Annotated in this window: 102 protein-coding genes (2 of these 102 running past the window's edge); 52 read left to right on the top strand and 50 right to left on the bottom strand. The window is 60.9% G+C overall.

All coding sequences use genetic code 11. The features are described 5' to 3' along the window. The 8 genes from AC1DMK_RS03450 to AC1DMK_RS03415 all read left to right on the top strand — a co-directional run. Positions 1–753, top strand: partial view of an alpha/beta hydrolase gene (locus AC1DMK_RS03450; protein WP_477857127.1) — the end only. It extends 909 nt beyond the left edge of the window; 753 of the gene's 1,662 nt are visible here — the last part of the coding sequence; the start codon falls outside the window, past its left edge; it ends in the stop codon at positions 751–753. A gap of 131 nt (positions 754–884) precedes the next feature. After that, positions 885–1,043: a hypothetical protein gene (locus AC1DMK_RS03445; RefSeq protein ID WP_477857125.1), complete on the top strand. Its 159-nt coding sequence runs from the start codon at positions 885–887 to the stop codon at positions 1,041–1,043. A gap of 182 nt (positions 1,044–1,225) precedes the next feature. After that, positions 1,226–1,465, top strand: coding sequence for a hypothetical protein (locus AC1DMK_RS03440; protein ID WP_037061164.1), 240 nt, complete (start codon positions 1,226–1,228; stop codon positions 1,463–1,465). Positions 1,466–1,655: 190 nt separating this feature from the next. Beyond that, positions 1,656–3,068 carry a pyridoxal phosphate-dependent decarboxylase family protein gene (locus tag AC1DMK_RS03435; protein WP_037061165.1) on the top strand — a complete coding sequence of 471 codons (1,413 nt, stop codon included), beginning with the start codon at positions 1,656–1,658 and terminating at the stop codon, positions 3,066–3,068. 87 nt (positions 3,069–3,155) lie between these two features. Then, a complete protein-coding gene (locus AC1DMK_RS03430; RefSeq protein ID WP_037061166.1) occupies positions 3,156–3,866 on the top strand; it encodes a TfuA-like protein in 711 nt (236 codons plus the stop codon). A 235-nt stretch (positions 3,867–4,101) separates the two neighbouring features. Then, positions 4,102–5,412 carry an extensin-like domain-containing protein gene (locus tag AC1DMK_RS03425; protein WP_477857122.1) on the top strand — a complete coding sequence of 437 codons (1,311 nt, stop codon included), beginning with the start codon at positions 4,102–4,104 and terminating at the stop codon, positions 5,410–5,412. Positions 5,413–5,584: 172 nt separating this feature from the next. Next, positions 5,585–6,511: an ABC transporter ATP-binding protein gene (locus tag AC1DMK_RS03420; protein ID WP_037061170.1), complete on the top strand. Its 927-nt coding sequence runs from the start codon at positions 5,585–5,587 to the stop codon at positions 6,509–6,511. Next, positions 6,508–7,269: an ABC transporter permease gene (locus tag AC1DMK_RS03415; protein ID WP_037061172.1), complete on the top strand. Its 762-nt coding sequence runs from the start codon at positions 6,508–6,510 to the stop codon at positions 7,267–7,269. Before AC1DMK_RS03420 ends, AC1DMK_RS03415 begins: the two co-directional genes overlap by 4 nt. Positions 7,270–7,308: 39 nt before the next feature. Here AC1DMK_RS03415 and AC1DMK_RS03410 read toward each other — a convergent pair whose 3' ends face one another. The 4 genes from AC1DMK_RS03410 to AC1DMK_RS03395 form a co-directional block, all read right to left on the bottom strand. After that, positions 7,309–7,440: a hypothetical protein gene (locus AC1DMK_RS03410; protein ID WP_477857120.1), complete on the bottom strand. Its 132-nt coding sequence runs from the start codon at positions 7,438–7,440 to the stop codon at positions 7,309–7,311. A gap of 385 nt (positions 7,441–7,825) precedes the next feature. After that, positions 7,826–8,527, bottom strand: a complete 702-nt coding sequence (locus tag AC1DMK_RS03405; RefSeq protein ID WP_037061176.1) for a retropepsin-like aspartic protease family protein — start codon at positions 8,525–8,527, stop codon at positions 7,826–7,828. After that, positions 8,524–8,739, bottom strand: coding sequence for a DUF1289 domain-containing protein (locus AC1DMK_RS03400; protein ID WP_037061177.1), 216 nt, complete (start codon positions 8,737–8,739; stop codon positions 8,524–8,526). The genes AC1DMK_RS03405 and AC1DMK_RS03400 overlap by 4 nt, the downstream gene beginning before the upstream one ends. A gap of 19 nt (positions 8,740–8,758) precedes the next feature. After that, positions 8,759–9,541, bottom strand: coding sequence for an adenosylcobinamide-GDP ribazoletransferase (locus AC1DMK_RS03395; RefSeq protein WP_477857119.1), 783 nt, complete (start codon positions 9,539–9,541; stop codon positions 8,759–8,761). Between the two features lie 138 nt (positions 9,542–9,679). On the opposite strand from AC1DMK_RS03395, the gene cobT reads away from it, so the two are divergent. Both cobT and AC1DMK_RS03385 read left to right on the top strand, forming a co-directional pair. Then, positions 9,680–10,696 (top strand): nicotinate-nucleotide--dimethylbenzimidazole phosphoribosyltransferase, encoded by a 1,017-nt coding sequence (gene cobT, locus AC1DMK_RS03390; protein WP_037061180.1) that lies wholly within the window; start codon positions 9,680–9,682, stop codon positions 10,694–10,696. 122 nt (positions 10,697–10,818) lie between these two features. Then, positions 10,819–11,199 carry a diacylglycerol kinase gene (locus AC1DMK_RS03385; protein WP_477857117.1) on the top strand — a complete coding sequence of 127 codons (381 nt, stop codon included), beginning with the start codon at positions 10,819–10,821 and terminating at the stop codon, positions 11,197–11,199. Positions 11,200–11,219: 20 nt separating this feature from the next. Here the strand turns inward: AC1DMK_RS03385 and AC1DMK_RS03380 are convergent, their stop codons facing one another. After that, positions 11,220–12,755 (bottom strand): sensor histidine kinase, encoded by a 1,536-nt coding sequence (locus AC1DMK_RS03380; protein WP_477857115.1) that lies wholly within the window; start codon positions 12,753–12,755, stop codon positions 11,220–11,222. Positions 12,756–12,861: 106 nt separating this feature from the next. On the opposite strand from AC1DMK_RS03380, the gene AC1DMK_RS03375 reads away from it, so the two are divergent. From AC1DMK_RS03375 to AC1DMK_RS03365, 3 genes are all read left to right on the top strand, one after another. Then, positions 12,862–13,401 carry a thermonuclease family protein gene (locus tag AC1DMK_RS03375; protein ID WP_477857113.1) on the top strand — a complete coding sequence of 180 codons (540 nt, stop codon included), beginning with the start codon at positions 12,862–12,864 and terminating at the stop codon, positions 13,399–13,401. Then, the gene (locus AC1DMK_RS03370) at positions 13,395–14,039 is read left to right on the top strand and encodes a uracil-DNA glycosylase family protein (protein ID WP_477857112.1); all 645 of its coding nucleotides are present in this window, start codon (positions 13,395–13,397) and stop codon (positions 14,037–14,039) included. Before AC1DMK_RS03375 ends, AC1DMK_RS03370 begins: the two co-directional genes overlap by 7 nt. A gap of 67 nt (positions 14,040–14,106) precedes the next feature. Next, positions 14,107–14,595 (top strand): Lrp/AsnC family transcriptional regulator, encoded by a 489-nt coding sequence (locus AC1DMK_RS03365; protein ID WP_007629545.1) that lies wholly within the window; start codon positions 14,107–14,109, stop codon positions 14,593–14,595. Positions 14,596–14,930: 335 nt separating this feature from the next. On the opposite strand, the gene AC1DMK_RS03360 is transcribed toward AC1DMK_RS03365, so the two are convergent. Both AC1DMK_RS03360 and AC1DMK_RS03355 read right to left on the bottom strand, forming a co-directional pair. Beyond that, positions 14,931–15,617 carry a DNA alkylation repair protein gene (locus AC1DMK_RS03360; protein ID WP_477857109.1) on the bottom strand — a complete coding sequence of 229 codons (687 nt, stop codon included), beginning with the start codon at positions 15,615–15,617 and terminating at the stop codon, positions 14,931–14,933. Then, on the bottom strand, positions 15,614–16,483 hold the full coding sequence (locus AC1DMK_RS03355; RefSeq protein WP_477857107.1) for an NAD(P)-dependent oxidoreductase: 870 nt from the start codon (positions 16,481–16,483) through the stop codon (positions 15,614–15,616). The genes AC1DMK_RS03360 and AC1DMK_RS03355 overlap by 4 nt, the downstream gene beginning before the upstream one ends. Positions 16,484–16,745: 262 nt before the next feature. On the opposite strand from AC1DMK_RS03355, the gene AC1DMK_RS03350 reads away from it, so the two are divergent. From AC1DMK_RS03350 to AC1DMK_RS03330, 5 genes are all read left to right on the top strand, one after another. Then, positions 16,746–17,711 (top strand): aliphatic sulfonate ABC transporter substrate-binding protein, encoded by a 966-nt coding sequence (locus AC1DMK_RS03350; protein ID WP_037061372.1) that lies wholly within the window; start codon positions 16,746–16,748, stop codon positions 17,709–17,711. Positions 17,712–17,913: 202 nt separating this feature from the next. Then, positions 17,914–18,879: an aliphatic sulfonate ABC transporter substrate-binding protein gene (locus AC1DMK_RS03345; protein ID WP_477857105.1), complete on the top strand. Its 966-nt coding sequence runs from the start codon at positions 17,914–17,916 to the stop codon at positions 18,877–18,879. 32 nt (positions 18,880–18,911) lie between these two features. Further along, positions 18,912–20,087, top strand: a complete 1,176-nt coding sequence (ssuD, locus tag AC1DMK_RS03340) for an FMNH2-dependent alkanesulfonate monooxygenase (protein WP_477857103.1) — start codon at positions 18,912–18,914, stop codon at positions 20,085–20,087. A 117-nt stretch (positions 20,088–20,204) separates the two neighbouring features. Further along, on the top strand, positions 20,205–21,053 hold the full coding sequence (gene ssuC / locus AC1DMK_RS03335) for an aliphatic sulfonate ABC transporter permease SsuC (protein WP_037061193.1): 849 nt from the start codon (positions 20,205–20,207) through the stop codon (positions 21,051–21,053). A gap of 10 nt (positions 21,054–21,063) precedes the next feature. After that, positions 21,064–21,888: an ATP-binding cassette domain-containing protein gene (locus AC1DMK_RS03330; protein WP_477857101.1), complete on the top strand. Its 825-nt coding sequence runs from the start codon at positions 21,064–21,066 to the stop codon at positions 21,886–21,888. 20 nt (positions 21,889–21,908) lie between these two features. Here AC1DMK_RS03330 and AC1DMK_RS03325 read toward each other — a convergent pair whose 3' ends face one another. From AC1DMK_RS03325 to AC1DMK_RS03290, 8 genes are all read right to left on the bottom strand, one after another. After that, positions 21,909–22,385 (bottom strand): SRPBCC family protein, encoded by a 477-nt coding sequence (locus tag AC1DMK_RS03325; protein ID WP_037061196.1) that lies wholly within the window; start codon positions 22,383–22,385, stop codon positions 21,909–21,911. Positions 22,386–22,394: 9 nt separating this feature from the next. Beyond that, positions 22,395–22,727: a metalloregulator ArsR/SmtB family transcription factor gene (locus AC1DMK_RS03320; protein WP_037061197.1), complete on the bottom strand. Its 333-nt coding sequence runs from the start codon at positions 22,725–22,727 to the stop codon at positions 22,395–22,397. Next, positions 22,724–23,410, bottom strand: coding sequence for a glutathione S-transferase family protein (locus AC1DMK_RS03315; protein ID WP_477857099.1), 687 nt, complete (start codon positions 23,408–23,410; stop codon positions 22,724–22,726). The genes AC1DMK_RS03320 and AC1DMK_RS03315 overlap by 4 nt, the downstream gene beginning before the upstream one ends. Before the next feature lie 246 nt (positions 23,411–23,656). Then, a complete protein-coding gene (locus tag AC1DMK_RS03310) occupies positions 23,657–24,472 on the bottom strand; it encodes a class I SAM-dependent DNA methyltransferase (RefSeq protein WP_037061201.1) in 816 nt (271 codons plus the stop codon). 169 nt (positions 24,473–24,641) lie between these two features. Beyond that, entirely contained in the window at positions 24,642–24,908 is a 267-nt protein-coding gene (locus tag AC1DMK_RS03305; protein ID WP_037061204.1) for an usg protein, read from the bottom strand. 158 nt (positions 24,909–25,066) lie between these two features. Continuing rightward, positions 25,067–25,897 carry an ABC transporter permease gene (locus tag AC1DMK_RS03300; RefSeq protein WP_037061206.1) on the bottom strand — a complete coding sequence of 277 codons (831 nt, stop codon included), beginning with the start codon at positions 25,895–25,897 and terminating at the stop codon, positions 25,067–25,069. After that, positions 25,894–26,697 carry an ABC transporter permease gene (locus tag AC1DMK_RS03295; protein ID WP_037061207.1) on the bottom strand — a complete coding sequence of 268 codons (804 nt, stop codon included), beginning with the start codon at positions 26,695–26,697 and terminating at the stop codon, positions 25,894–25,896. The genes AC1DMK_RS03300 and AC1DMK_RS03295 overlap by 4 nt, the downstream gene beginning before the upstream one ends. A gap of 113 nt (positions 26,698–26,810) precedes the next feature. Next, positions 26,811–27,584, bottom strand: a complete 774-nt coding sequence (locus tag AC1DMK_RS03290) for a transporter substrate-binding domain-containing protein (RefSeq protein WP_477857096.1) — start codon at positions 27,582–27,584, stop codon at positions 26,811–26,813. 324 nt (positions 27,585–27,908) lie between these two features. On the opposite strand from AC1DMK_RS03290, the gene AC1DMK_RS03285 reads away from it, so the two are divergent. Then, the gene (locus AC1DMK_RS03285) at positions 27,909–30,158 is read left to right on the top strand and encodes an OmpA family protein (protein ID WP_477857094.1); all 2,250 of its coding nucleotides are present in this window, start codon (positions 27,909–27,911) and stop codon (positions 30,156–30,158) included. Between the two features lie 46 nt (positions 30,159–30,204). Here AC1DMK_RS03285 and mobB read toward each other — a convergent pair whose 3' ends face one another. The 4 genes from mobB to moaA form a co-directional block, all read right to left on the bottom strand. Then, positions 30,205–30,726: a molybdopterin-guanine dinucleotide biosynthesis protein B gene (gene mobB, locus AC1DMK_RS03280; RefSeq protein ID WP_477857092.1), complete on the bottom strand. Its 522-nt coding sequence runs from the start codon at positions 30,724–30,726 to the stop codon at positions 30,205–30,207. Further along, on the bottom strand, positions 30,723–31,355 hold the full coding sequence (mobA, locus tag AC1DMK_RS03275) for a molybdenum cofactor guanylyltransferase MobA (protein ID WP_477857090.1): 633 nt from the start codon (positions 31,353–31,355) through the stop codon (positions 30,723–30,725). The genes mobB and mobA overlap by 4 nt, the downstream gene beginning before the upstream one ends. A gap of 6 nt (positions 31,356–31,361) precedes the next feature. Then, positions 31,362–32,270: a DMT family transporter gene (locus tag AC1DMK_RS03270; protein WP_037061213.1), complete on the bottom strand. Its 909-nt coding sequence runs from the start codon at positions 32,268–32,270 to the stop codon at positions 31,362–31,364. A gap of 238 nt (positions 32,271–32,508) precedes the next feature. Continuing rightward, positions 32,509–33,594: a GTP 3',8-cyclase MoaA gene (gene moaA, locus AC1DMK_RS03265; protein WP_477857088.1), complete on the bottom strand. Its 1,086-nt coding sequence runs from the start codon at positions 33,592–33,594 to the stop codon at positions 32,509–32,511. Between the two features lie 95 nt (positions 33,595–33,689). Between moaA and AC1DMK_RS03260 the strand changes: the two genes are divergently transcribed. Beyond that, entirely contained in the window at positions 33,690–34,064 is a 375-nt protein-coding gene (locus AC1DMK_RS03260) for a gamma-butyrobetaine hydroxylase family protein (protein WP_037061216.1), read from the top strand. A 27-nt stretch (positions 34,065–34,091) separates the two neighbouring features. After that, complete coding sequence (locus AC1DMK_RS03255) at positions 34,092–35,282, top strand: low temperature requirement protein A (RefSeq protein WP_477857087.1); 1,191 nt, start codon at positions 34,092–34,094, stop codon at positions 35,280–35,282. A 2-nt stretch (positions 35,283–35,284) separates the two neighbouring features. On the opposite strand, the gene AC1DMK_RS03250 is transcribed toward AC1DMK_RS03255, so the two are convergent. Next, positions 35,285–35,752, bottom strand: coding sequence for a MarR family transcriptional regulator (locus tag AC1DMK_RS03250; RefSeq protein ID WP_037061220.1), 468 nt, complete (start codon positions 35,750–35,752; stop codon positions 35,285–35,287). A 45-nt stretch (positions 35,753–35,797) separates the two neighbouring features. Between AC1DMK_RS03250 and AC1DMK_RS03245 the strand changes: the two genes are divergently transcribed. Both AC1DMK_RS03245 and AC1DMK_RS03240 read left to right on the top strand, forming a co-directional pair. Then, positions 35,798–36,748 (top strand): alpha/beta hydrolase, encoded by a 951-nt coding sequence (locus tag AC1DMK_RS03245; protein WP_477857086.1) that lies wholly within the window; start codon positions 35,798–35,800, stop codon positions 36,746–36,748. Between the two features lie 50 nt (positions 36,749–36,798). Beyond that, complete coding sequence (locus AC1DMK_RS03240) at positions 36,799–37,410, top strand: pyridoxamine 5'-phosphate oxidase family protein (RefSeq protein WP_037061223.1); 612 nt, start codon at positions 36,799–36,801, stop codon at positions 37,408–37,410. Between the two features lie 41 nt (positions 37,411–37,451). Here the strand turns inward: AC1DMK_RS03240 and AC1DMK_RS03235 are convergent, their stop codons facing one another. Further along, positions 37,452–38,519: a GGDEF domain-containing protein gene (locus AC1DMK_RS03235; protein ID WP_037061225.1), complete on the bottom strand. Its 1,068-nt coding sequence runs from the start codon at positions 38,517–38,519 to the stop codon at positions 37,452–37,454. 421 nt (positions 38,520–38,940) lie between these two features. On the opposite strand from AC1DMK_RS03235, the gene AC1DMK_RS03230 reads away from it, so the two are divergent. Further along, complete coding sequence (locus tag AC1DMK_RS03230) at positions 38,941–39,087, top strand: hypothetical protein (protein WP_477857084.1); 147 nt, start codon at positions 38,941–38,943, stop codon at positions 39,085–39,087. Between the two features lie 5 nt (positions 39,088–39,092). Here AC1DMK_RS03230 and AC1DMK_RS03225 read toward each other — a convergent pair whose 3' ends face one another. Further along, positions 39,093–40,700, bottom strand: coding sequence for a fumarate hydratase (locus tag AC1DMK_RS03225; protein WP_477857082.1), 1,608 nt, complete (start codon positions 40,698–40,700; stop codon positions 39,093–39,095). Between the two features lie 155 nt (positions 40,701–40,855). Continuing rightward, positions 40,856–42,247: a class II fumarate hydratase gene (gene fumC / locus AC1DMK_RS03220; protein ID WP_037061231.1), complete on the bottom strand. Its 1,392-nt coding sequence runs from the start codon at positions 42,245–42,247 to the stop codon at positions 40,856–40,858. A gap of 402 nt (positions 42,248–42,649) precedes the next feature. Between fumC and AC1DMK_RS03215 the strand changes: the two genes are divergently transcribed. Next, complete coding sequence (locus AC1DMK_RS03215; protein WP_477857079.1) at positions 42,650–44,521, top strand: L,D-transpeptidase family protein; 1,872 nt, start codon at positions 42,650–42,652, stop codon at positions 44,519–44,521. Positions 44,522–44,904: 383 nt separating this feature from the next. On the opposite strand, the gene recG is transcribed toward AC1DMK_RS03215, so the two are convergent. Beyond that, positions 44,905–47,010 carry an ATP-dependent DNA helicase RecG gene (gene recG, locus AC1DMK_RS03210; RefSeq protein ID WP_477857077.1) on the bottom strand — a complete coding sequence of 702 codons (2,106 nt, stop codon included), beginning with the start codon at positions 47,008–47,010 and terminating at the stop codon, positions 44,905–44,907. Positions 47,011–47,102: 92 nt separating this feature from the next. On the opposite strand from recG, the gene AC1DMK_RS03205 reads away from it, so the two are divergent. Both AC1DMK_RS03205 and mfd read left to right on the top strand, forming a co-directional pair. Next, a complete protein-coding gene (locus tag AC1DMK_RS03205) occupies positions 47,103–47,420 on the top strand; it encodes an FAD assembly factor SdhE (protein WP_037061234.1) in 318 nt (105 codons plus the stop codon). Further along, a complete protein-coding gene (gene mfd, locus AC1DMK_RS03200) occupies positions 47,417–50,923 on the top strand; it encodes a transcription-repair coupling factor (protein ID WP_477857075.1) in 3,507 nt (1,168 codons plus the stop codon). Before AC1DMK_RS03205 ends, mfd begins: the two co-directional genes overlap by 4 nt. A 6-nt stretch (positions 50,924–50,929) precedes the next feature. On the opposite strand, the gene AC1DMK_RS03195 is transcribed toward mfd, so the two are convergent. Further along, a complete protein-coding gene (locus AC1DMK_RS03195) occupies positions 50,930–51,601 on the bottom strand; it encodes a DsbA family oxidoreductase (protein ID WP_477857073.1) in 672 nt (223 codons plus the stop codon). A gap of 86 nt (positions 51,602–51,687) precedes the next feature. Beyond that, on the bottom strand, positions 51,688–53,493 hold the full coding sequence (locus tag AC1DMK_RS03190) for an extracellular solute-binding protein (protein WP_477857071.1): 1,806 nt from the start codon (positions 53,491–53,493) through the stop codon (positions 51,688–51,690). A gap of 269 nt (positions 53,494–53,762) precedes the next feature. Between AC1DMK_RS03190 and AC1DMK_RS03185 the strand changes: the two genes are divergently transcribed. Further along, entirely contained in the window at positions 53,763–54,410 is a 648-nt protein-coding gene (locus tag AC1DMK_RS03185; protein ID WP_037061373.1) for an invasion associated locus B family protein, read from the top strand. Between the two features lie 113 nt (positions 54,411–54,523). On the opposite strand, the gene hspQ is transcribed toward AC1DMK_RS03185, so the two are convergent. The 3 genes from hspQ to AC1DMK_RS03170 all read right to left on the bottom strand — a co-directional run bounded on the left by hspQ (position 54,524) and on the right by AC1DMK_RS03170 (position 56,800). After that, complete coding sequence (gene hspQ, locus AC1DMK_RS03180; protein ID WP_037061240.1) at positions 54,524–54,853, bottom strand: heat shock protein HspQ; 330 nt, start codon at positions 54,851–54,853, stop codon at positions 54,524–54,526. A gap of 161 nt (positions 54,854–55,014) precedes the next feature. Next, positions 55,015–56,424 carry a type I glutamate--ammonia ligase gene (glnA, locus tag AC1DMK_RS03175; protein WP_037061241.1) on the bottom strand — a complete coding sequence of 470 codons (1,410 nt, stop codon included), beginning with the start codon at positions 56,422–56,424 and terminating at the stop codon, positions 55,015–55,017. Positions 56,425–56,461: 37 nt separating this feature from the next. Further along, positions 56,462–56,800, bottom strand: a complete 339-nt coding sequence (locus AC1DMK_RS03170; RefSeq protein WP_018900556.1) for a P-II family nitrogen regulator — start codon at positions 56,798–56,800, stop codon at positions 56,462–56,464. 342 nt (positions 56,801–57,142) lie between these two features. On the opposite strand from AC1DMK_RS03170, the gene AC1DMK_RS03165 reads away from it, so the two are divergent. Beyond that, positions 57,143–58,618 carry an NAD(P)H-hydrate dehydratase gene (locus AC1DMK_RS03165; RefSeq protein ID WP_477857069.1) on the top strand — a complete coding sequence of 492 codons (1,476 nt, stop codon included), beginning with the start codon at positions 57,143–57,145 and terminating at the stop codon, positions 58,616–58,618. Here AC1DMK_RS03165 and AC1DMK_RS03160 read toward each other — a convergent pair. Both AC1DMK_RS03160 and uvrA read right to left on the bottom strand, forming a co-directional pair. Then, a complete protein-coding gene (locus tag AC1DMK_RS03160) occupies positions 58,607–59,431 on the bottom strand; it encodes a DUF72 domain-containing protein (protein WP_477857067.1) in 825 nt (274 codons plus the stop codon). The two genes, AC1DMK_RS03165 and AC1DMK_RS03160, sit on opposite strands and share 12 nt — an antisense overlap. Positions 59,432–59,491: 60 nt before the next feature. Further along, positions 59,492–62,416 carry an excinuclease ABC subunit UvrA gene (uvrA, locus tag AC1DMK_RS03155; RefSeq protein WP_477857065.1) on the bottom strand — a complete coding sequence of 975 codons (2,925 nt, stop codon included), beginning with the start codon at positions 62,414–62,416 and terminating at the stop codon, positions 59,492–59,494. 251 nt (positions 62,417–62,667) lie between these two features. Between uvrA and AC1DMK_RS03150 the strand changes: the two genes are divergently transcribed. Beyond that, the gene (locus AC1DMK_RS03150; protein ID WP_037061252.1) at positions 62,668–63,207 is read left to right on the top strand and encodes a single-stranded DNA-binding protein; all 540 of its coding nucleotides are present in this window, start codon (positions 62,668–62,670) and stop codon (positions 63,205–63,207) included. Between the two features lie 63 nt (positions 63,208–63,270). On the opposite strand, the gene AC1DMK_RS03145 is transcribed toward AC1DMK_RS03150, so the two are convergent. Then, positions 63,271–63,912, bottom strand: coding sequence for a MarC family protein (locus tag AC1DMK_RS03145; RefSeq protein ID WP_477857063.1), 642 nt, complete (start codon positions 63,910–63,912; stop codon positions 63,271–63,273). Positions 63,913–64,137: 225 nt separating this feature from the next. On the opposite strand from AC1DMK_RS03145, the gene gyrA reads away from it, so the two are divergent. After that, entirely contained in the window at positions 64,138–66,945 is a 2,808-nt protein-coding gene (gene gyrA, locus AC1DMK_RS03140; protein WP_477857062.1) for a DNA gyrase subunit A, read from the top strand. 518 nt (positions 66,946–67,463) lie between these two features. On the opposite strand, the gene AC1DMK_RS03135 is transcribed toward gyrA, so the two are convergent. Further along, positions 67,464–73,712 (bottom strand): apolipoprotein A-IV repeat region-like domain-containing protein, encoded by a 6,249-nt coding sequence (locus tag AC1DMK_RS03135; RefSeq protein ID WP_477857061.1) that lies wholly within the window; start codon positions 73,710–73,712, stop codon positions 67,464–67,466. 460 nt (positions 73,713–74,172) lie between these two features. Here AC1DMK_RS03135 and AC1DMK_RS03130 point away from each other — a divergent pair, with 460 nt between their 5' ends. Continuing rightward, entirely contained in the window at positions 74,173–74,541 is a 369-nt protein-coding gene (locus AC1DMK_RS03130; RefSeq protein WP_037061260.1) for an Hpt domain-containing protein, read from the top strand. Between the two features lie 205 nt (positions 74,542–74,746). Further along, positions 74,747–75,067, top strand: coding sequence for a 2Fe-2S iron-sulfur cluster-binding protein (locus tag AC1DMK_RS03125; protein ID WP_037061262.1), 321 nt, complete (start codon positions 74,747–74,749; stop codon positions 75,065–75,067). A 285-nt stretch (positions 75,068–75,352) separates the two neighbouring features. On the opposite strand, the gene AC1DMK_RS03120 is transcribed toward AC1DMK_RS03125, so the two are convergent. Continuing rightward, entirely contained in the window at positions 75,353–75,976 is a 624-nt protein-coding gene (locus AC1DMK_RS03120) for a DUF922 domain-containing protein (protein WP_037061264.1), read from the bottom strand. 98 nt (positions 75,977–76,074) lie between these two features. Here AC1DMK_RS03120 and folP point away from each other — a divergent pair, with 98 nt between their 5' ends. The 3 genes from folP to folK are packed head-to-tail and all read left to right on the top strand — an operon-like array spanning position 76,075 to position 77,817. Continuing rightward, positions 76,075–76,941: a dihydropteroate synthase gene (gene folP, locus AC1DMK_RS03115; RefSeq protein ID WP_477857058.1), complete on the top strand. Its 867-nt coding sequence runs from the start codon at positions 76,075–76,077 to the stop codon at positions 76,939–76,941. Beyond that, entirely contained in the window at positions 76,938–77,306 is a 369-nt protein-coding gene (gene folB / locus AC1DMK_RS03110) for a dihydroneopterin aldolase (RefSeq protein ID WP_037061268.1), read from the top strand. Before folP ends, folB begins: the two co-directional genes overlap by 4 nt. After that, on the top strand, positions 77,299–77,817 hold the full coding sequence (folK, locus tag AC1DMK_RS03105) for a 2-amino-4-hydroxy-6-hydroxymethyldihydropteridine diphosphokinase (protein ID WP_477857056.1): 519 nt from the start codon (positions 77,299–77,301) through the stop codon (positions 77,815–77,817). The genes folB and folK overlap by 8 nt, the downstream gene beginning before the upstream one ends. Positions 77,818–77,871: 54 nt before the next feature. Here the strand turns inward: folK and AC1DMK_RS03100 are convergent, their stop codons facing one another. The 4 genes from AC1DMK_RS03100 to AC1DMK_RS03085 all read right to left on the bottom strand — a co-directional run bounded on the left by AC1DMK_RS03100 (position 77,872) and on the right by AC1DMK_RS03085 (position 81,763). Next, positions 77,872–78,423 carry a hypothetical protein gene (locus AC1DMK_RS03100; protein ID WP_037061272.1) on the bottom strand — a complete coding sequence of 184 codons (552 nt, stop codon included), beginning with the start codon at positions 78,421–78,423 and terminating at the stop codon, positions 77,872–77,874. A 205-nt stretch (positions 78,424–78,628) separates the two neighbouring features. Further along, a complete protein-coding gene (locus AC1DMK_RS03095; RefSeq protein WP_477857054.1) occupies positions 78,629–79,717 on the bottom strand; it encodes a YcjF family protein in 1,089 nt (362 codons plus the stop codon). Next, on the bottom strand, positions 79,714–81,189 hold the full coding sequence (locus AC1DMK_RS03090; protein ID WP_477857053.1) for a YcjX family GTP-binding protein: 1,476 nt from the start codon (positions 81,187–81,189) through the stop codon (positions 79,714–79,716). The genes AC1DMK_RS03095 and AC1DMK_RS03090 overlap by 4 nt, the downstream gene beginning before the upstream one ends. A gap of 76 nt (positions 81,190–81,265) precedes the next feature. Then, the gene (locus AC1DMK_RS03085) at positions 81,266–81,763 is read right to left on the bottom strand and encodes a SixA phosphatase family protein (protein WP_477857051.1); all 498 of its coding nucleotides are present in this window, start codon (positions 81,761–81,763) and stop codon (positions 81,266–81,268) included. Positions 81,764–82,037: 274 nt separating this feature from the next. Between AC1DMK_RS03085 and dksA the strand changes: the two genes are divergently transcribed. Beyond that, a complete protein-coding gene (gene dksA, locus AC1DMK_RS03080; RefSeq protein ID WP_057468524.1) occupies positions 82,038–82,457 on the top strand; it encodes an RNA polymerase-binding protein DksA in 420 nt (139 codons plus the stop codon). Between the two features lie 91 nt (positions 82,458–82,548). Here dksA and AC1DMK_RS03075 read toward each other — a convergent pair whose 3' ends face one another. After that, positions 82,549–83,517 carry a flagellar biosynthetic protein FliO gene (locus AC1DMK_RS03075; RefSeq protein ID WP_080725480.1) on the bottom strand — a complete coding sequence of 323 codons (969 nt, stop codon included), beginning with the start codon at positions 83,515–83,517 and terminating at the stop codon, positions 82,549–82,551. Positions 83,518–83,803: 286 nt separating this feature from the next. On the opposite strand from AC1DMK_RS03075, the gene cckA reads away from it, so the two are divergent. After that, positions 83,804–86,401, top strand: coding sequence for a cell cycle histidine kinase CckA (gene cckA / locus AC1DMK_RS03070; RefSeq protein WP_477857049.1), 2,598 nt, complete (start codon positions 83,804–83,806; stop codon positions 86,399–86,401). A 29-nt stretch (positions 86,402–86,430) separates the two neighbouring features. On the opposite strand, the gene AC1DMK_RS03065 is transcribed toward cckA, so the two are convergent. Together AC1DMK_RS03065 and AC1DMK_RS03060 are read right to left on the bottom strand one after the other, a co-directional pair. After that, entirely contained in the window at positions 86,431–87,357 is a 927-nt protein-coding gene (locus AC1DMK_RS03065; RefSeq protein WP_037061289.1) for a pseudouridine-5'-phosphate glycosidase, read from the bottom strand. 29 nt (positions 87,358–87,386) lie between these two features. Then, entirely contained in the window at positions 87,387–88,331 is a 945-nt protein-coding gene (locus AC1DMK_RS03060; protein ID WP_477857048.1) for a carbohydrate kinase family protein, read from the bottom strand. Between the two features lie 240 nt (positions 88,332–88,571). Here AC1DMK_RS03060 and recA point away from each other — a divergent pair, with 240 nt between their 5' ends. The 3 genes from recA to AC1DMK_RS03045 all read left to right on the top strand — a co-directional run bounded on the left by recA (position 88,572) and on the right by AC1DMK_RS03045 (position 93,456). After that, the gene (recA, locus tag AC1DMK_RS03055; protein ID WP_037061293.1) at positions 88,572–89,657 is read left to right on the top strand and encodes a recombinase RecA; all 1,086 of its coding nucleotides are present in this window, start codon (positions 88,572–88,574) and stop codon (positions 89,655–89,657) included. A 153-nt stretch (positions 89,658–89,810) separates the two neighbouring features. Continuing rightward, positions 89,811–92,471 carry an alanine--tRNA ligase gene (alaS, locus tag AC1DMK_RS03050; protein ID WP_477857046.1) on the top strand — a complete coding sequence of 887 codons (2,661 nt, stop codon included), beginning with the start codon at positions 89,811–89,813 and terminating at the stop codon, positions 92,469–92,471. 133 nt (positions 92,472–92,604) lie between these two features. After that, positions 92,605–93,456 carry an AraC family transcriptional regulator gene (locus tag AC1DMK_RS03045; protein WP_477857044.1) on the top strand — a complete coding sequence of 284 codons (852 nt, stop codon included), beginning with the start codon at positions 92,605–92,607 and terminating at the stop codon, positions 93,454–93,456. Between the two features lie 3 nt (positions 93,457–93,459). Here AC1DMK_RS03045 and AC1DMK_RS03040 read toward each other — a convergent pair whose 3' ends face one another. The 3 genes from AC1DMK_RS03040 to AC1DMK_RS03030 form a co-directional block, all read right to left on the bottom strand. Further along, positions 93,460–94,089, bottom strand: coding sequence for a glutathione S-transferase family protein (locus AC1DMK_RS03040; RefSeq protein WP_477857043.1), 630 nt, complete (start codon positions 94,087–94,089; stop codon positions 93,460–93,462). A gap of 97 nt (positions 94,090–94,186) precedes the next feature. Next, complete coding sequence (locus tag AC1DMK_RS03035; protein ID WP_477857042.1) at positions 94,187–94,633, bottom strand: N-acetyltransferase family protein; 447 nt, start codon at positions 94,631–94,633, stop codon at positions 94,187–94,189. 80 nt (positions 94,634–94,713) lie between these two features. After that, positions 94,714–95,925 (bottom strand): NADP-dependent isocitrate dehydrogenase, encoded by a 1,212-nt coding sequence (locus AC1DMK_RS03030; RefSeq protein ID WP_037061299.1) that lies wholly within the window; start codon positions 95,923–95,925, stop codon positions 94,714–94,716. 187 nt (positions 95,926–96,112) lie between these two features. Here AC1DMK_RS03030 and AC1DMK_RS03025 point away from each other — a divergent pair, with 187 nt between their 5' ends. The 11 genes from AC1DMK_RS03025 (at position 96,113) to AC1DMK_RS02975 (ending at position 108,709) form a co-directional block, all read left to right on the top strand. Further along, a complete protein-coding gene (locus AC1DMK_RS03025; RefSeq protein WP_037061300.1) occupies positions 96,113–96,643 on the top strand; it encodes an ABC transporter substrate-binding protein in 531 nt (176 codons plus the stop codon). Between the two features lie 85 nt (positions 96,644–96,728). After that, entirely contained in the window at positions 96,729–98,696 is a 1,968-nt protein-coding gene (locus tag AC1DMK_RS03020) for an FUSC family protein (RefSeq protein ID WP_477857041.1), read from the top strand. 59 nt (positions 98,697–98,755) lie between these two features. Further along, complete coding sequence (locus AC1DMK_RS03015; protein WP_037061303.1) at positions 98,756–99,586, top strand: RNA methyltransferase; 831 nt, start codon at positions 98,756–98,758, stop codon at positions 99,584–99,586. Beyond that, entirely contained in the window at positions 99,567–100,370 is an 804-nt protein-coding gene (gene murI / locus AC1DMK_RS03010; RefSeq protein ID WP_477857039.1) for a glutamate racemase, read from the top strand. Before AC1DMK_RS03015 ends, murI begins: the two co-directional genes overlap by 20 nt. A gap of 137 nt (positions 100,371–100,507) precedes the next feature. Further along, positions 100,508–101,686, top strand: a complete 1,179-nt coding sequence (locus AC1DMK_RS03005; RefSeq protein WP_477857038.1) for an MFS transporter — start codon at positions 100,508–100,510, stop codon at positions 101,684–101,686. Between the two features lie 109 nt (positions 101,687–101,795). Continuing rightward, the gene (locus tag AC1DMK_RS03000) at positions 101,796–103,310 is read left to right on the top strand and encodes a helicase HerA domain-containing protein (protein ID WP_477857036.1); all 1,515 of its coding nucleotides are present in this window, start codon (positions 101,796–101,798) and stop codon (positions 103,308–103,310) included. A gap of 171 nt (positions 103,311–103,481) precedes the next feature. Beyond that, positions 103,482–104,939 carry an alkaline phosphatase gene (phoA, locus tag AC1DMK_RS02995; protein WP_477857034.1) on the top strand — a complete coding sequence of 486 codons (1,458 nt, stop codon included), beginning with the start codon at positions 103,482–103,484 and terminating at the stop codon, positions 104,937–104,939. Positions 104,940–105,194: 255 nt separating this feature from the next. Then, complete coding sequence (gene rpsD / locus AC1DMK_RS02990) at positions 105,195–105,812, top strand: 30S ribosomal protein S4 (protein ID WP_037061313.1); 618 nt, start codon at positions 105,195–105,197, stop codon at positions 105,810–105,812. Between the two features lie 169 nt (positions 105,813–105,981). Continuing rightward, entirely contained in the window at positions 105,982–106,911 is a 930-nt protein-coding gene (locus tag AC1DMK_RS02985) for a glutaminase (RefSeq protein ID WP_477857032.1), read from the top strand. A gap of 58 nt (positions 106,912–106,969) precedes the next feature. Next, positions 106,970–107,854 carry a tRNA 2-thiocytidine(32) synthetase TtcA gene (ttcA, locus tag AC1DMK_RS02980; protein WP_037061317.1) on the top strand — a complete coding sequence of 295 codons (885 nt, stop codon included), beginning with the start codon at positions 106,970–106,972 and terminating at the stop codon, positions 107,852–107,854. A 30-nt stretch (positions 107,855–107,884) separates the two neighbouring features. Further along, positions 107,885–108,709 (top strand): inositol monophosphatase family protein, encoded by an 825-nt coding sequence (locus AC1DMK_RS02975; protein ID WP_477857031.1) that lies wholly within the window; start codon positions 107,885–107,887, stop codon positions 108,707–108,709. Positions 108,710–108,744: 35 nt separating this feature from the next. Here AC1DMK_RS02975 and AC1DMK_RS02970 read toward each other — a convergent pair whose 3' ends face one another. The 6 genes from AC1DMK_RS02970 to AC1DMK_RS02945 form a co-directional block, all read right to left on the bottom strand. Next, positions 108,745–110,025 (bottom strand): multidrug effflux MFS transporter, encoded by a 1,281-nt coding sequence (locus AC1DMK_RS02970; protein ID WP_477857029.1) that lies wholly within the window; start codon positions 110,023–110,025, stop codon positions 108,745–108,747. A 35-nt stretch (positions 110,026–110,060) separates the two neighbouring features. Further along, positions 110,061–111,266, bottom strand: a complete 1,206-nt coding sequence (locus tag AC1DMK_RS02965; RefSeq protein WP_477857027.1) for a multidrug effflux MFS transporter — start codon at positions 111,264–111,266, stop codon at positions 110,061–110,063. A gap of 142 nt (positions 111,267–111,408) precedes the next feature. Then, entirely contained in the window at positions 111,409–111,744 is a 336-nt protein-coding gene (grxD, locus tag AC1DMK_RS02960; protein WP_037061325.1) for a Grx4 family monothiol glutaredoxin, read from the bottom strand. Positions 111,745–112,061: 317 nt separating this feature from the next. Beyond that, positions 112,062–112,295, bottom strand: a complete 234-nt coding sequence (locus AC1DMK_RS02955; protein WP_477857025.1) for a BolA/IbaG family iron-sulfur metabolism protein — start codon at positions 112,293–112,295, stop codon at positions 112,062–112,064. Positions 112,296–112,314: 19 nt separating this feature from the next. Then, entirely contained in the window at positions 112,315–114,549 is a 2,235-nt protein-coding gene (purL, locus tag AC1DMK_RS02950; RefSeq protein ID WP_477857023.1) for a phosphoribosylformylglycinamidine synthase subunit PurL, read from the bottom strand. A 124-nt stretch (positions 114,550–114,673) separates the two neighbouring features. After that, a protein-coding gene (locus AC1DMK_RS02945; RefSeq protein WP_037061376.1) for an acyloxyacyl hydrolase crosses the window boundary here: on the bottom strand, positions 114,674–114,912 show its end. Its footprint extends 295 nt past the window's final position; 239 of the gene's 534 nt are visible here — the last part of the coding sequence; the start codon falls outside the window, past its right edge — the gene reads right to left on this strand; it ends in the stop codon at positions 114,674–114,676.

Below are 114,912 nucleotides of genomic sequence, written 5' to 3'. Positions count from 1 at the left end.
CTTGAGTACCTGCATCGCGGCGATGTCGCGAGCGTGGCGCTGCAATATTCCTATCTGTCGAGCTGGCTGTCGCTGCTGGTGGAGCCGGAATACGGTTCGGAATCCGCAAAGGCGCTGTTCCGCGAGGTGTACGGCTATTGGACGACATTGCCGCACGACAAGCGTCCGAAGCTCTATCTGCATGGTTTAAGTCTCGGCGCGCTCAACTCGCAGATATCGGCGGATATATTCGATGTCATCGCCGATCCCTTTCAAGGTGCGCTCTGGAGCGGTCCGCCATTCGAGAGCGCCACCTGGAGGGCCGTCACGGCGGGTAGGGACCCGCAGTCGCCGGCCTGGCTGCCGAAATTCCGGGACAGCTCGATCATCCGGTTCACCAACCAGGAAAACCGCCTCGACATTTCCGGCGCGACCTGGGGACCGATCCGGATCGTCTACCTGCAATATGCGAGCGATGCCGTCACGTTCTTCGACGCTCACTCCTTCTATCGCGAGCCGGCCTGGATGCGCAAGCCGAGGGGGCCCGACGTGACGGCGAGCCTGCGATGGTTCCCGGCGCTGACGATGCTGCAACTGCTGTTCGACATGATGATCGCGACGACCTCGCCGATGGGCTACGGCCACGTCTACGCGCCGCAACACTATATCGACGGCTGGGTCGCGGTCACCGCGCCTGCGATCGAGCCCCAGCAGATCGACGACCTCAAGCGGCATTTGGCCGACACGGCCGCGGCGATCGAAGGGCACGACTGATCTCAGCCCGTCCATTCTGTTCACAAACGGGATTTGTCGCTGCGTTAACCATGCCTGTTAGGCTTTCGTTTAGGCTCACGCATCAGTTTGCGCCGCAGTGGCTGGGAAACCACATCTTTGAGGCGTGCACAATGACCTATAGCGGCTTGCTCCTTTCTGCCATCGTGGCCGGCCTGATCACAATTCTTGCGATCGGCAGCCGACCTGCGACCGAGGCGGCGTCCAACTGGCCACAGATGGATCTTTCAAAAACCGACCGGATCGTGACGGGCAGCGTCCCGCACCGATAACGTGGCGGCGGTTTTGGGGGCGTGGGTCGAACCGGCCTGCGGCATGTCATGCCACGCGGCGCGGTATGTGCTGATCGATTCAGACAAATACAAGAATTCGCCTGTACTAACTTAGGGGCTGCCGCAAGAGTGCGTTAAGTGCGCGCAACGTAAGCGAGTGGAGTAGTGAAAGCGTTGAACCAATGAATAGCTCCAATCCGCGTTACGATATCATTTGCGATCCACTCGACATGTGGATTGTCTGGGACAACCGGACGGACGAACCCGCCACCTTCGGCGGCCAGATACTTCATGGATTGACCCAGGGTTATGCCGTCGAGGTCGCCAAGATCATGAACGAAATCTACGGCACCGGCGGCGGCCCTGCACGGCAGGTCAAGAAAGACGCCCCTGCCGGCACCGTCTTGCGCAGCGCCATCTGACGCTCACGCCTCGCCGTCGCGTGGGCTGGTCCACGGTGCGGCTACTTCAATCCTCCTTGCGGTCACCCTACGCCTCGCCAAGTAGCCGGCGCAGGGGGTTGCATTGCGCATTCTTGCTTCCAGACGTAAGCTCAAGCGGTCCGACATCGCGTGTGGCGAAGCGGCCCGGTTTCGCGGGGAGGCAGATGCGATGAGCATAGAGGAACTGTTTTCAAACGCGGCCGGGCATGCAGCGCGCTTTCGCTCGTCCGTCGGCGCTCGTCCTCATCGGCCGGAGCGGGACTACGCATCCGCGCTGGCCGCTTTCACCCAAGACGTTCCCGCACAGCCGACGCCGATGGTCGATGTCCTTGACGACCTTGTGATGAAGGCTGAGCCCGGTCTTCATCTCATGACGGGGCCGCGGTTCTTCGGTTGGGTGATCGGTGGCTCCCACCCGATGGGCGTGGCCGCGGACTTCCTGACCAGCGCATGGGGACAGAATGCTGGCAACCATGTCGCGACGCCTTCGGCGGCAGCTGTGGAAACGGTCGCCGGCGGCTGGCTGCTCGATATCCTCGGCCTCCCGCCCGAGAGTTCGCTGGGTTTCGTCACCGGTGCGACTGTCGCGAATTTCACCTGCCTTGCAGCTGCCCGCGGGGAGGTGTTGCGGCGGGTGAACTGGGATGTCGATGCCCAGGGATTGTTCGGAGCGCCTGCGATCGCTGTCCTGATCGGGGACGATGCGCATACGACGGTCTTTTCGGCATTGCAGTTTCTGGGACTCGGCCACGATCGTGTCGTGCGGGTCGCGACGGACGAGCAGGGGCGGATCCTTCCCGCGGCCTTCTCGGAGGCGATTGCGAACGTGGGCGGCCCCTCTATCGTTATCCTCCAGGCCGGCCAGATCAACACTGGCGCGTGCGACGACTTCGCGACGCTTGTTCCGCTTGCACGCGCCGCTGGCGCGTGGGTGCACGTCGATGGCGCGTTCGGACTCTGGGCACAGGCGTCGCCCAAACGGCGTCAGTTGACGCGCGGTATCGAACTTGCCGACAGTTGGGCGACGGACGGCCACAAATGGCTGCAGACGCCCTATGATTGCGGCTATGCGATCGTGAAGGACGAGCTGGCGCATCGCCGCGCCATGACGATCGCGGCCAGCTACCTGCCGCTCGCGAGCGAAGGCGAGCGCGATCCCTCGCACTATGTGCCGGAACTGTCGCGACGCGCGCGCGGCTTCGCGACCTGGGCGATGGTCCGGCATCTCGGACGCACAGGTATAGAGGCGCTGGTCGAGCGCTGCTGCACCGCCGCCGCCGATATGGCGAGCGCACTTTCGCGAGAGCCCGGGATCGTCGTTGCCAACGAGGTCGTCCTGAACCAGATCATCGTGCGTTTCGGCGCAGATCTTCCAGCCGAGCAGGGGGACGATCTTACGAGGCGAACGATCGATGCGCTGCAGCGGGACGGCCAGCTGTTTGCCGGCGGCGCGACGTGGCGCGGCCGGCAGGTCATGCGCCTATCGGTGACCAACCACCAGACGGATTTGGACGAGGCAACAAAGAGCGCAAGGGCAATCGTCGCCGCTTACAGGGCGACGAGACGATCCGCTTTGGTTTGATGAACGGCGGACCATGGTTGGTGACCCAGTGCCTATTCGCCATAGTGATCTGTGGACCGCGTGCCTGAAGAGGATACCAGGATCAGGATGAAAGTGATCTTTGCCGGGCCAACGCTCCACGGTGCGAGCTTCCTGCCAAGCGCGGACTGCCAATTTCGCCCGCCCGCCAGGCAGGGAGATTTGTATGGAGCGGTCAAGGAGGGCGCCAACGTCATCGGGCTCATTGATGGGCTCTACGAGTATGTCCCCGCCATTTGGCATAAGGAGATCCTCTTCGGGCTTTCTCAAGGGGTTCATATTCTGGGAGCAGCGAGCATGGGGGCACTGAGGGCGGCGGAGTGTGCTGCGTTCGGCATGATCGGCGTCGGAGAGATCTATCGCGACTTTGCGAGCGGCTTGCTGGAAGACGACTCAGATGTCGCCCAGGCGCATGCTCCGCCCGAGATGAACTTTCTTCCTCTCAGCGAACCCCTCGTGAATGTCCGCGCGACGATTTCGCGGTGTTTGGAACTCTCTCGCATAACAGACGCGGAGCACGATCAGCTTCAGTACGCTGCAAAGCGGATTTTCTTCAAGGATCGTACTTATAGGCACCTGGTAAGTTCTGCCATTCAAGGTCCCGATCGCGCGCAAAGGGTGCTGGCAAACTTACGGGAAAACAAGATCAACCTGAAGTTAAACGATGCTCTGATGCTGATCGAGGTCGTGACGAGGATGCCGGATTGCCGGTTTGTTGCAGAATTCGATTGGACGTTTGAAGCGACCGATTTCTGGACTTCGGTGTTTTCGCCATCCTGACACGCACAAGAGGGTCTTGGCATGTTTCGGCCTTCAAGCTTGGCTGACGCAGTCCCTTTGCGTTCTTCCCAGGTCGCTTCTGCTTGCGGAAGAGGGAGCTGTCACCTGGATACATCTGGGGCTTTGCGAGCTTGAGGTTTGCAACCTCTCTTCCGGGTAAGCATTCGTTCACCGTTCTTTACTAAATTTCGAAGGAAGTTTTTGGTCACTGCCGTTCTGCAGAAGCGATGAGAGTATGGCGTTTGTTTCCATTCTGCGGCGTTATGTGCTGCCCGTGCTGCTTTCCATTGCGTTGACGACGTGCTCGACGGATGGGCTCATTCCGCCGGGCGAGGTGGATAGCGGAACGAGGGTCGGTTCGATCTCTCCGGCGAAGCGGTCTGCCGCGCCGGTTCGCATGCAGACGACCGAGGCCCAGCAGGCCTACCCCGTGGTCAGCCAGCCGGTGACCGGTGTTGAACAATCAGCCGACTATCTGGACACACCCAATCTCGCAGGCGCAGGGCATTCCGCGCAGACGATGCAGGCTTCTACTGCACAGTCCGGTCAGCTTCCGCTCATGGGCAGCGACGAAGCCTCGGCCGGGGCACGCGGTGCCGCTGGCCTCCTGCAGGGGCAGCCGCCGCAAAACTGGGGTGGAACGCAGGCGCTTGCCGTTCCCCCCGGGGGCGTCAACATGGATGCGGAACTTGGCGCCGAACCTGTCGTCGGCCTCGCTCAGGAACAGCAGCAGCAGATTGCCGAGGGCCAATCCGACCAGCCGGTCGTCGACGGCATCGGTACGGATACCCCGACACAGCTCAACCGTTCACGCGTTCCTCGTCCGGCGAGCGAGGCAGCCGTGAGCCAGGCTCCTGCCTGGGGCGATGGCAGTGCCGTCGTGGCTCCGTCGCGCGTGCCTGAGGAAAATGAACAGCAGGAAGTCGCCATGCTGCGGCCGGGCAATCCGATGATGAGCCAGCCGGCACAAGTCGATCCGGGTGTCATGCCTGCCTCGGAACTTGCTTGCCGGCGCGAGCTGAAGCGAATGGGCGTCGTTTATACCGACAAGCCGCCGATTTCGCAGGGGCCGGCCTGCCAGGTGCCCTATCCGATCTCACTGCAGGGGTTGTCAGGCAATATCGGCGTGAGGCCGGCGGTGACGCTGAACTGCCAGGTGACCCTTGCCTTCGCGAAGTGGGTGAAGAACGAATTGGCGCCGTCCGCCCGCTTCCGCTACTGGTCGGGGATCAAGACCATCCAGCCGCTCGGCGGCTACAGCTGCCGGCGTATGAACAACAGCCGCCAGAAGTACAATCCGATGTCGGAACATGCGCGCGGCAACGCGATCGATGTCGGCAAGTTCGTGCTGAAGAGCGGTCACGCGATCGACGTGCGCAAGAAAGGGCTCTTCTCCTTCCGCGAAGGCCGGCTGCTGCAGGCGGTTCGAAGCGATAGCTGCAAATATTTCAATACCGTGCTCGGCCCGGGCAGCAATCCGGAACACTGGAACCATTTCCACTTCGACCTCAGATCGCGACAGAGCGGCAGGGCCTACTGCGATTGATTGTCGGCTCGATGTCACCGATTGACGACGGGGCCAAGAGCTTTCGGAATTGTTTTTCACCTGAATGCGCTTTCAGCCAAATGAATGCTCTGTTCACAGGCATTGGGATGTCAAACTTTCCTAAAGCGGCTATATAGCGCCCCAGTCCGCCCGCGAATTTGCAAGAGCCCCCATGGCCCCGATTATCTCCATCCGCAATCTCACGAAAATCTACGCCAACGGATTTCAGGCGCTGAAGGGCATCGACCTCGATGTCGAGAAGGGCGAAATCCTGGCGCTGCTCGGGCCGAACGGCGCGGGCAAGACGACGATGATCTCGATCATCTGCGGCATCGCCAATCCGAGCGGCGGCACAGTGCTGGTCGGTGGCCACGATGTGGTGAAGGATTTCCGTGCGACACGGGCGATGATCGGCCTCGTGCCACAGGAATTGACGACCGATCAGTTCGAAACGGTGTGGAACACCGTCAGTTTCTCGCGCGGCCTGCACGCCAAGAAGCCCAATCCGGCCCACATCGAAAAAGTGCTGCGAGACCTTTCGCTCTGGGACAAGAAGGACAACATGCTGCGCCAGCTTTCCGGCGGCATGAAGCGGCGCGTGCTGATCGCCAAGGCGCTGTCGCACGAGCCTGAGATTCTCTTCCTCGACGAGCCGACTGCGGGTGTCGACGTGACCTTGCGCAAGGACATGTGGCAGGTCGTGGAAAAATTGCGCGAGGCGGGGGTGACGATCATTCTGACGACGCACTACATCGAGGAAGCCGAAGAGATCGCGGACCGCGTCGGTGTCATCAATGGCGGGGAGCTGCTGCTCGTCGAGGACAAGACTGCACTGATGGCGAAACTTGGCCGCAAGCAACTGATCCTTGAGCTTACGGAGCCGCTTGAGGCGCTGCCTCACAGCTTCGCGGGCAATGGGCTTTCGCTCGCTGATGACGGTAACAGGCTGGTCTACGATTTCGATGCTCAGGACGAGCAACTGAGCATCGCGACGCTTCTGACGCGGCTTGGCGAGCATAACATTCACTTCAAGGATCTTTCGACGCAGCAGAGTTCGCTGGAAGATATCTTCGTGGCACTCGTAGGAGGAGCGAAATGAACTTCGAGGCCATCAAGTCGATCTATTATTTCGAGATGGCGCGCACGCGTCGCACGCTGTTGCAGAGCGTCGTCTCGCCGGTCATTTCGACATCGCTTTATTTCATCGTGTTTGGTGCGGCGGTGGGCTCGCGCATTCAGGAAGTGGAGGGTGTCTCTTACGGGGCGTTCATCACGCCCGGCCTGATCATGCTGACGCTCCTGGGCCAATGCATCAGCAACGGCTCCTTCGGCATCTATTTTCCGAAATTCACAGGGACGATTTACGAGGTATTGTCGGCGCCTGTAGCAATGACCGAAATCCTGCTCGGCTATGTCGGAGCGGCGGCGACGAAGGGACTGATGATCGGCGTCATCATTCTCTTGACGGCGACCATCTTCGTCGACGTCAGGATCGAGCATCCGTTCATGATGGTTCTGTTCTTCCTGCTGACGGCGATCACATTCAGCCTGTTCGGCTTCATGATCGGTATCTGGGCGACCAATTTCGAGCAGTTGAACCTCATCCCCATGCTCGTCGTCCCGCCGCTCACCTTTCTGGGCGGCAGCTTCTACTCGATCAACATGTTGCCGCCCTTCTGGCAGGCGGTCAGCCACTTCAACCCGGTGCTCTATCTGGTCAGCGGTTTCCGCTGGAGTTTCTTCGGTATCGCCGACGTCAACCCGCTGGTCAGTCTCGGCATGATCACGATCTTTCTGGCGATCTGCCTCGGCACGCTCGGATGGATGTTCAAGACGGGCTACCGGCTGCGGAACTAGATGAGCCGGCGCCTCTCGAGCCGTCGGGAAGCAGCAGGATCAGCCGAGCGCGCCGCAGGCGCCGACATCCGCCAGTTTTGCCCGACCTGACTGCTGATCCGACAGCAGGGGAACCAACGGATCCGGTCCCCCGATCGCGGCCTCAAAGACCGCACGATCCACTTTGACCATTCGACCGCTCGAAGTGAAGCTGACCATCTGCTTGCTGCTGACAATTGCCAAGCTGGCATTGAGGCGGCAAAAGAACTTTTTCCCGCTTTTTGACAGCACCCAGCCCAGGCTGCCAGACTTTCCCTGTCCGAGCTGGAAACCGTATAGCCCTGCTTCAGCAGGCCTGAGTATGCTTCAGCGTTTGCGATGCCTGGTATTGCCAAAGCCACAAATGCAGCAACTATCACCAAACAACCTGGTCTGAAATTCATGATGATTCCCTATGAAATGTAGGAGTGACGCCTGCTCTTGTGGGTGCATTTATCGTGTTTGCAACCAGAGTGACTGTGCGAAGCGACGGCGTTGCGATCGGGATCATCTAGCGTTCCTGTTCGCGCGGAGGTGTCTAGTCGCGCATTCTCAGCTCGTCCGTCTGCATCTGCAGCGATCCCAGCGTCGAGAGAAAGCTCATGCCGAGCAGGCTCTGGTCGAGCTTGCCGTCCTCGGCAACGCTTGCATTGACGTTGTTGCGCACGATTGGGCCGATCGCCACTTCGGACAGCGTCACGGGCGCAGCCTGGGCGCGGCCGTTCGCTGTCATCACGCTCATCGAATAGGTCAGGTTCTCGGGGATGATGCCGACACGCTCGGCGTCTTCGCGCGACAGGGCGACCATACTGGCCCCGGTATCCACGAGCATCGAGATGGTCTGCCCGTTGATCTGGACATCGGCCTCGAAATGGCCGTTCAATAGCTTGTGCAGGATCACTTCCTCGCCGCCTTCGCTCGTGGTCACGACGACGGCGCGGCCGGGCACGAGGCCGGCGAGCAGGCGGTTGCCGACGCCAAATGCTTCCTGCCTATAGAGGTAGGCGGTGGCAAGCCCGAGGATCAGCACCAGCCAGATCATCAGGTGGCGCAAAGTTTCGCCGACGCTGATACGGCGCCCCCAAATGCCCGCCGCCAGCATCAGTGCGATCGGCAGCAAGTAGACGACACGGCCGAAATCGTCGGTCCGCATGCCCAGCACCCGCGGGCTGTCGCTGCTGAAGATGAGAACTGCAAGTCCAAGACCGAGAACGCCCAGAAGGATAGTCAGGCGTGTCATGCGGTCTGCTCCGCCGTCTTGACGGTTGCGGAATGGCGACCGGCTATCAACCGGTTCTGCGGCAACCGAGCGGGCAAAGCGACCATCAGTTGCCGCCGTTCCTCGTCCGAAAACGACATCCAGCCACTGATTTCTTCAATGGTACGGCCACAGCCTGCGCATAGGCCGCTGGCAGAATCGATGGAGCACACGTCAATGCAGGGTGTTTGCATGAAAAACTATATCGATGTTTCACAATGCCATGGCAAGGGCGCAAAGCGCCGCCGTCTCGGAAATTTGTGCTGCCGCGCCGAGCGTGTCGCCGGTGTGGCCCTGCAGTTTTTTGCGGACCAGCGCCGTGAATGCCATCACCGTCAAGCCGGCAGCCAGAAGGCTGCAGACAAGCGGTAGAAGGCCGAGGCCGGGCCAGAGCAGCAGAGCGGCAAGAACGCCGCCGGAGGCCAGCGCAGTCTGCATCACGCTTTCACCAGGCTGTCCCGCGGCGACGGCGACCCCATCGTTTCTTGCCGGCGGCAATCTGTGCCAGTGCCAGACGAGCGCGCTGCGGCTGATGCAGGCGACGGCCGGGAGCGCCAGCGCCGCGGCAAAGGACGGCGCGGCGCCGACGATGGCTGCGATTGCGGCAGCGCGAATGGCAAAGGAGAGGATCAGTGCGATCGCACCATAGGTGCCAATGCGGCTGTCCTTCATGATCGTCAGGCTGCGCTCGCGATTGCGCCCGCCGCCAATGCCGTCCGCGCAATCCGCCAACCCGTCCTCGTGCAGTGCGCCGGTGACGACAGCCTGAACGGCAAGCGCAACAAGAGCGGACATTAGCCGATCGGCATGCAGGAAGAGCATCACGAAGAGGACAATGGCTGGCAAGAGGCCGATGAGAATGCCGGCGACGGGAAATGCGCGCGCGACCCGGTCAAGCCTGCCGTCGTACCCGGCAAACGCTGCGCGTGGCATGGGCAAGCGGCTGAGGAAAGCGACGGCGCGAGCGACGTCCACGGCATAGTTCACGATATTCATGCTGCGCCCGACCCCGCGACAATACGCAACGCTTTTGGAGTTGTTCGCCTCCGCCGCTGCCTTTAAGAGAGTGGCGACGAAAGAAGCTGATTTGCAGCCAAAAGACAAGTTTACAGACAAGACAAGGAAGCCGTACCCATGAGCGTTTCAGGCCTGCCGTTCGACGATTTCCGGGCACTTCTGCGCGATCTGCCAGGCCCGGATGCCAGGGCGCTGGTGGCTGCACGCGAGCGCGACGCGCAATTGACGAAGCCACCGGGCGCGCTCGGGCGTCTGGAGGAAATTGCTTTTTGGCTGGCGGCGTGGACGGGCAGGACGCCTGCGGTCAACCGCCCACTCGTCGCTATCTTCGCCGGCAACCACGGTGTCACCAAGCAAGGTATCACGCCCTTCCCGCCCGCTGTGACGCAGCAGATGGTCGAGAACTTTGCGGCGGGCGGCGCTGCGATCAACCAGATCTGCGTCGCCTACGACCTCGGGCTAAAGGTGTTCGATCTGGCGCTCGATTATCCGACCGGGGACATCACCGAGGAGCCGGCGCTGTCCGAGCGCGACTGCGCGGCGACGATGGCGTTTGGCATGGAGGCGATTGCCGGCGGCACCGATCTTCTTTGCATCGGCGAGATGGGCATCGGCAATACGACCATTGCGGCTGCGATCAACTATGCTCTTTATGGCGGTTCCGCGCGTGACTGGGTCGGCCCGGGCACCGGTTCCGAGGGCGATATGCTGGAGCGCAAGATCGCCGCGGTGGAGAAGGCGGTCGCGCTGCATGGCGATCACCTCGACGATCCACTGGAAATCATGCGTCGGCTCGGCGGTCGCGAGATCGCGGCCATGGCGGGTGCCATCCTCGCCGCGCGTGTCGAACGGATTCCGGTGCTGATCGACGGTTACGTAGCAACGGCTGCTGCGGCGATCCTGAAGGCGGCAAACCCGTCCGCGCTCGATCATTGCCTGATCGGCCACGTGTCGGGCGAGCCGGGCCACCTGCGGGCGGTCGAGATGCTCGGCAAGACGCCGCTTTTGGCGCTCGGCATGCGGCTCGGTGAGGGAACGGGCGCGGCGCTTGCAGCCGGCATCGTCAAGGCAGCGGCTGCATGCCATTCCGGCATGGCGACGTTTGCCCAGGCGGGCGTCACGAACAAGCACTGAGCGTTCAGGTTCGTGACAGGTTTATGACAGAGTCTTGCGGCGGGGACCGGGAACCGGTATTCGCATTTTCTGATGCATGGCGGCTGCGATGGCCGCCGTCTACTTGACGACGAGGGCACTCGATGAAACCTGCCGTGACCAAACTCACCGGCATCAGCCACTTCCTCGCTGCTGCCAGCTATTCGGTCGGCGGCTTCCGCCGGCTGATCAAGGAGGCCGCTTTTCGGCAGGAACTGCTGTTTTTCGCCGTCTCGCTCATTCTGCTGCTGGCCGTCGGTGCGACGCTTGCCGAGTTGATGGTTGCGGTCCTGCTGTTCCTCGTGCTCTTTGCGTTCGAAGCGTTGAACACCGCCATCGAGGAAGTAATCGACCGGATTTCGCCAGAGATCTCCATGGTCGGGAAGCATGCCAAGGATCTCGGCTCGTTTGCCGTTCTCTGCATGATCGCGGCGTGCGGGATTTTCCTGCTGTTCACAGTCGGGAAGCAGCTGATTTTCGGATGATCCTGCCGAGATGATCGAGTTCAGGCAAAGCTTCGGCGCTTGCGCGATACGGCGTGCGTATCCTCCACCGCCGGAACGCTTTGCAGCACCCGCATTGCCGGCAAAATGGCGATGGCTTCGGTGCCCTCGCGCAACTTGGATTTCAAGAGGAATTGTCCGTCGTGCTTGGCAAGGATCGCCTGAACGATCGGCAGGCCGAGGCCGGTGCCCTGTTCGGCGCTCTTGATGGCAATGGACCCCTGACCGAAGGCTGACAGAACGACCGGGATTTCCTCCTCCGGGATCCCCGGTCCATTGTCCTTGATCGAGATGTATTGACCGCCGCCTGCGGTCCAGCCGACTTTGACGTGGATCTCGCCGCCCTGCGGGGTGAACTTCACGGCGTTGGACATGAGGTTGAGGAGCACCTGGCGCATTGACTTTTCGTCCGCCCAGACCGGCGGCAGATCCGGTTCGAATTGCTGCGTGATGGTGATACTCTTGCCGCGAGCGCGCAATTGAACCATGCCGATGCAATCCTCGGAGATGTCGAGCAGGGAGATAGCCTCCTCGCTCAGCTCGTACTTACCGGCTTCGATGCGGGAGAGATCGAGGATCTCGTTGATGAGGTTCAACAGATGCTGTCCCGATCGATGAATGTCGCCCGTGTATTCCTTGTAGGTCGGGTTGTTGAGCGGTCCCATCACTTCGGCCGACATGACTTCGGAGAAACCTAGAATGGCGTTCAGCGGCGTCCGGAGCTCATGTGACATCGAGGCGAGGAAACGGGATTTCGCCAGGTTTGCCTCCTCGGCCCGGCGGCGGGCCTCGTCGGACATCGACTTGGCGACTTCCAGTTCGGCGATCAGGTCGTCCTTCTCGGACTGATAGGCGAGGATCCTGAGGTTCGATTTAAACAGCCGGTCGCTGATGTAGTGGAAGAAGACCACCGTCGTCGTCAGCGTGGCGGTGAGGGCGATTTCGAGGAATTCGCGCGAGAGTCCGGTCTTGGCGATGAGGCCGAGGACCACGGGTGCGAATGTCACCAGCACGCAGGGCGTCAGCATGAAATTCCACATCGCGGTGACCGACAGCGCGATCAGCAGGGTTGCTCCCTTATAGAGCACGAAGCTGGATGGCTCGCAGGCCGTGCAGTCCTGCAGGGCAAAGACCGCCCAGCAGCAGCCGATCATGAACTGGCCGAGCAACAGAACGCGACGCCATTTCCGTGCGCTGACGACCGTCATCTCCTGCTTGCGGGCGCGCCGCGCGAAAAAGACGTTCGCCGCATGCGCGGTCAGGGTAAGAAGTCCCCAGAGCAGTATCTGGGCATCGCCGGTAAAATAGATGCCGAGTGCCGCGACGATGATGACGAACAGCGGCACTATGGAGGCGCCCTGAAGGACGGCATTGATGTAGAGGGCGAGTACGTCGCGATCGAAGGCGCCGCTCGGCGCGTGGCTCGATTGCAGGCGCTCACGCGTCAGCCGCACAGCCTTCGACACAGGCTTGTTCCGGTGACTGCGTGATTTGTCGACGATATTCTTATCGGTCGATGTGCTTACGCCGTTACTCATTGTACACGTTGAAGCTTGATCCGCGGGTATCTTCACCCTAAAGCGCAATTCTTAAGAATATGTTTGCCATTTTTGCCAACGATTTGTTTTTCAAGGAGGCGAAAGCGTGACGCGCGGCTTTCGGACGATTCGCGAGGGCGTGACTGCGCTGGCGCTTCTGGCGTTCATCTGGCTGATCGCCGCAAAATTGAACGACCGTGCGGAGATCGCACACACCGGCCGGTTCCATGCGGCCGACGGCGACAGTCTGGCGATCGGACAGGAACGAATGCGGCTTTACGGCATCGATGCGCCGGAACTCAGCCAGAGATGCGAGCGTGCCGGCCAGGCATGGCAATGCGGACAGGAGGCCAGACGGATGTTGCAGAGCCTGGTGGCGGCGCCCGACGCGCGCTGCGTGGGCAGCGAACGGGACCGATTCCAGCGGCTGTTGGTCGTGTGCCAGGCCGATGGCGTGGATCTGAATGGCGCGATGGTACGCAAGGGCCTTGCAGTCTCCTATGGCGCCTACGGGCCGGAGGAGGCGCAGGCACGGGTGGAGAAGGTTGGCCTTTGGGCCGGAACCTTCGAGATGCCGCGCGCTGTTCGCGACCATGGGCGTGAAACAGCAACCTCGCGCGGTGCACTTGGACTTTTCGGATGGTGACAGTCAGTCCCGAGCAGGACGGGCTTGATACACTGCGGGGCGACATCGCGGCCTGCCGCATCTGTCGCGATGCGCCGCTCCGGGGCGCCGATGACAGGCTGCCGCACGAGCCGCGTCCGGTCGTCGTGCTTTCAGCGAAAGCCAGGGTGCTGATTGCAGGACAAGCGCCCGGCCTCAGGGTTCACGAGAGCGGCCTACCGTTCAACGACGCGTCTGGCGACCGGCTTCGCGCTTGGCTGCAGATCGACCGCGAGATGTTTTACGACCGTGACCGCTTTGCCATCGTGCCTATGGGCTTCTGCTTCCCCGGGTACGACGACAAGGGCGGCGACCTGCCGCCGCGGCGCGAATGCGCGCCGCATTGGCGCCAGCAGGTCGTTTCAGCGATGCCGCAGATCGAATTGGTGCTTGCCGTCGGGCAGTATGCGCAGACATGGCATCTAGGCGCGGAGCGTCGCCAGAACATGACGGAAACGGTGCGCGCCTGGCGGGCGACATTGTTCTCCAACCGCCCGCCGGCCATTCTCCCATTGCCGCATCCGAGCTGGCGAAACACCGCGTGGCTCAAGCGAAATCCATGGTTCCAGGATGAATTGCTGCCGGTGCTGCGCGAACGTATCAAAATGCTGGCGAACTGAAACAAAATTCTTCCAAACGGTCGGAATCGCGCTATACAAAGAATATAATTCGAAGGGGCTTTTATTCATGGACCGTCTAGACCGCAAGATCCTGCGTCTTTTGCAGGAAGATTCGACATTGGCAGTTGCCGATCTCGCCAAGAAGGTCGGTCTTTCGACGACGCCTTGCTGGCGTCGAATCCAGAAAATGGAAGAAGATGGCGTGATCAAGCGCCGCGTCGCCATTCTCGATCCCGAAAAGGTCAACACGAAGGTCACGGTTTTCGTATCGATCCGGACGGCGACGCACTCGATCGAGTGGCTGCGCCGTTTCTCGGAAGTGGTCGCCGAGTTCCCGGAGGTCGTCGAGTTCTACCGCATGAGCGGCGACGTCGACTACCTCCTGCGCGTCGTCGTGCCCGACATTGCCGCCTACGACGCCTTCTACAAGCGGATGATCGCCAAGATCGAAATCCGCGACGTTTCCTCGGCCTTTGCGATGGAGCAGATCAAGTATTCGACACAGCTGCCGCTCGACTACATGCTCCTCGATAACGCCAAGTCGAACGAAGACTGAGCGTTGCGAGGAAGCTTTCTGTGGCGTTGAGTGCGAATTGAAAAGGCATATTTTATTACGCCCCCCGGTCTTGGATTGGTAAAGTGCCAGATCTGCTTGGCGAATGGTTTCGTCGATTGTCTTTGTCGCTGCCTTGTTCGTGGAAATACCTGCACTAGACCTACTGGTCGTGCTCGAGTTTGCGACGGAACACCTTGTGAAATGAAGTTCCTTAGGAACCCAAGTTCTGCCAAGGATTGTTGTTGGTTCTTGTTTGCAAGTATGACCAAAAACGCTTCGCCGCCCCGAATTGCTAAAATCATCGACGATTTGCGGCTGCAACCTGTTTGGGGGCATTAGCCCTTGAGACGAGCGAGTATCTTTTCGCTCGTCAGTTCCCTGACGGCGTCCTTGCCGATCCAGCGGGCGGTCTTGTCGGGGCTGGCAGAGAGCCGTTCGGCCAGTGACAACGCAGGTGCGTGACAATGTCGGTTGCGCTTTCCAATGTTCCTGAGCGCCCAGTTGACGGCCTTGCGCACGAAGTTGCGCGAGTCGCCTGAATGTTTTTCGATGAGCGGCAGCCAGTCCAACAGCGTCTTGTCCGGCTCCTTCTTCAGGTGAACGGCTGCACCTGCTATCATCGCGAACGCCGTCCGGCGCACGAACTCGCGTTCGTCGGCGACGAATTCGTCGACGAGGGGCAGGAGAAGCGCCTCGACGAAGAGGTCGGCAGCGGTATCGACGATCTCCCAGGAATTGAAATCGCTGGACCATCGGCGGGCGTCGTCCGCGGTGATTGTCTTCGGATCGGCCGTGTAGAGCGCAAGCATGCGCGCTTCGCGAATATTGCCAGCCCAAAGATCGAGCGCGCGTGCGTGATCCTTCTTCGCCAGGCGGGCGATCTTCTGCAAATCGGGATTGGAAATGCCCAGCGCCGTTTCGGTGGCAATACCGAAGCGGGCCATGCCGGCGATATTCTCCTGCGAGCGCAGCGTTTGCAGATGCGCGATCAGTTCGGCTGCGCTCGAGGAGGGGCCGATCATTTTTCGAGGCGGGCGAGGAGGGAGGAGGTATCCCAGCGATTGCCGCCCATGGCCTGGACGTCGCCATAGAACTGGTCGACGAGAGCCGTGACGGGGAGCTTGGCGCCGTTGCTTCGGGCTTCGTCGAGGACGATGCCGAGATCCTTGCGCATCCAGTCGATGGCGAAGCCGAAGTCGTATTTGCCTTCGTTCATGGTCTTGTGGCGGTTTTCCATCTGCCATGAGCCTGCGGCACCCTTTGATATGACCTCGATGACCTTCTCGATGTCGAGACCGGCGCGCTTGCCGAAATGGATGCCCTCGGCGAGGCCCTGGACGACGCCTGCGATGCAGATCTGGTTGATCATCTTGGTGAGCTGGCCGGCACCCGGCGCGCCCATCAGGCCGACCATGCGGGCGTAGGCGTCGATGACCGGCTTTGCGGTGTCGTAGGTTGCTTCATCGCCGCCGCACATGACGGTCAGGGCGCCATTTTCCGCACCGGCCTGTCCGCCGGACACCGGCGCGTCAATGAAGCCGACGCCCTTTTGATTGGCGGCGTCGTAGAGTTCGCGTGCGACGTTGGCGCTTGCCGTCGTGTTGTCGATCAGGATCGCGCCTGATTTCATCGTCTGCAGGACGCCGTCCTTGCCCGATGTCACCGAGCGGAGATCGTCGTCGTTGCCGACGCAGGTGAAGACGAAGTCCGCGTCCCTGGCAGCTTCGGCCGGCGTCGGCGCCGACTTGCCGCCGAATTTCTCTGTCCAGGCGGCGGATTTCGCTGCGGTGCGGTTATAGACAGTGACGTCGTGGCCGCCCTTCACCTTGAGATGACCCGCCATGGGAAACCCCATCACGCCGAGACCGATGAATGCGACTTTTGCCATGTTCCTATCCTCTGAATGAATGTCGGGCACGAGGATTAGCGGAAAGAGGGGCGGGCGAAAAGCTGTCGCGTGCGGGTAAGTGTTCCCCGCGTTGGAACAAAATTCCGCGGAAACGAAAAAATCGGGTCAGGAAAATTTCAACGACGGCGAATATCACAAATATAATTGTCGATCTAATTTATGTAATTAATCAGTATTTGGCATCGCAAACGAAGCGGTCGGCCGGGTAAAGCCTGACGGCACGCTGATAAAGGGGATTGCCATGATTTCACGTCGTCAGACATTGGGGCTTTTCGGCGTAGCGGCAGCCACCGCTCTGCTGCCTGCCATCAAGCCCGCCCGCGCAGCCGCGACGGAATTGCGGATCGGCTGGCAGAAAAACGGGGTGCTGGCGCTTGCCAAGCGGCGAGGGGCTCTTGAGAAGCGGCTCGCCGACAAGGGTATCACGGTCAGCTGGTCTGAGTTCACCTCAGGACCGCCGCTGCTCGAGGCGCTTGGCGCAGGCGCGCTCGATTTCGGCGCGACCGGCGACGTTCCGCCGCTGTTTGCGCAGGCAGCCGGGGGTCGCCTCTACTACGTCGGCACCTATCGCGGCAGCCCGGCAGGCTCGGCCATCGTCGTGCGCAAGGACTCCACGATCAAGACGGTGGAAGACCTGAAGGGCAAGAAGGTCGCGTTCAAGCGCGGATCGAGCGCCCATAACGTCACCGTCAAAATACTGCGCAAGGCGGGCCTTGGCATCGCCGATGTCGAGGCTGTCGATCTCTCGCCGCCAGATGCGGCCGCCGCGTTCAAGAACGGCAGCATCGACGCCTGGTCGATCTGGGATCCCTATCTGGCGATTGTCGAAGCCGATCCCGAGACGCGCATTCTCTCCACAGCGGAAGGTATCGTGGACTCCTACAGCTATTTCCTCGCGAATGCCGAGTTTACCGACGCGAACGGGCCCGTGATCGTCGATGTCATCGATGAACTCGCCAAGGTCGGGCGCTCTGCCCAGGGCAAGCTCGACGAAACGATCAAGGAGCTTTCGGAAATCACTGGCGTTCCTGCAGATGTGACGCGCGTATCGCTGACGCGGCCGGGTGCCGACCTCGGTAGCGTATCGACCGTCTCCGACGAGGCGGCTGCCTACCAGCAGGCGCTGGCCAACGAGTTCTTCAGCCTCGGCATCGTGCCCAAGCAGCTGAAAACCGACGATATCGTCTGGCGCCCGAAGGCCAGCTGATAGCGCCCACGCGATCAAGACCGTTTCGCGACCCGCGGCACAGGGACATCCCCGATGCTGCGGGCCGGGAAAAACTATTCTCCGAAATCGAGCAGAATAGAAAATTGATATTGTCGATCTAATTGGTCGTCTATGTCACTATCGCTTCATGAAACGAGCGGCCGGGCGCAAGGGCGGGCAGCCAGCAGGAGAGGGATACGCGATGTTCACCCGTAGACAGACATTCGGCCTGGTTGGCGCAGCGGCAGCGACGGTGATCGTGCCGCAGGTACGGTCAGCACGCGCTGCCGAGACCACGTTGCGCATCGGCTGGCAGAAGTTCGGCGTGCTGGCGCTGGCAAGGCGTACGGGTGCGCTGGAGAAGCGGCTGGAAGCCAAGGACGTCAGCGTCGAGTGGAACGAATTCGCCTCCGGTCCGCCACTGCTCGAGGCCGTCGGCGCCGATGCGCTCGACTTCGGGGTAACCGGCGACGTGCCGCCGCTTTTTGCCCAGGCTGCGGGCGGCAACCTGCTTTACGTCGGTGCCTATCGCGGGCCGGCGGCTTTTCACGGGCTGCTCGTCCTGAAAGATTCGCCAATCCAGACGATCGAAGATCTGAAGGGCAAGAAGCTTGCCTACAAGCGAGGTTCCAGCGCTCATAACTTTGCGCTGAAGGTGCTGGCCAAGGCCGGGCTCACGCTATCCGACATCACGGAAGTCGACCTGCCGCCGCCGGATGCCGCGGCGGCCTTCAAGAATGGCGCGATCGATGCGTGGGCGATCTGGGATCCGTTCTTCGCCGTTGCCGAGGCTGATCCGCGGGCGCGCGTCGTGACAACGTCCGAAGGCTTGCTGGACAACTGGGGCTACTTCCTTGGAAACGGCACGTTCACTGCCGCGCATCCCGAGATCATCGCCGATGTCATTGACGAGCTGTCGAAGGTCGGCGCTGCCGCGCAGGCGGATCTCGACGGGACCGTTAAGTCACTCTCCGAAATCACCGGCGTTCCCGCCGAGATCACCCGGGTGACGCTGACCCGCAGCCAGGCTGATCTTGGAAAGGTGTCGCTCTTCCCGGACGCGGCACTTACCTACCAGCAGGCGTTGGCAGACGATTTCCACAAGCTCGGCGTCGTGCCGAAGCAGCTCAAAGTCAGTGACATCGTCTGGCATCCCAGAGCGAGCTGAACCCATTTTCCAGACAACGAGGATCATTTCCCATGACAGCCCAACACGATCCGATCAACTTCCTCTGGTTCATCCCGACTTCGGGCGACGGCGCCTATCTCGGGTCCAACGAGCTGAACCGCGCTCCTGAGATCGGCTACCTCACGCAGATCGCGCAGGCCGCCGATCGCCTCGGCTACTCCGGGGTCCTGTTGCCGACTGGCGTTGCCTGCGAGGAATCCTTCGTGACGGCAGCTGCCCTTGCCGCCAAGACCGAGAAGCTGCAGTTTCTCGTCGCCATTCGTCCGGGCACGGCATCGCCTGCCTACTATGCCCGTCTCACGACAACGCTCGACCGTATCTCAAACGGACGCCTGCTGCTCAACATCGTTGTCGGCGGCAGCCCGGGCGAGCTTGCCGGCGACGGCATTCATCTGGCGCACGATGAGCGCTACGCCCATGCAGACGAATTCTTCACGGTCTTCGAAGAGCTGCTCGAAAAGGGCGTCGCCAGCTATGACGGCAAATACATCAAGGCGACCAACGCGCGTCTCGGCTTCCCCTCCGTGCAGAACCCGCGTCCACCGCTTTATTTCGGCGGTTCCTCCGACGCCGGTATCGATTTTTCCGTGGGCCGCGTCGACAAGTACCTGACCTGGGGCGAGCCGCCCGCGCAGGTGGCCGAGAAGGTCGAGAAGGTGCGTGCCGCCGCCGCCAAGAAGGGCCGCGAGGTCAGCTTCGGCATTCGGCTGCATTTCATCGTTCGCGAGACGGATGAGGAGGCCTGGGAGGCCGCTGACCGCCTGATCTCGAAGCTCGATGACGAGACGATCCGCGAAGCGCAGGAACGCTTCGTTGCCGAGTCCGACTCCGTCGGCCAGAAGCGGATGGCGGCCCTTCATGGCGGTCGTCGCGACAATCTCGAAGTCTCGCCGAACCTCTGGGCCGGCGTCGGTCTGGTGCGTGCCGGTGCCGGTACTGCTCTCGTCGGTTCGCCAAAGACGGTCGCCGCGCGTCTGCGCGAATATCAGGACGTCGGAATAGATACGGTGATCGGCTCGGGCTATCCGCATCTGGAAGAAGCCTATCGCGTTGCCGAACTGCTCTTCCCCGAACTGGGCATCACCCGCGACGAACAGCGCCATGGCTTCCAGAGCGACTTCGGCAAGCGACAGGTCTTCGGCGGCGGTAGCCACGGCGGCAACCTGAAAGTGGTTTCCGGTTCCTGATCTTCCCTTCCTGCGCCGTCCGCCGATTGCGAGCGGCGCAACGATTGAATTCACGCACAGGTTTGGTGTGAGGTCGCTGGTTACCCGCGGCAGTACGCAAAAGCGAGGGAAATCTTCATGTCGACATTCGATACGCCGATCGGCAGGGCGCTCACCGAACGCACAGAGGGTAGGGCGGGGGGTAGGGCGGGTTTCGCCATTTCGTTGCCGGGCCGCGCCACCCTGCTGCCCTACGTTGTGCCGGTGGCGATCATCGCCGTGTGGCAGCTTGCGTCATCCGCCGGCTGGATCTCCTCGCGCATCATGCCGTCGCCGGCCGACGTCGCCGTTGCCTTCTGGGAGACAACCGTTACCGGTCAGCTGCCGCATGACATCCTGGTCAGTGCCGCGCGCGCCTTTGCAGGGCTACTCGTCGGCGGCGCGATTGGTTTTCTGCTGGGGATTGCCAACGGCGTCTCGAAGGTATCGGAGCAACTGACGGATACGACGCTGCAGATGCTGCGCACCATCCCGCATCTCGCCATGATCCCGCTGGTGATCCTGTGGTTCGGTATCGGCGAGGAATCGAAGCTGTTTCTCACCTCGCTCGGTGTGCTCTTTCCTGTGTATCTCAACACCTATCATGGCGTACGCAACGTCGACCGCGACCTGATCGAAATGGGCCGCGTCTACGGGATGGGCAGCTGGACTCTGTTCCGGAAAGTGATTTTTCCCGGCGCGTTGCCGTCGATCTTCGTAGGGCTTCGCTATGCACTCGGCATCATGTGGCTGACGTTGATCGTCTCGGAATCGATCGCCGCCTCGTCGGGTATCGGCCACATGGCCAACAATGCGCGCGAGTTCATGATGACGGATGTCGTGGTGCTGGCACTGGTGATCTACGCCGTGCTCGGCAAGCTCGCCGACGTCGTCGCCCGCGCCCTCGAGCGACGGGCGCTCAAATGGAACCCGGTTTACCAGAAATAGGAGAGACGCCATGACCCTCATTGCGCATGAGCGTTTTCAAGGCGCTGCGGTCGAGCCGGAATACGAAATCGATCACGCGGCTCCTGCCGGGGCCGGTGCTGCGGCGATCACGCTGAAGGGCCTCGAAAAGAGCTTCGGCGGCAACCGCGTGCTGCGCGGCATCAACCTGCATATCCCGGCCGGACAGTTCGTGGCCGTGATCGGCAAGAGCGGCTGCGGCAAGAGCACGCTGCTGCGGATCCTCATGGGGCTTGACGAGCCAACCGCAGGCGAGCTGCATTTCGAGAATGCCGACGGAGCGGATGCCGAGGCCAACGCCCGCATCGTCTTCCAAGAGCCGCGTCTGCTACCCTGGCTGAGCGTTGTCGACAACGTGGTGGTCGGGCTCGGCGACAAGATCGACAAGCGGCTGGCACGAAGGGAGGCCGAGGCGGTGCTTGCAGAGGTGCAGCTTGCGGAGAAGGCCAAGGAGTGGCCAGCACGTCTTTCCGGTGGTCAGCGGCAACGCGTGGCGCTTGCGCGTGCGCTGGTTAGCAAGCCGGGCGTCCTGGCGCTCGACGAACCGCTCGGAGCGCTCGACGCCCTGACCCGGATCAGCATGCAGGAACTCTTGAACCGCGTCTGGCGTGAGCTTGGTTTCACTGCGGTGCTGGTGACGCATGATGTCAGCGAGGCGGTGCATCTCGCCGATCGCGTGATCGTGCTGGACGAAGGGCGTGTCGCGCTTGATCTGGCGATCCCGTACCCACATCCTCGCCGCCACGGCAATCCGGCGCTTGCCGAACTGGAAGGCAGGCTGCTTGCCGCCATTCTGGGGACGGACGGCGGCCACTGAGAAGGCCGCTGCGCATCGCCTCAGTGAACGACGCCTGTCTCGCCTTCGACGAACGCCTGAATTCGATCGATGAGGATTTCGGTTCCCTGCAGGCGTGAACCGTTGTCAGCATAGCCGTCGAGGAACACGACCTGTTCGGTGAAGAGCATCTTCGTGCCGGTGGCCGTCGCCTCGAAAGTCACCGTTGCAAGGGACGCCGAAATACAGGTGTCGCCAAGTTTCATGTCATAGGCGTAGATGATGCGCGCGCTTGCGACTATGTCGATATAGCGGGCCTCGTAAGCATGGAGGACGCCATCGGTGTCGCTGACGTGGTTTCGCTCGGCTCCGCCGACGCGGAAGTCGAGGCTATACTCCAACGGCACCCATTCGTCGTGGCAGGCGAACCATTGGCGTTTGGCTTCGGAACTGGCCCAGGCTGCGAAAACGCGCGATGCGGACGCCTTCAGGTGGCGCTCTATCGTCAGCGTGGCGTGTTCGGCCGACGGATTCTTCATGGCGTTCTCCTAGTCTGGTTGTTCGTCTGCCAGAAACCGGTCCAACCGGTCGAAGGTGCTGTTCCAACTCGCCTTGCGCTCGGCCAGCCAGCGCTCGATGTTTGCCAGGGCTTCCTGCTGCAAGCGGTAGGTTCGCACGCGGCCGGTCTTGACGGAGCGTACCAGGCCGCTTTCCTCCAACACCCCAAGATGCTTCATAACCGTGGGCAGGGCCATGGATAGGGGCTCTGCCAGCTCTGACACGGACGCGGGGCCCTGGCCGAGGCGATCGATCATGCCCCGGCGACTGCGATCGGCGAGCGCGTGGAACATGCGGTCAAGGCTGGCTGGCTCCTGCATCATTCGGCGGCGTCGTCCGGCCGGAAGCGGGCGGGCAGGTTTTCACGATAAGGGTAGAATTTGAAATAGGGCGTGGCTTCCTGCAGGACCCTTGCAAAGGATGCGCGCTCCAGCAGCAGTCGGTGATAGGCTTTCAGTCTCGGTTGATCGTCTGCGAACGGCACGAGTGTCTCGGCATAGAAAAGGGCGGGCGCGGCAGCGCAATCGGCAAGGGTGAAGCTGCTGCCGGTGATCCATGCGCGTCCGTCGAGGTGCCGTTCGATCATCTCGTAGGCTTTCAGGAGCGCTCTCCTGGCGTCGTCTGCGCGGCTCTCATCGCCGTTCGGGCGCAGGCGCTCGCTGATGATCTGCTGCATCGGCTCCTGAACGTAGAGATCGAAGAACCGGTCCCAGAGCCGGACCTCCAGCGCCTGATCGAATTCTTCCGGCACAAGGCGCACGGGGCCAGGGTAGTATCGGTCCAGGTATTCCACGATGATCGATGTTTCCGGGATCGTGCGATCGCGCGCTTCATCACGCAGCGCGGGCATCTTGCCGAGCGGCGAGAGGCGCAGGAAGGCCGCTCTCGAGGCCTCGTCACCGAGATCGACAAGTACTGCCTCGAACGGCGTACCGTTTTCGTAGAGCGCGATAAGGACCTTGTGACAGAAGGAAGCAAGCGGATGCTGATGAAGAACGAGCGTCATGCCATCACCTTTGGTGTCGTGGAAAACTTACCTGTGTGGCTAAGTATCAAGTTTCAGGCTCGCGGGCAACTGAATAGTTGTCCGATTGGCTAAGTTATTGTCCGATGACGCATGCCTGCGGCTGGGCGCGTATCGGCGTGTCAGTTGTCCAGGCGCTTGGAGCGTTCGCATCTCGGACATTTCCTGCCGGACGCGTGGACGGACGCGCAAGAAGGCATGCATGCTTTCTTGCGGAATGCTATCCGCTCAGGCCAGCCGCGCGATCACGAGATGGCCGGGAGTCGGCCGACCGTCTTCCATGCGCACGTTGATGTCGGTGATCTCGATCAGTTCAAAACCGGTCGACGTCAGACGTTCGCGGACATAGGATTCGGCGTGGGCGAAGCGCTGGTGCGGGCCAACCATGTAGCTGCGGCCTTCGAAGGTGACACCGGGCAGGGTCTCGGAGGAGAAAATGAACAGCCCCCCTTGCATCAAGTTCTCTGCAGCGCCGAAGAAGAGCGGCTCGAGCGCGCCGAGATAGGGCAGCACGTCGGTCGCGGTGATGAGGTCAAAGGGCTCTTCGTCGTTGTCTTCCAGAAAGTCTTCCGCTTCGGCGACGAACAGCGTCTCGTAGAGGTCCTTCTCGTGGGCGATCTCGACCATGTTTTCCGAAAGGTCGATACCGGTCATGTCCTCGCACAGATCGCGCAGCGTGCCGCCGGTCAGCCCTGTGCCGCAGCCGAGATCCAGCATGCGCTTGAAGGGGCCGAGCTTCAGTTCCTGCAGGCGCTGGCGGACCAGCATGGGAACGTGGTAACCGAGCTGTTCGACGAGAACATCCTCAAAGACCTCGGCATGCTGATCGAACAGCGTCTCGACATAGGCATCCGGCGCCTTGGCCGGCGTTTCGCCGCGGCCCATGGCGGCGATGCGGACGGCTGCGCCGCCGTGATCGTCTGGATCGATGGCGAGGACCTCCTCATAGGCTTTCACGGCCGCATCGACGTCGCCGGCTTTTTCCAGCGCCAGCGCCCGGTTATAGGCTTCCGCGAGTGCGTCTTCGTCGATCTTCTTGGCCATAGCAATTCACCACCGTTCTATCTCTTGCGCAGCGTCTACGGCGACCGGCTGTCTTTTGCAATGGCTGCCTTCACATCGCGGCAGTCTCAAAGGCGCGCCCGTTTGCGAGCCGGAGGACGTTGAATTCGCCCGCGGCTAGGCACATGTCCGATGGGGCTGCGGCCGGGCGCTAGTTAATAATGAACTCGCCCTTCAGCGCGCGCCATTCGGTCGCCGAGATCAGCTTGCGATGAATGTAGCGCACCGAATGCAGTGGCCCGTCCAGTTTCTCCTGCCAGAACTTCAAAAAGCCGCGCATCTCCGGAAAATCCGGGGCGAGGTCGTAGTCCTGCCATATATAGGTCTGGAGGATCGCCTTGTGATCCGGCATGCGGTAGATGATCTGGGCTGTGGTCAGGCCGTAGCCCTGAAGCTGTCTTTCCATATCCTTGTGCATCGTCGTCTCGCTTCTCGTTCCCACCTGGCGCTGATTAGCGCCCAGTGAAATGGAACCATGACATGGTTAACCGAAGCTTGAGAAAAAGCCAGTAAAAGGAATGTTTGTTTGTATTTTCAATGCGTTAGCAGTACTCTTCGGGGAGTGCTGCTAACACTTCATCGTTTCAGATGGCGTGTCAGCCGGCGCTCGATCCAGCCCCAGAGGTGACGCAGCGCCTCGACCATGCTGAGATAGAAGATTGCCGCCCACAGATAGGTCTGGTAGTCGAAAGTGCGCGAGAAGGCATAGCGCGTCTCGCCCATCAGGTCGAGCACGGTGATGATGGCGACGACAGCCGATCCCTTGATGAGCAGGATGATCTCGTTGCCATAAGGGCGCAGTGCCACGATGAGCGCCTGCGGCAGGATGATCTTGCCGAAAGCCACGGCCTTGTGAATGCCGAGCGATGCCGCCGCCTCATGCTGGCCGCGCGGTACGCTCTCGATTGCGCCGCGCAGGATCTCTGCCTGATAGGCGGCAGTGTTGATGGTCATCGCAAACAGGCCGCAGTACCACGCATCGCGGAAGAACCACCAGAGACCGACGGACTCAAGCTGCGGCCGGAACTGGCCGAGGCCGTAGTAGATCAGGAACAGCTGTGCGAGCAGCGGCGTGCCGCGGAACACATAGACATAGCAGTAGGCCAGCCCATTGATGAGCTTGTTGGGCGACATTCGCGCGAAGGCTAGCGGCAGCGAGAGAATGGCGCCGCAGATCACCGATATCACCACCAGGGTGATCGTTGTGAGGAGGCCATGGATATAGCGCGGGCCGTAGCGGGTAAACTTTTCGGGATCCCAGCCTGTGATCACCATTGCGACCAGCACGGCTGCGAGAACGATCCAAAGGCCGACGACGACATAACCGGTGACGCGCGCACCCGTGATGCGCTTGCTCGCTTCCTTGGGTGCCGGCTGCGGCGGGATCAGGACTTGGGCGTAACTCATCGGCGGACCTCCGAGCGCTTGGCCCAGCGCTCGATATAGCTGAGGCCGATGGAGGAAATGACGGCGAGCCCAAGATAGATCGCGCAGGCGAGGGCGTAGAACAAAAACGCCTGCTTGGTGACCTTCACCGCGACGCCGGTCTGACGCAATATATCAGCAAGCCCGATGATCGACACATAGGACGTATCCTTGAGCAGGATCATCCAGAGATTGACGAGGCCGGGGAGCGCGATGCGCACGAGCTGCGGCAGGACGATAAGCATCATAGTGCGCCCGCGGTGAAGGCCAAGGGCATCGCCCGCTTCGTATTGACCCTTGGGAATGGCGCGGAAAGCCGACAGCAAGACTTCGGAGCAATAGGAGGAAAAGACCACGGACAAGGCGATCACGCCGGCAAAGAAGGCGTTTATCTCGACGCGCCCGTCATAGCCGAAGGATGCCAGCACCGATTGGATGAGGATCTGCATGCCGTAGTAGATGATGAACAGCGTCAGCAGTTCCGGCAGGCCTCGAAAGATCGTCGTGTAGATGCCGGCGGCGAGGCGGACCGATTTCTCCTCAGACTGCTGGCCGAGAGCAACCGCGAAGCCGATGATGAGGCCGATCGGCAGCGTCACGAGTGCGACAGCGATGGTGACCTTCAGGCCGGCGGCAATCTCGTCGCCCCAGCCGGTATCTCCGCAGGCAAGGATCGTCGCCGAACCGAACCAGGTGAAAAGCCCCGCGGGTCCGCATAGCGGATCAAACACATGTCCAATCCAGGCCCATAACGAACCCAGCGCGGAAAATAATCCGCTCATGCCACTTTTCCCCTCGCGGCTTTTGCCGCTTTGCTCTTGCCATCTTTGTCAAACAAAAATGGCGGAAGGGCAAGCCTTCCGCCATCACCTTTGTCAGCGGCGTACAGAATTTATCATTCGCCGTAGACGTTGAAGTCGAAGTACTTGTCCTGGATCTTCTTGTAGGTGCCGTCGGCGCGGATCGCAGCGATTGCCGTGTTCAGCTTCTCGCGCAGCGGATCGCCCTGACGGACGGCAATGCCGGCGCCAACGCCGTTGATTTCCTTGTCGACGGGGAGCGTCGTCAGGATCTTGCAGYATGCGCCGGCGTCCGACTTGACCCACTGCGACAGCACCACGACGTCATCGATGACTGCATCGACGCGACCGTTGGCGATATCGAGCTTGTACTCGTCGGCGGTCGGGTAGAGCTTCAGCTCGGTGTCGGGGAGATGCTTTTCAGCATAGTTCGAGTGAGTCGTGGAGGTCTGCGCGCCGATCGTCTTGCCCTTGAGGCCTGCAACGTCGGTGACGGTCGAATCCTTCGGCACGGCGACTGCCGGCGGGGTGTTGTAGTACTTGTTGGTGAAGTCGACGAGCTTGGAGCGCTCCGGCGTGATCGACATGGACGAAATGATCATGTCGAACTTCTTGGCCTGCAGGGCAGGGATGATACCGTCCCAGTCACTGCTGACGATGGTGCATTCGGCTTTCATCTCGGCGCAGAGTGCGCGGGCGATATCCATATCGAAGCCGAGGAACTGGCCGCTGGCGTCGACATACTCGAAGGGCGGGTAAGTCGAGTCGGTGCCGATGACATACTTCTCGCCATCAGCCATTGCCGAGCCGGCGAATAGTGACATCGCGGCGATCGAGGCGGCGGCGAGAAAACGGGTGGAGATGCGCATGATAGTCCTCTCTGTTGGTGACCGCCGGCCATCTTCTTATTTTGCGGCGGCGGCCCGGATGGGGCGCTGCCTGGCAACGCCTTGCCATAATAATCAAACTCTTTCTGCTAAAATTGCAACTGGAATCGCAGCGCTCTTGTGCGCTGCAAACAACGACGCCGATGAACATTGGCAAACCGCCACATTCATACCGGGTTAATGCGGCAGTTCATAAAACGCGTGGAACAAATTCAAGCTTGCCCTGTTTCGGGACGCCAACTTAAGTACCGAAACAGACGCGGCAGCGAACGCGCCCAAGAGAAGACGTAATCAAGAGGAGCCCCTATGGGAATGAAATCCAGGTTGTTTGCCAGTGCGGCCTTTCCGCTGCTGTCCCTGTCGCTCGTGATGCCTCCGGCACATGTGTTTGCGGCTGCAGCAAGCGTCGAGCAGGCGCGCACGACACCGCAGGCGATCGTCGGCAGCTTCGAGGTTGCCCAGGAAGCGGCGCCCGAGGTCGCCCAGGAAGCGGCGCCCGAGGTCGCCCAGGAAGCTGCGCCGACCGACGAGGAACTGCTGAAGAAGCGCCATAAGCAGCCCGAAGCTCAAGAACAGCAGCAGGCTCCTGCCGAAGCTCCCGCCAAGCAGCCTGAACCCGCGGCGGAACCGCAGCCTCAACAGCAGGAAGCTCCCGTGGAAAAGCCGCGCGCGCAGCCCGAACCGACGGCCGAACAGGCTCCTCAGCAGCAAGAAGCTCCTGTGGAAAAGCCGCGCAAGAAGCGCGAACCTGCCGCCGAGCAGCCTGCCGCCGAACAGCCGGCCCAGCAGGAAGCACCAGTCGAGAAGCCGCGCAAGAAGCGCGAACCTGCCGCGGAACAGCCTGCCGCCGAGCAGCCGGCACAGCAGGAAGCTCCAGTCGAGAAGCCACGCCGCAACAAGCGCGACAAGCAGCAGCACCCGGAGGAAGCCGCGCCGCAGCAGCAGCTCGATCAACCTGCGCCGCAAACCGATCAGGCCCAGCCGCAAAGCGAAGAGCAGAAGCCTTCGCGCAAGAACGGCAAGCAGCCCGCGGCTGATGGCGGTGAACAGCCGGTGAAGCCGCGCAAGAAGGCTGCCGAAGAAGCGCCGCAGGCGCAACCGGAGGGCCAGAAGCCGGCGGCCTCACAGGAACAGCCCGCGCTGGAACAGGCACCCAAGCCGCAGGAGGAACCTGCTGCCGGGAAGGTGCCCACTCCGGAGCAGCAGCCCGCAGACGCAGAACAGCCGGCTCAGCCGCAGAAGGGGGAGGCACCGGCTGCGCAACCGGCCGATGCCCCCGCCCAGCAGCAGGGTGAGCAGATCGTTCCGGCGCAGCCGAACGGTGGCGCGCAGCCGGCAGCAGGTCAGGCCGAGCAGGCCATTCCGGCTCCGGAGAAGGTCACCCCGAAGGAGCTTGAGCGCCGCAAGGAGATCGCTGCTGATCCGAGCAAAAGCACGGAAACCGTCGTTCTGCCCGTTGAAAACGGCGCCGCCGTTCTCGACAGCGACAAGGATGCCGATCGTTCAGGCGGCGTCCAGTCCCGCCGCGAGCGCGACAAGCAGCGCGGCGAGGAGCAGCAGGTCCGGGTCCCCAAGTCGGACGCCGACGCACAGATCGCACCCGATGGCGCCAAGCCCGCGCCGCTCAAGATCGAAGCCATCACGAGTGAGCAGGGCCGGCGCCTCGACCAGCGGCCGCAGTTCGCCCGGCCGGACGGCGCCAACTATGGCCAGCGCGGCGACGACAACCGGGTGATCATTCAGATCAACAACCAGACCTTCGTTCGCGGTGACGATGACCGTCGCTTCCTGCGCGACGGTGAACGGCCGATCTACGAGCAGCTGCCGCGTGACCGTTACCGTGAGACGATCGATCGCGACGGCTACCAGATCGTGACTGTTCGCAACCGGTACGGCGATATCATCCAGCGTTCGCGCATCGACAACCGTGGCCGCGAGGACGTGCTCTATTACACCCCGGAATTGTACGACAATCCGGACCGCGACTACTTCGACGATCCTGGTGCCGATCTGCCACCGATGCGCCTGCGTATTCCACTGCAGGATTACATCATGGACACGAGCAGCGACGAGGACCGCGATTACTACGACTTCCTGCGCGAACCGCCGGTGGAGCCTGTCGAGCGCGTCTATTCGCTGAACGAAGTGAAGTATTCGGCGCGTATCCGCGACAAAGTGAGGCGTATTGACCTTGATACGGTGACATTTGCGACGGGAAGTGCAGAAATCCCGATGAGCCAGGCTCGCAGCCTACGCAAGGTAGCCGACGCGATCAACGAGGTTCTGAAGAAAGATCCGACCGAAACCTTCCTGATCGAAGGCCACACGGATGCTGTGGGCTCGGACCAGAGCAACCTGATCCTTTCGGACCAGCGTGCGGAATCGGTCGCCAACGTGATGACCGACGTCTACGGCATTCCGCCTGAAAACCTTGCGACGCAGGGTTACGGCGAACGCTATCTGAAGGTCAATACGCAGGGGCCGCAGCAGGAAAACCGCCGTGTTACCATCCGTCGCGTGACGGCGTTGGTACGGCCGGTTGCCTCGCGCAACTAAGCGAAGCAGCAGAACGACAGAAGCCGTCGGGCGACCGGCGGCTTCTTTATTTTCGCGGCGTCAGAGCAACCGTCGCCGCTATGAAGTCGGCGATGGCGTTTGTGTCGTTGAGATCGAAGACGGGCAGGGTGGTCTCGGTGACCGGATGGTCGGCGGCGACCGCAACGATGTGCGGATCGGTCGGGGCCAGAGGCTCTCGGTTTGCCGCGTCCAGGCGACGAGCCTCGATCTTCGGGATCGGCTCGCGCTTGTAGCCCTCGATCAGCACGAGGTCGCAGGGAGCGATACGGGCGAGGATCTCCTCGAATGTCGGCTCCGGGGCGCCGTGCAGTTCGTGCATGATGGCATAGCGGGTGCCGGAGACGATGGTCACCTCATATGCACCGGCCTGGCGGTGGCGATAGCTGTCCGCGCCGACCTTGTCGATGTCGAAGTCGTGGTGGGCATGCTTGATCGTCGAGATCCGGTAGCCGCGCCGCGTGAATTCCTCGACGAGCCGAACGGCAAGGCCGGTCTTGCCGGAATTCTTCCATCCTGAAATGCCGAAGATCCTGGGCTTCGTCGTCATGTGAGCACCTTCAACCAGCGTTCGGCCTCCGCGAGGTCATCGGGCGTGTTGACGTTGAAGAAAGGATCGAGAAGGCTGGCCCGCGTCGGGCGCAGCGGAAACGCGACTTCCGTAACGTCATGCCGTGACAGGAAGTCGCGGACGCGGCGTTTGTCGTCCGATGAGATCCATGTTTCGAGGTCGCCGGCGAGGGAGACCGGCCAGAGACCGAATACCGGATGAATGCGGCTTTCGGAGGCGGCGACGGCGATCTTTTCCGGTGCATCGACTGCGCCGGCGAGCCAGTCCACAAGGTCGCCGGGGAAGAACGGGCTGTCGACGGAAACCGTGACGACATGCGTGACTGCGAGAAGCGATGCGCCATAGGCCATGGCGGCATGAATCCCGGCCATCGGCCCAGCCTTGCCGGGAATGATATCAGGAATGAACGGGCGGCTGCAATTTTGCGGGGTCACATCGGCATTGACGGCGATCGCGCTGACCTGAGGGGTCAGTTGCTCGATAGCGCGGTCGAGTAACGTGCGACCGGCGAGTGTCACAGAGGCCTTGTCACGGCCCATCCGGGAGGATCGCCCGCCCGCAAGGACGACGCCGGGAATGTTGGATCTGTCCAGCCTAAATTCGCTCATGATGCCTCAGACAGGTGTTCTCGGTTCGGACTCTTGCGCGATGGGCGCGCCGCGGCGCTTGGCCTCACGATAGAATGTATAGAGGCCGGAAGCGATGACGATGGCTGCGCCGGTCAGGGTCCAGCCGTCAGGTATTTCGGCGAAGAAGAAGAAGCCCAGCAGAGCCGAGAAGATCAGGCTGGTATAGCGCAGAGGCGCGACGAAGGAGATTTCGCCGGTTCGCATGGCCAGGATCACCGACTGGTAGCCCACGAGCACGAGGACCGCGGCCAGCGCGATATGGGACAGCGACGTCGCGCTGACTGGCCTCCAGCCACCCAGCAGGGGAATGAGCATCGCGCCGAAGATCGAAACGGAGACCGCCGTCACCAAAGTGATCATCAGCGATGGAATTTCTGGATCAACGCTGCGCGTTGCCAAGTCTCTGCCTGCCGTCACCAGAACGCTGGCGACACAAAGCAACGCCGCCGCCGTAAAGCCCTCGGGACCAGGGCGGATGATGATGACAACCCCGATCAGGCCGACGAGAATGGCCGACCAGCGACGCCAGCCGACCGGCTCGCGAAAGAAGAGCGCAGCGCCGAAAGTTACGACCAGCGGAAGCGATTGCAAAATGGCCGACGCGTTGGCGATCGGCATCATTCCCAGCGCGGTGATATAGGTCACCGCAGCCAGCATCTCGCAGACAACGCGGACGATCACCATCGGTTTCATGACCACGCGCAAGGAGCGGAGTGCACCCATTTTGCGCGCGATCAGATAGACGAGCATGCTGGTGATGAGACCGCGCAGGCACATGAGCTGACCGGCATTCATGTAGGCGACGACCGATTTCGAAAGGGCATCGCTTGCGGAAAATCCGGCCATGGCCGACGTCATGCAGATTGCACCCTCAGTATTGCGTGACCGCGGCATGAAACTCTTCCGATTCTCCGTACGGCTCCTTTTAATTGGGAAGGGCAGTCAGGGAAACTGGATGGAGGACACACTTGCAATAAATCTACTGCGCGTTGCACGCGAACCGACATCGAGACAGCCTCGCTTAGCGTAAAGCGTGGCATATCCTTCGTCCAACATCCGGAATTCAGACGGTTTTCTCAGGTGGGACATGCTCAGTCGGCGGGGTCATGGGTTACCAGGCGGAGCGGCAGTGTCAGCCTCCGGTGACGCTCATGTGGCGGGCGACGGCGGGGCGGTTGTGGGTTCGGTCGATGATGAAGTCGTGCCCTTTGGGCTTGCGCGAGATCGCCTCGTCGATTGCTGCAAAGAGCAGGCCGTCGTCCTCGGTGGCGCGCAGTGTTGCGCGCAGATCGGCCGCGTCGTTCTGGCCGAGGCACATGTAGAGCGTGCCGGTACAGGTCAGGCGGACGCGATTGCAGCTTTCGCAGAAATTGTGCGTCATCGGGGTGATGAAGCCGAGACGGCCGCCGGTTTCCTTGACCTCGACGTAGCGTGCCGGGCCTCCGGTGCGATAGCCGATCTCGCTCATCGTGAAATGGCGCTCCAGGTCTGCGCGAAGTTTCGAAAGCGGCAGGTAGCGGTCCGTGCGGTCTTCTTCGATCTCGCCCATCGGCATGGTTTCGATCACTGTGAGGTCCATGCCGCGGCCATGTGCGAAACGGATCATCTCAGGCATCTCGACGTCGTTGAAATCCTTCAGCGCGACGGCGTTGAGCTTGATCTTCAATCCTGCCTTCAGGGCGGCTTCGATGCCCTCCATCACCTTGGCGAAATCGCCCCATCGGGTGACCTGGCGGAACTTGTCCGGGTCGAGCGTATCGAGGGAAACGTTGATGCGGCGAACACCGCAATCGTACAGTTCGTCTGCAAAACGGGAGAGCTGCGAGCCGTTGGTCGTCAGTGTCAGTTCGTCCAGACCGGAGCCGATCTGCTTGCCGAGTTCGCGCACGAGGTGCATGATGTTCTTGCGCACCAGGGGCTCGCCGCCGGTCAGGCGCAGCTTGCGCACGCCCTTGGCAATGAAGGCGGAACAGAGCCGGTTCAGCTCCTCCAGGGTAAGGAGATCCTTCTTCGGCAGGAAGTTCATGTTCTCCGCCATGCAATATGTGCAGCGGAAGTCGCAACGGTCGGTCACAGACACGCGCAGATAGCTGATCGCCCGTTGGAACGGGTCGATCATCGGCCGAGCGTCCGCCACCAGCGGGGTGGCATTGCCAATGCTTCCAACTTTGCTGTTCACGACTACCTCCGCGATGCACACTATGTGTGTATATGCCATTGCGGCGTCAAGTGAAACGGCGGCGAACCACGGTAAATTGAACTTGCCTCGCAAAGGTTCATTGCCTACTCCTGAAATCGAAGGGGATCGGGATCATGAGCGACATATGGCCGACTGAACTCAGGGTATCGAAGGACCGGCAGCGTCTCGCCGTGACCTTCAACGACGGGGAGAGCTTCGAACTGTCGGCGGAGATGCTGCGCGTGCTTTCGCCATCTGCCGAGGTGCAGGGGCATGGGCCAGGCCAGAAGGTCACGGTGCCCGGCAAGCGCAACGTCGCGATCATTTCGATGATGCCCACCGGAAATTACGCCGTTCGCATCGGCTTCGACGACATGCACGATACCGGCATCTACACCTGGACCTATCTGCGCGAACTCGGCGAACGCGGCGAGGAACTCTTCGACGCCTATGAAAACGAGCTGCGCGAGAAAGGCATGACTCGCGAAACATCGGAAAAGCCGCGCTAGGCAAACAGCAGCCACGGGGGAAAACGCATGGCGACACCGAAGCAACGAAACTGGCTGCGTGTGAAGGGCAGTCCGGGCGGCAGCAGGGTTACGTTCCTTGAGCTCTTCTTCGACCTGGTTTTCGTTTTCTCGATATCGCAGTTGTCGCATGCGCTGGCCGGGCACTATACGCCGCTCGGCGCCATTGAGGCCGGGTTGATGATCTTTGCGGTCTGGTGGGTGTGGATATTCACGACCTGGGTGACCAACTGGCTCGATCCGGACAAGATGCCGGTGCGCGGCATGCTGGTCGTGCTGATGTTGCTCGGCCTCGTGCTGTCCGCCTCCATTCCCGAAGCTTTCGGCGACAAGGGATTGCTGTTTGCTTGTGCCTACGTTGCGATGCAGGTCGGCCGTTCACTCTTTATGGCTTACGCGGTGAAAGGGGCCAGCTCCCTGCATTATCGCAATTTCATCCGCATCAGCGTCTGGCTGATGGTATCGGGCGTTTTCTGGATCTCCGGTGGTTTGCTGGAGCACGAGGCACGGCTCGGCGCCTGGCTGGTTGCAATCGCTATCGAGTATGCGGGGCCGGCCGCCGGCTTTTTCGTGCCCGGTCTTGGGAAGTCGACGGCGGCCGACTGGGATGTGTCCGGCGCCCACATGGCGGAGCGCTGCGCGCTCTTCATCATTATCTGCCTTGGCGAGGCCATCTTGGTATCCGGCCGAACCTTCTCCGAGCTTCCGTTTTCGACACTGACCGCTGTCGTGTTCGCCACCGGCTTTGTCGGCACCGTCACCATGTGGTGGCTCTATTTCCGCTTTGGACACGAGCGGGCGGCACACCGGATCGAGCATGACGATACGCCTGGCAGTATAGCCCGGCAGGCCTTTACCTATGCCCATATCCCGATTCTGGCGGGCATCATCGTGCATGCGGTCGCGGTGGAGTTTATGTTCTCGCACCCACACGAGACCGGAGACCTCGGTGTCGTCGCTTCCGTTCTCGGTGGCTCCGGCTTGTTCCTGGCCGGCAATCTCTGGTTCAAGGGCGCGACGAGCGGGAGGCCGCCGCTGTCTCACTTTGCAGGTCTGGTCTTGCTGATCCTGCTTGCTTTCGTCGCGCCGTTCACCGAGGTCTACGTGATGGGCATTCTGGCGAGCGTGGTGCTGATCGTCGTTGCTGCGTGGGAATACCGTTCGCTTTCCGCGCAACCGGTGGCCCGCACGCTGCACTGAGGTCAGTCGTCCTCGCGAAGGTCCTGCTGAAGAACGCCGATGATGCGCTCCATGGAGTTGGCCATGGCCATGCATTGGTCGATCGGCTCCGGCGAAAGTACCCGCTCGATCAGGTCTGTCTGGATCACCATGGCGCGTTCCGTGACGGCTCGACCGGCCTCGGTGAGGAACAGTCTCAGCACCCGCTTGTCCTTTTCGTGGCCGCGGCGTTCGATCAAGCCGCGCTTTTCCATCTGCGGCAGCAACATGCTCATGTTGGAGCGCCCGACGAGCAGTTTGCGAGCAAGTTCCTGCTGGGAGAGACCCTCGAAGCGATAGAGATTGATCAGTATGTCGAGGTGAGGCGTCTTGATGTCCAGTTCGGCAAGCGAACGGCCGAGCGACTGCTGCATGAGCTGACAGGCACGGGCAACGGCGATCCAGCTGCGAAAACGCGGATGATCCCACGGCAGGGGTTGATTTTTGTTCATCGTTGTACTTTATTGTTCAGTGTTGAACATAAACGGATTCCCACTATGGCAAACTTTGCAGCGAAGGTCACCCGCTTCGGTTTCTCCGCGCTAGAAGGCATTTCGCCAGTGATCGCCGGCAAGGCGGCGTTCCGCTTGTTCTGTCGGACACCTTCGGCAAAGCCGCGTGGCGAGAAGGCGAGAGCAGCGCATGCGGCGGGCAGTCGGAAGCTTGCTACTGCGGAGATGTTCACACTCCGGATCGGCGGTCGCCGGGCGCATGCCTATCGGGTCAACGGCGGTGCGATCGGAATGCGCGAGCGCTATCTTGTGACGCATGGCTGGGGATCCGGCATCGCATATATGGCGGATCTTGTCGCAGCATTGGCGGCGACGGGGGCCGAGGTGATTGCCCTCGATTTTCCGGGCCATGGCCGGGCAGGTGGCCGCTTTCTTCACATGGGATTGGCGGTGCAGGCGATCAGGGCGGCGGAGCAGCGCTTCGGGCCGTTCGACGCAGCCATCGGACATTCCTTCGGCGGAGCAGCGCTGATGGTGGCGGCGGCCGGCATGCTGCCCGAGGTGCCGGCTGTTCTTCCACAGAAGCTCGTGCTGATCGGATCACCGAGCGAGATGCACTGGCTGTTCAAGGGCTTCGGCAAGATGCTTGGGCTTGGCAAAGCGGTGCAAGCTGTGCTGGAACACGAAATCCATCGCGTCACCGGACGGAGACTTGAGGATTTCGATGCAGGCAAGGCGGCAGGAGCTATCCGACGTCCGGTATTGGTCGTTCACGCCGAAGACGACAAAGAGGTCAGCGCCAGCCACGCGCGTCGCTACGCCGCGTCTGGCGAGGCGGTGAGGGTGCATTGGGCAAACGGCTTCGGACATCGCCGCATCGTCAGCGCTGCGCCGGTACTCGACGCGGTCTGTGATTTTCTCGGCGACGATGATTTGGGCAGGAATGCCGCGATGGTTCCGCTTTTTGAAGTTTCCGCAAAGCGAGCGTCATTGTAGCGTCATCGTAGTCGGCTAATGGCCGCCACGGACAACTCGGCAGGACGATCATGAAAATCATTACGACGGTAGAAGAACTCGGGGCAATCTATGCCGGGGGCCTGACGCAGGCATCGGTCGCGAAAGTGACGAAGAACCTGACGCCGCTATACCGGCAGATGATCGAGGCCTCGCCGTTCGTCGCGTTGGCGACGGTCGGCCCCGAGGGCCTCGATTGCTCGCCGCGTGGGGATATCGGCGGCGTGGTGCGTGTTGTCGACGACAAGACGCTGCATATGCCGGACTGGCGCGGCAACAATCGCGTCGATTCGCTGTCCAATATCGTCCGCGATCCGCGGCTGGCTCTGATGTTTCTCATTCCCGGCTCGAACACGACGATGCGTATCAACGCGCGTGGCGTAGTCTCGAATGACGAAGCACTGTTGGCAAGCTTCGAGATGGACGGAAAGAACCCGCGGACGGTGATCGTCATTGCGATCGACGAAGTGTACTTCCAGTGCGCGAGGGCGTTGATTCGGTCCGAACTGTGGAACCCCGAGCATTTCGTAGACCCAAAGAACCTTCCGACGCCGGGTCTGATGCTGAAAGCCGCGACCGACGAATTCGACCATGAGACGTATGATCGCGAATGGGCCGGCCGCGCCGCGAAGACGATGTGGTAAGCACATCGTCAATTGGCACATGCCGTTTCGCGACGAGGGCACTATCCCTTGTAGATCAGCCAGCTCTTGATGAAATCCTTCTGCATGCCGTCTTCGAAAAGAACGCTGCAGTTGCGTCCTGAGTTCTTGGCGCCATAGAGGGCGACATCGGCTCGATGGTACAATTCACCGGGGTCTTCGGCAGTGGAGGCCATGCAGACGCCGATAGAAACCGTCACCGGCCCGTAGTTTATCCGGGTACGGGAGTTCTTGAAGGGGGTAGCCTCGAGTGTCCGGCGGATACGCTCCGCCGTCCCCATGACTTCGTCAGCCGTATTGCCTTCGATAATCAGGGCAAATTCCTCACCGCCGGTGCGCGCCACGAAGACATCACGCCGGACATTTGCGCGGATCACAGAGGCGACGGTCGCCAGGATCTTGTCGCCGACCGGATGACCATAGGTGTCGTTGATCTTCTTGAAATTGTCGATATCGGCAAGGACGAGCGCCGTGACCGGGCGCATCGTAGGATTGTTGAAAACCGCAGCAAGGCGATCGTCGAAAGCGCGGCGATTGGACAGGCGCGTGAGGGAGTCCGTGTTGGCGATGCGCTTGTATTCGTCGAGTTCCTTGCGGACCTGGTCCATCTCCTGCGATCGTTGAACGACGTTCTCGACCGTCCGTTCTCCATGCGCCATCGTGTCGCCGGTCGCCTCTGTCAACAGATCGAGAGCGTTCTGGATGAGGTCGGCGCTCGAGTGGTTCTTCGAGTTGATCCGGTTGTAGGTCTCGCCGAGCAGCTTGTTGTAACTCTCAAGTGAAGTCTGTTCCTGGCGAAGGACACGCAGGAGAGCCTCCAGCTCGGCGGCAATGCGCCTGTGGGCGTCATCGTAGATGCGCGCGGGGCTGTGCGTATAGTGCTGTGTGCCGAGCTCGTCCAGCTCCTCCTGGCTGGCGTGGTTGCCCAATGCCGCCAGGTCTCTGGTCAGTGCCGGATTCGATCCGATATAGGCTTCATAGAAGAGTTCGTAGTTCCTGGGAATCGGAGCTACGCCCATCGAGCGCATGGCAAAAGTGATCTGGCCCGCCACATCGGGAACCTGCGTCTTGGGCGCCACAGCCGTCGTCATTCGGCTACTCCTCTTGAAGATCTCAAATGCAGTCTTCTATTTGTTAGCTTAAAAATGTTGGGAAATGATTAAGGCTGGATATACCAAGGATTGTATGTGAGTTTTATGGGAATCGGGCCATCTCTACTTATGTATATGATTTTTATTCGATAATTTACATGGCACCGGCTGAGGCTTCGCGCGGGGCGCAAAATTTCTAGCGATTTTATTGGCAGACTGCTTGCCTAGCCTTGGTTGTCGTCTTCGTACTGTTGACAGTCGGTTGCTGATGCTTGTGCTTTTGCAGGCAACCGGCAATGAGCATATTCATCCGTGACGGACCCGCAGTGGTCCCACCGGAAGGCATGAGATCATGAAAGCCTCTCGTCACTCTTGGCCGATTGTTCTTGTCGCTGCAGTTGTCGCAGGATCTGCGTTGCTGATGCAGCACAACGGATTTTTCGATGGCGCGTTTCGCACCGACATCCTTGCCAGCATCAAGACCGATGAAGTGCTCAGCGCCGCCGACATGGTAGCGATGAGCACTGGCGTGACGGTCGATCATGAGCCGACGGCATCGCGGCACTGACCGGCTTAGCCGAGATTTAGCTCCTGGAAGAAGTCGTTCCCCTTGTCGTCGATGACGATGAATGCCGGGAAATCCTTGACCTCGATCTTCCAAACGGCTTCCATGCCAAGCTCGGGATACTCCAGCACCTCCACCTTCTTGATGCAGTCCTGTGCCAGGCGCGCAGCCGGACCGCCGATCGAGCCCAGATAGAAGCCTTGGTGCTTCTTGCACGCTTCGCGCACGGCGCGGGAGCGGTTGCCCTTGGCGAGCATCACCATGGATCCACCGAAGGACTGGAACTGGTCGACGTAGCTGTCCATGCGGCCTGCCGTCGTTGGCCCGAAGGAACCGGAGGCGTAGCCTGCGGGGGTCTTTGCCGGGCCGGCGTAGTAGACCGGGTGATTCTTCATGTAGTCAGGCATGCCTTCGCCCTTTTCCAGCCGTTCGCGGATCCTGGCGTGAGCGAGGTCACGGGCGACGATGATGGTGCCCGTGAGCGACAGGCGGGTCTTGACGGGGTGCTTGCTCAGTTCCGCCAGAATATCGTTCATCGGCTGATTGAGGTCGATGCGAACCATGGATTCTGAAAGTTTCGTCTCGTCGATCTCGGGCAGATACTTGGAAGGATCGGTTTCCAGCTGCTCGATGAAGATGCCGTCGCGCGTGATCCTCCCCTTGGCCTGGCGATCGGCGGAACAGGAGACGCCGAGGCCGATCGGCAGCGATGCGCCGTGGCGGGGCAAGCGGATGACGCGGACGTCATGGCAGAAATACTTGCCGCCGAACTGGGCGCCGACGCCCATCTGCTGCGTGAGCTTGTGGATTTCCATCTCCATCTCGATGTCGCGGAAAGCATGACCACTTTCGGAGCCTTCGGTCGGCAGGTCGTCGAGATAGCGGGTCGAGGCGAGCTTGACGGTCTTCAGATTCACCTCGGCCGAGGTGCCGCCGATGACGATCGCCAGATGATAGGGGGGACAGGCTGCCGTGCCGAGTGTCAGGATCTTCTCCTTCAGGAAGTCGATCATGCGGTCATGCGTCAGAAGCGACGGAGTGCCCTGGTAGAGGAAGGTCTTGTTGGCCGATCCGCCGCCCTTGGCAAGGAAGAGGAAGTCGTAGCTGTCCGTGCCTTCCTCGTAGATGTCGATCTGAGCCGGCAGGTTGTTCCCGGTGTTCCTCTCCTCGAACATCTTAATGGGAGCCAGCTGAGAATAGCGAAGGTTCTTCTTCTCGTAGGCGTCCATGACGCCCTTGGCGAGCGCCGCATAATCCTCGCCTTCCGTCCAGACGCGGCGGCCCTTCTTGCCCATGATGATCGCAGTACCCGTGTCCTGGCACATCGGCAGGACGCCGCCGGCCGCGATGTTGGCGTTTTTCAAGAGGTCATTGGCGACGAAGCGGTCGTTGTCGGTTGCCTCCGGATCGTCGAGGATCGAGGCGAGCTGCTTCAGATGGGCGGGTCGAAGAAGATGGTTGATGTCGGCAAAGGCTGTTTCCGCAAGCAGGCGAATGCCTTCTGGCTCGACGGTCAGAATGTCCTGCCCCCTGAACCTGTCGACAGAGACATAGTCGCTGCTGATCTTGCGATACTGGGTGGAGTCTTTGCTGAGGGGAAACAAATCGTCAGCCATCGAAGGACCTTTCAAGCGCACCGAAATCGCAGATGGTCTATTCGCGCGTCTTCGCAATTGCAATAATTCTAAAACCTGCAAATTTCCGTCAACAATAGACGAAAAACACCGCCGCTGGAGCGGCGGTGCCGTCGACACCAGCGGGGCGTCAAGACTTATTTCGGGCCGATCATCGTTTCAGGGCGGACGATCGCGTCATATTCCTCGACGGTGACGAGGCCGCTAGCGAGTGCTTCGTCTCTCAGCGTGGTGCCGTTCTTGTGCGCGGTCTTGGCGATCTTGGCGGCGTTGTCGTAGCCAATCGTCGGGGCGAGCGCGGTCACGAGCATCAGCGAGCGTTCGAGGCCGGCCTTGATGTTGTCCTCGCGCGCCTCAATGCCGACGACGCAGTTGTCGGTGAAGGAGACGGCGGCATCGCCCAGCAGCTGCACGGACTGCAGGAAATTGTAAGCCATCATCGGATTGTAGACATTCAGTTCGAAGTGGCCCTGGCTATCGGCGAAGGTGAGCGCTGCGTTGTTGCCGAAGATATGCGCGCAGACCTGGGTCAGTGCCTCGCATTGGGTTGGGTTGACCTTCCCGGGCATGATCGAGGAGCCCGGCTCGTTCTCCGGCAACGACAGCTCCCCGAGGCCGGCGCGAGGGCCGGAGCCGAGAAGACGGATGTCGTTGGCGATCTTAAACAATGCTGCCGCCGCTGCGTTGATGGCGCCATGGCTGAAGACCATCGAGTCATGGGCGGCGAGTGCCTCGAACTTGTTGGGTGCGGTAACGAACGGGAGGCCGGTGATGGCGGCGATCTCTTCCGCCACCCTTTCGGCAAAGCCGATTGGTGCGTTGAGGCCGGTGCCTACCGCGGTGCCACCCTGCGCGAGTTCGGAGAGGCCGGGCAGTGTCATTTCGATACGCTTGATGGCGGAGCCGACCTGCGCGGCATAACCGGAGAATTCCTGGCCGAGCGTCAGCGGCGTTGCATCCTGCGTATGCGTGCGACCGATCTTGATGATATGGCTGAATTCCGTAACCTTCATGTCGAGCGCGGCATGGAGATGCTTCAGCGCCGGCAGCAGATGACGAACGATCTCCTCTGCGCAGGCTATGTGCATGGCCGTCGGATAGGTGTCGTTCGACGACTGGCTCATGTTGACGTGATCGTTCGGATGAACCGGCTTCTTTGAGCCCATGACGCCGCCGAGCATCTCGATGGCGCGGTTGGAGATGACCTCATTGGCGTTCATGTTGGATTGCGTGCCGGAGCCTGTTTGCCAGACGACCAGTGGGAAGTGTTCGTTGAGCTTGCCGTCGATCACCTCCTGGGCGGCGACGACGATCGGGTTGCCGATTTCCGGGGAGAGTTGGCCGAGTGCCATGTTGGCGCGTGCGGCCGCCTGCTTGACGATGCCGAGAGCCCGAACGATCGACAGCGGCTGCTTTTCCCAGCCGATCTTGAAATTGCCGAGCGAACGCTGCGCCTGGGCGCCCCAATACTTGTCGTTCGGGACTTCGATCGGGCCAAACGTGTCGGTTTCGGTGCGGGTGGAGGTCATAGCCAAGCCTTTCGTTCAGGTGAGCGGCTGCAAAGATGCGGTCTTATAGGTCTGAAAGGGCTGGAAGAAAACTACTCAGATCAAATATATGATTTCGCCATTCATGTTATTGGTTGCACTATAAGTGGTTTTTCGGACACGGCTGAGTTTTTATCCAGCAGCGGCCTTTTGCCCCCTGTGTCGCGAACCGAAAATAAAGTAGAAAATTAACCAATAATTTCATAATTTTGTGTGAATTGGAGCTTGGCGACAAGTTTGCTACGTTACTGAAGGTTGAGTTCTTCAAGACTGGCGGTGGCGCTCGCTTTCTGCCATGTGACCGGCTGGCGCCGGATGATACGGGTTCTAAACTGGGCTATGCCCGCGGTTGAAGACAGCTTGATACTGGGACTGGAAAAAAGCATGACATTCCTTTTGAAAAGTGCGGTTTCCGCACTCGCACTTTCATGCGGCGTGGCGGCCCTGGGGGTCGCGCCCGCGCATGCGTATACGCTGATGGACATGATCCGCGGCGACCGCGCCCGCACCCAGAGCACCATCATCAATCCGGCACCGGTGGCTCCCTATGGCCAAATGGCGCCGGATGCGCCACTGCCGAAGGTTTCGGCGCCAAGTTACTACACCTACAAGCCGGATCCCATGCGCTATGTCGATACCGGCAAGTTCACGGATCCGGTTGTCACCGGCGCCGTCGCGGCTTCGACGGCTTCGACCGAGGTTGCGCCGTCCGTACAGCGCCGTTTCCTGATCGAGGCGAAGGTGCGTGCGCCGGTCGAAGTCGCCAAGGCGCTGGAAAACTATTACGGTGATGCCAAGAACCCACTGATCTGGCTCAATGGAACTGCCGTCAGCGACGGCGCCAAGGCAGCGATGAGCGCTCTGGCCGACGCAGCTTCCGTCGGCCTCGATCCAGCAGATTATGCAATCGAGGTGCCGTCGGTCGATCCGGCCGATCCGGATCCTGCAGCCCGCGACCGCGCTTTGACGCAGTTCGAGCTCCAGCTGTCGGCCAAAGTCCTGGCCTATGTGCAGGACACGGTGCGCGGTCGCGTCGATCCGAACAGGCTGTCGGGCTACCACGATTTTGCACGAAAGACCGTCAATCTGGATCCCGTTTTGAAACTTGCGCGCATGAGCCCGGATGTGGCGGCCTACCTTAGCAGCCGCTCGCCTGATGGTCCGGAGTTCGTGACGCTGAAGGCGGAACTGGCGAAATTGAAGGGTGAAGGCCATGCCGAGGAGCGGATCAATATCGCACTCGACGGTCTCCTGCGCCCAGGTGGCAACTCGTCGGAAATCCCGAATATCGTCAAGGCGATCGACAAGCATGGCTCGGCTGCGCTCAAGGCCGAGAATGCCGTGACGCTCGCTTCGTACACCGGCGGTACCGACTATTCCCCGGAGATCGTTTCCCTGGTTGAAAGCTTCCAGAAGGAACACGGCCTGAAGGCGGACGGCGTAATCGGCCAGGCGACCGTCCGCGTGATGACCGGCGGTGACACCAACGGCTCGAAGATCGAAAAGCTGATCGTTGCCATGGAACAGGCGCGTTGGCTGCCAGAAGACCTCGGCTCGCGTTATGTCTTCATCAACCAGCCAGCCTACATGGTCTACTACCATAACGACAACAAGGAGCAGTTGTCGATGCGGGTGGTGGTCGGCCAGCCGTCGCACCAGACATTCTTCTTCCAGGACCAGATCGAGACTGTCGAGTTCAACCCGTTCTGGGGCGTGCCTCAGTCGATCATTATCAACGAGATGCTGCCACATCTGCGTTCGGATCCGAACTACCTCGACCGCATGGGCTATGAAGTCCAGGTCAACGGACGTGCCGTCGCATCGTCGAGCGTCGATTGGTACGGCTCTACCTCGAATGTTTCCGTGCGCCAGCCACCGAGCGGCGACAACGCGCTCGGCGAACTGAAGATCCTATTCCCCAACTCGCATGCGATCTACATGCATGACACGCCGTCGAAGAGCTTCTTCAAGCGGGACATGCGAGCGCTCAGCCACGGTTGCGTGCGCCTTGCCGATCCGCGCGCCATGGCGGCGGCTGTCCTGAATACGACGGTGGACAAGATCGGAAAGGAAATAGCGACCGGCCAGAACCATGCCGTTCAGGTTCCTCAGAAGATCCCGGTCTATGTAGCCTACTTCACGGCATGGCCGAACAAGGATGGCGTCGTGCAGTATTTTGACGACGTGTATGGTCGCGATGCCTATGTCGAGAAAGCCTTCGAGGCCACGACCAAGGCGCGGGACGCCCAGATCTGATCTCGAACACTGCGCGGCACTTGTGCCGCGCAGTGTTTCTTGACGTCTGATCTGTGGATGATCAGATAAGGTTCGGTGGCCGGCCCCCCGAATCGCGGCCACGTGTTTGGCGACCCTCGATAATTTGGTTTGCGAGCATGTTTTGCGGCTTTGGGCGCAGCCTGTTGACGACTTTCATTTCACTATCATGCTCTCGTCTTAAAACGCAGCGCGGGAGGTTGTGGGTACAACCGGCAAGCGGCCGTTCTGCGCTCGGCTCGCGATGAGCGGAGGCGTCACAGCAAGTCTGCCAATCGACCATTTGCCTGCCCTGCCGGCGCAGTGACGCTTCCCGGCATCGCGAAGAAGTAACGTCAGAACCTCAAGCGGACGCGCTCGTCTCGTCAGCCGGCGTGCAGGAATCGGATCGCCTCGTCGCGGCGGAAGAGATAAAGCAGCGTGCGTACGGCCTTGCCGCGTTCGCTGGTCAGTTCGGGGTCGCGTTCGATCAGGTAGGCCGCGTCTTTTCTGGCAATCTCGAGTAGATCGGCGTGCGCCTCAAGGCTGGCAATTCGGAACCCCGGTGTCCCCGACTGGCGCGTACCCAGGAGTTCGCCTTCGCCGCGCAGCTTCAAGTCTTCCTCGGCAATCCTGAAGCCGTCCTCCGTTTCGCGCATGATCGAAAGCCGGGCATGGCCGGTTTCGCTGAGCGGCCCCCTGTAGAGCAGGATGCATGTCGAGGCCTCGTCGCCGCGCCCGACGCGGCCGCGGAGCTGGTGCAACTGTGCAAGGCCGAAACGCTCTGCGTGTTCGATCACCATGATCGTTGCGTCGGGAACGTCGACCCCGACTTCAACGACCGTGGTGGCGACGAGCAGGCGGATCTCGCCGTTCTTGAACGCCACCATCACGGCGTCCTTTTCCGGGCCGCTCATGCGTCCGTGGATCAGGCCGACGCCCGCTCCCAACGTGGAGACGAGGGTCTGATGCCGCTCCTCGACCGACATCAGGTCGCTCTCTTCCGATTCTTCGACGAGCGGGCAGATCCAATAGGCTTTCTTGCCCTGCGCCAATGCGCTCTTCAACCGGCCGACGACGTCGCCTATTCGCTCCGTCGGCACGGTGATCGTCTGGATAGGCTTGCGGCCTGGGGGCTTCTCGGTGAGCTTGGAGACGTCCATGTCGCCGAAGGCGGCGAGCACCAGCGTGCGCGGGATCGGGGTCGCGGTCATCACAAGCATATGCGGGGTGATACCCTTGGCCGTGAGCCTTAGGCGCTGGTGGACGCCGAAGCGATGCTGCTCGTCGACGACGGCGAGCATCAGGTTTCGGTAGTTGACGCTGTCCTGAAACAGTGCGTGGGTACCGATGATGATCTGTGCCTGGCCGGAAACGATCCGTTCCAGGATCTCCTCGCGCTCGCGGCCCTTGGTTCGGCCGGTCAGCACCTCGATGCCGAGCCCGGCGCAAGCCGCGATATTCGAGATCGTCGCGTAGTGCTGGCGCGCCAGGATTTCCGTCGGCGCCATCAGCACGGCCTGACCGCCGCTCTCGATCACCGCCGCCATCGCCATCAGCGCCACCAGCGTCTTGCCGGAACCGACGTCGCCCTGGAGGAGCCGCAGCATCCGATCGTCGCCGGCCATGTCCTGCAAGATCTCGGCGATCGCCATCGTCTGGCTCTGCGTCGGGGAGAACGGCAGTGTCTGCAGCATCCGGCTGCTGACAATGCCGGTCGCGTGCACCGGCTTGCCAGCGACCCTGCGCAGCCGCTGGCGTACCAGCGCCAGCGACAGCTGGCCGGCCAGAAACTCGTCATAGGCAAGGCGCCGGCGGGCAGGAGCCTGTGGATCGAGGTCGGAGGGATCGCGCGGCTCGTGCAGCATATGGAAGCTGTCGTTGATCGCGGGCAGGCCTTGCTTTTCGGTCAGGGCAAGATCGATCCATTCCGGCATTTCGGGCATACGCGGCAAGGCAGCCTCGATGATCTTGCGGAGCGTCTTCGGCGCAAGGCCGGCAGTGAGCGGATAGATCGGCTCGACCAGCGGCAGGTTCTCGGCCTCGCTTGCCTTCACGATGTAGTCCGGGTGGACCATCGAGGCGCGACCGTTGAACCAGTCGATCTTGCCGCTGACGGTAACTTCCTCGTCCAGGGGCAGCTGCTTCTCCAGCCAGGTCGACTGGCCGCGAAAGAAGACAAGGGTGAGTTCGCCGGTCTCGTCGTGCAGGAAGACGCGGTAGGGAACGTTGCTCTTGCGGTTCGGGGGCGCCTGGTGTCGGTCAACACGGCCGGTGATCGTCACGATCGCCCCTTGCGGTGCACGGGCGATGCCCGGTTGATTGCGCCGGTCGATCAGCGAATGCGGCGCATGGAAGAGCATATCGACAACCCTGCAATCCTCAGCCGTCTCGCGTCCGAGGAGCTTCACCAGCAGGTCGGCAATCTTGGGGCCGACGCCGGGGAGTGCCGAAACGGGAGAAAACAGGGGATCGAGAATGGCAGGGCGCATAGCGGCAAAATGCGATGAACAATGCGGTCTTGGCAAGGCTGACAAGCCGCTTTCGAGGGTCTATAGAGGCGCATCAACAGGAAGGTAATGCCATGACGGGTGTGACACTCTCGAGCGCCGATCTCGATCCTCGCCGCCGCCGGATTCTGTTCCGCTGCTGGCACCGAGGTATCCGGGAGATGGATCTGGTGTTTGGCCAGTTCGCCGAGAAGGAAATCGCCGCGTTGTCCGATGTCGAACTCGACGAGTTCGAAACCATCATGGCCGAGGAGGACAACGACCTCGTGCGCTGGATCATGGGAACATGGCCGGTGCCGGAGCGTTTCCAGACGCCGATGTTCGAGCGGCTGGCAGCCTACAAACCGGATTTCGAATACCCCGCCGATGCCTTGCCCAGGAATGCAGAATGATCCCAGGTTTTGACGCGAAAAAGCTCGCCGCTGTTGCCGAGTCGCTGACGATCGGCAATGTGCCCGCGGGGCTCGAGCCCATACTGCTGGCGGAGCTTGCGCGCGCTGGCGAGCCGGTCGCCTACGTGCTCTCCGATGGCCAGCGTATGGCGGATATCGAGCAGATGCTCGGCTTCGTCGCGCCGGATATTCCGGTTTTGACCCTGCCGGCATGGGACTGTCTTCCGTATGACCGCGTTTCGCCGAGCGCCGACACGTCCGCGCGCCGGCTTGCAGCGCTAAGCGGCCTCATCGCCCATCACAGAAAGCCGCATGCGGCGATCGTGCTTGTCACCGTCAACGCCATGCTGCAGAAGGTGGCGCCACAGGACGTCATCGAGAGCCTGGCGTTTGCGGCGCGGCCGGGCAATCAGGTCCGCATGGACGATATCGCCGGTCGACTGGAGCGCAACGGCTTCGACCGTGTCGCGACGGTTCGCGAAGTCGGCGAATATGCGGTTCGCGGCGGTATCCTCGACGTCTTCGTGCCCGGTTCGGAAGAGCCGGTGCGGCTTGACTTCTTCGGCGACACGCTGGAGAGCATCCGCAGTTTCGATCCGGCAAACCAGCGCACGATTGGGCAGGTCCGCTCGCTCGATCTGAACCCGATGAGCGAGGTGACGCTCACGCCCGACACGATCAGCCGCTTCCGCAAGAATTACCTGTCAGCCTTTGGCGCGGCGACCCGCGACGACGCGCTTTACCTTGCCATCTCCGAAGGCCGCCGCTATCCGGGCATGGAGCATTGGCTGCCGCTTTTTTACGACAAGCTTGAAACGGTCTTCGACTATCTCAAGGGCTTCCGTCTCGTCACCGATCACACTGTACGGGAGGCGGCCGAAGAGCGCTCCAAGCTCGTCTTCGACTATTACGACGCCCGTCTGAACTCCGGCCAGCCGAGCAAGGGTCCGATGGCGCAGGGCACGCCATACAAGCCGATCGTCCCCGGCCAGCTCTATCTCGATGGAAAATCCTTCGCCAGCACGCTCGATGCGTTCAATGCGGTTCGCATTTCGCCCTTCAACGAGCATGAGGGCGAAGCGCGGCGCGTCGTCAATCTCGACGCCCGCCAGGGCGAGCGTTGGGCGCGATCAAATGCCGAGGGTGCAGGCAATGCCGAGCGCATCAATGTCTTCGACGTGGTCGTCAGGCATATCGCCGAGAAGCGCTCCGGCGGTGCGAAGGTGCTCATCACCGCATGGACCGAAGGCTCGCTGGAGCGGTTGCTGCAGGTTCTGAACGAACATGGGCTTGAGCGCGTCAAACCAATTGCGGCGCTGAAGGACATTGCCAGCCTTGAAAAGGGCGAGGCTGCGGCGGCTGTCTACAGTCTGGAGTCCGGGTTCGAAGCCGGCAATCTCGTCGTCATCGGCGAGCAGGACATCCTGGGCGACCGCATGGTGCGCCGCTCGAAAAGGCGCAGGCGCGCTGCCGATTTCATCTCCGAGGTCGCCGGGCTCGACGAAGGCTCGGTCGTCGTGCATGCCGAACACGGAATCGGACGTTTCATCGGTCTCAGAACCATCGAGGCGGCCGGCGCCGCGCATGCGTGCCTTGAGCTGCAATATGCCGACGATGCCAAGCTTTTCCTGCCGGTCGAAAACATCGACCTTTTGTCGCGCTATGGCGGCGAGGGTACCGAGGCGCAGCTGGACAAGCTCGGCGGCGGTGCATGGCAGATGCGCAAGGCCAAGCTCAAGAAGCGGCTGCTCGACATGGCGGATGCACTCATTCGCATCGCCGCCGAGCGCCTGACGCGTCATGCGCCGGTCCTGACGACGCCGGAAGGGCTCTACGACGAGTTTGCCGCCCGCTTCCCTTATGACGAGACCGAAGATCAGGACACCGCCATCGAGGCTGTGCGCAGCGATCTTGGCGCAGGGCGTCCGATGGATCGCCTTGTCTGCGGCGACGTCGGCTTCGGCAAGACGGAAGTAGCGCTTCGTGCGGCGTTCGTAGCTGCCATGAACGGCATTCAGGTGGCCGTCGTCGTGCCGACGACGCTTCTTTCGCGCCAGCACTTCAAGACCTTCTCCGAGCGCTTCCGCGGGCTGCCTGTTCGCATCCAACAGGCGTCGCGCCTCGTGGGCTCCAAGGAACTGGCGCTGACGAAAAAGGAAGTCGCCGAGGGGAAAACCGACATCGTCGTCGGAACCCATGCGCTTCTCGGCGCTGGTATTCAGTTCGCCAATCTCGGGCTTCTGATCATCGACGAGGAGCAGCATTTCGGCGTCAAGCACAAGGAGCGCCTGAAGGAGCTGAAAAGCGACGTTCACGTTCTGACCCTTTCGGCAACGCCCATTCCGCGCACGCTGCAGCTGGCCATGACGGGTGTGCGCGAACTGTCGCTGATTACGACGCCACCGGTCGACCGCATGGCGGTTCGCACCTTCATTTCGCCGTTCGATTCGCTTGTCATCCGCGAGACGCTGATGCGCGAGCATTATCGCGGCGGTCAGAGTTTCTACGTCTGCCCGCGTCTTGCCGATCTGGAGGATGTGCATGCATTCCTTCGCTCCGATTTGCCTGAGCTGAAGGTCGCAGTGGCGCACGGGCAGATGCCGGCGGGCGAACTCGAAGACATCATGAATGCTTTCTACGAGGGCCGTTATGACGTGCTGCTATCGACGACGATCGTCGAATCCGGCCTCGATGTGCCGACGGCCAACACGCTGATCGTGCACCGCGCCGACATGTTCGGTCTGGCGCAGCTTTACCAGCTGCGCGGCCGCGTGGGCCGCTCGAAGGTGCGTGCCTTCGCGCTTTTCACGCTGCCGGTCAACAAGGTGCTGACGGCGACGGCCGAACGCCGGCTCAAGGTTCTACAGTCGCTGGATACGCTCGGCGCCGGCTTTCAGCTGGCAAGCCACGATCTCGACATCCGCGGCGCCGGCAACCTGCTCGGCGAAGAACAGTCCGGGCACATCAAGGAAGTTGGTTTCGAACTCTACCAGCAGATGCTGGAGGAGGCGGTCGCCGAGGTGAAGGGTGTCGACGAAATCCACGATACCGGCTGGTCGCCGCAGATTTCGGTCGGCACGTCGGTCATGATTCCAGATGGCTACGTTCCCGACCTGCATCTGCGCATGGCTCTCTACCGCCGGCTCGGGGAGATTACCGAACTCAAGGAGATCGATGCCTTCGGTGCCGAGATGATCGACCGCTTCGGGCCGATGCCGATCGAAGTCCAGCATCTCCTCAAGATCGTCTACGTGAAGTCGCTTTGCCGCATCGCCAATGTCGAGAAGCTCGATGCCGGCCCGAAGGGGGTCGTCATCACGTTCCGCAACAAGGAATTCCCGAACCCGGCAAATCTCGTGGGATACATCGCCAAGCAGGGCTCCATGGCCAAGATCCGCCCGGACCAGAGCGTGTTCCTGACCCGCGACCTGCCGACACCTGAAAAACGACTGCAGGGCGCAGCCGTCATCATGACGCACATGGCGGAGATGGCGAAGCCGTAAGGCGGATCAGTTCATGCCGGAGCGGGCTTCTGCCTTCGCCTTGGCAATGTCGCGCAGCGCATTCACCAGCACGTCGGGGGTTTGGGCACCGCTGACGGCATATTGCTGGTCGAAGATGAAGAAGGGCACGCCGTTGACGCCCATCTGCTGAGCGGCCTGGATTTCCGCAATCACGAGGTCGCGGTCGGCGTCGGATGCAAGCAGCGAGGCGGTGACGGATCGGTCGAGCCCTGCGTTCTCGGCGATGTCGAGGAGCACGACGTGATCGCCGATATTGCGGCCTTCCTCGAAATTCGCCTTGAATAGCGCGTCGACGACGCGATCCTGTTTTTCGCGATCCTCGACCATCGCCCAATGGATCAGCCGGTGCGCATCGAGCGTATTGGGACCGATCTTGATGGCCTCGAAATCGAAGGCGATGCCGACCTCGCGGCCGAGGTCGGTCAGCATCTTGTGGCCCTGGGCGACGCGCTCAGCGCCGCCGAGCTTTTCTTCCAATGCCTTCTTCTGATCGACGCCTTCCGCAGGATAGTCGGGATTGAGGCGGTAGGGCCGCCAGTTGATGTCGATGCCGACCTCATCCTGAACGTCAGCGATCGCCAGCTCCAGCCGGGCCTTGCCGAGGTAGCACCAAGGGCAGACGACGTCCGACACGACATCGATGACTATGCGTTCCATGGGCTTTCCTTTCCCGGGACCAGTGTATTTGCAGCCATCTAGGCCCTGCGGCTGAAGACTTCAACCAGGCAGGAAAAGAGAACCATCTATTGCGCGCTCTGATCCCACCATGCCGGCAGCTGGTAGCCATAGAGCGGTACGGCATCGGGATGGCCGATGCGCTTGCTGCGCGCAACCCACTGCTTGTCGACATGATAAAGCGGCAGCACATAGTGGCCGGAGAGCAGCATCCGGTCGTGTGAGCGTACGGCGGCGGTAAAGTCCTCCGCCGAGCGGGCGGTCAGGATATGCTGGATCAGCGTATCGACGTCTGGATCGGCTACGCCGGCGAAATTGTCCGTGCCCTCGCGATCCTTCGATGCGGCCGACCAGCGGCCAAGCTGTTCAATGCCGGGAGACAGAGACGAGGTATAGGATTTGACGATCACGTCGTAGTCGAAGCTGTTGGTCCGGCTCTGATACTGCGAATCGTCCACGGTACGGATCGAAGCCGTGATGCCAAGCTGATTGAGCGAACGTTGGTAGGATACGGCAAGCTTCTCCTGGTCGGCGTTCTGGGTCATGATCTCGAAGGCGAGGGGCCTGCCATTGGCATCGCTCATCTTGCCATTCTGGATCGTGTATCCGGCCTCTCTGAGAAGTGCGACTGCCTGCTTCAGGACAGTGCGATCCCTGCCGGAGCCGTCCGTAACGGGCAGCCTGTAGTTGCCGTCCAGAATGGCCGGATCGATCCTGTCCTTGATCGGACCGAGCAGTTTCAACTCTCGGTCGTCTGCCGGAACGCCGAAGCTCGACAGGTCGGAATTCTGCCAGAAGCTCTGGGTTCTAATGTAAGCACTCGAGAACAAATTCTTGTTCGCCCATTCGAAGTCGAAGATGAGCGACAGGCCTTCGCGCAGCTTTTGATTGCCGAAGACGGGCCGACGCGTATTGAAGACAAAGCCGAACATGCCGCTGGGCAGCTTTGGCTCGAACACGTCCTTCACGACGTTGCCGGATGAAACCGCTGGAAAATTGTAGGCGTTCGCCCAATGGCCCGGGCTGCCGTCCGGATAGAGATCCACATCGCCCTTCTTGAAGGCCTCGAACAGCGTCGTATCCTGCAGGAAATACTGCACGGTGACCTGGTCGTAGTTGTCCAGTCCCACCTTGACGGGAATGTCCTTGGCCCAGTAGTTCGGGTTGCGTTCGAAGGTTATGCTCTCGCCCGGCTTCAACGATTTGATTTTATAGGGGCCGGAGCCGATCGGCGGCACGAGCGTCGACCGATCGAACGTTTCAGGGTCGATCGCATGTTTCGGCAGGATCGGCGTAGAGCCGGCCAGTATCAGCGGAAACTCCCGGTCTGCCTTTTCGTTGAACGTAAATCGAACGCTGTTATCGCCCACCTTCTCCATCTTGTCGACGGCGTTGAGGCGGTTGCTGAACGGAACGCGTCCCTTTTCCTTCAGAATATTAAAGGAGAAGATAACGTCATCCGGCGTCACCGGTTCGCCGTCCGACCACCTGGCCGCAGGATTGAGATTGAACTGGATGTAGGTTCGGTCATCGTCCCATTCAACAGACTGGGCCAGCAGTCCGTAGAGCGCAAAAGGCTCGTCGCGCGAACGCGCCATCAGCGTTTCGTAGACGAAGTTGCCGTATTCCGGATCCCACATGCCGCGTGCGGTCGTGCGCATGCTTTTCAGAATGAAGGGATTGAGGCTGTCGAACGTACCGACCACGCCATAGGCGATCTTGCCGCCCTTCTTTACATCGGGATTGACGTAAGGGAGGTGCTTGAAATCAGCGGGCAGTGCCGGTTCGCCGTGCATTGCGATACCGTGCACGGGTTCAGCCAGTGCTGCGCCGCAAAACAGGGTGAAGACGATAGGCAGAACGATCCGGAGCATCCTTGAAATCCCTTCCGGAAGACAGCACGATTCGATAAAACAGTAGCATGCGGCGGGCCCAATTCACCATCCGCAGCGAATTCTTTCGAGCGACCTCGAAAACGCCAAAGAAATACTGGATATCTGCGGCGGCGCAATGTAACAGGGGAACCCGAAGTCGGGGGGTCATGCATTTGCCTCATTGTTTTAAGAGGTGGAGTGCAAACAACCCTGTTGGTGAGGATGGCATACCCGCTGTCCCAATGGGATACCAGGAGACGGAATTCGTTATGATGCTCAACTCTGAAAAGAAAACCCGGGCAGCCCTGTCCGTTCTGGCAGTGATGCTCGGCGCCGCAGCGGCTCCGGCGTCTTCTTTCGCCCAGGACGCCAACGCTCCAGCTCAGGCTGCCGGCGCTCCTCGCCTCGGTTGGTACAAGACCTGCAGCAAACAGGAAGACAATGATGTGTGCGTCGTTCAGAACGTTGTTCTGGCCGGTGGCGGGCAGCTCGTCACAGGCGTTGGCCTGATTAGCGTTTCTGGCAAGATCAACAACAAGAGCCTGCAGGTTTCGGTTCCGCCGGCACGCCTGATCCCTCCGGGCATCATGATGCAGATCGATGGCGGCAAGGGCCAGAAGATCGATTACCTGATGTGCATGCCGGATCGTTGCGTTGCGCAGGTCCAGCTGACAGACGCCATGGTCGCGAGCCTCAAGAAGGGCACGGATCTGGTTCTCACTTCGATCAACTTCCGCCGCGCGCCAAACCCGATCAAGATTTCGCTTGAAGGCTTTACGGGCGCGTTCGACGGCGAGGCGGTTTCCGCTTCCAAGCTCGCAGAAAGCCAGAAGAGCCTGCAGGACAGCATGCAGAAGAAGGCTGACGAAGCTCGCAAGAAGCTCGAAGACGCCCAGAAGGCTGCCAAGGCTCAGTAACATCGAAGCCCGATGGAAATCATGGAAACCCGGCCCTGTGCCGGGTTTTTCAATTGTTTGCAGACAGAGAAAAACCCCGCTTGGGAGCGGGGTTTCAAAGCCGGGCCGGACACTTAGTGGGTCAGGTTCATCTTGGGTTTAAACTGTCCCGTCGGTGCCATATCGAAAATCTGATAGACTTGCTCGTTGCGAAGCGGGACGCCGCTTTCGTCGTTGACAAGGTTCTGCTCGGATACGTAGGCGACATATTCATTCTCGTCATTTTCGGCGAGCAGGTGATAGAAGGGCTGGTCTTTGCTTGGGCGCACTTCGGCGGGGATAGAGTTCCACCATTCTTCCGTGTTCGCGAATTCCGGATCGACATCGAAGATGACGCCGCGAAACGGAAATACCTTGTGCCGAACCACTTCGCCGATACTGAACTTAGCTAGTCTTTCTTTCATGGTACGACTTCCTTTCATCACCCAATTTGGTGATTGGCCTCGCCCGAATCAAGATTTGTGCGAGATCTCGTCACATGAATGTCACATCGGCCAACCGGCGTAGGCGACATCGTGCAGGCAGGAAAGCCCCGGCCTTATGACCGGGGCTCTCGGATTCTGCGTTATGCAGAATAGTACATGTCGTACTCAACCGGATGCGGCGTCATGTCGAAGCGCATGACTTCGGCCATCTTCAGTTCGATGAACGAGTCGATCTGGTCGTCGTCGAAAACACCGCCGGCGGTGAGGAATTTGCGGTCCTTGTCGAGGCTTTCGAGTGCCTCGCGCAGCGAGCCGCAGACCGTCGGAATCTTCTTCAGTTCCTTCGGCGGCAGATCGTAAAGATCCTTATCCATGGCCTTGCCCGGATGGATCTTGTTCTTGATGCCGTCGAGGCCGGCCATCAGCATCGCCGCGAAGGCGAGGTAGGGGTTTGCCATCGGGTCAGGGAAGCGGACTTCGACGCGCTTGGCCTTCGGGTTGGTGCCGAAGGGAATGCGGCAGGAAGCCGAGCGGTTGCGAGCCGAATAGGCGAGCAGCACTGGTGCTTCATAGCCTGGGACGAGGCGCTTGTAGGAGTTCGTCGATGGGTTGGTGAATGCGTTCAGTGCCTTGGCGTGCTTGATGATGCCGCCGATGTAGTAGAGGCACGATTCAGACAGGCCGGCGTACTCGTCGCCCGCGAAGGTCGGCTTGCCGCCCTTCCAGATCGACTGGTGGACGTGCATGCCCGAGCCGTTGTCGCCGAAGATCGGCTTCGGCATGAAGGTTGCCGTCTTGCCATAGGCATTGGCGACCTGGTGCACCACGTACTTGTAGATCTGCATCTTATCGGCGTTGCGGACGAGCGTGTCGAACTTGATGCCGAGCTCGTGCTGGGCGGCAGCCACTTCGTGGTGGTGCTTTTCGACGACGACGCCCATTTCGGACAGAACCGTCAGCATTTCCGAACGCATGTCCTGGCAGCTGTCGATCGGCGGAACCGGGAAGTAGCCGCCCTTGACGCGCGGGCGGTGGCCAAGGTTGCCGGTCTCGTATTCGGTGTCGTCGTTCGACGGCAGTTCGGTCGAGTCGAGCTTGAAGCCGGTGTTGTAGGGGTCGGCCTTGTAGCGAACGTCGTCGAAGATGAAGAATTCGGCTTCCGGGCCAACGAAAATTGTGTCGCCGATGCCCGATGCTTTAAGATAGGCTTCCGCCTTCTTCGCGGTGCCGCGCGGATCGCGGTTGTAGGCTTCGCCCGAGACCGGATCGAGAATGTCGCAGAGAATGACCATGGTGGACTGCGCGAAGAACGGATCCATATGAACCGTCTCGGTGTCCGGCATCAGCACCATGTCGGATTCGTTGATGGCCTTCCAGCCGCCGATCGAAGAACCGTCGAACATGACGCCATCGGCGAACATGTCTTCATCGACGCAGACCACATCCATCGTAACGTGCTGCAGCTTGCCCTTGGGGTCGGTGAAGCGCAGGTCGACGAACTTGACGTCGTTGTCTTTGATTTGCTTAAGAATTTCGCTTGCGGTCGCCATTAAATAGTTCCTTTATTTGAGATGACGATACGTCGGGCTAGATGGCATCGACGCCGGTTTCGCCGGTGCGGATACGAATAACCTCTTCGATATTTGATACAAAAATCTTGCCGTCACCAATACGGCCGGTTTGCGCGGCCTTGCGGATCGCGTCGATGACAGCTTCCGCATTTTCGTCGGCGAGGACGACTTCCACCTTTACCTTCGGCAGGAAATCAACGACGTATTCGGCGCCCCGGTATAGTTCCGTGTGGCCTTTCTGGCGACCGAAGCCCTTCGCTTCCGTGACTGTAATACCCTGCAGGCCAACTTCCTGAAGGGCTTCCTTCACTTCGTCGAGCTTGAAGGGCTTAATGATCGCTTCGATCTTTTTCATGAGAAAATGACTCTCCGCTTCTCCCGTTATAGCAGGCTCATACCCGCTCGCCGGTATGATGCAGTTATCGTGCCAGTTGGAAAGCGGAATCTTGCCGGAAATGGCCAGAAGATGCGCAAAAGTCTATGATTTCATGAGGTTTCCACGCGGATTCAGCCGGAAATGACTAAAATGTGTCGCCAGAAGCTTCAATTTAGATTGAACTGTCGAATATTCACAGTCTCTGAATAAGTGTTCACTCAACCCTTGCGAGGGTAGAAAATATGCAACTGACTAAAAAATAGCCGCTTTGTTTTTCAAGGAAGTGGTTGTTATTTAGGCTGCTTCTGGTTGAATGAGGGAATGATCGAAAGCCTTTCCGCCCTCCTTCTTTCGCCAGCTGAAATGGCTGCCGTCGATGCGGCTGCAGCTGCATCCGGCATCGGCAGTTTTGCGCTCATGCAGCGTGCCGGGTCGAGCGTGGCGGCCACGCTTCTTCTCCACCATCCCGGCGCTGTCCGCGTGGTCGTATTCTGCGGTCCGGGCAACAATGGTGGGGACGGCTATGTGGCGGCGCGCTGCCTGGCCGAGAGTGGCGTGCGCGTTGACGTCTTCCATCTGGGCGATCCTGCGACGCTCAAAGGAGACGCAGCGCATGCGCGCGCGCTCCTGATGTTACCGAGCCTGCCTATCGAGGATTATCGCCCGGAGGCCGGAGACGTGGTGATCGACGCCTTGTTCGGGGCCGGCCTGACGCGCGACGTGCCGCAAGCGGTCGCTCACCTCGCCGCGCGCGCTGCCGGGGCTGGCATACCGGTGCTTGCCGTGGATCTGCCCTCCGGCATCGACGGACGGACGGGGAGGGTTCTGGGTGCTGCTTTTCAGGCCGAACGGACCATTACCTTCATGACGCGCAAACCCGGCCACCTGCTGTTGCCGGGCCGGGAGCTTTGCGGCAGCGTGGAGGTGTTCGATATCGGCATACCGGAGCGGATCGTCCGCTCCGAAGCAAGAGGAGGGATCGCCGAGAACGGGCCGGTTCACTGGGCGCAGGTGTTGCAGTCGCCGGATCAGCAAACGCACAAGTACAAGCGCGGCCATTTGGTGGTGTTTTCTGGAGATGCCACCAAGACCGGAGCCGCGCGAATGTCGGCAATGGCCGGCCTGAAGGCGGGGGCTGGTCTTGTGACGATCGCCTCGTCGAACGAGGCGGTGGCAGAAAATGCGGCCCATCTGACTGCGGTCATGATGCATGTGGTCGACAGCGATGCCGACCTCCTCGGCTGGCTGAAGGACGAACGGCTGCAGACCTTCGTTCTTGGACCGGGCTTTGGAGCGGGTGCAAAGGCACGCAGTTTTGTCGCGGCGCTTCGACAGCGTCACCTTGTTCTAGATGCCGATGGGATCTCATCGTTTCGCGACGATCCGGCGGAATTGTTCGCCCTCTTCGCGAAAGGGGAGACCCGGCTTGTCCTGACGCCGCATGAAGGCGAATTCCGCCGTCTCTTTCCCGATATTGCCGACGACGAGACGATGGGTAAGGTCGACAAGGCGCAGGCGGCCGCACGCCGCGCCAACGCCGCGATCGTCTACAAGGGAGCCGATACCGTCATCGCTTCGCCGGACGGGCGCGCGCTGATCAATACCAACGCGCCGATCTGGCTTGCAACAGCCGGATCCGGCGACGTGCTTGCCGGCATTATCGGAGCGCTGATAGCGCAGGGAATTCCGGCCTTCGAGGCTGCGGCAGCCGGTGTCTATCTGCATGGCGAAGCCGGGATGCGCGCGGGCAAAGGTCTGACGGCGCAAGACCTTGTATCGTGCGTTTTACCGCCCTGACGCAGACGCCGCGGAGACCTCTTCCTGCAAGGCGATCGCGCCGAACGGTGCGTTGATTTTTCCTTCGTGAATCATGAAGGCAAAGACATCGCGAGGCTGCTCGCTCACCTCTCGTGGTTCGTCGATCAAAGGCAGGTCGCTGGGCACCTTGCCCTCGGCCCAGGTTTCAAGACGCTTCGCCCAGGCCGCAAGGTCGCTAGGCGGATAGCATGACCTGATGTCGTCAGAGCCCTTTTGCAGCCGCGCGTAGACGAAATCCGCGGTGACGTCGGCAATCATCGGATAATCGAAATGCTCGGCGCAGACCGGCGCCACGCCATATTTAGCAAGCAGGGCCACGAACTCCGGGACCTTGAAGGAGTCGTGGCGTACTTCGACCACGTGCTTCAGAGGAAGGCTGTCCTGTTTGTGCGGCAACAGCTTCAGAAAGGCCTCGAAATCATCCGGATCGAATTTCTTGGTCGGCGCGAATTGCCAAAGGATCGGACCAAGATGATGCCCGAGCTCCGTCAACCCCTGCGTCAGAAAGCGCTCCATCGATTCGCCGGCTTCCGCCAGCACCCGCCGGTTGGTTACGAAGCGGCTGGCCTTCAGCGAGAAAATGAACCCTTCCGGCACGTCGGCGGCCCATTTTGCGAAGGTCTCCGGCTTCTGCGAACTGTAGTAGGTCCCGTTGATCTCGATGACCTTTAGCTGGCGGCTCGCATAATGCAGTTCATCTTTCTGCTTCAAATCGCCGGGGTAGAAATGATCCCGCCACGGCTCGAAGGTCCAGCCGCCGATACCGACTCGAATGTTGCCGGATTTTGTCATTGAGTTCCTCCTCCGATTAGTCAGCGCTTCCACCTTGGCCAGCTCACTCAGGCCTCAGGTTCATTCCGCCGCCGCGACGGCTTTCCTCACCGGACGCCGTTCCAACAGCTCTTTGAGGAACTGGCCGGTGTAGGAACGCGTCTCCCTGACGATCGCCTCCGGCGTGCCGACCGCGACGATTTCGCCACCGCCGTCGCCACCTTCCGGACCGAAGTCGAGGATCCAGTCGGCGGTCTTGATGACTTCGAGGTTATGCTCGATCACCACCACGGAGTTGCCCTGGTTGACGAGTTCCTGAAGCATTTCCAGCAGCTTGGCCACGTCATGGAAATGCAGTCCGGTCGTCGGCTCGTCCAGGATATAGAGCGTACGGCCGGTCGAGCGCTTCGACAATTCCTTGGCGAGCTTGACGCGCTGCGCCTCGCCGCCCGAGAGGGTATTCGCCTGCTGCCCGACTTTGATGTAGCCGAGACCGACGTCCTTCAGGGCCTGCAGCTTGTCACGAACAGCCGGAACCGCAGCGAAGAAATCAACGCCTTCCTCGACCGTCATGTCGAGCACGTCGGCGATCGACTTCTGCTTGAAGGTCACATCCAGCGTTTCGCGGTTGTAGCGCTTGCCGTGGCAGACGTCGCAGGTGACGTAGACATCCGGCAGGAAGTGCATCTCGATCTTGATGACGCCGTCGCCCTGGCAGGCCTCGCAGCGTCCGCCCTTGACGTTGAAGGAGAAACGGCCCGGCTGGTAGCCGCGCGCCTTTGCTTCCGGCAGACCGGCGAACCAGTCGCGGATCGGTGTGAAGGCACCCGTATAGGTTGCCGGGTTGGACCGTGGCGTACGGCCGATCGGCGACTGGTCGATATCGATCACCTTGTCGATATGTTCGAACCCGTCGATGCGGTCGTGATCGGCCGGGTTTTCGCGCGCTCCCATGACGCGACGAGCGGCGGATTTGTAGAGCGTTTCGATGAGGAAAGTGGACTTGCCGCCACCTGAAACACCGGTAACAGCGGTGAAGACGCCAAGCGGGATGGACGCCGTGACATTTTTCAGGTTGTTGCCGCGCGCGCCGACCACCTTGATCTCTCTACCCTTCTTGGGCTTGCGCCGCTCGTCGGGAACCGGAACGCCGAGTTCGCCGGAGAGATACTTGCCGGTCAGCGACTTCGGGTTTGCCATGATGTCCTGCGGGGTACCATGGGCGATCACCTGACCGCCATGGATGCCGGCCGCCGGACCGATGTCGACCACATCGTCCGCCGTCAGGATCGCATCCTCGTCATGCTCGACAACGATGACCGTGTTGCCGATATCGCGCAGGTGCTTCAACGTGTCGAGTAGCCGGGCATTGTCCCGCTGGTGCAGGCCGATCGAAGGCTCGTCGAGGACGTACAAGACGCCGGTCAGACCCGATCCAATCTGGGAGGCGAGACGAATACGCTGGCTTTCGCCGCCAGACAGAGTTCCCGAATTGCGCGAGAGGCTGAGATAGTCGAGGCCAACATCGTTGAGGAAGCGCAGGCGTTCACGGATTTCCTTCAGAATACGAACGGCGATTTCGTTCTGCTTGGCCGTGAAGGTCTGCGGCAGCGTTTCGAACCAGTCGCGGGCAACGCGGATCGACATCTGGGTCACCTGGCCGATATGCAGCGTGTTGATCTTCACCGCAAGGGCTTCCGGCTTCAGGCGGAAGCCGTTGCAGGACGGGCAGGGTGCTGCCGACATGTAGCGTTCAATCTCCTCGCGCGCCCAGGCGGAGTCCGTCTCCTTCCAGCGGCGCTCGAGATTGGTGATGATGCCCTCGAAGTTCTTATGCGTCGTGTATGAGCGCGCACCGTCGGCGTAGTGAAATTCGATCTTCTCGTCCGTGCCGTTGAGGATGACGTCCCGCGCGTTCTCGGAAAGATCGCTCCAGCGGGCTCCGAGCTTGAAGCCGTAGTGCTTGCCGAGGGCTTCGAGCGTCTGATTGTAATAGGGCGACGACGACTTGGCCCACGGCGCGATCGCGCCGTCGCGGAGTGTCCGCTCTGTCTCCGGCACGATCAGGTTTGCATCGATCTTCTGCTGCGCGCCAAGGCCGTCGCATGTCGGGCAGGCGCCGGCTGGATTGTTGAAGGAGAAGAGCCGCGGCTCGATTTCCGGAATGGTGAAGCCGGAGACCGGGCAGGCGAACTTTTCCGAGAACAGGACGCGCTCGTGGGTTTCGTTGAGCGACTTGTTGGCAGAGCCGCCGGCTGCCGTTTCCTCTGGCGGCAGCGGCTTGTCGGCGAACTCGGCAACGGCGAGGCCGTCGGCAAGCTTCAGGGACGTCTCAAGGCTGTCGGCGAGGCGCGCCGAGACGTCAGCGCGCACGACGATGCGATCGACCACAACGTCGATGTCATGCTTGTACTTCTTGTCGAGCGTTGGGGCCTCTGCGATTTCGTAGAACTGGCCGTCCACCTTGACGCGCTGGAAGCCCTTTTTCATGAGCTCCGCAAGTTCCTTCTTGTACTCGCCCTTACGTCCGCGAACCAGCGGCGCCAGGATATAGAGACGCGTGCCCTCCTCAAAATCGAGAATGCGATCGACCATCTGGCTGACAGTCTGGCTCTCGATCGGCAGGCCGGTTGCCGGCGAATAGGGAACGCCGACGCGCGCAAAAAGCAGGCGCATGTAATCGTAGATTTCCGTCACGGTACCAACCGTCGAGCGCGGATTGCGCGAGGTCGTCTTCTGCTCGATGGAGATTGCCGGCGACAGCCCGTCGATCTGGTCTACGTCGGGCTTCTGCATCATCTCCAGGAATTGTCGCGCATAGGCCGAAAGACTCTCGACGTAGCGCCGTTGTCCCTCCGCGTAGATGGTGTCGAAAGCCAGCGAGGACTTGCCCGAACCGGACAGCCCCGTCATGACGATCAGCTTGTTGCGCGGCAGATCGAGGTCGATGCCCTTTAGATTGTGYTCACGCGCGCCGCGGATGGAAATCGTCTTCAATTCGCTCATCGTCTTCTGCTTCTGTGCTGGAACAAGCCCCTTATTTAGTGATGCCGGCGGGCGAGTCGAGGCTGAATGTCCATATGGGTGCAAGGTTTTCGATTCGGTTGACAGGATCATAGGGATAAACTAGAACAAATAAAGAACAAAATTCCTTGTGGATGAACCTGCCATAGGCGCCCATTGCGCGCTCTCTATGGTTTAAGGTGCATCGATTGTTTCAAGCGCCGCCGGGCAGGGCGGCAGGTAGGGTGAGAAGTATGGCTGGTAGCGTAAACAAGGTCATTTTGATCGGAAACGTGGGTGCAGACCCCGAAATTCGTCGTACGCAGGACGGCCGGCCGATCGCCAATCTGCGTATTGCGACGTCTGAAACCTGGCGCGACCGAAATTCCGGCGAGCGCCGGGAAAAGACAGAGTGGCATACCGTCGTCGTCTTCAACGAAGGCCTCTGCAAGGTCGTCGAGCAGTATGTGAAGAAGGGCGCCAAGCTCTATATCGAAGGTGCGCTACAGACCCGCAAGTGGCAGGATCAGCAGGGCCAGGACCGCTATTCGACGGAAGTCGTGCTGCAGGGCTTCGGTTCCACGCTGACAATGCTTGATGGCCGTGGCGAAGGCGGCGGTGCAAGCTCGGGTTCCGGCTTCGGCGGTGGTCGTGGCGGCGGCAGCGATTTCGGTGGCGGCGACGATTATGGTGCTCCGTCGCAGTCGTCCGGCCGCAGCGCTGGTGGCAGTGGCAGTGGCAGTGGCAGTGGCGGCAACTTCTCGCGCGATCTCGACGACGACATTCCGTTTTGATCGCGAGATCCGTCCGGACGTTTTTGACGGCGCACCTCGGGTGCGCCGTTTTGATTTGGGGTGTCAGCCAGCCGGAGCCAGGTTCATCACGGACTTGACTCCGTCGACCACGAACTGGGTCGCAAGTGCCGCCAGTATGACGCCGAGCAGCCGCGTCAGGATCGCGCGGCCCGTGACGCCGAGGAAACGGTCGACCCGGTCGGCGATGAGCAGAGCGAGAAGCAGCAGCAGCAGGCTTGCGGCGATGACGATGATCAGTTGCGCCCGTTCCAACGAGCCCTGCATCGAACCTGATATCAAGATGGTCGCCGAAATTGCACCCGGGCCGGATATCAGCGGAATTGCCAGTGGAAAGACGGAGATATTGTGGATGTGGTCGACGGTGATTGCCGTCGTGCTCGTCTTCTCCTTGCGGTCCTGCCGCTTCTCGAAAACCATCTCAAACGCGATCCAGAAGAGCAGTAGGCCGCCGGCGATACGGAAGGCGCCGATCGAGATGCCGAGCACACCGAGGACGCTCGCGCCGAAAAGGGCGAAAACGGCAAGAATGATGAAAGCGATGATCGTGCCGCGCATGGCGACCTGCTTTCGCTGGCCGCGGCTCATTCCGACGGTCAGCCCGAGAAATATCGGCGCCAGACCCGGCGGATCGATAGTGACGAGCAACGTCGTGAAGGCATTGATGAGTTGGTCGGCGCTTGCCATCGTCTCTCCATGAGCCCATATAGCGGCTCGGTGTCAGGCGATTGTGATGCGGGGAAATCAATTTTGCAAATAGCCCTGCTCGGATAGCGTGAATGCCGCTCCAAAAGGCTTGATTTGCCCTCGTTTGACTGCAAAAGCCTGTTCAAAACCCCTGCCAAAATTGGCGTATCAACAGCCTTTACGCTATAAATCTTCAAGTGATTCTAGAAGAGATCGTGATCCGTTTTGACTGAGCAAACACCCCCCGGCGGCGGGAAGCTCCCGCCAGGCATTGAGCCCATCTCCATTATGGAGGAAATGCAGCGGTCGTATCTCGATTACGCGATGAGCGTCATCGTCAGCCGCGCGCTTCCTGATGTGCGCGACGGCCTGAAGCCCGTACATCGGCGTATCCTCTACGGCATGTCCGAGCTCGGCATCGACTGGAACAAGAAGTACGTCAAATGTGCCCGTGTTACCGGTGACGTGATGGGTAAATTCCATCCGCACGGCAACTCAGCGATTTACGACGCGCTTGCCCGCATGGCGCAGGATTGGTCTCTTCGTCTGCCGCTGATCGACGGCCAGGGCAACTTCGGTTCCGTCGACGGCGACCCGCCGGCGGCTGAACGTTATACCGAATGCCGTCTGGAAAAGGCCGCGCATTCGTTGCTCGACGATCTCGACAAGGAAACGGTCGATTTTCGCGACAACTATGACGGCACCCTCTCGGAGCCTGTCGTCGTTCCCGCGAAATTCCCCAACCTCCTGGTCAACGGAGCGGGCGGTATCGCCGTCGGCATGGCGACGAACATTCCGCCGCATAATCTGGCTGAAGTGATCGACGGCTGCATCGCGCTGATCGAAAATCCCGCGATCGAACTGCCTGACATCATGCAGATCATTCCGGGACCTGACTTCCCGACTGGCGCCAAGATCCTCGGCCGCGCCGGCATCCGCTCGGCCTATGAGACCGGCCGTGGTTCGGTCATCATGCGCGGCGTTGCCGCTATCGAGCCGATGCGCGGCGATCGAGAACAGATCATCATCACCGAAATTCCATTTCAGGTGAACAAGTCGACGATGATCGAGAAGATGGCCGAACTTGTGCGCGACAAGCGCATCGAGGGCATCTCGGACTTGCGCGACGAATCCGACCGGCAGGGTTATCGCGTCGTCGTCGAGCTGAAGCGCGATGCCAACGCGGAAGTTATCCTGAACCAGCTTTATCGCTACACGCCCTTGCAGACCTCCTTCGGTTGCAACATGGTAGCCCTGAACGGCGGCAAGCCGGAGCAGCTGACGCTGCTCGACATGCTGCGTGCTTTTGTCTTCTTCCGCGAGGAAGTCGTTAGTCGCCGAACAAAATTCCTGCTGCGCAAGGCACGAGAACGCGCTCACGTCTTGGTGGGCCTCGCGATTGCGGTCGCCAATATCGACGAGGTCATCCGGGTTATCCGGCAGGCGCCGGATCCGCAGACGGCGCGCGAGCAGCTGATGACGCGTCGCTGGCCTGCGTCTGACGTCGAGAGCCTGATCCGCCTGATCGATGACCCCCGTCATCGCATCAACGAGGACATGACCTACAACCTCTCGGAAGAGCAGGCGCGGGCGATCCTCGAACTGCGCCTCGCTCGCCTGACGGCGCTTGGCCGCGACGAAATCGGCGACGAACTCAACAAGATCGGCGAAGAGATCAAGGACTACCTCGACATCCTGTCTTCGCGCCTGCGCATCCAGACGATCGTGAAGAGCGAACTGACGGCCGTTCGCGATGAATTCGGCACGCCGCGCCGCACCGAGATCCTCGACGGCGGTCTCGAGATGGACGATGAAGACCTCATCGCCCGCGAGGACATGGTCGTTACCGTTTCTCATCTCGGCTATATCAAGCGCGTGCCTCTGACGACCTATCGCGCCCAGCGCCGCGGCGGCAAGGGCCGCTCGGGCATGACGACAAGAGACGAGGATTTTGTTAGTCAGCTATTCGTTTTGAACACGCACACGCCGGTTCTCTTCTTCTCATCGCGCGGCATCGTCTACAAGGAGAAGGTCTATCGCCTTCCGATCGGCACGCCGACATCGCGCGGCAAGGCGCTGATCAATATGCTGCCGCTGGAACCCGGCGAACGCATCACGACGATCCTGCCGTTGCCTGAGGACGAGGACAGTTGGGACAAGCTCGACGTCATGTTCTCGACGACGCGCGGCACGGTTCGCCGCAACAAGCTGTCCGACTTCGTCCAGGTCAACCGAAACGGCAAGATTGCGATGAAGCTCGAGGAGGAGGGTGACGAAATCCTTTCCGTCGAGACCTGCACCGAACATGACGACGTCCTGCTGACGACGGCGTTCGGTCAGTGCATCCGCTTTGCCGTCGACGAAGTGCGTGTTTTCGCCGGCCGTAATTCGATCGGTGTGCGCGGCATCAATCTTGGCGACAACGACCGGATCATCTCGATGACAATCGTCGGCCATGTGGATGCTGAGCCATGGGAGCGGGCGGCCTACCTGAAGCGGACGGCAACCGAACGCCGCCTGGCGACGGGCGATGCGGAGGAAATTTCTCTGGTCGGCGAGGAAGTTACCGAAGAAGGGCAACTCAGCGACGAGCGCTACGAGGAACTCAAGGCGCGCGAACAGTTCGTTCTGACGGTATCCGAGAAGGGCTACGGCAAGCGCTCGTCTTCCTACGACTTCCGGATCTCCGGTCGTGGCGGCAAGGGCATTCGCGCCACCGACACGTCGAAAACCGGCGAAATCGGCGAGCTTGTGGCGGCGTTCCCGGTCGATGACGGTGACCAGATCATGCTGGTTTCCGACGGCGGGCAGCTGATCCGCGTACCGGTAGGCGGCATCCGCATTGCCAGCCGCGCAACAAAGGGCGTTACGATCTTCTCGACGGCCAAGGACGAGAAAGTCGTCTCCGTCGAACGCATCAGCGAGCCTGAAGAAGACGTGGAAGACGTCGTTGAGAACGGCGATGACACGCCGGCGAATGGCGACGATGTCACGGCTGCTGCTGGCGACGGCGCTCCCGAAACGGAAGCTTGATATAGGGCAGACGGCGTCCGTCAGCCCTGATTGAAACAACGAAAACGAACCAGCCTGGGTTAGATCCGACGGATTTGATCCAGGCTTTTTTATGCGCTTGGCGTGGGTGACCGATCTATTGTCCGGGCACATTGCCAACGGGCGTCCAGCCGCATATGCGCTCTGCCAAGGCACCTGTAGTGGCAGGAAGCCGTTGCGCATTGCCACAACGACGTCGGCACGGCGTCAGCATGGTGCAGGCTCCGGCCGCCTGCTAGTTCACACGAAACTGAAAGGTGGGATCTGCACCGGGCCGCAGACGTTGCGACTGGCGTGGACAGAAGCTCCAGGAGCCGATCTCTCCTCGCGCAGACCGCTGCGTTGATGCACCGCTTCAGGCTTGCGGGTGTCGCGCGCGGATCAACGCACGACTGTCTCTGTCGCCTGCACAATAAAGGCCGCATCGTTTCCGATGCGGCCTCTTGAAGTAATCTCGGCAATTCCTGCCGGGGCTTAGGCAGGGCTTTCTCCGCAGTTCCTCAGTTCAGGCGACCCGCTGCGTGCGCGAGCATGGTGTAAACCTTCCCGGTGTCGGATGTGAGATAGGATTGGGTGATGGTCTTGTCTCGGTCCGTACGGGCAACGTCGGCAAGCAGCTTCTCGAAGTCGGCGATATAGCGGCTGACGGCGGTGCGGAATTCCGGCTCGCGATCGTATTTGTGCTTGATCTCGTCGAAGGTCTGCTGGCCCTTCAGCGTGTAGAGCCTGCGCGTGAAGACGTCACGTTCGCCACGCTGGTACCGCCGCCACAAATCGACGGACGCATCGTGATCGATCGCGCGGGCAATATCGACGGAGAGGGAGTTCAGGGATTCAACGACGTGGCGCGGATTGCGGTTGTCGGTTGTGCGCTGCGCGGCCGGTGTCGGCGCAGGTGCTTCGGGCCGCGCCGCCGGTTGACGCGCAGGCGCTTCTTCCGGAGCTTCGTCACGCGAAGCGCCACGCAGCAGGTCGCTGATCCATCCCCCGGAGGCCTGTGTCGAAGCCGGTGCGACGGCCTGCGCGAGTTGCTGTGGTGCGGGGACGGAAGCAGGTGGCGTCAGCGTTCCACGCAGGCCGAAGCCTTCGATCGCCGAGGTGGGGATCGAGGCGGAGGCCGGCGGGGGGGCCGGTGCCACGGCAGGTGCCGGTTGCTGTGCCTGCTGCGCGATGGCTGGTTGCGTCGGGCGCGGGGCAGGCTGGGCCTGTGGCACGGGCTCGGAAACTTCCAGCTGCTGTGTGGAGCGGCCAACGATGTGGGAAATGTCTTGTAGCGCCTTGATCTGCTCCGACACGGCGCGGCGCATCGCGGCAGCACTTTCCTTTGCCTCTTCCGGAAGATCGAAGGCGCCGCGCTTCAATTCGCTGCGCGTCATATCGAGTTCCTTGCGGATATCGCCAGCAGAGCGGCGAATTTCCTCGGTGGCACCGGAGAAGCGCGACACGGCTTCATCGACTGCCTCACGCAGCGACTCTCGCATCTGCTGTGCCGCGCCATCCGATACGCGGCCTGCTTCGCCGAACATGCGCTCGACATCCGAAAGGGACGCCGTCAGGCCGCCGCGAAGGCGATTGGCAAGGTCGCCGGAGCGGCGCTCAGCGTTGCTGAAGGTGTTGTCGATCGTCGAATTGGCGTCTTCGCTTGCCTTGGCGACGGCGCTGCGCATCGTCTCGGCGGCTTCGGTCGCACGCTTCTCCGCTTCCGAGAGGGTGGTGCCGATATCGGCGAACGAGGACTGGATACCCTGTCGCAGGTTGCCGCTGATCTGGCTCGAGCGCTGCTCGGCGCGCTCGAAAGCGGATTCGACCATACCGCCAAGGGCGCGCATCGTCTTTTCAATTTCCTCCGAGCGCTGGACTAGGCCGACTGAGAGGTTCTGCAGCGCAGACTCGCGGTCTTCCAATGTCGAGACGAGGTTCGACTGTGCGGCGGCAAGCAGGCCTGATGCCTGGCCGAGCACCTTCGAGTGTTCGTCGAAACGCCCGATGATGCTACCGACCTGAGCGAGCGTCTGCCCCGATATATCCGACAGACGATCCACCTTGCCTTCGAGAAGGCGGGTCGATGCGGATACCATGTCCGCGGCCCTGGATGCGGATTCGGTGAAACGAGATGTCGTGTCGCCGAGACGGCCGTCGACGGCCGTCAGATCTTCGGCGGCGCGGCTCATCATCTGGCCCATCGCCGCGCTGTTGTCCGACAGGCGCTCTATCAATCTGTTGACGTTGGACAACAGGCTGCTCTCCATCGCGTCGACCGCCGAGGCGGCGCGCTCCGTGCGGGCCGCGATCGCGTCGATCAATGCCGCATTCTCCGTGCGCAGGAGTTCCGCGCCCTGCTGAGTTGCGGCAACGATCTGGGAAGCCGCCTCCTTGCCGGTCTCCGCATAGCGGTCGATCAGCGGGCGGGCGGTTTCGTCGATGATGCGCGACAGTTCCGAGGTACGCCCGGCGAGCATCGAATTGAGCTCGCGGCTGCGATCGTCAAGCGAAGCGCGGATCGAATTTCCACGTGCTTCGAGTGCACGGTCGACCTCCGCCATGGTGGAGGCGATTTCCTGGCTCGCGGTCGAGATTGTCGTACGAATGTCCGTGCCGTGGCTCTCGAAGGTCGCCTGCGCGTCGCTCAGGGCATGCGAGATGGCGCCGACCTGGCCGCTGACGAGCGTCTCAGCTTCGGCGACCTTGTTGATGATTGCGTTTCCGGCTTCCGAGAAGGTTTGCGCAACGGCCGCTGCCTGGCCGGCAAGCCGGTTTTGCGCTTCGGAGACGCGGCTGACGATCTGCTCGGAGCGCGCCTCCATGGTGCGGGCGAATTCACTGCTTCTTGAATCAAGCCCTTCGGCGAACTGTTGGCCGGTCTGGCTGAGGCTGGCGGCGGCACGCATCGCTTCGTCGTCCATGCCTTGGGTTGTGTCGGCGACTGCGCTTCGAAGCGATGCGGCCAGACCTGCTGCCTTGCCCTCGATGGTGCGGTTCACGGCGTCGAGGCCGACGGTCAGCGCGCGGTCCATCGTCGACAGACGCTCGTCGAGATGCGCGGTGCCGCGATCCAATGCGTCGCCGATGTTCGTCGTGCGCGCATCGAGCCCTGCGGTGAGATTGGCGGCGCGGTTGTCGATCTCCGAAGCCAGATTGCGCGTCCGGCCATCGATCGTCTCTGCGAGTTTCGAAACACTGCTGTCGAGTGCTGCTGCGATACGGCCAGATGCTTCGTCACCGAGCATGCCGAGCCGGGAAACGCCGCTGGAGAGCGTTGCGGACAGTCGCTCGCCTGCAGCATCGACTTCCAGCGCTACGCCGCCGACGCCGTCGCGGATGCGGTTCTCGAGTGTGGCCAGGCCAGCCTCGACGCGCGAGCCGGTCTCGGCGAAGCGACCAGTCATGCTGTCTATCGAATGGTCGAGATTGGCGGCGAAGCTTTCGGTGGAGCGCGAGATCTCGCTCGCTGCATCCTGGAACCGGCCGGCAATGTGACCTGTACTGTCGCGAAGGCGTTCTTCCAGCGCCCGTGCGCTAGTGTCGATCGTCGAGCGCAGAGACGCCTCTCGATCCTCGAGCGCCATTTCGAGCATGCTCACACTCGTCGCGAACGATGCCCCGATTGTCGTTGTCTGGTCGGCAAGTGTGTCGTTGACGTGGGCATGCGCCTCGTTGAGCGTGAGGGCAATCGCCTGCGTGCGGTCGTCGAGCGTTGCTCGGATGCGATCATGAGCAGAGCCCAGTCCATCTTCGATACGCGCCGCAACATTGCCCGTCAAAGCCTCGAAGCGATCTGCGGCGGCGGCAAGGCCGCCCTCGATACGATGAGCGGCAGCGCCGGTCACGAGGTCGATACGGTCGGTGCCGCTGGTGAGGGTGCCGGCGAGTGTGGAAGCGTGATCGGTCAGAGCGCGATCGAGGCGGTCCTGGTTCTCGGTGTAGGCGTTGCGGATTTCCTCAGCCTTGTCAGTGAAGGCACCGGCAACGCGCGCTTCAGCACCCGCGACCGAATCGAGCAATGCATTGGTGCGGGCTTCGAGCGCTTCATCGAAGCTGTTCTGGCTGTCGCTGAAGGAGATTGCCAGCGACATAGCCTTCTCGGCAAGGGTGTCCGCCAGGCGATCATGGACCGTCGCGATGGAATTGGTGATCGAATTTGCACGATGGGCGAGCGTGTCTTCGATCCGGTTGTGTCCCTCGCTGAGAGAGGCGGCCAACGCGGAGGCACGCTGGTCGAGCGTATGCGCGATGCGGTCATGCCCGCCGGTCAGCGAGCTTGAAATGCTGTCCGCGTGGTGGCCGAGCGTGCCCTCCAGACGGGCATGGCCCTCGTTGAGAGAGATGGCAAGCGCCATCGTCCTTTCGTCGAGGGCGTCGGCGAGCTTTTCCTGGCCGCTTGCGAGAGAGCCTGTCATCGCTTCCGCATGTTGGCCCAGCGTGTCGGCCAGCCTGCTCTGGCTCTCCTCAAGTGAAATGGCCAACGCCTTCGCCTTCTCGTCAAGCGTTTCCGCAAGACGGTCGTGGCCCGTCCCGATCGAACTGGTAATCGCGTCGACCCGAGTTGCGAGCGTTTCTTCGAAGCGGCTCTGGCTTTCGTTCAGCGAAATCGCCAACGCCATTGCCTTGTCGTCCAGCGTATCCGCCAGGCGCTCATGGCTGCCCGTTACGGCTTCGATGATCGCTTCCGACCGGCTTGCCAATGTGCTCTCAAATCGGCTGTGGTTGTCCGACAGAGCTTCCACAAGAGCTCCGCTGCGTGCCGACATGACGCCGTCGATTCGCTCATGGGCGGAATCGAGGGCGTGCGTGATGTCCTCGGCGCGCTTCGAGATCGTCAGGTTCAGATCGTCGGCGCGACCGAAGGCCGAGGTGATCTGGTCCGTGCCTGCGGAAACGGCAGTGCTCAATTCCGAGGTTGCCGACAGCAGCGTATCGCGGAATTCGGCGGAGCGGGCCGACAGATTGTTGTGCAGCTCTGACGTGCCGGACGCCAGCGCCAGCGAGATTTCAGAGGTCGCGTGGGCGAGCGCGGAGGTCAGCTCCGTCGTGCGGGCACCGATGGCGCCGGCGACTTCCTCGACCTTTCCGGAGAGAGTGCTCTCGAGAACCTCGTGGCCCGTAGACAGGGCAGTGGTCAGCGCGAAAGATTGATCGGTCAGCGAAGAGCCTATACGCTCGATACTCGAGCTCAAGATGCCGTTCAGCGATTCAGATCCTCCGGTCAGCGTATCGTTGATCCGATTGAGGCTTTCCATGAGCTTGCTGTCGAGCGAGCCGGCACGCTTGTCAAAGGCATTGGTGAATTCTGCGACGCGGTCGTCGAACGAGGTGGAAAGCTGCGCGACGGTTGCCTGAAGCCTTTCGTCGAAGAAGCCCGAGCGCAGGTCAAGATCCATGATCGTGTCGTCGACGCTCGACTGGAGGCTCTGCCGGAATGTGGTGCCGCGTTCGTCGAGGGCGTTGTTGAGCTTTGCGAGCACGTCGTCCAGCGTGGTGCTGATGGTGCGTTCGCCACCGGTCAGGCTCTCATTGATATCGCGGGTGCGTGCGATGAGGATTTCGTTCAGCTGGCGCGCGCGGTCATTCAGGGCCGAGTTGAGCTTTTCGGCATTGCTGTCCATGGTAGACGCGCGGGTCTCGAACTGGCTCAGGATATGGTCGCCGCGATCGCTCAGGGTGGAGGTCAGCGATTCCAGCCGCGTATCGAATTCATTCGTCAATGCGAATCCGGAAGAGGTCAACGTCTGGAGCAGCGAGTCGGTCTTGGCAGCAAGGAGCGTTCCCAGAGACTGGATGGCGGATTCCGACTTTTCGGTAATCGTCGCGGCGCGCGTGTCGATCATCGAGGCGAAAGCTTCGCCAGAGGTCGCGAGGCGAACGGCAATTTCTTCGGTGGCGAGAGACAGGTCTTCGCGGAGTTGATCGTGGACGCCGACGATCGAGGTGCGAATGCGTTCGGCGTGGTTGACGATCGCCTCGCGTTCCGAGCCCAACTCGTGGACGAGACCGCGCACCCTCAACTCGTTGTCGGCGTAGCTGCGTTCGAGCGCGTTCACCTCGGAGTGCACAAGCGTTTCGAGCTCGGAGGCGCGTGCGATCGTGCGCTCTATGCCCTCGTTCATCGCCGAAACCTCGCGGCGAACGGCCTGACCGACGGTCATGATGCGCTCGGAGGCGATGGTCTCCGGTTCAGACAGGCGAAGTGCCACTTCAGCCATGGAGCGCGCAGCGTTGCGCATATCCTGAGCGCGCGACATCATGATCGCGAACGCGTAGAAGAGGAGGACGGGGACGATGATGCCAACGATACCCGCGATCACGCCGGGTAGTGCAACCAGATCGGCGAACGAGCGAATTTGCCAGATCTGCGGCGAATAGAGCAGAGCCATCAGGCCAAGGCCACCGACAATCCATAGGAGTGAAACGACGGTTGCGTTGCGGACTGCCGGACGGGTCGAGCCGCCGTCCAGTGATTTCAGCAGCGAGGCCGGGGTCACCCGGTTGGCATCGTTGGCAGCAAAGGCTGGCGCGCGCGATCCCTGTTCGGAGGCGCGGGGCGCTGCTGCGCTACCGCGCCTGCGCTTTTGTTCGTCCTGGCTCTGCTGACTGCGCGTGCTTGGCTTTTCGGACACTGGTGCCTCCGGGGCGTCGGGCATTTTACCTTTAAGAGACGGCGTATTATCGTCCTCGAAGTCGATCTGAAGGGCCTCGTCCAATGCCTTGAACGCCTTGTCCTCGATCGATTCGTTGTACTTGTTATTCGCCATTCCGTTACGCCTCGTTACATCTCAGCCGGTTCATCACTTATCCGGGCTTCCGCCAAGCCTGGACCAAACCTTCGCCTCTGAACCTATCCGGCCAGCCATTGCGATCGGATAAGCATATCATTTCAGAGTGGATAGCTGCTTTTTCATACAGACGGTATCAAAACACTACCATTATCCAGTTGGCGAGCAAAGGTATCTGCCACAGAGCTCGCCCAGTCGTACCGTAGTGACACATCCGGGCCTGCTAGACAATTAACGGCTTCGGTCAAATCGCTGGATATTAACGGTTGATTAATGCTTCCTGCCGAAGTGCCGCCCTTAAAAACCAAGGCTTTAGGAATGTTTAACGGATGTTAACCATAACCCGAGAAATCCGCCCTGAATGCGCCCGAATTTAACGCGATTGCCACGGCGCCCCCGCACCATCAATGCAATAGCGGGATTACGACGGAGAAATGGCATGGCAGCAGTCAGTATTGCGTTCGCAGCGCCCGATAATTGCAAGGGACCAGCTCCTTCGCAACAGCGGCCGGTTGATCTTGTCCACCTCGCAAACCAGACGATGGGCGACAAGGCGCTGGAACTGGAGGTCCTGCAGATGTTTGCCCGGCAGGCGCGGGCCTGCCTTCACGAAATATCCTCGGGTGACGTTAAGGCCGTGGCGTCGGCTGCACATCGGCTCAAAGGTGCGGCTAGCGCCGTGGGCGCATTCCGGGTGTCGCAGGCGGCCGAAGCGCTTGAAGGCAATTGCGGCGACGCAGCCAACATGGCGGCGGTCGGTGTCGCGGTCATTGAGGCCGAGAATTTCATTCTGAAACTCTGCCGCTGATCGTCACAGTCGCAGGCGGATGGTGTGCCCGCTGGTCCGTGCCGGAGCAGCGGGTCTTTTTATGCGTGCCTGAGTGACGCATTTTGACAAGCGTGTCGCTTCCCGATCTGGAATGAATTGGGCAACGGCCGTCGATGTTGACTGCCTCGCCGATTTGTTGGAAGTAAAATCCAGACCCTCCCACTGAAGATTACCGGAAATCACCATGCCCAAACTGACCATTGTCGCTTTCGACGGCACGCGCTTCGATCTTGATGTCGATCAAGGATCGACCGTCATGGAAAATGCCGTGCGCAATTCTGTGCCGGGCATCGAAGCGGAATGCGGCGGCGCATGTGCTTGCGCGACCTGTCACGTCTACATCGACGAGGAATGGACCGAGCGCGTTGGCCCTCCCGAAGCCATGGAGGAGGATATGCTGGATTTCGCGTTCGACGTCCGTCCGACATCGCGCCTTTCCTGTCAGATCCGCATGAAGGTCGCACTCGACGGTCTGACGGTTCACGTACCCGAGCGCCAGGCCTGATCGGCGGACAAAAAAAGCCTCGCTGGCCGAGAGACAAGCGAGGCGAGGTAGGCGCATTACCTACGGAAGAGGGAGGACCATCCGCGGCTTCGCAACGCGCCAGGAGAACCCAGGAACGAAAGCTCGGGCTAACGGAGCTGAACTTTCGAATGTCTGAATATTAGCGCGTTGTGTTTCATTTAGCTAGGGTGAGAAATAACCAGTAAATCGCTGGGGCGTGGTGAGTTTCGCACAGTTTTCATTGTGCGGCTAAACATCCACAGTCGTTTTTCGCTGGAGAATCAGCTATTTTGCGCCGCCTGATGTTTTGAGCCGATTGTTGAGCAAGCGAATCATTCGCTTCTGAAAGTTCACGGCCTCGACCTGGTCGAATCGCGCCTGCAAGCGGTCATGCTCTTCGATCGCGCGATTCGAAACCTCAGTCACAAGTTCCTGCATTCGATCGCAAGTCGCCTGCGGCGGCAAGGCGAGTATCTCTTGCTCCATCGCTCTCGCTTGAGCCTTGGCAATCTGCGCATGGCGCTCTTCGTGCCGTTTGATGTCACTCGACAGCGCGTCCCAGATCATCGAGAGCTGCTTGCTTGCGCCCTTGCGTTTATTCCAGCGCGGCAGGATGATGTTGGTATGGACAGTGACGCGGGCGCTGCGCACGCGGCAACGTCCGCCTTCCTGCACGTAGGTGGCGTCGCCGCCAAAGCGGATCTTTGTCGCTCCGGGGTGGCGGGCAGATGATCCGCTGGCCGTCGGTCCGCGGGTGCTCAGTTGCTCGTCGAGTTCGTCCGCCGTTTTGCCCTTGATATCAAAATAGGAATAGCTCTTTGTCGCGACGACGCCTGCGGCGGCTGGGCCGGCACCTAAAGCCATGGAAAGTGCAAGGAGGAGGGACATATAACGCGGCACGGACAGCATTCTGCAAACACTCATGTTGAAGTTTGCGGGAGCTTGGGGCATAGCCACGACCAGCGCAATACGGGTCGCTGTTTTTTCGATTGATAGGATGAATGCCGTTGGCACAGCTTGGGAGCAGGTTCTGGCGCGTCGGGCATGGCCGCGAGATCGAGGTCGGTTCCCGTGCCGTGATCATGGCCATCGTGAACGTGACGCCGGATTCCTTTTCCGACGGCGGTCGCTATGAAAGCGTCGATTCGGCGGTGGCTCATGCGCTTCAGGCGGTTGAAGATGGTGCAGGCATCATCGACATCGGCGGCGAATCCACGCGTCCGGGCGCCGAGATTGTCAACCCGTCCGAAGAGCAGGCGCGGGTGCTGCCGGTCATTGAAGCGCTCCGAGGCAAGACAGACGCACTGATTTCCATCGATACCTATCGCGCTGAGACGGCGCAGCGGGCGGTCAGCGCCGGTGCCCATATCGTCAACGATGTCTTCGCGCTCCAGAGAGAGCCCGAGATCGCACATATTGCGGCCGAAACAGGAGCAGGCCTATGCCTCATGCATACCGGTCGCGGTCGGGATAAGCTTGACGATGTGATCGCTGATCAGTTCTTCTTCCTGGAGCGGTCGCTTGAGATCGCGGCGCACGCTGGCGTAGAGCGGGAACGTATCGTCCTCGATCCCGGTTTCGGTTTTGCCAAGGATACCGAGGAGAATTTGGAACTGATGGCGCGTTTCGGCGAGCTTCATCGCCTGGGCTTCGCCCTGCTTGCAGGCACGTCGCGCAAGCGTTTCGTTGGCGCGATCATAGGGCGAGATCCGGCAAACCGGGACGCCGGCACGGCGGCAACGAGCGTGTTCCTGCGCCTTCAGAGGGCCGCGATTTTTCGGGTACACGATGTCGCAATCAACAGGGACGCATTGGCCGTCGCCGATGCTATGCTGGCGGAACGCGACTATCTTGAGCGGAAGGGCATAGCATGAGCACCACATATACGATTACCCTGCAGAACTGCGCCTTCTTCGCCCGGCACGGCGTACACGACGAGGAGGAGTTCCTCGGGCAGCGTTTCTTTGTCGATGCCGAACTCGATGTGATCGCAGGAGATGCGCTTGAGAGCGATTCGATTGGCGATACCGTGAACTATGGTATTGCATTCACTGTCATCGAGGAGATCGTGACGGGCAAGCGGCGCTATCTTATCGAGGCGTTGGCACTCGATATCGCGAAGGGGCTCTGCGAGAAGTTCCCACAGATCACACGCGCGAAGATCACCGTGCGCAAACCGAACGCACCCGTTCCCGGCGTTCTGGATTTCGTTCAGGTGAGCGTCGAACACTTTGTCTGAGACCGTTTTTCAGACCGCGACACTCGGCCTCGGGGGTAATATCGGCGATCCGGTCCATGCGATGGCCTTGGCGCTGCGAGCGCTGGACGCGCGGGCGGACTGCAAAGTCAGCGCCGTTTCGCGGCTTTATCGCACACCGCCTTGGGGGAAGACGGATCAATCCTATTTCTTCAATGCCTGTGCGCAGGTAGACACGTCGCTGGCGCCAGAAGCGCTGCTGGACGTCTGTCTCGGCATAGAGCGAGGAATGAAGCGGGAGCGTATCGAGCGCTGGGGACCGCGGACACTTGATATCGATGTCTTGACCTATGCGGACGTGAGCCAGAATGCGCCGCGGTTGGAGCTGCCGCATCCGCGCATGACAGATCGTGGGTTCGTGCTCATGCCGCTTGGCGATTTTGCCGTGGATCTCGTCGTCAACGGAACTACCGTTGGTGAATGGCTTGCACGGGCTGATGTCGCGGGCATCGAAGTGGCAGATCAAAGTTCAGGCTGGTGGCGCGTCGCCTGAAGTGCGAAAGCGGCGAAGACCGCCGCTTGTCCAGATAGACTACCTATGCCGGAATTACTCTACCGAGCCTACTGTGATTTCATCGACCTGACGCGTGAGCGTCAATCCGATGACAGGGATCATCTGGCTTTCGACCTTGACTGAAACGGTTACGTTCATCGTTTTATCGTCACGGATACGGGCGATCATCGCGCCGTTCAGCTTCGCACGGTTGAGGCCGACCACAACGGTATCGTCGGTGACGGTGCCCGAAACGACATCGAGGCCCTTGCCGGCGGCTCCATCAAGGAACTTGCCTTTGTAGCTGCCACCCGACTGGGAAATCAATGCGGTCATCGGCTGCTTGAACACGCCGACCCGGCAGCTGCCATCGAGTTTGATGCCATTCCCACCACCGCTCACCGGCTCGCCGACCAGGTTGCAGTTGAACTTCGTGCCCTTGTACTTGCCGGCGACGATCTCGCCCGGGCCTTTCCAGCTGCCGGCGACTGCATCGAAGAATGCCCTGTCGCGGGTTGCGGCCGTGGCAGCCGGAGCCGCATCGACGAAAGGCGAAAGTGCAATCGCCGCGAGGCCGAATAGTGAGAGAAACTTGCGCGAGTACATGGATTTTCCTTGGCGAACATCATCGCTTACATGATGCCAAATTTTGCCTAAAAATGGTTAACGGCTGGTTTCCAACATACGGAAATGGGCGGGATAGCCGGCTTTTTGCGTCCGCTGGCGGTTGCTGAGAGCTTCATTAAGGTATTGAATAAACACGCTCTCTTAGATCGATCTCGCCGAACGTCCGCAAGCCTCCCCGGTACTCTCAACTTTGGTTGTTGCGGTCACGTTGTGACATCGACGGCGTCAGATCACCGATGAAGTCGCCGATTCCCGGACGTTTCAGAGCGCGAAACGCCAATGGACGGCAGAGGTCCATCGCTGCAATGCCTATGCGCGCGGTCATCAGGCCATTGATAACGCCTTCGCCCAGTCGAGCAGACAACCTCGATGCTAGGCCATGGCCGAGGACCTGTTGCACGAGGCTGTCGCCGACCGCGATCGAGCCGGTGACGGCGAGATGGGCGAGAACGTCCCGCATAAGCCGAAGCATCCCGAGCGTACCCGGCCTACCGCCATAGAGTTCGGCCATCGCACGAACGAGCCGTACGGCCTCATAGAGGACGTACAGCAGGTCGACGACGGCGCGCGGGCTGACGGCGGTGACGATCGAGACGCGCTTGGAGGCATTGACGATCAGGCTGCGCGCCTGCCTGTCCAGTGGCGCCAGCAGCTCGCGCTCCGCCAGCGCGATGAGATGCGGGGCGTCGATGATGTCGCCTTCGGCTGCTTTCAGCGTCGCGCGGCCCCTGGCTGTCTCGGCTTTGCCGGCGAGCAGGACTTCGAGGCTTTTCACCAGCGCTCGCGCCTTGGCTGGCTTCGTTTCGAGGATCGCCTCCTCGGCTTCTGCCTTGATCGTCTGCACGGCTGCCAGCCGCATCATGCCGGCAGTCTCCCTGAGGACGACGGCGATGACGGCCAGGATACCGATCGCCAGCGCGGCGAGAGCTGCGTAGCCGAGCCAGTCGGCGCGGGTGAAGAGGTTACGGATAAGGCTGTCAGTCCAGAGCCCAAAGGCCAAGGAGAACAACACGCCGAAGGCGCCGAGCGCGATCTTGCCGAAGGAGGTGCCGCGCTTGCGGGGCACGGCGACCGGGAGGGGCGGAGCGTCCTTCTCGGGGTTGAGAAACGGATCGTCCTCGTCGGCCGTCAGGACGATCTGGTCGGCAAAACTTGCAGGCTTGCGCGCTAGATCCTTGGTCTCGGGGCGCAGCGGCTGGGCGTTGTCCTCATAGCTGAAAGCCGCGGGTGCGCGGCGCGGGTGCGGCGGCTGATCCAAGGGCGGCTTGATCATGCGAGACGGTCTCCGAACAGGAATTGCATGGCCCGATCGAGGCGGATATGCGGCACGGAAAGGGTGATGCCGTCGTCGGTCTCCTCTATTTGCGGAGGGCGAAACCGGATCACGTTCACATCCGGCAACTGGACACTGCGATTGCCCGATTCAATGCTCTCGAAGAGAGCTTCGGGGTTTTCGGGAAGGTCGCCGGGAAAAATCGCCGTTTTTTTGAGGCCGTCGAAGCGTTCGCCGGCGATCGTCTCTCCGTCCATCGGCGTTCCAACGATGACCGGCAGGTCGTGGCCATCGCGCCTGACCGTGGCTTCGCGCGTTGCCCGGACAGAGGCAAGCGCCATAACGTCAATGCCGGCACCCGCCATTCCGATACGCTGGATGGCGCGGTCGACAAGACGCCGGGTCAACGCATCCAGCCGGTGATGGCTTTCGTGATGCAGATGATCGGCCTTGGTGGCGGCGACGAGAACACGATCGATGCGGCGGCCGAGGAGGGACGACAGCAGCGAGTTCGTGCCGGGCCGGAAGCAGGCCAGAACATCCGTCAGCGCACGCTCCAGATCCTGCACCGCCTCCGGGCCGCGATTGATTGCCTGAAGGGCATCGATGAGGACGATCTGTCGGTCAAGGCGTGCGAAATGCTCTCGGAAGAAGGGTTTGACGACGACTGCCTTATAGGCCTCGTAGCGCCGCTCCATCATTGCCCAGAGGGAGCCTTTTTCAGCCCTGCCATCCGGTGGGAGGACCAGTGGCGCGAAGGTCAGGGCCGGCGAGCCGTCCAGATCGCCGGGCAGAAGGAAGCGGCCCGGCGGAAGCGTCGAAAGTGATCGTTCGTCTGCCTTGCAGGCTTTCAGATAGCCGGCAAACGCCGTCGCGAGGTCGCGCGCAAGCATTTCGTCGGCGGGAGCCGTAACGTCGCAGCCGTTCGTCAGCGCCAGCCAGTCATGCGAGAGCTCGCCGCGGATACCGGTACCCGCCAGCGCGACGGTTTCTTCGCTGAATGTGCGATAGTCCTTCGCAAGCAGCGGCAGGTCGAGCAGCCACTCGCCGGGATAGTCGACGATATCGATCGAGAGCCGGCCGGGAGAGAAGAAGCGATTCCAGCCGCTGGCGCTCTGATAGTCGAGCGTGACGCGCAACTCGGAAATCGCCCGTGTCGAATCGGGCCAGACGCGGTTCTTCACCAGCGAGCGAATGTGGTCCTCGTACTGGAAGCGCGGTACTGCGTCGTCGGGTTGCTGTTCGAGGCGTACGGCTGACACGCGGCCCGACTGCACCGGTTCGAACAATGGCAGGCGCCCGCCATGCAGCAGGTTGTGCACCAGCGAGGAAATGAACACCGTCTTGCCTGAGCGTGACAGCCCGGTCACGCCGAGGCGCATGGTTGGGTTGACGAGACCGGAGGCGCGGTCAGAGAGGTTTTCCAAAGCGGTGCGCGCGTCGTCGGCGAAGGATGTCAGGCTGGGGGGCAAGGCGAAATCCCGATTGGATGGTAGAACGCCATATAGGAACCGGCATGCGATACGAAAAGGACCGCCGTCAAGGAGGTCAGTCGATCACGAAGTCTACAAGGCGCCAACGCGTGGCGCCGTTGTCATAGTCGAGCACAGCAAGACCGGCCGTGGGAAAGCCGGTCGGTAACGCTTGAGACAGCGCCTGATGGCCGATCAATGCCTCCAGCGTCTGTTCAACCGTGGGATTGTGACCGATGAGCATCACGGAACTTACCGATCCCTGAGCGCCGATGATTTCCAGATAAATGTCGGGGGAGGCGTTGTAGAGCGCATCGACGAATCGAATGTCGACGGTCGATCCCATGGCGCGGTGGATTGCATCGGCGGTGTTGCGGCAGCGCAGCGCAGTCGAACTCAGCACCAGGTCGGGCCGGTATCCCCTATCGGCTGCCTTGTCGGCAACGATCTCGGCGTCCGCGTAGCCTTGCTCGTTCAGGGGGCGATCGAAATCGCTCTGCCCGGGAGCTGCCCAGGCAGCTTCCGCATGCCGCAAAAGATAGATCCGGGACGGCGGAGGCAGGATTGCGGTCATATGAAAATCCACGCTCGAGTAAGCTTTTTCAGTAGCGGCTGCTAAGGTCCCGCGTCAACCATGCCGGCAAATCCTGGGAGCAAGTTACGCCAAAACAGGTAGTCGCCCCAGCCATATGAGATGTGCGCCAAGCGAAATAATGATGCAAAAATAGTCTGTTAGCCCAAAAATGTGACAGATTTAAAAATATGTTTACCTAGCGTATTGGGCTTGAATCAGACGTAGTGCTCGGGATATACAGCCGCCAGATGAGATGTTCTTCAGGAGAATCGCGTTGAGTGAGAAGATCGATCTTAGCAACTACGTACCCTCGGAAGAGGAAGAGTTTATGAACGGCAATCAGCGGGCCTATTTCAGGTCGAAGTTGGTAGCCTGGAGAAACGACATCCTCAGAGAGGCGCGTGAAACGCTCGACCATCTGGCCGAGGAAAGCGCAAACCACCCGGATCTCGCTGACAGGGCGTCTTCCGAAACAGACAGGGCCATCGAGTTGCGTGCCCGTGACCGCCAGAGAAAGCTGATATCCAAGATTGATGCAGCGCTCCAGCGTATCGAGGACGGTACTTACGGCTACTGTGAGGAAACCGGTGAGCCTATCGGTCTGAAGCGTCTCGACGCCCGCCCGATCGCGACGCTTTCGATCGAGGCGCAGGAGCGTCACGAGCGCCGCGAGAAGGTCTATCGAGACGAATAGACCTCGAGCGCATCGGAAATATCAAAAGGCACTGCGGCGATCGCAGTGCCTTTTTTCGTTTCCGGAGTGGCTGATGATGTTGCCAAGCCCGCTATTTGTCCCGGTTGACGCTCATCTCGCCGAAGATGCGGGCAACCTCGTTTTGAAGTGCAGCGTCGGCGCCGGTGATGGGCGCCATCTCCGGATCACGGCGCGGAAGATTGCCGGGCGCCTGGCTGGGCAGTGGGCGGATCGGCGCATTCTGAGCGGGAACGATGCGCTCTGCCGCAAGCGTGCTCGTCATTTCTTCTTCAAGAACGCGTTGGAAATCGCTCGGCTGTGCTGCGGGGGGGATCGGCGGCGTGTCAGCAGGGTTGCCCGCCGGTGACATGGTTGGCTGCAGAGCCGCCGGGTGCCTGACGGCCGGGCTGATCAGCTGCGGATCGCCTCGCTGGGGAGCCAGGACCCGCTGGCGAGCCGAATCGAGAATCTCGGCTGCGGCCGACGCCTCGATAGCGGCCGGTTCAGGCGGGGCGAAGGTTTGCTGTTGCGGCCGCGGCTCAATTGCGGGCGCTATACGGGGCGCACGTTCGGCCTCCGTCGCTGCCGGTTGGCGCGGCGCTGGAACGGGTGGCACGTTGATCGGGGCAGGCTCAGGCACGTACTCCTCCACGGAAGCCGGACTGCGCGCCATCACCGGCTTCTGGGCAAGGCGCGCGATGGGTTCGGCTTCGGCGACCATCACCGGTTGCTCCGTCGCCGGTGGGCGCGCGGGCTCCGGCTCCGATTCTACGAGCGGCAGTATTCTGCTTTCGATCACGATATCGGTCGGCCCGCCGATCATCACCAGATGTTCGACGTCGTCCCGGCGGACGAGAACAAGGCGGCGGCGCGCATCCACCGCTGCAGCATCGAGAACCTGCAGCCGGGGCTGTCGGTTGCGTCCACCCCGGACGAACGGCGATGGCGCCCGACCACGCATGATCAAAAGCACCGCGACGAGCAGCAGCAGTGCGATGCCAACGCCGCCGGCAGCAAGAAGGAAGCGACTGCCATAAGCGCCCACCAGGTCATCGAACATCTTCACGTACTCCCTTCGCGGTTTTCAACCACATGACGACTTTTCCGCTTCGTAAACAAGGGATACGCGCCTTGTCCAGTCAGTCGGGTGGCGATGTGGAATCGCACCTGCCTTCCAACAGTGCATTTAAACGGGAAAAGTGGCGCTGTTGCTTGTGAATTCAATCACTCTTCATGGTTCGCGGTGTTTTTGGTTGAGCAGCAAGTTGCTAAGAATAGAGAAGCGCCTGATTCCTGCTACTTCTCTCTGTTGCGAGGGACGACGGGCAGGCAATGCGAGGGACTAGATGACGAAACCGCGTCAGGCCGACAACTTTAGCGAACCGCTCGTGGAGCGCGGAGGGCGCGCAGGGACGGCGTTGCGCATTCTCCTGCTTGCGCTGGTGCTGATCGGCGCCGCTGCAGCTTTCGTCGTCTTCAAGAGTTCGCTCGACAACGAAATGGTGTTGGGCGTCCTTGGGGTGCTGGCCATGGTCGGCATCTTCTTCCTGGTCTCGTCGATCATCGGCTTTATCGAGGTGATGCCGCAGCATCAATCCGACAGTCTGGCGCGTGCGTTCCTCAACAGCCATCCTGATGGTTCGCTGATTACCGACGAGAAGGGCCGTATCGTTTACGCAAACGCCGCTTATGGGGCGTTGACCGGTGCCCGCAAACCCACGGAGGTGCAGACGCTTGAGGCGCTCCTGTCTCGCCACCGCGAATCGAACGAAGCTCTCTACCGGCTTTCCAACGGCTTGAGAGACGGCAAGGAGGGGCGCGAGGAGTTCAGGCTGCTGCGGGCTCTCGGGCCGTCGATCAACGGCTCCGGCGCGCATTGGTACCGCCTGAAAGCACGTGTGCTGCAAAGCGAAGAAAGCGGCGGCAAGCCGTTGCGCATCTGGCAGATCAGCGACATTACGTCGGAACGGGACGATCAGGAGCGCTTCTTCAAGGAACTGCAGAATGCGATCGACTATCTGGATCATGCACCGGCGGGTTTCTTTTCCGCCGGGCGCAAGGGCGAGATCTTCTATCTCAATGCCACCTTGGCCGAATGGCTCGGTATCGATCTTACCAAGTTCATTCCGGGCTCGATGACCATTGGCGATCTTGTGGCCGGCGAGGGGCTGGCGCTAATCCAATCCGTTCAGGCTGATCCGGGCCTCAAGAAGACGGTGACGCTCGACCTCGACCTCAAGAGATCCACAGGCCAGAGCGTCCCCGTGCAGATCGTTCACAGCGTCACGTCGATGCGCGACGGTGCGCCGGGCGAAAGCCGGACAATCGTTCTGACGCGTCGCCAGGGCAGCGAAAGCGACCAGTCCGCCTCTGCCGCATCGATGCGCTTTACTCGCTTCTTCAACAATACGCCGATGGCGATCGCCTCGGTCGACGGCAACGGCCGCATTCTGCGGACAAACGCGCCGTTCCTGAAGCTTTTCTCCGGCATCGTCTCCCGTGACGATGTCGAGGACGGCGCGTTCTTCGAGACCATCGTGCAGGACGTTGACAAGCCGCGCTTGCAGCACGCGCTGGCGGCGGCGAAGGACCGCCAGGGCGATATCCCGCCGATCGATTCGAAAACGCAGGCCGACGATTCGCGTCATTTCCGCTTCTACGTGAACGCCGTGATCGATCAAAGCGATGAGGCCCCGGAAGAGGCCGCCATCGTCTATGCTGTCGAGGTGACGGAGCAGAAAGCGCTTGAGGCGCAGATGGCGCAGACGCAGAAGATGAATGCCGTGGGCACACTTGCGGGCGGAATCGCGCATGATTTCAACAACGTTCTGACGGCTATCCTGCTCTCATCCGACCACCTGCTGCTGCAGGCGCGACCGGCGGATCCGGGCTTTGCGGACCTGATGGAGATCAAGCGGAACGCAAACCGCGCCGCCGTTCTCGTGCGTCAGCTCCTGGCATTTTCGCGCAAACAGACGATGCGCCCCACGGTCCTCAATCTGACGGATTTGGTCGGCGATCTCAGGATGCTGGTCGACCGGCTTCTTTCCGGAACGAACGTCAAGCTCGATGTGGAGTACGGGCGTGACCTGTGGCCGGTCAAGACGGATCTTTCCCAGTTCGAGCAGGTTCTAATCAATCTCTGCGTCAACGCCCGGGATGCCATGCCGGAGGGCGGCAAGCTGACGCTACGCACCAAGAATGTGACTGCGGAGGAGGTTGCGGCCTTCAACTATACCTACATGCCGCACGAGGACATGGTGCTGGTTGAGGTCTCGGACAACGGAACCGGGATCGCCCCCGAGATCATGGACAAGATCTTCGAGCCTTTCTTCACCACCAAGGATGTGGGCAAGGGTACCGGCCTTGGCCTCGCAATGGTCTACGGCATCGTCAAGCAATCCGGTGGCTATATCCAGCCAGAATCCGAAATGGGCAAGGGCACGACCTTCCGCGTCTTCCTGCCGCGACATATCGTCGACCCAGCTATTGCCGCAGAGGCGGAGGCAGTCACGCAGGCAACCGGCGCGCTGCCCCAACAGACGGCGGCGCCCGAGCAGCCGGAAGATCTCACCGGTTCGGCAGTCATTCTGCTGGTMGAGGACGAAGAGGCCGTGCGTCGTGGCGGCAAGCGAATGCTCGAAACGCGCGGCTATACCGTTCACGAAGCCGGTTCCGGTGTTGAAGCGCTGGAGATCATGGAGGAACTGGACGGCAAGGTCGATATCGTCGTCTCTGACGTGGTGATGCCCGAAATGGACGGGCCCACGCTCTTGCGGGAGCTGCGCAAGACATATCCGGATCTGAAGTTCATTTTTGTCTCGGGATATGCCGAGGATGCGTTTGCCCGCAACCTGCCGCCGGAATCGAAATTCGGCTTCCTGCCGAAACCGTTCTCGCTGAAACAGCTCGCTGTCGTCGTCAAGGAGACGCTGGACAGCTAGGGGAGGCGTCTGAACGCCTCCCTGATCGATCAGGCCATCAGTGCGACGGCGATTTCCGCTGCCAGGCGGGCGTTGTTTTCGACAAGCGCGATGTTGGTCTTCAGGCTCTGGCCGTCGGTCAAGTCGAAGATAGTGCTGAGCAGGTAGGGGGTCACGGACTTGCCGCTGATCTCGTCGCGATCGGCGCTGTCGAGTGCTCGCTCGATGTAGATTTCCATTTCCTCGCGCGCGATTTCGTCCGCCTCGGGCACGGGATTGGCAATCAGCATGCCGCCGTCTATGCCGAGCTGCTCGCGAACCGTCTGGAAATTGGCAATGGCTGCCGGGCTGTTCAATGTCAGCGGACTGCGTAGGCCTGACGAGCGCGACCAGAAGGCTGGGAATTCTTCGCTTTCGTAGGTGACAACAGGGACGCCCGCCGTTTCCAGGACCTCCAGGGTCTTCGGGATGTCCAGGATTGCCTTTGCGCCAGCGCAGACGACGATGACGCCGGTGCGGCCGAGTTCCCCGAGGTCGGCTGATATGTCGAAGCTGTCTTCAGCGCCGCGATGGACGCCGCCGATGCCGCCTGTTGCGAAGACCTTGATGCCAGCGCGCTCAGCCGCGATCATTGTCGCGGCGACCGTTGTTGCGCCATGGCGACGTTCGGCGATCGCGAAGGCGAGGTCGGCGCGCGAGACCTTCAGAACGTCTTTCGCCTGCGCAAGCTGTTCGAGCTCCTCGGCTTCGAGGCCGATGTGCAGCGTACCGTGGATAACTGCGATGGTCGCCGGCACCGCACCCTGTTCACGGATGATCGATTCGACGCTTCGCGCCATTTCGATGTTGCCGGGATAGGGCATGCCATGGGTGATGATCGTGGATTCCAAGGCCACGATCGGTGCGCCGCGCTGCTTGGCGCTGGCGACTTCCTTCGAATAAGCAATCGGCAGGAGTGGGGACACGGGCTTGGTCATTATATCTTCCATTTCGTCTTATCAGCGCTTCAATGCAGAATTCTTGGCTCTGGGACAAGAGCAAGCGTCTGCGTCAGCAGATCGGCGGAGAGATTTTCGTTCACGGCGTGGGGCGATTGAACGGTAAGAGCCGCCGCCGCCGCGCCATCGCGGACGGCGTCTGCGAGCGGCAGCCCACGCATGAGCGCGGCAATGATGCCGGCGGCGAGGGAATCGCCGGCGCCGGTGACGTCTGCCACATCGGCGACATCTGGTGGCTGCAAGGCAATAACCCGACCGTTCGCAAAGGCGATCAGCTCGCGCTGCCCGCGGGTCACCACACCGCCCCTGAGGCCGGCGTCACCGAGCAGTGACGGCCAGTGGGACGGGTCGTTCGGACGTTCGCCGGTGAGCGCTGCGGCTTCCGCTTCATTGAGGAAGAGGTAGTCGATGCCTTGCATGCAGCTTTTCAGCTTGACGACCTTTGCCGGTGAGATCGCAATCGCGCCGACCGGCTTGCCAAGCGCGTTGGCGCGGGCGACGATGGCAGCGAGCGTGTCTTCCGGGAGGTTGGTGTCGAAGAGGATGAAATCGGTGGCGGCAAAGGCATCGCGAACCGCACGGATCGACAGGCGCCGCGGCACGAACATCCGGTAAAGATCCATGTCCGCGAGCGCAATGACAAGGTTGCCGTCGCGTTCGATGATTGCGGTATAGCTTGGCGTCTTGCGATCGAGGAAAACAAATGGCCGATCGTTGATGCCGGCATAATCCGCGGCTTCGCTGACCATTTCGCCGGTCGGGTCACCGCCGCGCGGGGAGATCATCGTGACGTCGAAACCCAGTCGGGCGAGATTGCGCGCTGCGTTGAAACCGCCGCCGCCCGGCTCTTCGAACCAGGAGCCAGGATTGCTGGCGCCTTCAGCGGTCTCTCCGGAGATGCGTCCGCGCCGGTCGATGTGGGCTCCGCCCAAGACAAGAATCTTCTTCCGCATGTCACCGTCCCGTGTCGTTGAACGATCCGAATCGTCCGGTGGCATGGAGGGGCGAAGAGCCGGGACGCGGATGCGTAAGCCCTTGCTTTCCATGGATAAAACAAATGTAGAACACGGGCCGTTTTACCTTTTTCTTTCAATCGCTTGCACCGCACTTGCGACATAAGAACAAATGCGGTACAAAATCGATATCGGCGGCGACATTGCTTGAGCGGCTTCAATAACCTAAAGGTGGATCGAATGTCACAGAATACATTGCGGCTTGTAGAGGACAAATCGGTGGACAAAAGCAAGGCACTTGAAGCGGCACTCTCACAGATCGAGCGGTCGTTCGGCAAGGGCTCCATTATGAAGCTCGGCTCAAACGAGAGCGTTGTTGAGATCGAGACTGTTTCGACGGGCTCTCTCGGGCTGGATATCGCGCTCGGCATCGGTGGCCTTCCCAAGGGGCGTATCATCGAGATTTACGGACCGGAAAGCTCGGGCAAGACGACGCTGGCGCTGCAGACCATTGCGGAAGCGCAGAAGAAGGGTGGCATCTGCGCCTTCGTCGACGCCGAACACGCGCTCGATCCGGTCTATGCCCGCAAACTAGGCGTCGATCTTCAGAACCTTCTGATCTCGCAGCCGGATACCGGCGAGCAGGCGCTTGAAATCACCGATACGCTGGTGCGCTCAGGCGCCATCGACGTGCTTGTGGTGGATTCGGTTGCTGCGCTGACGCCGCGTGCTGAAATCGAAGGCGAGATGGGCGACAGCCTGCCGGGTCTCCAGGCACGATTGATGAGCCAGGCGCTGCGCAAGCTGACGGCTTCGATCTCGAAGTCCAAGACCATGGTCATCTTCATCAACCAGATTCGCATGAAGATCGGCGTCATGTTCGGTTCGCCGGAAACGACGACCGGCGGTAACGCGCTGAAGTTCTACGCATCGGTCCGCCTCGACATCCGCCGCATCGGCGCGGTCAAGGAGCGCGAAGAGGTGATCGGCAATCAGACCCGAGTGAAGGTCGTCAAGAACAAGATGGCGCCTCCCTTCAAGCAGGTCGAGTTCGACATCATGTATGGCGAAGGCGTTTCCAAGACCGGCGAACTGGTTGACCTGGGCGTCAAGGCCGGCATCGTCGAGAAATCCGGTGCGTGGTTTTCCTACAACAGCCAGCGCCTCGGCCAGGGCCGCGAAAATGCCAAGATGTTCCTACGCGACAATCCGGACCTTCTTCGGGAGATCGAGACGGCGCTTCGCCAGAATGCGGGGCTTATCGCCGATCGTTTGCAGAATGGTGGCCCTGATGCGAATGATGGGGACGATGCCGCGGAGGGATAATCTCCCGGCGCTCTGCGAATAGTTGAAACCGGCCGCATTCCTTCATCAGAATGCGGCCGGTTTTGTTTGTCTGCTGGACAGTGGTTAACGCGGACGATAAAAGCCACTGACTTTACGTTTTGACCTGCCTTCGGCAGCATTGAAGGGCATAGCATGAGCGGTGTGAATGATATCCGGTCGACCTTCCTCGACTATTTCAAGAAGAACGGCCACGAGATCGTTCCGTCGAGCCCGTTGGTGCCGCGCAACGACCCGACATTGATGTTCACCAATGCAGGCATGGTGCAGTTCAAGAACGTTTTTACCGGTCTCGAGCAGCGTTCCTACAAGACGGCATCATCTGCGCAGAAGTGCGTGCGGGCAGGCGGCAAGCATAACGATCTGGACAATGTGGGCTATACCGCTCGCCACCACACGTTCTTCGAAATGCTCGGCAACTTCTCCTTCGGCGACTACTTCAAGGAACAGGCGATCGAACTCGCCTGGAACCTGATCACCAAGGAATTCGGCCTCGACGCAAAGCGCCTGCTGGTTACCGTCTATCATACGGATGACGAAGCCTTTAACCTGTGGAAGAAGATCGCCGGCCTGTCGGACGACAAGATCATCCGCATTCCGACCAGCGACAACTTCTGGGCGATGGGCGATACCGGTCCGTGCGGTCCCTGTTCGGAGATCTTCTACGATCACGGCGATCACATCTGGGGGGGGCCTCCCGGTTCGCCGGAGGAGGATGGTGATCGCTTCATCGAGATCTGGAACCTCGTCTTCATGCAGTATGAGCAGCTGACGAAGGAAGAGCGCGTCGACCTGCCGCGACCGTCAATCGACACCGGCATGGGCCTTGAGCGCGTTGCCGCTGTTTTGCAAGGCAAGCATGACAACTATGACATCGACCTGTTCCGCGCCCTGATCCAGGCCTCGGAAGAGGCAACCGGCGTCAAGGCCGAGGGTGAGCGTCGCGCCAGCCATCGCGTCATTGCCGACCACCTGCGTTCCTCCGCGTTCCTGATTGCCGACGGGGTCTTGCCGTCGAACGAAGGCCGCGGCTATGTTTTGCGCCGCATCATGCGCCGCGCCATGCGTCATGCTCAGTTGCTGGGCTCCAAGGATCCGTTGATCTGGAAGCTGCTGCCCACGCTGGTGCAGCAGATGGGCCGGGCCTACCCGGAACTGGTCCGCGCCGAATCCCTGATTTCCGAGACGCTGAAGCTCGAAGAAACCCGTTTCCGCAAGACGCTGGAGCGCGGTCTTTCGCTGCTTTCCGACGCGACGAGCACGCTCGGCAAGGGCGACATGCTCGACGGCGAGACTGCGTTCAAGCTCTACGATACCTACGGCTTTCCGCTCGACCTGACGCAGGACGCGCTGCGCGCCCGTGAAATCGGCGTCGACATTTCAAGCTTTACCGATGCGATGGAGCGCCAGAAGGCGGAAGCCCGCTCGCATTGGACGGGCTCCGGCGACAAGGCAACCGAAACCATCTGGTTCGAACTGAGGGAAAAGCACGGCGCGACCGAGTTCCTCGGCTACGATACAGAGAGTGCCGAAGGCGTCATTCAGGCTATCGTCAGGGATGGCGCATCCGTTGCTTCGGCAGCCGTTGGCGACAAGGTGCAAGTCATCGTCAACCAGACGCCGTTCTACGGCGAGTCCGGTGGACAGATGGGGGACACGGGCGTCATCACCTCGGAAACGGCCAAGATCGAGATATCGGATACGCAGAAGAAGGGCGAAGGCGTCTTCGTTCATATCGGCAGCGTTATCGAGGGCTCGCTCAAGTCAGGTGACGAGGTTGTGCTGACGGTGGATCATGCCCGCCGCTCGCGGCTGCGCGCCAACCATTCCGCCACTCACCTGCTACACGAGGCGCTTCGCGAGGTTCTCGGCACGCACGTCGCCCAGAAGGGGTCGCTGGTTGCGCCCGAACGCCTGCGTTTCGACGTGTCGCATCCGAAGCCGATGTCGGCCGAAGAGCTGAAGGTCGTCGAGGACATGGCAAACGAGATTGTACTGCAGAACTCGCCCGTCACCACGCGCCTGATGAGCGTCGACGACGCGATCGCTGAAGGTGCCATGGCGCTGTTCGGCGAGAAGTACGGCGACGAAGTTCGCGTTGTGGCCATGGGGCAGGGCGTGCGCGGCGCGAAGGCCGGCAAGGCCTACTCGATCGAGCTTTGCGGCGGCACGCATGTCGCCGCCACCGGTCAGATCGGCCTCATCCGTGTTCTCGGCGAAAGTGCCGTCGGTGCCGGCGTTCGCCGTATCGAAGCGGTTACCGGCGAGTCTGCGCGCGAATACCTGGCCGAGCAGGACGAGCGCGTGAAATTGCTTGCTGCATCGCTCAAGGTCCAGCCCGGCGAGGTGCTATCGCGCGTCGAAGCGCTGATGGACGAGCGCCGCAAGCTGGAGCGCGAGCTGGCCGATGCCAAGCGCAAGCTTGCCATGGGCGGTGGGCAAGGCGGCTCGGCGGATGCCGTTCGGGACGTTGCCGGCGTCAAGTTCCTGGGCAAGGCGATCTCGGGTGTCGACCCCAAGGATCTGAAGGGTCTCGCCGATGACGGCAAGGCAAGCCTCGGCTCCGGCGTTGTCGCGCTGATCGGCGTTGCCGAAGACGGTAAGGCCAGCGCTGTTGTGGCCGTGACACCGGATCTGACTGGCCGCTTCAGCGCCGTCGACCTGGTGCGCGTCGCGTCCGCTGCACTCGGCGGCAAGGGTGGTGGCGGCCGTCCCGACATGGCTCAGGCCGGTGGTCCCGATGGTTCGCGGGCCGATGAGGCGATCGAGGCCGTTGCGGTCGCTCTGGCGAGCTGATCTTCGGTCGTGTGAATTGTTTGAAGGCGGGGCAGGTCCCCGCCTTTTCTTTTCGTTGCCGCCAAATTCCGCAGGATTTGTCAAATCAGGCTATGGTTTTCTGCAGCCGATCGAATTTGCAGGAGGTTCCGACATGGCTGGCGAGGCGGCATGGGCGCTCTATGAAAACCGTTTGAGGCGGGTTTCGGCCTATATCCACGATCATCTCGACGAAGAGCTCGATATGGAGAAATTTGCCGAAATCGCCTGCATGTCGAGCTATCACTGGCACAGGATCTATCGGGCGATCTATGGCGAAACGCTGGCGGCCACCGTCAAGCGGCTGCGTCTGCATCGCGCGGCGGGCGACATCGTCCGCACGGATCTAGACGTCAGCGAGATCGCGAAGCGATCCGGCTATCCCAACGTCCAGTCCTTCAACCGCATCTTCAAGTCGGTCTACGGCATGCCGCCGGCGCGGTACCGAAAAGAGGGAAGCCATACAACCTTCCAACTCTCACCTTACGGAAAGACGCAAGCCATGTTCGACATTACCTTACGGAAGATCGAGCCGATCCAACTCGTCGGCGTTGCCCATGCCGGCTCCTACATGCAGATCGGCAAAGCGTTCGAGACCCTGTTCGGCACGCTCTATGCGCGCGGGCTGGCAAAGCCCGACATGCGGATGATCGGCGTCTATCTCGACGATCCCGATATTGTGCCGGTGGAGAAGCTGCGCTCGATCGCCTGCGTGAGCAGCGACGGTCCGGTCGCCGCGGAGTTTCCCTTGGAACCGCGGACGCTGGATGGCGGCGAGTATGCAGTGCTGCGCCACAAGGGGCCTTATGCCGACATGCACGGAGCCTATCAGTGGCTCTATGCGGAATGGCTTCCAAAATCCGGTCGACAGCTGCGCGACAGCGTGATGTTCGAGGAGTATCTCAACAATCCGCGTGAGGTGCCGCCGACCGAGCTTCTGACCGACATTTACATGCCGCTCAACTGAGCCTCAAGCGCTCTTCTGCAACGCCTTCATGGCCTCGTCGTCGATTTCGGCCGCACGTTTGTAGCCGGCGCGGTCGGTGACGCGGCCGATATAGTCGGCGAAAGCCTGGCGCTTCTCGATGGTGCCGAAGCCCAGGCCCCAGGCGATGTGGGAGCCGACATAGACATCTGCGGCGGTGAAGCGGTCGCCCGCGATATAGGGGGACGCGCTGACGGCCGTCTCCAGCGTGTTCATCACGTCGGCATAGCTGCCATATCCCGCCATTCGGCTTTTGTCCGGTGGTGTCTGGAAGCCAAGCGAACGGTTGGTCACAGCGGCCTCCAGAGGGCCGGCGGTGAAAAACATCCAGCGATAGTAGCTGCCGCGTTCTTCGGGTCGCGGCGCGAGCCCGGCGTCGGGGAAGGTTTCAGCGAGATAGGCGCAGATGGCAGCGCATTCCGTTACGACCGTCTTGCCGTGCCGGATGGCGGGCACCTTGCCCATGGGGTTCACGGCCAGGTATTCCGGCGCCTTGATGGTGCCGTCGAAGGTCATCACCTCCGTCGCGTAGGGAACGCCCGTTTCCTCCAGCATCCAGCGGGCGATGCGCCCACGCGACATTGGGTTGGTATAGAATATCAGTTCATCTGCCATGCTTTCCTCCTTGTCGTGTTCTGCTCGATTGGTATCGACCCATGCTTGCATATCGCGAGCAAGGATAAGGTAGTGCGGCTTCTGGGAAATGCTCGTGTCACAGTGCCTTGCGGTACTGAATGAAGCCGGAGCGCTCGGCGATCCTGTCGTAGAGCCTTCTGGCGGTGGCGTTGGTTTCGTGCGTCATCCAGTAGAGACGACCAGCGCCATTTCCCCGGGCAAGGTCGGCGACCGCGTCGATCAGCGCTGCGCCTGTTCCGAGGCCGCGCTGGGCGTCGTCGACATAGAGATCCTGAAGATAGCACGTCCATTTCGGAAGCCAGCAGGAGCGGTGGAAGATGGCGTGGACCATGCCGACCAGGCGGCCGTCGTCATCGAAAGCGCCGAGCGCGTACATCTCTTCGGCAGCATCATGGAAGCGGCTCCAGGTGAGGTCGGTCGTCTCCGGCGGAATGACGACTTCGTAAAAGCGCTGGTAGCCGGCCCAGAGCGGTTCCCAGGCGGCCCGATCGGATGGCTGCAGGGCGCGGATTTCAGTGGTCATTTCCGGGATTCCCCATCGTGTTCGCACAAATTAAAACGGCGGGGAAATCCCCGCCGCCACGTTCGCATATCGTTGATGGCTTATGCCATTGCCTTCTGGAGGTTCTCGTCGATCTTGTCGAGGAAGGCAGTGGTGGAGAGCCACGGCTGATCCGGGCCGATGAGCAGCGCCAGGTCCTTGGTCATGGAGCCAGACTCGACGGTGTCGACGCAGACCTTTTCGAGCGTCGCAGCGAATTTCGCGAGTTCTGCGTTGTCGTCGAGCTTGGCGCGGTGCGCGAGGCCGCGGGTCCAGGCGAAGATCGAGGCGATCGAGTTCGTCGAGGTTTCCTGACCCTTCTGGTGCTGGCGGTAGTGACGGGTGACCGTGCCGTGTGCTGCTTCGGCTTCGACCGTCTTGCCATCCGGCGTCAAAAGGACCGAGGTCATCAGGCCGAGCGAACCGAAGCCCTGCGCAACGGTGTCGGACTGCACGTCGCCGTCGTAATTCTTGCAGGCCCAGACGTAGCCGCCGGACCACTTCAGCGCGGAAGCGACCATGTCGTCGATCAGGCGGTGCTCGTAGGTGATGCCGACTTCCTTGAACTGATCCTTGAATTCGGTCTGGTATACCTCTTCGAAGATGTCCTTGAAGCGGCCGTCATAGGCCTTCAGGATGGTGTTCTTGGTCGAGAGGTAGACAGGCCATTTGCGCATGAGGCCGTACATCATCGAAGCGCGGGCGAACTCGCGGATCGACTCGTCGAGGTTGTACATGGCCATCGCCACGCCGGCGCCCGGTGCGTCGAAGACTTCCTTTTCGATGACCTGACCGTCTTCGCCGACAAACTTGATCGTCAGCTTGCCCTTGCCGGGGAATTTGAAATCGGTGGCGCGATACTGGTCGCCGAAGGCATGACGTCCGACGACGATCGGCTTGGTCCAGCCGGGTACGAGGCGAGGAACGTTCTGGCAAATGATAGGCTCGCGGAAGATGACGCCGCCGAGGATGTTGCGGATCGTGCCGTTCGGGCTCTTCCACATCTGCTTGAGGTTGAATTCCTTGACGCGGTCTTCATCAGGCGTGATCGTCGCGCACTTGATGCCGACGCCGTGCTTCTTGATGGCATTGGCGGCGTCGATTGTCACCTGGTCGTTGGTGGCGTCGCGGTTTTCGACTGAGAGGTCGAAATAGTCGATATCGAGGTCGAGATACGGATGGATCAGCTTATCCTTGATGAGCTGCCAAATGATGCGAGTCATTTCATCGCCGTCGAGATCGGCGACGGGATTTGCGACCTTGATCTTCTTCATGTATCTGCCTCGTTAGATTATAAAGGACTGACGTCCTGGGTGGGTTATATAAAATCCCGAGCGCTATAGCATCGTGAGCCCGGAGTGCAAAGCCGGAAGCGGCCCGGATCGCTGTTTTTGCGGGCATTGCCAAGCGGACGAAAATGCGTAGTCTCCGGCGCGAAACCATTGCCTCGGACATTTCATCATGAAGAAGATCTCGCTCGTTTTCACCATCCTGCTTGGCTTGAACGCTCCTGTACTGGCTGGCGACACGACAGCGCCGGTGAAGGAGATCATGGATGCCACCATAAAGAACTGGTCGGGGACCGACACCGACTGGGTCGACATCTTCGACGCGAGCCGGCTGACGCGTCTTTACAGCAAGGATTTCGTCACAAAGTATCAGGCAGCCGTCCAGAATCCGGCAGCCGATGAAGATGGAATCTCCCCTTTCGATTACGACGTTATCGTGAACGGCGAGGATGCATGCCCGCTGCAGGATCTTGCCTATACGCCCAAGCCTGGCGCCAACGGCGCAACCGAGGTGGTCGTGACCTTCAAGAAGGCGACCTGCATGGACGACGGATCGGACAAGCAAGCGGTGACGACGGTGCGATTCCAGGTGATCGACGAGGGCGGCAAGTCTGTTATCGACGACGTTGTCACCGAAGGCGATCCGGGCCAGCCACCGAATTCGCTCAAGAACACGATGACGCAGATCGCCAAGGGCGAGTGACGCACAAGATCGATTTGATTTTGAAGCCGGCAACGGTAAGTGAGCGGTAGGGTGAGACGCTAATCCTCTCTGGGGGCCTGACTGCTTGTTTTCCGGTTTCGACTTCCGAGATTGGCTGCTCGCCAATGATCCGGCGCTGTCGCGCTTGCGGATGGCGTCGCGCGTCACGCTGACGATCGTCCTGTCGTTTGCGACACTTCTGGTGATCCACTACCTTTTGTTTCCGCTACCGACTGCGTCCTATGGCCTCGGGATCGTACTGTCGATCGAAGGTGGGGTGGCGGTGCGCGATAAGGGCGGCACGCGTCAGCTGGTCACTCGGCTTCTCGGTTGCGCCACGAGCCTTGTTGTCGTCGGTATCGCTGCGAGCCTGGAGGGTCACAGGTACGTTTCCGACTGCGTGTTTCTGCTCATTGTCTTTCTCGCCGCCTCGGCGCGGGTCTTCGGCGAGAGAGGGCATGCCATCGGAATGTTTGCGTTTACGTCCTATTTCATGGGCGCCTATTTCCAGCCGACGATGGCGGAGCTTCCGCTGGTCGCGATAGGTCCCGTCGTGTCAGCCCTGATCGCGCATACGGTCCGCTCGGTGGTGCTTCCGGACGACTGGCGGCGCGACCTTCTTCGTTCGCTCGAGAGTGTGCGCGGCCGCATCAACCAAATTCTTTTCAAGGTTGCGGCGCTGGCGGCGGACGGCCGCGTATCGGAAGCCGACCGCCAGGAGCTCAATCAGCTTGAGGAGCGGCTGAAGGAAGTCGTGTTGATGGCGGAGAGCTTCATTCCGCGCCCTCCAAACGGCGTCCTGGATGCCGGCACCGAACCGGCCAGTGAGCTCGCTATCCGGCTCTTCGATGCACACCTTGCCACCGAGAGCGCGATTGTGCTCTCCTCTCAGAGGCTACCGGCCTTCAAGTTGTTGCATGCGATCATCGAGGGCGAGAGTATAGGGCCGCCGGAGGCTTCAGATGACGATCAGCAGCTGGAAACCTCGCAAGCGCTGGTTCGCCTCGGCGAGGCGCGAGCCCAGCTCGCCGACACGATAGTGCAGGGATACGAAACAGGCTTTGCCGAGATTGCCGCAGTGGCCGAAGTTCCAGCACMGCATGAACGGGTCGATTTCTCCCTACACAATCCCCTCATCCGCTCGGCGCTTCAGATTACCCTTGCCTCAGCTCTCGCGATGACGCTCGGCCTGGCGCTTTCCCGCGAGCGTTGGTTCTGGGCGGTGCTGGCGTCCTTCCTGGTGTTCACCAACACGAATTCGCGCGGAGACACCGCGATAAAAGCGCTGCAGCGCTCGATCGGGACGCTTTTCGGCATCGCGATCGGCCTGGTGCTTGCAACTCTGCTCAGCAATCAGATGGCTGCGGCACTTGCGGTGACGGGCGTGTCCATCTTCCTGGCGTTCTATTTCCTGCAGACCTCCTATGCGACGATGACCTTTTTCGTATCGATCGCGCTGTGTCTGGTGTACGGCATGATCGGCTCTCTGACCGTCGATCTGCTGCTGCTGCGTATCGAGGAGACAGCACTTGGGGCAGCAGCCGGCACGCTTGTCGCCTTCGTCGTCTTACCGGCGCGCACGCGAGGCGCACTCGATGTGGCGGTTGCGAAATGGTTTGCAGCATTGGACGAATTGCTGACGGCTGCCTCCGGTGGTGAGCCGAGGAATGCGCTGATCGGGCTGTCGCAAAAGCTTGATGCGGCCTATCGGGACCTGACGGCCGCTGCACGGCCGCTGGGCTCAACGTGGTCCGTTGTCACCAGGCCGGGACATATCCGGCAGACGCTGGCGATCTTTCTCGCCGCTACCTATTGGGCACGGATCATGGCGAAGAACCATGATCCGTCGGCCAAGGATGCGGACACCCAACTGCTCATCGAGGCGGACCTTGCGCGGGCCGCCGCCGCCGCGAAGCGTGGGTCAGAATGCTTCGTTGTCGACCGAAAGACGTCAGGCGCAACCGGTCGTCATCTGCCGGTGTCGAGCGCCGGCGCGCGCCTTGGCGTCGAAATGATAGGTTCGACGCTGGATCGGCTTTACCCCGACGTATAAGCCTTTACGTTTCGGGCGGTCTTGGCTATTTCCGCGCATAGCAAAAGGATCGGGACTTCATGGCAGGCACGAACAGCGAGCGGCAACTTCTGGCGGAAGGCCCCGTCATCATTCTGGTCGAGCCGCAAATGGGCGAGAACATCGGCATGGTGGCCCGCGCCATGGCGAATTTCGGTCTTGTCGAACTGCGGCTCGTCAATCCGCGCGACGGTTGGCCGAACGAGAAGGCGCAGGCCGCTGCGTCGAAGGCTGACCATGTCATCGAAGGCACGAAAGTCTACGACACGCTTGAGCAGGCTTTGGCCGACCTCAACTTCGTGTATGCGACGACGGCACGTGAACGCGACGGTTTCAAGCCCGTGCGCTCGCCGGTGGTCGCAGCCGAGACGTTGCGGGCCCGATTCAGCGCCGGCGAGGGCACCGGCATTCTCTTCGGTCGCGAGCGCTGGGGGCTTACCAATGAGGAAGTCGCTCTTGCCGACGAGATCGTGACCTTTCCGGTCAATCCGGCCTTCGCATCGCTGAACATTGCTCAAGCGGTATTGCTGATGTCCTATGAGTGGATGAAATCGGGCATGGAGGATGTCGGCGCCGTGCCTTTCCAGGCAATGGGCCAGACGCAGTCCACGAAGGATCAGCTATTTGGTCTCTTCGATCAACTTGAAGACGCGCTCGACGCGCGCGGATATTTCCATCCCGCCGGGAAAAAGCCAAAGATGATCGACAATCTGAGAGCTGTCCTCTCGCGTCGCGCTTTCTCGGAGCAGGAAATCAGCGTGTTGCGCGGCGTCATCTCCTCCCTGGACCGCTTCTCGCGCAAGAGCCCGCGCGGAGGCCGGTTCCCCGCAGACGCCAAGGAACGGCAGAACGATGACAGCACCGACGAATGAGCTGAAGCCCGTCCTGGTCTTCGATTCCGGGATTGGCGGTCTGACGGTGTTGCGCGAAGCGCGGGTGCTGATGCCCGAGCGAGGTTTCATCTATGTCGCTGACGATGCCGGCTTTCCCTACGGGGGCTGGGAGGAGCAAGCGCTGAAGGAAAGGGTGATCGAGCTCTTTGCTAAGCTGCTACGGGACTATGATCCGGAAGTCTGCATCATTGCCTGCAATACCGCCTTCACGCTTGTTGGCGCCGATCTGAGAGCCGCCTTTCCGTACATGACTTTCGTGGGCACCGTTCCGGCAATCAAGCCTGCCGCTGAGCGCACGCGGTCCGGGCTGGTATCGGTTCTGGCGACGCCGGGGACGGTCAAGCGCGCTTATACCCGCGATCTGATCCAGTCGTTTGCACAGCAGTGCCATGTGCGCCTCGTCGGCTCGGAAAATCTTGCTCGGATGGCGGAGTTCTATATTCGCGGGGATATGGTGTCGGACGAGGCCGTTCTCTCGGAGATCGTTCAGTGCTTCGTCGAGATGGATGGGCGAAAGACCGATATCGTCGTGCTCGCCTGCACCCATTATCCGTTCATGGCCAATATGTTCAGGCGGCTTGCGCCGTGGCCGGTCGATTGGCTCGATCCGGCGGAGGCGATTGCCCGGCGCGCGCGCAGCATGGTGCCGCACGTCGCTGACGCCGTCCATCCCGACAATTTCGACTTTGCCGTCTTCACCTCAGGAAACCCGGATTTCCCGACGAAACGGCTGATGCAGGGGTTCGGTCTCAGCACGCTCTGAAGGGCGCGCAGACTAGCCCGCATTCGGGAGGCGTTCCCGGCGTCGGCGCTTTATTTCGTCGTGCTGATCGCGCAAGGTTGACGACGGGGAATCGCTGGCGCGCATCGGCTCGTCCCAGAGCGATAAAAGGATGTTCCATGCCGTTTCAAAGACTTGTGATGTTGATTTTCTTCCTGCAACCGATCGCTTTCGGTAGCTGGCTGCCGCGCATTCCCGATATTCAGGCAAAGCTTGGCCTCGGACCCGGCGATCTCGCAATCGCGCTGCTGGGCATGCCGGTGGGGATATTGATCACCCTGCCTTTCGCCGGCCGTTTGGTATCCAGGATCGGCGGACGGGCCACGATCATCTATGGCTTCGTTGCCTTCCTGGCGGTCGTATCCCTGCCGGTCTTCGCCGAGAGCATCGAAATGCTGTTCGTCGCGCTGTTGATCGTCGGCGTAGCCCTGTCGACGCTGGAGCTTGGCCTCAACGTGGAGGCTGATCGCGCCGAGAAGACGATGGGCCTCGTCATCATGAGCCGCTGCCATGGCTTCTGGAGCCTGGGGATCATGGCAGGCAGCCTGATCGGGGCAGGGACTATGGCGCTTCAGGTGTCTGCGCAATGGTCGATCCCCGTGGTCGCATTGCTTGTGCTGCCGTTGGCGCTTGCGACAAGTGCGCGACTGCCGGTAGAGGCGAGAGCTGCCGCCGCGATTTCCGCAGCGGCGCCAAGCGCTCCTTTCAAGATGCCGAGCCTGGCATTGCTCGGCATCTGCGCATTCACGTTCGGCATCACCATGACGGAGGGCGCAATTGCCGACTGGTCGGCCGTCTACCTGAAGGAGGTTCTCTCCGCTGGCGGCGCTGCCACGGGACTTGGCTATTCCGTGTTTGCTTGCCTGGTGGCCACAGGCCGCTTCGGCGGCGACTATATGAAGGCTCGATTTGGAGCAGTCGCCATTGCGCGCGGCTGCGGCTCTGCTGCGCTGGTCGGCCTGTTGATCGTGCTGTTTGCGCCAGGCACCCTGGTAGCGCTGGTCGGTTTCGGTGCGATCGGGATCGGCGTTTCCGTCGGCTTTCCGCTTGCCGTTACCGCGTCAGCGGGTCTGGCGGACAGGCCGGCTGCCGCGAGCGTCGCCATCCTGTCGTTCATGGCACTTCTCGGCTTCCTTGTCGGGCCGCCGGTGATCGGTTTTGTAGGGGAGTTCTGGGGACTGCGGACCGGGTTGGCTGTTCTGCTTGTTCCGCTCGCCATCAGCCTCGTGTTTACGAGAATGTTGTCGCCTCGAGCAGGCGAGAGCGAGGTAGGCGTCCTGGCGGATGAGGCAGCCTGAACGCGGCTATGATTTGTTCTGGGATTGGCTGTGGGTTTCGCTCATGGGCAGCAGCATCGCTGCGCGAATCTGCTAGAGAGTGACGTTGCTTTCGTAAGGGGAATTGGACTTGCAGGTTGGTATCGATATGGGAATGGCGTCCGGGGGGAATCCGGCTACGCTCGATATCGAGGAGCTTCTGGCGACCCGTCTGCTTGTGCAGGGCAACTCCGGATCGGGCAAGTCGCATCTGCTTCGTCGCCTGCTTGAGCAATCTGCCCAGTGGGTGCAGCAGGTCATCATCGATCCGGAAGGCGACTTCGTCACGTTGAGCGACAAGTTCGGCCATGTCGTGGTCGATGGAGAGCGCACGGAAGCGGAGCTCGCCGGCATCGCCAACCGAATTCGCCAGCACCGCGTTTCCTGCGTTCTGACGCTCGAGGGTCTCGACGTCGAGCAGCAGATGCGCGCGGCGGCCGCCTTCCTCAACGGCATGTTCGATGCCGATCGCGAATACTGGTATCCGGTTCTTGTCGTGGTCGACGAAGCGCAGATGTTTGCGCCCTCGGTCGGCGGCGACGTGTCCGAAGACGCCCGCAAGATGTCGCTCGGTGCGATGACGAACCTGATGTGTCGCGGGCGCAAGCGCGGGCTGGCTGGCGTCATCGCCACTCAACGTCTGGCAAAGCTTGCGAAGAACGTGGCGGCCGAAGCCTCGAACTTCCTGATGGGCCGCACCTTCCTCGATATCGACATGGCGCGTGCAGCCGATCTTCTCGGCATGGACCGCCGGCAGGCAGAAATGTTCCGCGACCTGAAGCGCGGCAATTTCGTGGCGCTGGGCCCGGCTTTGTCGCGCCGGCCGCTGCCCATCCAGATCGGCACGGTAGAGACATCGGCGCGTTCGTCGAGCCCAAAGCTGATGCCATTGCCGGATTCGCCCGATGACGTTGAGGACCTGATCTTCACGCCGGATCCCGAAGAATTCCAGCGGCCGCTCGTGCGCCGCGCTGCACCGGCGCCACGGCCGACCACGGACATTCTCGCCGAGCTTTCGCGCTCGACGCCGGCCGCCGTACCGCAGCCCACCGAAGCACGAACGAGCCAGCCGGAGATGTCCGCCGAGGACCGGGAGGAACGGCTTGCGGGCGTTCTCAGCGAAATTCTCGACGATCCGGGCTCCGGTTTTCGCACCGACTCGGTTCTCTATCAGGAATTCCTGGTTCGCCTGCGCATGCGCCGCGTGCCGGGACCGCCGATGTCGTTGCCTGAGTTTCGCCGGAGAGTCGCCATTTCACGGTCGGGCGTCGATCCGGCGACCGCTGAGACCGGCGCGTGGGCCACCGCACTGTCGCTTTCGACAGGTGTGACGGATGATCTGCAGGGGGTTTTCCTGATGTTGGCAAAGGCCGCGGTCTGCAGCGAGCCATGCCCGTCCGACGCTCGGATCGCGCGTGCCTACGGGACGCATTCGGCTCGGCGGGCCAGACGTTTGCTCGGGTATTTCGAGGAGCAGGGCACTGTCGTCGTGCATACCGACTTTTCGGGCAAGCGCATCGTGGCCTTTCCTGACATGAGCTGTCAGACGGCACCTGGCGATGCCAACGCGCCGGACAACAACGACCTGCGTCCTGCCGCTGAATAGGCGGGTCCAATCCCTATATGGAAGATGCATGGGCAAGGTCCGTTGGCGCCGCCGATGCATGCTGCGGGAGCACACGAGAAGGTTGCCTTTTGTCATATGCGTTTCATCTGGCCGCGAGATAAGGCGCGCGTGCCCTTCGGGTTGCACGCTTTGCCAACGGAGGTGTCAGTCATGCGAAATAGAGTTCGTCACCATGTGTCACAGGCGCTCGCCGCAGCCTTGCTCGCTACCGTCGCCGTCCAGCCCGGGTATGCCGACGATGCCGCCGGGACGATTCTTGAGCGAGGCGCCAGCGCGGACCTGAGCGCGCCGGGCGGCGCTCGCCGCCTGTCGGGAGATCTGACGGAAGCCTATCGCGCTGCGATCGTCGATGGCCGTCCGAAGAACGTGATCCTGCTGATCGGCGATGGCATGGGTGATTCGGAAATCACCATTGCGCGGAACTATGCCGTCGGCGCCGGCCAGTATTTCCCAGGAATCGACGCCTTGCCGGTAACCGGCCAATATACGCACTACTCGCTCGACAAGCAGACCGGCAAACCGAACTATGTAACGGATTCGGCCGCGTCGGGCACGGCTTGGGCCTCAGGCGTCAAGAGCTACAACGGCGCGATCGGCGTCGATATTCACGAGACCGCGCACGAAACTCTGCTGGAGAAGGCCAAAGCAGCCGGGCTTGGTACGGGCAATGTCTCGACTGCCGAACTCCAGGACGCGACGCCGGCCGTGCAGGTCGCTCATGTCACCAACCGCAAGTGCTACGGCCCGGAATCGACCTCCGAGAAATGCGCATCCAACGCCCTTGAAAATGGCGGCAAAGGTTCGATTTCCGAACAGCTGCTCAATGCGCGCGCAGACGTGACGCTTGGCGGCGGCGCGAAAAGCTTCGGCGAAATAGCCAAGGCCGGCGACTGGAAGGGCAAGCCGCTTCGCCAGCAGGCAGAAGAACGTGGCTACACCCTGGTATCGACCCTTGATGGGCTGCAGGCGGTGAAGCAGGCAAATGATGGCGCGCCGTTGCTTGGGCTGTTTGCGGACGGCAACATGCCGGTGCGCTGGGAAGGTCCGCAAGCCAGCTATCACGGCAACATCGACAAGGAGCCGGTTGTCTGCAAGGTCAACGACGAGCGCTCGGCTGCGACGCCGACGCTGGCGCAGATGACTGCAAAGGCGATCGAGCTCCTGCGTAGCAACGAGAAAGGCTTCTTCCTCCAGGTGGAGGGCGCATCCATTGACAAACAGGATCACGCGGCCAATCCGTGCGGTCAGATCGGCGAAACGGTCGATCTCGACGAGGCGGTGCAGGAAGCGCTGAAGTTCGCGCGGGAGAAAGGCGATACGCTGGTCATCGTCACCGCCGACCATGCCCATTCAAGCCAGATCATCTATCCGGATGCCAAGGCACCGGGCCTGACGGAAGCACTGATGACCAAGGACGGCGCCGTGATGGCGGTCAGCTACGGCAACTCCGAGGAAGAGGGCGACCAGGGCCACACCGGCTCCCAGTTGCGCATTGCAGCCTACGGCCCGCGTGCTGCCAATCTTACCGGCCTGACGGATCAGACGGATCTGTTCTATACGATCAGCGATGCACTGGGCTTGAAGACCGAAACCGTCGGCATGAAGTAAGCGAACGCCATTCAAAAACGAGCGGACACCGGGGCGCTGGCATGGATTATCATTGACATTCCACCCACTTCCCCATAAAGACCGCGCCAGCACGGGGCAGCAATGTCCCGTGTTTCATTTGACATGTCCCGTGGATCTTTCCAGTTCGCGTAACCGGAAAATCCTGTCGGGCCTCCCAAAAAGGGGCCAAAGGAGGGCGTGTTTCCTTCGAGCGGTTTGGTAACAAGCCGCCGTAACATTCTGAGAGGAAATACGATGAGCAAGCGCGAATCGTCCAAGTACAAAATTGACCGCCGTATGGGCGAGAACATCTGGGGCCGTCCTAAGTCTCCGGTGAACCGCCGCGAATACGGCCCGGGCCAGCACGGCCAGCGCCGCAAGGGCAAGCTTTCTGACTTCGGTGTGCAGCTGCGCGCCAAGCAGAAGCTCAAGGGTTACTACGGTGACCTGCGCGAGAAGCAGTTCCGCGCGATCTTCGCTGAAGCCGACCGCCGCAAGGGCGACACTTCCGAAAACCTCATCGGTCTTCTGGAATCCCGCCTGGATGCGATCGTCTATCGCGCCAAGTTCGTTCCGACCGTTTTCGCTGCCCGCCAGTTCGTAAACCACGGCCACGTGACTGTGAACGGCGTCCGCGTCAACATCGGTTCCTACCGTTGCAAGGCCGGCGACGTCATCGAAGTTCGTCAGAAGTCGAAGCAGCTCGTTTCGGTTCTCGAATCCGTTGGCCTGGCTGAACGCGACGTTCCTGAGTACATCGAAGTCGACCACAACAAGATGGTTGCTACCTTCGCTCGTGTACCGGCTCTCAGCGACGTACCGTACGCTGTTGTCATGGAACCGCATCTGGTGGTCGAATTCTATTCTCGCTAACGCATAACCCCGACAATCGAATTTCGATTGTCGGAGAGGTTTGTGCGTCTCCTAAGAGCTACTGCGTCCTCTACGCGTCTTCGACGCATGGCGCAGTAGGGCGTGAGGCGTTTTCGCATACGGAAAAGCCGCCTCTCGGGGCGGCTTTTTTGTTATCTGGAGAAATACGATGACGGATTTGCAGGCAGTCCTCGACAGCATTTACACCGAACTCCAGCCGAGGCTCGGCGAGGGCAAGGTGGCGGACTATATTCCCGAGCTTGCCAAGGTCGATCCGATGCAGTTTGGGTTGGCGGTGGTCACTGTCGACGGCAAGGTCTATACCGTCGGAAATGCGGACGTTCCGTTTTCCATCCAGAGCGTTTCCAAGGTTTTCATGCTGACGCTGGCGCTAGGCAAGGTCGGCGAGGCACTATGGCAGCGGGTCGGTCGAGAACCTTCTGGTTCCGCGTTCAATTCGATCGTTCAGCTCGAGCATGAGGCTGGGGTACCCCGCAATCCCTTCATCAACGCGGGCGCGATCGCCGTTACCGATGTCGTGATGGCGGGGCACGCACCGCGCGAAGCAATCGGGGAGCTGTTGCGGTTCGTACGCTACCTGGCAGACGATGAGTCGGTCACCATCGACGACAAGGTTGCGAAGTCGGAGACGCAGACCGGTTTTCGCAATTTCGCGCTCGCGAATTTCATGCGTGCGTATCGGAACCTCGATCATCCCGTCGATCATGTTCTCGGTGTTTATTTCCATCAATGCGCACTGTCGATGACCTGCGAGCAACTGGCGAAGGCGGGGCTGTTCCTGGCGGCGCGCGGGAGCAATCCGGTGACCGGGCATTCCGTCGTCTCGCCCAAGAGAGCGCGGCGTATCAATGCCCTGATGCTCACCTGCGGCCACTACGACGGCTCCGGCGACTTTGCCTATCATGTCGGTCTGCCGGGCAAGAGCGGCGTCGGGGGCGGAATTTTTGCCGTCGCGCCGGGGATTGCATCGATTGCGGTCTGGTCTCCGGGACTGAACAAGGTCGGGAACTCGCAGCTCGGAGCTGTGGCTCTGGAGATGCTGGCGGCGCGCACAGGCTGGTCGGTTTTCGGCGATTGATGCTGTGTTGGGCCGGCGCTTTCTGCTAGAGCAGGTCGGACCCGGATTGGATGAGAAAATGAACATCGCTGCTGACATTGCCGATGAGCTGGAAACACCTGAAAGCCAAGGCGGGATCGCGCATGCGCTTTTTGCCGATGCGCCGAGTTCGGTCTCTTTCAACAAGATGCGCAAGCGGCTGCTGCGTCAGGTTCGCCAGGCCTTCGACGACTTCGACATGCTCAAGGGTCAGAAGCGCTGGCTGATCGGCGTTTCCGGCGGCAAGGACTCCTACGGGCTTCTGGCACTGCTTCTCGATCTGCAATGGCGCGGCCTGTTGCCGGTCGAGCTCATCGCCTGCAACCTCGACCAGGGGCAACCGAATTTCCCCAAGCACGTACTGCCTGACTATCTCACCAAGATCGGCGTCAGGCACCGGATCGAATACCGCGATACCTATTCGATCGTGAAGGAGAAAGTGCCGGTAGGCGCGACCTATTGCTCGCTCTGTTCGCGGCTCAGACGCGGCAACCTCTATCGCATCGCGCGGGAAGAAGGCTGCGATGCGCTCGTGCTTGGACATCATCGCGAGGATATCCTTGAAACCTTCTTCATGAATTTCTTCCACGGCGGGCGTCTTGCTTCGATGCCGGCGAAACTGCTGAACGACGAAGGCAACCTTATGGTGCTGCGTCCGCTTGCTTATTGCGCCGAGGACGACATGGCGAAGTTCGCGGCCGCTATGCAGTTTCCGATCATTCCTTGCGATCTCTGCGGCTCACAGGAGGGGCTGCAGCGCAACGCGATGAAAGATATGCTTGCTGACATCGAGCGGCGCATGCCCGGTCGCAAGGACACGATGCTGAGGGCGTTGGCTCACGTGAATCCGTCACACCTGCTCGACCCCAAGCTTTTCGATTTCGCGGGCCTGGTGGCCGGGGAAACGACGCCGAAGAGTGAGTAACCGGCGCTCAGGCGCATTGAAGGACATCCAATGGCTCCCACGATAGATGTAACGACGCTTGCCGATCTTCTGAGGCGTGCGGCGAAGGCAGAGATATTGCCACGGTTTCGCCGGCTCGGCAGCAACGATGTCCGTGCAAAGAGCGAGGCGACGGATCTGGTGACGGAAGCGGACCTGCAGGCGGAGCGGATGATCAAGGCGGAGGTCGCCCAACGCTGGCCAACGGCCACCTTCATCGGTGAAGAATCGGTTGCAGCTGACGCGGCCCTGCTTGGAACGCTGGAGGGCGCGGACCTCGCTATCGTCGTCGATCCCGTCGATGGCACTTTCAACTTCGCGTCCGGCATTCCGGCGTTCGGCGTCATGGCCTCTGTCGTTGCGAAGGGCGAGACGGTTGCCGGCATCATTTACGATCCGATGGGCGATGACTGGGTGATCGCCGAAAAGGGCAGCGGCGCGTGGCTTCGGCGGCCTGACGGTGATGCAGAACGGCTTTCGGTGGCGCGGCCAGTGGCACTCGGCCAGATGGTCGGGATGGCCTCGACCGGATTCTTCTCCATCAACAAACGCGCCAAGATCCTGGCAAATCTGGCCAAGGTGCGTTTTCTCTCGAATTATCGCTGCGCGGCGCACGAGTACCGGGCGTTCGCAGGCGGGCACGTGCACTACCTCATGTACAACAAGCTGATGCCCTGGGATCATCTTGCCGGGACGTTGATAGCCCAGGAGGCGGGTGGCTACGCCGCCCGCTTCGACGGGTCGGCCTATCTGCCGCATCATCTCGACGGTGGGCTGCTGATCACCCCTGACAAGGAGAGCTGGGAGCTGCTGCGTCGTGAGGTCTTCACGGTCTGAGGGGTCTAGCCCGCCGAGTCGGCGGGCTTTTGGGTTCAGAAGTGACCGGCACCCGGATCCAGCTTCGGATCGTCGCCGGGGTGCGTGAAGAGCTTGCCGCCTTCCGCCCACAGCGTTGCAACGATGCTGACGGCACCGAACACAGCGAATCCGCCAAACAAGGGCTGCACAGTTCCGTTGAAGAGCTGGCCGACGGCACCGCCCAGAATGGCGCCGAAGGTGGTCGAAACGAAGCCTGTGATCGCGGTCGCCGTGCCTGCCAGGTTGCCCATCGGTTCAAGGCTGATGGCCGTGAAGTTGGTGGCGATGACGGCGAACATCATCAGCAGGACGGTGAACAGCGCGTAGGCGAAGGCGAAGTCAGGTGTGCCGCCCAGCGCTTTGACATAGCCGATCGCGGAAACGATCGTGAACAGGATCATCGCGACGTGCGAGATACGGCGCATGCCGAACTTGCGCACGAAAAAGCCGTTCGCGAAGTTCGCAACGGCAATACCCCCCGCCGTTGCCGCGAAGGCGATCGGCAGCCAGTCGCCGAGCCCGTAGACCTCGCCGAAGACCTGTTGGACGGAGATGACGTAGGCACTGATGACGGCCGTGAACATCGTCAACCCGATCATGTAGCCGCAGGTGATCTTGTTGGTCAGAACCGTCTTGAAGCCATCGGTCACGGAGGCGACCGAGAGCGGTATCCGCTCCTCCTTCGGCAGGGATTCCTTAAGGCGCAGCAACGCCCAAACGAAGAGAACGGCACCGACAATACCCAGCAGGATGAATATCCAATGCCAATTGGCATAGGTGATGATGAGCTGGCCGACAGATGGGGCAACGATCGGCACGATCATGAAGACGATCATGACGTAGGACATCACTCGGGCCATCTCGCGGCCGCCGAAGCAGTCGCGCACGATTGCCATGGTGGTGATGCGCACGGCGGCGCCGCCGAGACCCTGAACGAAACGCATGATGAGGAGCATTTCGAAGCTGCCCGTCGCAGCTGCTGCGAACATGGCAAGGACATAGACGGCAAGACCACCGAGCAGGATGTTTCGGCGGCCGAACGTATCGGACAGACTGCCGAAGACGATCTGAGACACACCGAACCCGAGGAAGAAAACAGCGATGACGAGCTGGGTATCGTTTGCGTTCACCACGCCGAGGGAGCGGCCGATGGCCGGGAGCGATGGCAACATGCTATCAATCGCCATTGCGACGCTCGCGGTCATGATCGCAATCGTTATGACGAATTCGATGAAGCCCATGCCGATACGGCGCGAGCCCTGGTTTTCAGCGTGAGGTTTATGTGGCGGCGTCATTGGGAAGATCCTGAATATGAAATTTCGTCAATCGTTCAAACAGACGGGTTGTGCGGCTGAAAGAGACGGCCTTTTTCGGCTATCAAGACGAAGACGAGACCGATGATCGACACGGTGAAATAACCGGCGACCATCGGCAGCGCCGTTCCATTGAACGCCTGGCCGATGCCAGCGCCGATCAGCGCGCCGCCCACCGTGCTCATGAAGCCGAGCACGGAGGAGGCGGTGCCGGCCACGTGGCCGAGCGGCTCCATTGCCAGCGAATTGAAATTCGAGCCGATCCAGCCGAATTGGAACATCGCGAGGCCGAAGAACCCGATGAAGAAGGCGAATGGCATCGGCTGCGGGCCAACCAGAAGCGCCAGCAGCCAGATGGTGTTGATGGCGATGAAGCCCAGCAACGCCGCATGCGAGAGACGCCGCATTCCGAATCTGCCGACAAGGCGCGAATTCAGGAAGGACGACAGCGACATGAAGATCGCCACGCCGGCAAATGCGAACGGGAAATAGACGCCGAGGTCGTAGATCCCGACGTAAATCTGCTGGGCGGAATTGATGAAACCGAACAACGAGCCGAATATGAAGGTGGTGGCAATCGTATAGCACAGCGCGATGCGATTGGTCAGAACCAGCTTGAATCCGCCGATGACTGCGCGGGCGGTGAAGGGGCGGACGTTGGCGGCGTGGAGCGTTTCAGGCAAACGGATGTAAGCCCAGATCGCGATCAGTGCGCCCATTGCTGCAATGAACACGAAAATCAAATGCCAGCTGCCGAAGAACATGATGATCTGGCCGCTGCCGGGCGCGATGACCGGAACGATCATGAATACCATCATGATCAGAGACATGACCTCCGCCATCTGCCTGCCGCCGTAGACGTCACGGACAATGGAGATGGTGATGACACGGGTCGCGGCCGAACCGATGCCCTGAACGAAACGCAGAGCTAGCAGGCCCGCGAAAGACGGGACCAGGGCAATGCCAAGGGCAGAACAGATATAGATGGCAAGGCCGATCAGAAGCGGAATGCGGCGGCCGAAGCGATCCGACAGCGGGCCGTAGAAAAGCTGCGCCGCGCCGAAGCCGAGGAGATAGGTCGAGACGACGAATTGACGGTGGTTCTCGCTTTCGACGCCCAGGCTTGCGCCGATTTGCTGAAGGGCGGGGAGCATGATGTCGATAGCGAGCGAATTGACCGCCATCAGGAAAGCGGCAAGCGCAATGAACTCACCTTTGCCCATGGGCCGTCTGCCCGCGTGCACGGCCCGTGATGAATCTGTCACGATGAAATTCCCATAAACAGGCCAAGGCGCTGTTCAGAACAGCGCCTCGGACTTGAAATACAGATTTGGAAACCGGACGGACGCCCGGTGACCGGTCAGGTCAGGCGGCGCCGCGAACGGTAATGCCGTTTTCCTGCAGGTGCTGCTGTAATTCACCTGCCTGGAACATTTCCCGGACGATGTCGCAGCCGCCGATGAACTCACCTTTCACGTAGAGCTGCGGGATCGTCGGCCAGCTAGAGTAATCCTTGATGCCCTGGCGGATTTCCGAATCAGCGAGCACGTTGATGCCCTTGTAGTCGACGCCGATGTGATCGAGGATCTGAACGACCTGGCCGGAGAACCCACACTGGGGAAACTGCGGCGTGCCCTTCATGAAGAGGACGACGTCGTTGGTCTTGATTTCGTTGTCGATGAATTCGTTGATACCGCTCATGGGACCTAATCCTTTCAACAGGCAGGTTAAAGGCCCGCCGTTTCAATCGTTAAGCTTAGATAGCATGTGATGGGCGGAATTCCAGCCGGTGCAACCAAAAAAATGCCTGATGCCCGTGCGATGTCGCAAGCTGTTGCCTATCCGTTACGGGCGCACCGGATCGGCGGAAATAAAGGATGCGCAAGCGGCGTTAAACCGACAAGGGCGGGACAGCCAAGCGTGCGAGCCTGGCGATCATTGTCTTTGTTGGGGAGCTGCCCACAACGGCCAAGATCAAAAATGCCCGGTCCTTCACCGGGCACCGTTCTATCTCGTCATCACTCGGGTGCGGATGTCTGCAGCGCCAAGGCATGCAATATTCCGCMCATATTGCCCTTCAGCGCCTCGTAGACCATCTGGTGTTGCTGCACCCGGCTCTTGCCGCGGAATGCCTCGGCAACGACTTCGGCAGCATAGTGATCGCCGTCACCGGCAAGATCCCGGATGGTCACCTTGGCACCGGGAATCCCGGCTTTGATCATGTCTTCGATGTCACCAGGTTTCATAGGCATGATCGGTACTCCTTGCGCATTATTCCGCGGCAGCGAGCGTGCCGCGGCCTTCCATGTATTCAGGGAACCATGATTCATGGGCGTTGCGCAATTGCTGAATCGGCAGCGTGAGAAGATCGTCTACGATGAGATTTTCGCCTTCGACGGTACCGAGCCGGCGGAAGGGTACGCCCGCACCTTCGGCATTGGCGCAGACGAAGTCGGCGACATCGGCGGGGAGGGTCAGTACGTAGCGAGCCTGGTCTTCGCCGAAGAGAAGGGCGTGAGGCGCACCCTTGCCTTCGCGCAGGCCGATCTTGAGCCCCTTGCCTGAAGCCATGGCCATCTCGGCGAGGGCGAGGGCAAGTCCACCGGACGAGATGTCATGGCAGGCGGTTGCCTGGCCGTTGCGGATGACCGAGCGCACGAAGTCGCCGTTGCGTCGTTCGGCGAAAAGATCCACTTCAGGCGCCGGGCCATCGGTGCTGCCAAGGATATCCCGGACGTAGATCGAGGAGCCCAGGTGGCTGCCGTCGGTGCCGATCATGATGACCTTGTCGCCATTCGAGGCGCTACCGATGCGGGTCATTTTCTTCCAGTCGGCGAGCAGGCCGACGCCCGCAATCGTCGGGGTCGGAAGGATCGCGACGCCATTGGTTTCGTTGTAGAGCGAGACGTTGCCGGAAACGATCGGGAAATCGAGCGCGCGGCAAGCCTCGCCGATGCCCTTCACGGCGTGGACGAACTGGCCCATGACTTCGGGCTTTTCGGGGTTGCCGAAATTGAGGTTGTCGGTTGCCGCAAGGGGCTCTGCGCCGGTCGCCGTGATGTTGCGCCAGCATTCTGCCACTGCCTGTTTGCCGCCTTCGAACGGGTCGGCTTCGACGTAGCGCGGGGTAACGTCGGACGAGAAAGCCAGTGCTTTCGTCGGGTGGTTTTCGACACGGACAACGCCCGCGTCGCCACCCGGCAGTTGCAGCGAATTACCCTGGATCAGCGTGTCATACTGTTCGTAGACCCAACGGCGGCTCGACTGGTTCGGAGACCCGACGAGCTGCAGCAGCGCCTGGCCGTAGTCGGCAGGTTCCGCAACGAGGTGGGCGGGGAGGGCCGCACGCTTGTCCGGTTCGCGCCACGGCCGGTCATATTCCGGCGCCTGGTCGCCGAGGTCCTTGATCGGCAGGTTGGCGACTTCGTCGCCCTGGTGCACGATGCGGAAGCGCAGGTCGTCGGTGGTCTTGCCGACGATGGCGAAATCGAGGCCCCACTTGACGAAGATCGCCTTTGCGACGGCTTCCTTTTCCGGCTCGAGAACCATGAGCATACGCTCCTGGCTTTCGGACAGCATCATTTCATAGGCGGTCATCTCATCCTCGCGGACCGGGACCTTGTCGAGATCCAGCAGGATGCCGAGGTCGCCCTTGGCGCCCATTTCCACGGCCGAGCAGGTGAGGCCCGCGGCCCCCATGTCCTGGATAGCGATGACGGCGCCGGTCTGCATCAGTTCTAGGCATGCTTCGAGCAGGCACTTTTCCGTGAAGGGGTCGCCGACCTGCACGGTCGGGCGCTTCTCTTCTATAGATTCGTCGAACTCCGCCGAAGCCATGGTGGCGCCGCCGACACCGTCGCGGCCGGTCTTGGCGCCGAGATAGACGACCGGAAGACCGACGCCCTTGGCCTCGGACAGGAAGATCGCGTTCGACTTGGCCAGTCCCGCTGCAAAAGCGTTGACGAGGATGTTGCCGTTGTAGCGCGCGTCGAACTCAACTTCGCCGCCGACCGTCGGAACGCCGAAGGAATTGCCGTAACCGCCAACGCCCGCAACGACGCCAGAAACCAAATGGCGGGTCTTCGGATGGTCCGGCTCGCCGAAGCGAAGCGCGTTCATGGCCGCGATGGGGCGCGCGCCCATGGTGAAGACGTCGCGCAGAATGCCGCCAACGCCCGTTGCAGCACCCTGGTAGGGTTCGATGTAAGAGGGGTGGTTGTGGCTTTCCATCTTGAAGACGACGCAATCGCCGTCATCGATATCGACCACGCCGGCATTTTCCCCCGGACCCTGGATGACGCGCGGACCCTTGGTCGGCAGCGTGCGGAGCCATTTCTTGGAGGATTTGTAGGAGCAGTGCTCGTTCCACATCGCCGAGAAAATGCCAAGTTCGGTAAAGGTCGGCTCGCGTCCGATCAGATCCAGTATCCGCTGGTATTCATCCGGCTTCAGGCCGTGGGCGGCGATCAGTTCGGGGGTGATCGGGCGGGTATTGGAAATGGTCATGAGCTCTCGGAAGTCCCTGCCGTTGCGCGATTTCGGTGTCTTTAGCCTAAGTCGATGAAACGTGCGACAGGAAAATGCCCGCTGTTAACAGGCCGCCGGCACTGACAGGCGATTTCGTTGCCAGCTAGAACTTGTAGCCGACCTGAACGCCAGCGCGGGTCATGCCGTTGTTCGGGCCGTCGCAAAGGTTGGCGTGCGAGGAGTGAGCCACCTGGGCAACGACATTCCAGTGTGCGTCGAACCTGTAGCCTGCGCCGATATATTCGTGGAAAAGGAAGCGACAGCCGAGTTCCGGTCCATCGTCATTGTGATCCAGTTCGCCGTTGTGCCAAACGCCGCCAAAGCCGGCCTCCGCGAAGATCT

The organism is Rhizobium sp. 05L419 (genome assembly GCF_056397845.1).
The sequence above is the reverse complement of the archived record's forward strand: the minus strand, read 5'-3'. Positions and strand labels throughout refer to the sequence as shown.

Coding starts and splice junctions, on each gene's coding strand:
- AC1DMK_RS03430 (WP_037061166.1), top strand. CDS start 3,156: ATGAAAGTGATCTTTGCCGGGCCAACGCTCCACGGTGCGAGCTTCCTG.
- AC1DMK_RS03260 (WP_037061216.1), top strand. CDS start 33,690: ATGAGCGACATATGGCCGACTGAACTCAGGGTATCGAAGGACCGGCAG.
- AC1DMK_RS03205 (WP_037061234.1), top strand. CDS start 47,103: ATGACGGGTGTGACACTCTCGAGCGCCGATCTCGATCCTCGCCGCCGC.
- mobA (WP_477857090.1), bottom strand. CDS start 31,355: ATGAGCGAATTTAGGCTGGACAGATCCAACATTCCCGGCGTCGTCCTT.
- recG (WP_477857077.1), bottom strand. CDS start 47,010: ATGCGCCCTGCCATTCTCGATCCCCTGTTTTCTCCCGTTTCGGCACTC.
- AC1DMK_RS03065 (WP_037061289.1), bottom strand. CDS start 87,357: ATGACCAAGCCCGTGTCCCCACTCCTGCCGATTGCTTATTCGAAGGAA.
- AC1DMK_RS03355 (WP_477857107.1), bottom strand. CDS start 16,483: ATGGCAAAAGTCGCATTCATCGGTCTCGGCGTGATGGGGTTTCCCATG.
- alaS (WP_477857046.1), top strand. CDS start 89,811: ATGAGCGGTGTGAATGATATCCGGTCGACCTTCCTCGACTATTTCAAG.
- AC1DMK_RS03270 (WP_037061213.1), bottom strand. CDS start 32,270: ATGCCGCGGTCACGCAATACTGAGGGTGCAATCTGCATGACGTCGGCC.
- AC1DMK_RS03075 (WP_080725480.1), bottom strand. CDS start 83,517: ATGTTCGATGACCTGGTGGGCGCTTATGGCAGTCGCTTCCTTCTTGCT.
- AC1DMK_RS03170 (WP_018900556.1), bottom strand. CDS start 56,800: ATGAAAAAGATCGAAGCGATCATTAAGCCCTTCAAGCTCGACGAAGTG.
- AC1DMK_RS03215 (WP_477857079.1), top strand. CDS start 42,650: ATGACATTCCTTTTGAAAAGTGCGGTTTCCGCACTCGCACTTTCATGC.
- AC1DMK_RS03160 (WP_477857067.1), bottom strand. CDS start 59,431: ATGACAAAATCCGGCAACATTCGAGTCGGTATCGGCGGCTGGACCTTC.
- AC1DMK_RS03435 (WP_037061165.1), top strand. CDS start 1,656: ATGAGCATAGAGGAACTGTTTTCAAACGCGGCCGGGCATGCAGCGCGC.
- AC1DMK_RS03060 (WP_477857048.1), bottom strand. CDS start 88,331: ATGCGGAAGAAGATTCTTGTCTTGGGCGGAGCCCACATCGACCGGCGC.
- AC1DMK_RS02975 (WP_477857031.1), top strand. CDS start 107,885: ATGGCTCCCACGATAGATGTAACGACGCTTGCCGATCTTCTGAGGCGT.
- AC1DMK_RS03185 (WP_037061373.1), top strand. CDS start 53,763: ATGATGCTCAACTCTGAAAAGAAAACCCGGGCAGCCCTGTCCGTTCTG.
- mfd (WP_477857075.1), top strand. CDS start 47,417: ATGATCCCAGGTTTTGACGCGAAAAAGCTCGCCGCTGTTGCCGAGTCG.
- AC1DMK_RS03325 (WP_037061196.1), bottom strand. CDS start 22,385: ATGAAGAATCCGTCGGCCGAACACGCCACGCTGACGATAGAGCGCCAC.
- hspQ (WP_037061240.1), bottom strand. CDS start 54,853: ATGAAAGAAAGACTAGCTAAGTTCAGTATCGGCGAAGTGGTTCGGCAC.
- cobT (WP_037061180.1), top strand. CDS start 9,680: ATGAGCGTTTCAGGCCTGCCGTTCGACGATTTCCGGGCACTTCTGCGC.
- AC1DMK_RS03305 (WP_037061204.1), bottom strand. CDS start 24,908: ATGCACAAGGATATGGAAAGACAGCTTCAGGGCTACGGCCTGACCACA.
- AC1DMK_RS03300 (WP_037061206.1), bottom strand. CDS start 25,897: ATGAGTTACGCCCAAGTCCTGATCCCGCCGCAGCCGGCACCCAAGGAA.
- AC1DMK_RS03225 (WP_477857082.1), bottom strand. CDS start 40,700: ATGGCTGACGATTTGTTTCCCCTCAGCAAAGACTCCACCCAGTATCGC.
- AC1DMK_RS03315 (WP_477857099.1), bottom strand. CDS start 23,410: ATGACGCTCGTTCTTCATCAGCATCCGCTTGCTTCCTTCTGTCACAAG.
- AC1DMK_RS03445 (WP_477857125.1), top strand. CDS start 885: ATGACCTATAGCGGCTTGCTCCTTTCTGCCATCGTGGCCGGCCTGATC.
- mobB (WP_477857092.1), bottom strand. CDS start 30,726: ATGACGACGAAGCCCAGGATCTTCGGCATTTCAGGATGGAAGAATTCC.
- ttcA (WP_037061317.1), top strand. CDS start 106,970: ATGAACATCGCTGCTGACATTGCCGATGAGCTGGAAACACCTGAAAGC.
- AC1DMK_RS03025 (WP_037061300.1), top strand. CDS start 96,113: ATGAAGAAGATCTCGCTCGTTTTCACCATCCTGCTTGGCTTGAACGCT.
- AC1DMK_RS03150 (WP_037061252.1), top strand. CDS start 62,668: ATGGCTGGTAGCGTAAACAAGGTCATTTTGATCGGAAACGTGGGTGCA.
- AC1DMK_RS03145 (WP_477857063.1), bottom strand. CDS start 63,912: ATGGCAAGCGCCGACCAACTCATCAATGCCTTCACGACGTTGCTCGTC.
- AC1DMK_RS03195 (WP_477857073.1), bottom strand. CDS start 51,601: ATGGAACGCATAGTCATCGATGTCGTGTCGGACGTCGTCTGCCCTTGG.
- AC1DMK_RS02965 (WP_477857027.1), bottom strand. CDS start 111,266: ATGGGCAAAGGTGAGTTCATTGCGCTTGCCGCTTTCCTGATGGCGGTC.
- AC1DMK_RS03040 (WP_477857043.1), bottom strand. CDS start 94,089: ATGGCAGATGAACTGATATTCTATACCAACCCAATGTCGCGTGGGCGC.
- AC1DMK_RS03230 (WP_477857084.1), top strand. CDS start 38,941: ATGCAGCACAACGGATTTTTCGATGGCGCGTTTCGCACCGACATCCTT.
- AC1DMK_RS03370 (WP_477857112.1), top strand. CDS start 13,395: ATGGTGACAGTCAGTCCCGAGCAGGACGGGCTTGATACACTGCGGGGC.
- AC1DMK_RS03285 (WP_477857094.1), top strand. CDS start 27,909: ATGGGAATGAAATCCAGGTTGTTTGCCAGTGCGGCCTTTCCGCTGCTG.
- AC1DMK_RS03165 (WP_477857069.1), top strand. CDS start 57,143: ATGATCGAAAGCCTTTCCGCCCTCCTTCTTTCGCCAGCTGAAATGGCT.
- ssuD (WP_477857103.1), top strand. CDS start 18,912: ATGACAGCCCAACACGATCCGATCAACTTCCTCTGGTTCATCCCGACT.
- recA (WP_037061293.1), top strand. CDS start 88,572: ATGTCACAGAATACATTGCGGCTTGTAGAGGACAAATCGGTGGACAAA.
- AC1DMK_RS03365 (WP_007629545.1), top strand. CDS start 14,107: ATGGACCGTCTAGACCGCAAGATCCTGCGTCTTTTGCAGGAAGATTCG.
- AC1DMK_RS03125 (WP_037061262.1), top strand. CDS start 74,747: ATGCCCAAACTGACCATTGTCGCTTTCGACGGCACGCGCTTCGATCTT.
- AC1DMK_RS03095 (WP_477857054.1), bottom strand. CDS start 79,717: ATGATCAAGCCGCCCTTGGATCAGCCGCCGCACCCGCGCCGCGCACCC.
- ssuC (WP_037061193.1), top strand. CDS start 20,205: ATGTCGACATTCGATACGCCGATCGGCAGGGCGCTCACCGAACGCACA.
- AC1DMK_RS02970 (WP_477857029.1), bottom strand. CDS start 110,025: ATGACGCCGCCACATAAACCTCACGCTGAAAACCAGGGCTCGCGCCGT.
- AC1DMK_RS03405 (WP_037061176.1), bottom strand. CDS start 8,527: ATGACACGCCTGACTATCCTTCTGGGCGTTCTCGGTCTTGGACTTGCA.
- murI (WP_477857039.1), top strand. CDS start 99,567: ATGACAGCACCGACGAATGAGCTGAAGCCCGTCCTGGTCTTCGATTCC.
- glnA (WP_037061241.1), bottom strand. CDS start 56,424: ATGGCGACCGCAAGCGAAATTCTTAAGCAAATCAAAGACAACGACGTC.
- AC1DMK_RS03190 (WP_477857071.1), bottom strand. CDS start 53,493: ATGCTCCGGATCGTTCTGCCTATCGTCTTCACCCTGTTTTGCGGCGCA.
- AC1DMK_RS03415 (WP_037061172.1), top strand. CDS start 6,508: ATGAACTTCGAGGCCATCAAGTCGATCTATTATTTCGAGATGGCGCGC.
- AC1DMK_RS03380 (WP_477857115.1), bottom strand. CDS start 12,755: ATGAGTAACGGCGTAAGCACATCGACCGATAAGAATATCGTCGACAAA.
- rpsD (WP_037061313.1), top strand. CDS start 105,195: ATGAGCAAGCGCGAATCGTCCAAGTACAAAATTGACCGCCGTATGGGC.
- AC1DMK_RS03015 (WP_037061303.1), top strand. CDS start 98,756: ATGGCAGGCACGAACAGCGAGCGGCAACTTCTGGCGGAAGGCCCCGTC.
- AC1DMK_RS03120 (WP_037061264.1), bottom strand. CDS start 75,976: ATGCTGTCCGTGCCGCGTTATATGTCCCTCCTCCTTGCACTTTCCATG.
- AC1DMK_RS03255 (WP_477857087.1), top strand. CDS start 34,092: ATGGCGACACCGAAGCAACGAAACTGGCTGCGTGTGAAGGGCAGTCCG.
- AC1DMK_RS03045 (WP_477857044.1), top strand. CDS start 92,605: ATGGCTGGCGAGGCGGCATGGGCGCTCTATGAAAACCGTTTGAGGCGG.
- AC1DMK_RS03030 (WP_037061299.1), bottom strand. CDS start 95,925: ATGAAGAAGATCAAGGTCGCAAATCCCGTCGCCGATCTCGACGGCGAT.
- AC1DMK_RS03130 (WP_037061260.1), top strand. CDS start 74,173: ATGGCAGCAGTCAGTATTGCGTTCGCAGCGCCCGATAATTGCAAGGGA.
- AC1DMK_RS03410 (WP_477857120.1), bottom strand. CDS start 7,440: ATGGTCAAAGTGGATCGTGCGGTCTTTGAGGCCGCGATCGGGGGACCG.
- AC1DMK_RS03400 (WP_037061177.1), bottom strand. CDS start 8,739: ATGCAAACACCCTGCATTGACGTGTGCTCCATCGATTCTGCCAGCGGC.
- AC1DMK_RS03330 (WP_477857101.1), top strand. CDS start 21,064: ATGACCCTCATTGCGCATGAGCGTTTTCAAGGCGCTGCGGTCGAGCCG.
- AC1DMK_RS02985 (WP_477857032.1), top strand. CDS start 105,982: ATGACGGATTTGCAGGCAGTCCTCGACAGCATTTACACCGAACTCCAG.
- AC1DMK_RS03235 (WP_037061225.1), bottom strand. CDS start 38,519: ATGACGACGGCTGTGGCGCCCAAGACGCAGGTTCCCGATGTGGCGGGC.
- fumC (WP_037061231.1), bottom strand. CDS start 42,247: ATGACCTCCACCCGCACCGAAACCGACACGTTTGGCCCGATCGAAGTC.
- AC1DMK_RS03320 (WP_037061197.1), bottom strand. CDS start 22,727: ATGATGCAGGAGCCAGCCAGCCTTGACCGCATGTTCCACGCGCTCGCC.
- AC1DMK_RS03005 (WP_477857038.1), top strand. CDS start 100,508: ATGCCGTTTCAAAGACTTGTGATGTTGATTTTCTTCCTGCAACCGATC.
- purL (WP_477857023.1), bottom strand. CDS start 114,549: ATGACCATTTCCAATACCCGCCCGATCACCCCCGAACTGATCGCCGCC.
- AC1DMK_RS03085 (WP_477857051.1), bottom strand. CDS start 81,763: ATGACCGCAATCCTGCCTCCGCCGTCCCGGATCTATCTTTTGCGGCAT.
- AC1DMK_RS03395 (WP_477857119.1), bottom strand. CDS start 9,541: ATGAATATCGTGAACTATGCCGTGGACGTCGCTCGCGCCGTCGCTTTC.
- moaA (WP_477857088.1), bottom strand. CDS start 33,594: ATGGCATATACACACATAGTGTGCATCGCGGAGGTAGTCGTGAACAGC.
- AC1DMK_RS03240 (WP_037061223.1), top strand. CDS start 36,799: ATGAAAATCATTACGACGGTAGAAGAACTCGGGGCAATCTATGCCGGG.
- AC1DMK_RS03295 (WP_037061207.1), bottom strand. CDS start 26,697: ATGAGCGGATTATTTTCCGCGCTGGGTTCGTTATGGGCCTGGATTGGA.
- AC1DMK_RS03135 (WP_477857061.1), bottom strand. CDS start 73,712: ATGGCGAATAACAAGTACAACGAATCGATCGAGGACAAGGCGTTCAAG.
- AC1DMK_RS03350 (WP_037061372.1), top strand. CDS start 16,746: ATGATTTCACGTCGTCAGACATTGGGGCTTTTCGGCGTAGCGGCAGCC.
- phoA (WP_477857034.1), top strand. CDS start 103,482: ATGCGAAATAGAGTTCGTCACCATGTGTCACAGGCGCTCGCCGCAGCC.
- AC1DMK_RS03360 (WP_477857109.1), bottom strand. CDS start 15,617: ATGATCGGCCCCTCCTCGAGCGCAGCCGAACTGATCGCGCATCTGCAA.
- AC1DMK_RS03310 (WP_037061201.1), bottom strand. CDS start 24,472: ATGGCCAAGAAGATCGACGAAGACGCACTCGCGGAAGCCTATAACCGG.
- folB (WP_037061268.1), top strand. CDS start 76,938: ATGAGCACCACATATACGATTACCCTGCAGAACTGCGCCTTCTTCGCC.
- AC1DMK_RS03420 (WP_037061170.1), top strand. CDS start 5,585: ATGGCCCCGATTATCTCCATCCGCAATCTCACGAAAATCTACGCCAAC.
- AC1DMK_RS03440 (WP_037061164.1), top strand. CDS start 1,226: ATGAATAGCTCCAATCCGCGTTACGATATCATTTGCGATCCACTCGAC.
- AC1DMK_RS03425 (WP_477857122.1), top strand. CDS start 4,102: ATGGCGTTTGTTTCCATTCTGCGGCGTTATGTGCTGCCCGTGCTGCTT.
- AC1DMK_RS03100 (WP_037061272.1), bottom strand. CDS start 78,423: ATGTACTCGCGCAAGTTTCTCTCACTATTCGGCCTCGCGGCGATTGCA.
- AC1DMK_RS03385 (WP_477857117.1), top strand. CDS start 10,819: ATGAAACCTGCCGTGACCAAACTCACCGGCATCAGCCACTTCCTCGCT.
- AC1DMK_RS03035 (WP_477857042.1), bottom strand. CDS start 94,633: ATGACCACTGAAATCCGCGCCCTGCAGCCATCCGATCGGGCCGCCTGG.
- grxD (WP_037061325.1), bottom strand. CDS start 111,744: ATGAGCGGTATCAACGAATTCATCGACAACGAAATCAAGACCAACGAC.
- AC1DMK_RS03250 (WP_037061220.1), bottom strand. CDS start 35,752: ATGAACAAAAATCAACCCCTGCCGTGGGATCATCCGCGTTTTCGCAGC.
- AC1DMK_RS03345 (WP_477857105.1), top strand. CDS start 17,914: ATGTTCACCCGTAGACAGACATTCGGCCTGGTTGGCGCAGCGGCAGCG.
- AC1DMK_RS03245 (WP_477857086.1), top strand. CDS start 35,798: ATGGCAAACTTTGCAGCGAAGGTCACCCGCTTCGGTTTCTCCGCGCTA.